The organism is Peribacillus sp. NPDC097284, assembly GCF_044761765.1.
In the GTDB taxonomy this organism is placed as follows: Bacteria; Bacillota; Bacilli; order Bacillales; family DSM-1321; genus Peribacillus.
Window position 1 is genome coordinate 1 of sequence record NZ_JBIWCZ010000012.1, and the last position, 91,503, is coordinate 91,503.

Consider the following 91,503-nt stretch of genomic DNA (forward strand, 5'->3'; position numbering starts at 1 on the left):
GTAAATTATTATAAAAATAGAAAAACAGGTGGAGAAAAACAACTCGTTTTTCTCCACCTGTTTTATTTTAGGGACTTATTAGACAGCCCCTTTTTCATTTTTCAATCTGTGATTCAGCGGCATCTGCTTGACTGTTAGTCTTTGTCGGTCCCAGGTTCATGTGGGATTTTAAAAGCAGCTTAATGTTTTCAACGGAGGTTTCATTCAATTGATAGTAGTAGGTTCCGTTAATGGTCGAATCGGTACCCTCAAGCTTGACCGTTTCGAGGTTAAGGCCATTATCCGTCGTCACATATTTGATGAAGCCTCTAATTTGTGAAAATTGAAGGTTCGTTGTCATGTTGTCGCCTACAGCTTCCATTACATCGGTATACTTTGATATTGCTCCAACCGTAGTTGCTTTGGAGATGATGGCTTTCAAGACTTCCTGTTGACGTTCACCACGTTGGATATCACTATCCTTCTTACGTGTCCGGGCAAAGGCCAATGCTTCTTCACCATCGACTGTCTGTAATCCTTCTTTTAAATGAATGGCATTCTTTTTGTCATGAGAATCCATTTCATGCATTTCATAAGGCACATCGACTTCGATGCCATCTAAAGAATCGACAACATCAATGAAGGCGTTAAAGTTCATTCTGACATAATAATCAACGGGGATATCAAACAATTCTTCCACTGTGTCCATCGTAGCTTTTGGCCCACCTGCTGCATGTGCCGCATTGATTTTCGTGGTCACGCCTTTTTCTGGGACGTACACATATGAATCACGTGGGATGCTCAAAAGCTTAATAGATTTTTGATCTTTATTGAATGTAGCCAAAATCAGGGCATCCGATCGTGAATTCCCTTGGTAGTCCCGTTCATCGCTGTCATCGATTCCAATGAACAGGATCGAGAAATTATCTTCGAGCGGGTCTATCGCTTCATCCCGCTTTGCTGAAGCCTCAACGGGGTCGTAGGAACCATTGAATACGTTCTGTGCTTTCACATATAAAGTTGCGGCATACGTAGTGGCACCTAAAGCGAGAACCAACAGGGGGACTAGAACTAGCCAAAGTCTTTTACGTCTTTTTCTCTTCGTTTTTTTAATTTTATAAACACGTCTAGTAGTAGACATCTTTTCTTCTCCTTTTAAATAGCAGATATAACCCGCTATTCTTCGAATCCTTCAATATATATCGTCAAGTATTACAGTTAATTTTACATGGATTTCATGAATTCGTAAAATAAATATTTCTTTTTCAAGTGAAAAATAGTAAAAAAAGGAAACGACATGTCCTACAGGAGTTCCTCTTCCAGATACAGAATTTCGCCTTCGGCTATAAGTCCCTGGCCATTCGTCAGCTCAGTCATCCAATTTATATACGCCTGCTTCTGTCCTTCCTCCACATAAACAAGGAGAATGACTTGATCAAGATATTGGATATCTTTCATTTGATAAATAGAGGAGCGTAGTGCATTTTCCACTTTTCCGAGCCATGTATATTCGACGCTCGTGGACATCACACGCATTAGTTTCCGTATGACTACACCTGTTGTATTGATTCCTTCTGAAGTGGCTTTGCTATAAGCGCGGATGAGACCGCCTGCGCCGAGCTTGATGCCTCCGAAATAGCGCGTAACCACGACGGCTGTATCTTTCAGGTCTTTCTTCTTAAGGACTTCGAGGATGGGTACGCCTGCCGTTCCGCTTGGTTCGCCGTCATCGAGGGCTTTTTGGATTTGATTTTGTTCGCCAATCATATAAGCTGAACAATTATGAGTTGCATCTTTGTGTCTTTTCTTTACTTCCTGAATAAAGGCCTGTGCTGCTTCTTCTGTTTCGACTCGGGCGACATGGGAAATGAACCGGGATTTTTCAATGACGATTTCGTGTTCCCCTCGTCCTTTTACCGTTAAATAATGAGGGAGCATGACTTTTCCACCTTCGTTCTTTCTATATAATCGATTAATTATAAATCTTAGCTTGAATTGTGGCAACGAAGTTTGACGTAAATTAAACATGTGTAAAGAAACTTTAATATAAGAAAAATTTGTACGTGTTATAATTAATTTTATTGACTGTAAATCTTTCGTAGTTGTATTTTTATGCTTAAAAGAATATCTTTATGGCTAAATCAATGCGTTTTGGACTATATTCCTGACTCTTCCTGATAGATTTCATGCATATAAGGAATTATGCCATTTTAGTAATTTTCTGTTTCGTATAATAATTAAGGTTGTAGAATATTCAATTTTGTTTGATTAGGATAAGTTGTATGGGATAATGAGATTTCTTATCTATACAAGTGGGCCGTTCATCCTCAATTCTGTATCAGCCCAGTGAGCTCGAAGTATGCTAAATATGTATATTTTGTGTAAATCCATTATTGAAAGTAACGTATTTTTCTTCTTTTTTTGGTACAATATGTTCATGAAGGTTTCTTCTTAAATGTTACCTGCTGTAATATAAACATTCATGAATTAGGAAAAAGAATATTTTTCCGTATACATAGTCTAAATGACAACAACATGGTTAAAGTGTGTTGATTTAAGTGGAGGGATCTTGATGTCCATACACAAGGTTGATGCTAAAGCATTGGACAAGATCTTAGAAACAATGGTAAGCACGGTTAGTGAAAGCAGGAATGAAGTCTTTGATATTGAAGAGCAATGCCGCAAAGATTTCGAATCACTGACAAAAGAGCTTGAAGATGTGAAAGTAAGAGTTGCGATAATGATAAATGACAGCGATTCACTGGATTCTAAAGCAAGATTTGCTCGAAAGAGGCTTTCTGAAGTCAGTATGCACTTCAACCATTTTTCTGAGGAACAGGTGCGCGATGCGTATGAAAGGGCTCATAAGTTGCAAGTCGATTTACAAATGAACAGGCAGCTTGAAAAAGAGCTTCGTAATAGACGGGATGAACTTGAACTCAGAATAAAAGGATTGCAACACACGATTGATAAAGCCGCACATCTTGTCTCGCAAATCTCTGTTGTACAGAATTATTTAACCCAGGACTTGAAATTTGTAGGGGAAGCCCTTCAAGAAGCTAAGCGTAAGCAAGACTTCGGCTTGAAGATCATCGAAGCCCAGGAGCAGGAGCGGAAAAAGCTTTCACGGGAAATTCATGACGGTCCGGCACAAATGCTCGCCAACGTCATGATGCGTTCGGATTTAATTGAACGTGTCCAACGGGAGAGAGGTCCTGATGAAGCACTTGTGGAAATCCGCAGCTTAAAAGTCATGGTGCGTAATGCATTATATGAGGTGCGCAGAATCATTTATGATCTTCGTCCTATGGCGCTTGATGATTTAGGACTAGTTCCTACCCTCAGAAAATATCTACAAACAACCGAAGACTATAATATCAATAGCGGCGTGCGTCTGAATTTTGTCAATATGGGCCAAGTCATAAGGCTTCCCTCCGATATGGAAGTCGCTTTGTTCCGTCTGGTTCAAGAGGCCGTGCAGAATTCATTAAAACATGCTCAGCCAAAACATATTAGTGTCAAACTATCCATTTCCAAAGAGCTAGTGACCGTCGTCATTAAAGATGATGGAAAAGGGTTCGATGCGGCCATCCAAAAAGAGGGTTCTTTCGGCTTAGTCGGAATGAGGGAAAGAGTCGAGCTTCTCGAAGGAAGCATGACGATAGACTCGCAGCCGGGGGCAGGAACGTTGGTATTGATCCAAGTCCCTTATCAATTAAAATAAACATCCAAATGCAGAGGCATTTAAATAGAAATTAGGAGGAAGAAGCCGTTGAAGACAAGTATCATCATTATCGATGACCATCAGCTTTTCCGCGAAGGCGTTAAGCGTATTTTAGATTTTGAATCATCCTTTGACGTTGTCGCCGAGGGCGATGACGGAAGCGAGGCTATGGACCTCGTAGAAGAGTACAAGCCAGATGTTGTTATCATGGATATCAACATGCCGAATATGAACGGGGTAGAAGCAACGAAGATGCTTGTACAACGTTATCCTGATACAAAGGTCATCATTTTATCGATTCATGATGATGAAAACTATGTACAGCATGCATTGAAAACAGGAGCACAAGGCTATCTGTTAAAAGAAATGGACGCAGATGCATTGATCGATGCGGTTCGTGTTGTTGCTGAAGGCGGTTCATACCTTCACCCGAAAGTGACGCACAATCTGGTCAAGGAATATCGCCGTTTGGCCGCTGAAGAAGGCGCTGATCGCGATTCCCTATATGCTGTGGAAATCAGAAGACCTCTTCACCTGTTGACTCGACGCGAGTGTGAAGTCCTTCAACTTCTAGCTGACGGAAAAAGTAACCGTGCCATCGGTGAAACGCTTTATATCAGTGAGAAAACCGTCAAGAACCACGTAAGTAACATTCTTCAGAAAATGAATGTAAATGACCGTACGCAGGCTGTTGTCATGGCTATCAAAAACGGCTGGGTCGAAGTGAAATAAATAAATTCATGATTTTGTCCGGTTCTTCCGTTACGCAACGCGTAGGGAGGGCCGGCTTTTTTGTTTGACTTATCAGGATAATCATAGGAGAAAGGAAAGCTATTTAATGCAAATAAAGGCTTTTTCCTATAGAATGTTGAATAAGTACAGAGAGTAAATATGGTTAAGGATGGTACTATACTATGAAAACGGCAGTCGTAACAGACAGCACAGCATATATACCTAAGGAAGTACGTGAACGATTACATATACATATGATGCCGCTTAATGTAATTTTCTCGAATGAGGCATACCGGGAAGAAGTGGATATTACCGCAGATGAATTTTATGAAGAAGTTAAAAAGCAAGAAAAATTGCCGACCACTTCACAGCCCCCAATTGGTTTGTTTGTCGAGAAGTTTGAAGAACTGAAGGAGAATTACGATGATGTCATTTCAATTCATCTATCGAGTGGGATAAGCGGGACGTACCAAGGGGCCATTGCAGCCGGTGACATGGTTGAAGGGATTCGCGTCCATGCCTTTGACTCCGAAATCAGTTGCATGGTCCAAGGGCTTTATGTTCTTGAAGCAGCTCAGATGGCCCTTGATGGCAAATCTGCAGACGAAATCTTGGCGAGGCTCCGGGAAATGAAGCAGTCCGTCCGGGCCTATTTCATGGCAGATGATTTATCCCATCTGCAACGTGGCGGACGACTTAGTAGTGCTCAAGCGTTGATCGGAAGTTTACTTCAAGTGAAGCCTCTTCTTCACTTTGTTGACAAGGTCATCGTACCGTTTGAAAAAATCCGCACGAGAAAGAAAGCGATGAAACGGATTGCGGATTTACTTGGTGAAGACGCGGCAAGCGGGCTCCCGTATAGAGCGGTCATCATCCATGCCAAGCGGGAAGAGGAAGCGACGGAATGGAAAACGGAACTTGAAGCGCGATTCCCGAATGTGGAGTTCAGCCTTGGCTATTTCGGCCCTGTCATCGGGACGCATCTGGGTGAAGGCGCAATGGGAATGGGCTGGTATAAAATCTAAAGGATGAACGTCTTTCCAGAGGAGAGGCGTTTTTTTTGTGATTAAAAAAGGATTCACTTATAGAATGCGAGAATTCTAATCAAGAGCCATCAGTTTACAAGAAAGAAGGTAGGAATGTGAATACTCTCTCCTTTTCAAAAGAACTTCAAAAGCACCTCGCTGGACGGTTGCTGTTGGCAGCGGAAATCCCTTTCCCAAAAGAAATCCTGACTGAACATATTACAAAAGGCCATGTTTCAGAACTAAATGGCGTACGGCGCGAGAATGGGCGCTTCACATGCATCCGCTGTGGGAACAAGGATCCTTCCTTGTTTTATACGTTTCCATGTAAAGTGTGCCATCAAGATTGTACGTACTGCCGGTCCTGCATCATGATGGGGCGGGTCAGCGAATGTAGCAAATTATACAGCTGGAGTGATCCTCCACTCGCGTTCCCTATTCCGGATCAGGTTATGGGCTGGGAGGGAACACTTTCGGCAGGCCAGCAAACGGCCTCGGACTGTGTCGTTCAAGCCATCCAAAAGAACGGGGAATTCCTCGTATGGGCCGTGTGCGGTGCCGGGAAGACGGAAGTTCTGTTTGCAGGAATCGAGGCAGGCTTGCTAGCTGGGAAGCGGATTTGTATCGCGACACCCCGTACCGATGTCGTACTAGAACTAGCTCCCCGTTTAAAACGGGCTTTCCCGACAATCGAAGTATCCGCCCTCTATGGGGGGAGCGAAGATCGACATAAACCATCCCCCCTTACCGTTTCCACTACCCATCAGCTTTTTCGCTTTTCCGAAGCCTTCGATGTCATCATCATTGATGAAGTCGATGCGTTTCCGTACTCCATGGATAAATCGCTATATTATGCAGTCCAGAAATCCAAAAAACCTACTTCTACCACCATCTACTTAACGGCGACACCCTCCAAACCAATGCAACAAGCTTACCAAAACGGAAAACTGCAAGCGGTGACCATTCCGGCACGCTATCACCGGCAACCCATTCCTGTACCTGAAATGAAGTGGGGTGGCAATTGGCAAAAGCAGTTCCTCCAAAAAAGGATTCCTCCTGTGATCAAGAAGTGGGTAAGCGACCGCCTACAGAAAAAGACGCCTCTATTATTATTTTTCCCGAGCATACAAGTGATGGAGCAGGTGCTTCCTCTGTTTCAAGATCTGGACCCGAAAGTGGAAGCCGTTCATTCAAAGCATCCGGAGCGAAAAGAAAGGGTGCAGGCTCTGAGAGATGGCGAAGTGCCAGGGTTGATGACGACGACCATCTTGGAGCGCGGCGTCACGATCGAACGTCTGGAGGTGGCGGTGATTGGAGCCGAACATGAGGTGTTTTCCGAGAGTGCCCTCGTCCAGATTGCCGGACGTGTGGGCAGAAGCTCTGCTTATCCGAGGGGCACGATCACGTTTTTTCATTATGGTAAAAGCCGGGCGATGCTAGAGAGCATTCACCATATTGAAAGGATGAACCTGGAGGCTAGGAAAAGGGGGTTACTGGATGCGTAGATGTTTGTTTTGTGATGAAGAGATGAAGGACGTCCTGACATGGAGGAGTTTATTGCTGAAAGTTGAAGTGAAAGTGATCTGCGAGGAATGTGAATCAAGGCTTGAGGTGATAAGTGGCGAGACCTGTTCGATGTGCTCTAGGGAGCTGGATGAGAAGTTTCGGGTGGGGGACCGATGTTTAGATTGTGTGAGATGGGAAAAAGATGAAAAGTGGAAAGGGCATTTAACGCAGAATATCTCGCTATTTCATTATAATGAACACCTGAAAGATATCATTGCGAAGTATAAGTACCGAGGAGATTACGCATTGGCTGAAGCCTTCGTACCCTTTTTAAAAGAAAGAATGAAGGACCTGAGATTTGATATCGTGACGGTAATTCCGCTTAGCGAGGAGCGGTTGAGGGAGCGCGGGTTCAATCAGGCACAAGCCTTAACAGATCTATTGGGTCTTGAAACAATGGAGATCCTTACACGCCTTCATACCGAAAAGCAATCGAAAAAGTCACGTGAGGAGCGGATATCATTGCCACAGGTCTTTCAAGTTATCGAGCTGGACGCGATACAGAACAAATCGATTGTAATTGTGGATGACATTTACACGACCGGATCAACACTAAGGCATGCAGCCAAAGCCTTGAAACTTGCTGGCGCGGGAGATATTTTCTCCATCACGCTAGCTAGGTAAAAGTGAGTATTTTTACAAACTTCCTAAAGTATCGCTTTTTCTATTCGATATATACAGTATAAGAATATAGTCGAGGGGGACACCCGAAATGGATTTATTCAACTGTCCGAACTGTAACTCAATATTTGTTAAAACGAAATTCCGCGATGTTTGCGATGCTTGCTATAAAGAAGAAGAAGCACAATTTGATAAGGTATATGATTACATTCGGAAGAAAAGTAATCGTACAGCGTCCATGGTACAGGTGGTGGATGCCACAGGTGTCGAGGAAGAACTGATTATTAAATTTGTGAAAACGGGAAAGCTGAGAATTGCTCAATTTCCGAACCTAGGCATTCCCTGTGAAAAGTGCGGGGCAGTCATCCGGAGCGGCAGATTATGTGATGCGTGCAGCCAGTCCATTCGTGCAGGTCTAGAAACGTATGAAAATGAAGAAAAGCGTCGCCTTGAGATGGAAGAGCGAGATAAAAAAATTACATATTTTATGAAAGATCTATAAAGTGTAAATCTTAGCTTCTTGGCTGAAATTTTGTTAGAATATTCTGTATTGAGAACGGAATTCGACAAAGGATGTCGAAGGAAAGATTCCTGGAAATCATCAAATAAATCTATTCCTTGTCGATAATACTAGTATGGATAATAAACACAGCCGTGAGTCTTGCTCATCGTCTGTTAAAGGAATCATAAATATGTGGATGTTGATAAGAATAGATAAAAAAAATCGACCGAAGGAGAGGATCTGGAATATGAAAATCAATAACGTCGGTGTAACGGGTGTGAATCCCTATAATACTCAAATCAATAAAGTGGGGAATGTCAAAGATTCCAAGGTCAACTCCTCAGACAAAGTGGAAATATCTTCAGCCGCAAAAGAGATGCAGCAATTATCACCCATTCCAGCTGCTAGACAGGCGAAGGTGGATGAACTGAAAGTCCAAGTGGAAAACGGAACATATAAAATCAATGCAGAGGCAACAGCCAAGGGTTTAATCGATTTCTACCGAAAATAACCCTTAATCAAACGTTTGATTAAAATGGACGGAACCGCATTCCGTCCATCATCTATGAGCAGAGGAGGCAGCGACATGTCTGCACGACAGATCATCGACTCGCTTGAAAAATTGGTTGCCCTTCATAAGAGCTTCAACCAATTAGCGCAAAGAAAAACAAACATCTTGAAAGCCGGCAACACGGAGGCTATCTCCGCCCTGCTGATTGATGAACAAAAGCATATTAAAGCAATCAGCCAAACGGATCAAGAAAGAGAAGCCGCTGTGGAAAGATTTCTTACGGCAAATGGCGCAGCGAATCAGGAGGCTTCCATTTCCACTGTAACGAAATTCACAGATCCGCTTGAAACGGTTGAGCTTGAACACTTAAAAACGAAACTGATTGAAGAGGTAGCTCAGTTGAAAGAGCAAAATAGCTTAAATCAGCAGCTAATCTATCAATCTCTTCAATTCATAAATGTCTCCCTGAATATGCTACGGCCGCAAAACCAGAATATGAACTATGGCAAGACGGCCAAGAAGGCTACAAAAAGTGGCTTAGGCATGTTTGATTCGAAAGCGTAAGCAACAAAACAGGAAACAGTAAATAGATGGAGGTTTGAATATATGATTTCAAGCTTTATGGGGCTCGAAACAGCAAAGCGTGGAATGTCTACCTCGCAAGGCGCCTTGTATACGACGGGAAATAACGTGTCCAATGCCAACACGGTAGGCTATTCAAGGCAGCGGGTCAACCTGCAACAAACATCAGGTTTTCCTACCGTCGGGATGAATAGCCCACTTGTAGCGGGTCAAATCGGAACGGGTGTAGCGGCAGAAACGGTGCAACGAATCCGCGACAGCTTTTTGGATGCGCAATACAGAACACAAAGTAATAAAATCGGTTATTATGGCGCCATGAGCGAATCGCTATCGAAAATGGAAGGCATCATGAACGAACCAACGGACAGCGGCTTGGCCGCCACGATGGAGAAGTTCTGGAATTCAATCCAAGGATTAACGGCCAACGCCGAAAATTCTGGTGCCCGTGAAGTCGTGGCATCCACAGGCGTGATGGTCGCTGATACATTGAATTACTACTACAACTCGTTAACAAGCGTGAAAACGGACATTGGTAATCAAATCAATGTCAAAGCGAACGAAATCAACACGATTATCGACAGCATTGATCAACTGAACCAACAAATCAGTAAAGTCGAGCCGCATGGCTATATTCCGAATGACCTTTACGATAAACGGGACGTGCTCGTCGACAACCTATCGCAGCTTGTCAGCATCAACGTAAAAAACGTCATACCAAGTGATTATGGCAAAGCAAGCGATGTTGCGACAGGTTTATACAACATCGAGTTAATGAATGAAGATGGCTCAGCGTATGTACCGCCTATCAATCTAGTCAGCGTGAACAAGACGGGCATGCTCGGAACGGCCAAAGTAGCAGTGAGCTATGATGATACGTCAGGTGCGGTAAACGGAGTCAAGTTTGGTTCGAAAACGATCACGGACTTCAATTTTTCTGGAGAACTAGCTGGGTTGATTGAAAGCTTTGGATATGAAAAGAGCGATGGCACCACGGGGGGCTCTTATCCTGATATGTTGCAAAAGCTCGATAACATGACGAAGGCCTTTGTAAATGAATTTAATGCGATTCATCAAGAAGGGTTTGCTTTAGGTTCGAATGCAAAATCAGGGCTCAACTTTTTTGAAATCAGCGTTAATGGGAGTGCTGCTCAAAGTATCAAGATGAGTAGTGATATTTTAAAAGATTCTTCATTAATTGCCGCTGGGAAAACAAGTGGGGCATCTGGCGATAATGAAAATGCGAAGCTATTGGCTGATTTGAAAAAGAAAGCTTTTAGTGACTATTCGACAAAAGACCAAAATTCTAAGGATTTAACAGGGAGCTTTGACACCTATTATTCCGGAATTATTGGAAATTTGGGTGTTGATTCTCAAAGTGCCCAAAAGAACCTTTCTAACTCATCAGTGCTGGCAGCATCAGTTGATCAAAATAGAGCATCTGTTAGTTCTGTATCCTTGGATGAAGAAATGACTGACATGATCAAATTCCAGCAGGCCTATAATGCATCAGCAAGAATGGTGACGATGGTCGACGAGATGCTCGATAAAATCATTAACGGAATGGGAACTGTAGGCCGATAATAGGAGTGAATATAGATGCGCGTAACGCAATCGATGCTTACCAATAATATGTTAACCAACCTAAGTAGCAGCTATGAGAAATTGGGCAAGCTGCAGGAACAAGTCTCATCGCAAAAGAAATTCTCGAAGCCTTCTGATGATCCGGTCGCAGCGATGATGGGGATGGGATACCGGACCAACCTCAATCAAATCCAGCAGTATAAGAGTAATATCTCCGAAGCGGAAAATTGGATTGATAGTACGGATGATGCGATTACTGAAGCTGTTTCAGCTTTACAAAGGATTCGGGAGCTAACGGTACAAGGTAGTAATGGAACGTATGAAGAAAATCAGAAGAGTAATATTGCAGAAGAAGTCAAGCAATTGAAAGAACATCTTGTGAGTATCGGTGATACACAAATTGGTGGTAAGTATATTTTTAATGGACAGAATACGAATGTGAAGCCTTCTGATAGTTTAGATGCTACAACAGGGAAAATCACATACGGTTCGGAACCTATTAACCTTGAAGTGTTTTCTGGAATTTCTATTCAAATCAATACAGATGGATCCAAGGTTTTTGGAGATGCTCTTGCCAAGGATGGTAGTATTCAAAAAACAATTGATGCGCTCGAAGGCAATGGTGATGTTGGTGCGATGTTGGCAGAACTTGATAAAACGATTGATAGCTTCTTAGCTACGCAGGCCCAAGTGGGTGCTAGACAGAATCGGATTGACTTAATGACCGACCGCTTAGGCCAGCAGGAAGTCTTTGCAACGGAAATCCTTTCGAAGAATGAAGATGTTGATATCGAAAAAGCCATCATGAATTTAACGACACAAGAAAGTGTTCATAGTGCTTCATTAAGTATCGGCGCAAAAATCATGCAACCAAGTTTACTAGATTTTCTTCGCTAAGCTATTCGTAACCGGATAGCTTTTTTCTATAAAGAGAGGAGTGATGAAGATGCAAATGCCACAAATTCGCATGCAGTCTACATCGATGCAAACCGGATTGAATATAGAACAACCGGTACAGCAATTAGAACAAAAAGCAGCGGATCTATCCATTGAACAACCAAAAGCGATTTTAGAGATTCAAACAACTCCTGGTAAGCTAACTATTGATCAGTCAAAGGCTAGAGAAGATATGGATTTAAAAAGCCTATCCAAGCGAGTGGAGGAATTTGCTCAGCAAGGGTACCAAGATTGGCTGGCCGGTATGGCAAGAAGATCACAACAGGGAACGGAATTGAGGCATATTGAAAACGGAGGTAACGCAATTGCTTCTCAGGCGAAACAGAACGGCAAAGGCCCAGAGAAGCAATTCAATCTTGGATGGATTCCTTCACATTTCAGTGTGAAGCTTGATTATCAACCGGCCCGAGTAGATATTGAGGTAACTCCGCAAAAACCAAACATTGATGTTCAAATTAATAGACCAACCCATGAATATAGGGCAGGTAAAACGGAAGTGGACGTTCTACAAAAAAATTCACTGGATATAGATTTCATAAATTTATTTCCAGATGAGATAGTGGAGTGAAGATATATATGATTAGATCAACAAAATTTCATGGTGAAATAGAAATAGCAGAGGAAGATATTTATAGATTTGAAAGCGGGATACCTGGGTTTCTAGAGGAAACGGAGTTTAGTTTATTGCCATTAGTAGAAACGCCATTTTTCGTTCTTCAATCTATTAAAACAAAAGAAGTGGCATTCATTGTTACAAACCCTTTTAATACTTTTCGTGATTATGAAGTGAAACTGCCGGATGAAGTACTTTCTACTTTAGAGATAGAAACAGAAAAAGAAGTCATAACGCTTGTTATTTTAACCATTCATGATCCCTTCAATCAAACAACGGCCAACCTTCAAGCTCCTATCATTTTAAATACTCATAAAAAGACTGGAAAGCAGTTTATCATGAATGGTAGCGGCTATATGAATAAGCATTTGCTAATTGAACCTCTAGAAGTAGAACAGGGGGAATACTAATGCTTGTATTAACGAGGAAACCAAATGAATCGATCGTAATAGGAAATGATATTGAAATTACAGTGCTAGCAATAGAAGGAGAACAGATCAAACTTGGTATCAATGCACCAAAAAATGTGGATATTCACCGAAAAGAAGTCTACCTGTCCATTCAGCAAGAAAATAATGAAGCCACAAAAACAGAAACCAATATTCTGGAAAAAATAAATGAATATTTTAAGAAAAAACCTTAAAAACTGCTTAATATGTTTCTTAGACTGTCGATATTATATATACAACGATAGATAGTGAAATAGGCGGCCGACTTATTCACTGCTTATCGTAAAAAACCACATGGACGTGGGAACCGAAAACTCAAGGAGGAAACAAAAATGATTATCAATCACAATATCGCAGCACTTAACACACATCGTCAGTTATCAAGTGCCTCAGGTGCACAATCTAAATCAATGGAGAAACTAGCTTCAGGACTTCGCATTAACCGTGCAGGTGATGATGCAGCTGGACTAGCAATCTCTGAAAAAATGCGTGGTCAGATTCGTGGATTAGACCAAGCTTCACGTAACTCTCAAGATGGTATTTCTATGATTCAAACAGCTGAAGGTGCTTTGAATGAAACTCACGATATTCTTCAACGGATGCGTGAACTTGCAGTTCAAGCTTCCAATGATACAAACACTTCAGATGATAGAGCAGAGATTCAGAAGGAAGTTAATCAACTAACCTCAGAAGTAACAAGAATAGGTAATAATACAGAGTTTAATACTAAAAAGGTAATTAATGGAGATATGACTGGTGGTGGTGCTGGTGCTACTCAAGAATCCCAAACATTAACTTTTGATAGTAGTGAGTTTACAGCCGGTGCTGCTCATAGTAATGTAGAATTAAAAATTGGAGGAGAAAATTATACTCTGGCATTTAGTGAAAGTACCGCTGCAGGATTAGCTCCAACAATTGATAGCGGTGCTAAAACAATTACTGTAGGTATTCAAGATGCTGTAGGTCAAATTGGAACTGATGTTGCTGGTGCCCTTAACTTGCTTAAAGGCTCTGACCCAAATAATTCATTAAATCAATTTGATATTACTTCAACAGGTACTACAATAACAATTGCTGCTAAGTCTACTGGAACTTTTGCTGGAGAAGCAGGAAAAGATTCAATAAAGTTAACATCAGGCGTACTGGCAGAAAAACTAGCTAGTAATGGTACTGGTGCAAATGGTAATGGAGGTACAGCTAACCTTCAAATTGGTGCTAATGCTGACCAACAAATTTCTATTTCAATTTCTGATATGAGAGCACTTGAAAATCTAAAAATTTCTAGTACAAGTGCTAACGGTAGCCATGGAGTAGTATCTGGGGCTAGCTTTACTTCAACGGGCTTAACCGATGACTCTGGGTCTACGGAATACGCTTTAGATGTGTCTACTGCTGCCAAAGCTACTAAAGCCATCACTGTAATGGATAACGCAATAAAAACTGTTTCACAGGAACGTTCTAAGTTAGGCGCATACCAAAACCGCTTAGAACACACAATCAACAACTTGAATACATCTTCTGAAAACCTAACTGCTGCAGAATCACGGGTTCGTGACGTAGACATGGCGAAAGAAATGATGAACCAAACTAAGAACTCTATTCTTTCTCAAGCAGCACAAGCTATGTTGGCTCAAGCTAACCAACAACCACAAGGCGTACTTCAATTACTTCGTTAATCTTCGCCCCACGGCTTAGATTAGCTAAAAAAATAGAGACTCTAGGGAATTTTCCTAGGGTCTCTTTTTATGCACTCTCATTCTCTAATACAGGCTGTCTGTAAGGGGTTTTATTCTTCATAATACTAAATACTATGTTTACTAATCTTCTTTCTACATAAACCATGGCTTGTTTCTTCTTGCGCCCCTCTTTGATTTTACTTTGATAGTATTCATACATGATTGGGTTCATATTTTTTCTTATTTGTGTTAAGGCAAGGGAGTAAAAGGCTTTGTTAAGTTCTCTGTTACCTAATTTGTTTGAATGATTTCTTTGGCTCTCCCCCGAACTGTGTTCAAGTGGAGCAATTCCAGCCAATTTAGCTAGTTTATTTGCCTTAGGAAACCTATTGACATCTCCAATATTGGCTATGAAGGTAGCTGCCAGTACTGTATCAATTCCATTTATAGTCTTGAGCGGATATCCTGTTACTTCGATTAAGGTATCAAGGGTTATATCAAGACTACCAATCTGACTTTCTAGATGTTCGAGGGAATTTATGAAAGATATCACACTTTCATTTTGTTCCTTCTGATAATCTGTCTTATTCCAGCCGTTACTATCAACCGCTTCTAATATCTCTTTTGCCTTCTTTTTAGGTACTGATTTATTAAATTTTTTTAGTTCTTCCATCAGTTCCCGCTCTGTGACCGCTTCAAGTAAGTTTGGTGAAGGATATTTCTTGAAGAAACCTTTTGCCGTTTTACTTTCTAGATCCTTAAAAAATTCTTTATGCATGGGGTAATGATGAACAAGGATATTCTGAAGTGACATTTTGATATTGGCTGTCATTTGAACATAATTGTTTCTAGTATTGAGTGTTTGTTTGATGGCAAGATATACATCTTGAGGATTGGCAAAAGGGAGGTGTTTATATTCGAAAATAAGAGTTTTAGCAACCGCAAGAGCATCAAGCTCATCAGATTTATTATGATTAGTTCCAATGCTTCTTTGTTTCTTTGTATAAGAAGAATTAACTTCTTTTACTATGAAATCTGAGTCAAGTAGGTATCTGGCAAGGCTTCTACCATAAAAATTAACATCTTCTAAACCAAATACAATTTCTTTCCCGTCTGACTTCTTCTGCACTTGTTCAACGAATGCAGGGAAAGCAGAGAATGCATTCTTTAGGTTAAATGTCTTAATTTTATCTCCAAAACAGTCAGTTAATACTGCAACATGATTGTTTTTATGTAGGTCTATTCCTACAAATACGCATTTAGTTCTGTCTAGCTGGTTCATTCAAATGATTCCTCCTAAGTAATTTCTATTCATTGGGTTAATAAGAGAATGTGACAGCGTCAGTTATAGCGTTAGCCCGCCAATAAAGGAGACTCGCAATGATACGTTAGTCTAACACTCTCTTATCTACCAAACTAAAATTTGGATTACAAAATGGCTTTATGTTGACCTTGTGGTTACATCTCCATATTGATATGTACCTTTATAAAAATTTTCACGATCTAAAATTCGTTTTACTTGAACTTTGGTAAACTGTTTTCCCTTATTAGTTTTATGACCTTCTATATTGAGTTGACAGCTACTTTTTGGAGTGACCAGTCACTATTAGATGATAAGAAGCGGACCATAGTTTTTTAGTTAGGGTCTTTTCGTGCTTACTACTTAAATAAAAGCGTTGACTTCAAATAATTTTAAAACGAAACCTTTCTGATATTCGCTAAATTTACATAACCGAATCCAATCACTAAATATAAACTGGCAAATACCGATATAAAAAGTAAAGATATCTTATTGGGGGCAAAAGAGATGTTGGAGAGTCTATCGACGAATATTCTTTCCTCGCAGCTTAGAACAGCAATATCAGAAGGAATCAGTACGTATTATCAGAGGGAAATCAATACAGTAGCATATTCAGAACAAAGTGTAGAATCGAATGACAAGCCAACAAAAGAAAAGGTTCAGGAGGTAACTGAAAGTTTAAATACCTTTCTAAATCCAACACATACAGCAGTACGCTTTGAGTATCATGAAAAACTGGACGAGTATTATGTTAAGGTCGTTGATGACATAACGAATGAAACAATCAGAGAAATTCCTCCAAAAAAGCTTCTAGACTTTTATGCGGCAATGACGGAATTTGTTGGGATAATGGTCGACGAAAAAATATAAGCAGGTGATGAATGATGGTACGTGTCAGTGGATTAGCGAGTGGGATGGATATTGATGAGATAGTGAAAAGTATGATGCAGGCGGAACGAGTGCCTTTGGATAAACTAACGCAGAAGAAGCAATATTCTGAGTGGCAACGGGATGATTATCGTTCGGTAAATACAGCATTATCTGAATTGGATAAACTAATCTCAGATGGAGTTGGAAAACAATCTTCGTTTATTAAAAAGACGGTGTCTGTATCAAATCCAGATGCAATATCAGTGCGGAATATTAATTCAACAAGTGATTTTACTGGGAAGATAAGTGTAACGAACCTTGCCACGGCGGCGACTATGACGAGCAAACCAACAAAAGTGAAAAATACAGAAACAGGGTTACTGACGCAGATTGATTCAAAAGAGCCGTTATCTAAATATGGGTTGGTAAAGCATGAAATTTCGATATTAGCGATTAATAAAGATGGCGTTTTTGATTTGGATGAGAGTAAGGTGAAGAAACCTTATACACTTACCATCGAACCAACTGATACATTAGATAGTGTTATTAATAAAATTAATGCTAACTCAGGGGTAACAGTCTTCTTTGATCAGAACTCTCAGCAGTTTTCTATTACTGCTAAGAATACTGGTGATGTAGAGGGTGCAGCAGAGATTGAATTGGGTGGGGAATTTTTTACTGGTTTATTAGAAATGAGTAATAATAATTCAGAGGCAGGAGGCACAGCTGGAACCAACGCAACGGTAGAATACAATGGCTTAAAAATTACCCGACCATCGAACACCTTCCAAATCAATGGAGCGGAAATTACCGTAAAGAAACCAACAACGGAAGCTGTAACGTTCTCCTCCAAAGCTGACGTAGACACCATCTTAGACACGGTCACTCAGTTCGTGAACAAATACAACGAAATCATCAAAAACATTCAAGACAAAACTAGTGAATCGAAATATCGTTCCTACACTCCTCTTACTACAGAGCAAAAGAAAGCCATGACCGAAGATGAGGTGAAGCTTTGGGAAGAAAAAGCGAAGAGTGGGACGTTGAAAAATGACTCTACTCTAAAGAACCTTCTCACAACGATGAGGTCCTCTCTTTATACTTCAGTCAGTGGTATGACAGGGAATAACACGCTCAGTGGTTTGGGAATTACCACAACTAAGAATTACTTAGAAGGTGGTAAACTAACCATTGATGAGGATAAACTGCGTGCAGCCATTTCAGAAGATCCAAATGCGATTTATAAACTTTTCATGACTGAGGGTAGCAATACTGATAAAAGTTCACAAGGCCTGGCACGCCGTTTACGTGATGATATACAATCATCCATGAAGGTGATTACAGAAAAGGCTGGTAAGGCTGGCTATGTTAATAATAATTTTACCATCGGAAAAGCGGTCAATGGTCTGGACACAAGAATTTCAGCATTCGAGGCAAAATTAGTAAAACTTGAAACCCGTTACTATAATCAATTCACAGCCATGGAGAAAGCGATATCAAAAGCGAATAGTCAGAGCTCTAGTTTATCGCAATATTTTAGCTAAGTAAGAAAGGAAGAGTAAAAAGAAATGGCCATAAATAATCCATACCAATCTTATCAACAAAATTCAGTGAATACAGCGTCGCCGGGAGAGCTTACACTCATGCTTTATAACGGTTGCCTGAAGTTCATTCTACTTGGTAAAAAAGCCATTGAAGCGGGTAAAATCGAAGAAAAGAATACGAATATCTTAAAGGCCCAAAATATCGTTCATGAACTGATGGTGACCTTGAATATGGATGTTGCCGTATCGAAAGACTTGATGAGCCTCTATGATTATATGAATCGTCGTCTGATTGAAGCTAATTTGAAGAATGATATTGCGGCTCTAGAAGAAGTGGAGGGGCTTGTTACCGAGTTCCGTAACACATGGAAGGAAGCCATTCAATTGAACCGCCAAAAACAATTCGTCCAAAGTGGTCAAGTTTGATGGTGCTTCAAAACTTCCATGATGTCACCACTGAATTACTAACCGTCTTGCAGGACCAGACGATTGCTGAACGCGATGATCGAATTGAGCGAATCACAAAGTTGCTTGACCGTCGTGAAGCGTTTCTTTCCCATATCAAACCGCCTTTTTCGGATGAAGAGCTACAATTGGGTCGTCAATCGATGCTTCTAAATCAGCAGGTCGATCAATTGTTGTTGCTCCAAAAGCAAGAGATTCAGCGGGATATAAAGGAATTGAACCAGAAAAAGAAAACTTCAAATAAGTACACGAATCCTTATGAGAATCTTTCCACGGATGGTATGTTTTACGACAAAAAGAAATAAACCCTTACCCAAACCGTTTGAATTTCAAACGGTTTTTGTGTAAATTTTTTCTAAAATTTCTGTGAATTACGATGGCTAATTTTTTCTTTATTGGGCAGTGTTTGGTATAATAGAGCTAAGGTAGACATCAACCTTTTTCAAACCTTCCGACAATTGTTTCATAATTTCGACATATTTCATGATGTGTTTCTAAAGGAAACCGGAGGGGTATTGTAGAATCTAACTGTATAGTCTTAATTTAAGGAGGACTCACTTTATGAATTACAACGTACGCGGTGAAAACATTGAGGTAACTCCAGCAATTCGAGAATACGTCGAAAAGAAAATTGGCAAGTTAGAAAGATATTTTAACAATACGCCAGATGCAAATGTGCAAGTGAATTTGAAAGTGAACAATAATACGTCTAAGGTCGAAGTGACGATTCCGATGCAGAATTTGGTTCTTCGTGCTGAAGAAGAAAATGCGGACATGTATGCCGCAATTGATTTGATCAATGACAAGCTAGAACGCCAAATTCGTAAACATAAAACGAAGGTCAACCGAAAATTCCGCAACAACTTATCCAATACACCCGAAGCATTCGCTTTTGCTACGGAAGTCGATGAAGTGGCGGATGAATTCGAAGATGACAGCGATATTGAAGTGGTCCGTAACAAACGCTTCGATTTGAAGCCGATGGACAGTGAAGAAGCGATTCTGCAAATGAATATGCTTGGTCACAGTTTCTTCGTTTACACAAATGCGGATACGAATACAACCAACGTCGTGTATCGCCGGAAAGATGGACGATACGGATTAATAGAACCAAGTTAATTTAATCATGAAATGCATGGAAGCACCGTCCAGACTCTGGGCGGTGCTTTTTAGGCATGCTCCTTTTCTATTTATTTAACATCGGATTAGGTATAAAGTATTAGTTTTGTTTTCTGAAATTCGAAATACGTTAAAGATTTAATAGGTACATTCCTTTCATAATAAGTCCTCTCAAATGAAGTAGAGTGAATTTGAAGTTTCTTTAAAACGAACAAAATGTGTTCTTTTGAGAGAAAGATAGGTTTTTATACCCATTTCTATATTACCTTAATTTGGCATATAATCGACTTAATCGTTCTTTAAAACGAACAAGTGGTTAATAAGGTGCAGAGGGGATGGGATGTTGTTTCGGAAAAATTGCCATACATGCAATAGGTCTTCATTTAGTAGTTCGGAAATGGGGAATTGGTTTTGTCCTACCTGCGGCGAGGATTTGACCGTGCAAAAGGCCTTTGATGCACTGTCGGTGGAGCGAATTAATATGTCTCATCGCCTGAATGAAAAGAACAAGGTTTTTTATTATCTGAAAAAGCGAACGTGATTTTCGTTTCATGTAAATCCCTCCTTGATTTTTCCCCTATTGTTGTAATTTGTCGATAAATATTTCCTCATATTGGTTAATTGGCGACATAAACTAGCAACATATGTAGGGTGTATTCCCTATAATAAGATTGTAAACTATGTATTTAGTAATATTTATCGTGAAAAAGGCAAACTTATCGAAAGGTGAGGGCGCAAAGGCACAGGTCTAAGGCTGTAAGGAGCTACGATGGCTGGTCTGCCTGAAATACAAGGTAGTATTTTAGGAGGTTGATAAAATGATTACGACGGAAATGGATCAAGAGTGGATGACGTTGATTTTGGAGGCAAAAAGCTTAGGATTGACGAAAGAAGAGATCCGTGATTATCTTGCACGGGAGTCATCGAAGGGGAATTGCGAAAAATGAGAAAGATGTGGAAAGCATCCCTATAAACAGTATGGAGCATGGCTGTTTATAGGGATGCTTTCATTTGCGTAAATAGATTGATAGAGTGCTATGCTTCCTATCTATTTTTCTATTCGTTGTTCTTTTTCCATTTGTTAAACTCAATAAATTCTCGGAATTGTTGTTTTGAAACACCTGAATGCATGGCATCTTCAACGATTTTTATCCAGTCGTTATCCAGGATTTCCTTATTGGGAGCATCGTAAAGAAGGGCATCAACAGGAACATGAAGCACTGCAGAGATTTTTTCCAAAAATTGAATGGAAGGATTCGTTTGTAAGTTCCGTTCGAGCGAACTTAAGTAGGACTTGGCTACCCCGGCTTTCTCGGCTAGTTCAGTCATCGACATTTTCTTTTCTTCCCGCAGCTTTTTAACACGCTCACCGATCATCATTACCACCTCGAACTAGTTCTATTTATCCCACAGAATAAGCTTTGCTAACCCACTTACAGTGTCTTCTACTATCCAGGTTTACAAGCGAATGGCGTCAACTATCTATTAAACCCATTTATAGTAGTTGAGATATATAGCCTTTTTTAAAGACCATCTGTGCAAACGTGGGCCTACCCATATGTATTTTAAATCTTCCCTCTATTTTAACAGTTTTTGTCCTGTTTTATCCATTGTTTTTCTCAAGAAGTGATATCTGGCCCATAGTCCTGAAAGTGACATGAAGTTGTACCTCATGAATAGAAGTGGTAAAATTAAGACTAGATTATTATCGGCAGAAGGTGTGTTCCTTCTTACTTATATGAATGAACGATATTGAATGATCATTTTCCCAATAGAGGAGCGTTAATGAATGCTTAATATATTAAATAAAGTTTTTGATCCGAATAAGCGAGAACTTAAGCGGTTAGAAAAAGTGGCTGATCAGGTCGAAGCGCTGGCGGATGAGATGGCTTCGTTATCGGACGAGCAGCTGACTGCCAAAACGGAAGAATTCAAGAAACGTTATCAAAACGGGGAAACTGTGGATGATTTGCTCGTTGAGGCATTTGCTGTCGTACGTGAAGGAGCAAAGCGGGCGCTTGGCATGTATCCTTTCCGTGTTCAGATCATGGGTGGGGCGTCCCTTCATGATGGGAATATTTCCGAAATGAAAACAGGTGAAGGGAAAACGTTGACTTCAACCATGCCCGTTTATTTAAATGCGATTACTGGCAAAGGCGTCCATGTCGTGACCGTCAATGAATACCTCGCACAACGTGATGCGACTGATATGGGTGTGTTATATAATTTCCTCGGATTGTCTGTCGGGTTGAATCTGAACAGTCATTCTAAAGAAGAAAAACAAGAAGCATACAATGCGGATATCACGTATAGCACGAATAATGAGTTAGGTTTCGATTACTTGCGTGACAATATGGTGCTATATAAAGAACAAATGGTTCAACGGCCATTGCATTATGCGGTTATCGATGAAGTCGATTCCATCTTGATCGATGAAGCGAGGACGCCATTGATCATTTCCGGTGCGGCGCAAAAATCAGCCCAGCTTTATATCCAGGCGAATGCGTTTGTGCGTACCCTGAAAAAAGATACGGATTACACGTATGATGAGAAAACCAAAGGCGTGCAATTGACTGAAGAAGGTATGAACAGGGCTGAAAGAGCGTTCAATATTGATAATTTATTCGATATCACTCATGTGACATTGAACCATCATATCAATCAGGCATTGAAAGCACATGTTGCCATGCATTTGGATGTGGATTATGTGGTCCAAGACGGCGAGATTGTCATCGTTGACCAATTTACAGGCCGTTTAATGAAAGGTCGCCGTTATAGTGAAGGACTTCATCAGGCCATTGAAGCAAAAGAGGGACTAGAAATTCAAAATGAAAGCATGACCCTTGCGACGATTACTTTCCAGAACTATTTCAGGATGTATGAAAAACTTTCCGGTATGACGGGTACGGCCAAGACGGAAGAAGAAGAGTTCCGTAATATCTATAATATGAATGTTATTGCGATTCCAACGAACCGGGATATCGTCCGGGATGACCGTCCAGATCTCATTTATGCGTCAATGGACGGAAAATTCAAAGCGGTCGTGGAAGATATTGCAGAGCGTCATGTAAAAGGACAGCCCGTGCTGGTTGGTACGGTCGCCATTGAGACTTCGGAGATCATTTCCAACTACTTGACGAAAAAAGGCATTCCTCATAACGTGTTGAATGCGAAGAACCATGAGCGTGAAGCGGAAATCATCTTGAATGCAGGGAATAAGGGAGCGGTTACGATCGCCACAAACATGGCTGGCCGTGGTACGGATATCAAGCTAGGCGAAGGTGTCAAAGACGTGGGCGGGCTTGCCGTCATCGGGACGGAACGTCATGAAAGTCGCCGGATTGATAACCAGCTGCGTGGTCGTTCTGGTCGTCAGGGAGATCCAGGGGTCACTCAGTTCTATCTATCCATGGAAGATGAATTGATGCGTCGCTTTGGTTCGGATAATATGAAGAGTATGATGGCGCGCCTTGGCATGGATGATTCCCAACCCATTCAAAGCAAAATGGTGTCAAGAGCCGTTGAATCCGCTCAGAAACGGGTTGAAGGCAATAACTTCGATTCTCGTAAACAATTGCTGCAGTATGATGATGTTCTTCGTCAGCAACGTGAAATCATATACAAACAGCGTTTCGATGTAATGGAAAGCGAAAACTTGCGTGAAATCGTTGAAACGATGATCACGGCGTCCATTCAACGTAATGTTGCAGCTTTTGCGCCGATGGGCGATGAAGAAGGCTGGAACTTGCAAGGACTTGTCGATTACTTGAACGGCAATCTATTCCAAGAGGGTGAGATTACAATCGCCGATTTGGATGGGAAAGATGAATCGGAACTGGTTGAGTTCATTCTAGGAAAAGTAAAAGAAAGTTATGATCAAAAAGAAGCCGAGCTTTCAGAAGAGCAAATGCGCGAGTTTGAAAAAGTTATCGTGCTTCGGGCAGTGGACAGCAAGTGGATGGATCATATCGATGCGATGGAACAATTGCGTCAAGGGATTCACCTACGTGCATATGGTCAAATCGATCCGCTTCGTGAATACCAATCAGAAGGCTTCGCGATGTTTGAAAGCATGATTGCTTCGATGGAAGATGAGGTCACTAAGTACATTATGAAAGCTGAAATCCGCAATAACTTGGAGCGGAAGGAAGTCATAAAAGGACAAGCGGTCAATCCGAAAGAAGACGAAGGCGGTAAAGTGAAGAAGGCACCGGCTCGTAAATCGGAAGATGTCGGGCGAAATGCTTTATGTCCATGTGGCAGCGGAAAAAAATATAAGAATTGTCATGGCAACTTAGCCTGAAAATAGGTGTATAATGGAGAAGAGACGGATAAGTTAAATGAACTTACCGCCTCTTTTCATGTTCCGTTTATGAAACCGGACTGAATGCATATCGTTTTAAAAAGGCATATTTGCATAAAGCAAATCCCGATACGGGATTTTTTTAACATACTAATGAGGTGAATAGAAATGGAAATGGCAGAAATCAGAAACGAATTAGAAAGAACAGCGCAACGATTAACGGACTTTAGGGGGTCTCTTTGACTTAGATGAAAAAGAGGCACGCATTGCACAACTAGAAAATGAGATGACGCATCCTGACTTTTGGAATGATCAACAAAAGGCTCAAGGTGTCATCAATGAAACGAACGCATTGAAAGAACAAGTCGACCAATTGGCCGAGTTGAATGATTCGTATGAAAATCTCGATTTGACGTATGAACTGGTCAAAGAAGAGAATGATGAAGATCTTATGACAGAGTTAGTGGAAGAAATCACGATTCTTTCCCAAAAGATGAATGACTTTGAACTACAGCTTCTACTAAGTGAAGAGTATGATTCGAAAAATGCCATTCTGGAACTGCATCCTGGTGCAGGCGGAACAGAGTCCCAAGATTGGGGTTCCATGTTGCTACGCATGTACACTAGATGGGGCGAAAAAAGAGGATTCAAGGTGGAAACCCTTGATTACCTTCCAGGTGATGAAGCGGGAATCAAGAGTGTAACGCTCCTATTCAAAGGCCATAACGCATATGGCTATTTGAAAGCGGAAAAAGGCGTGCACCGTCTTGTCCGGATTTCTCCTTTCGATTCATCAGGCCGCCGTCATACTTCGTTCGTATCATGCGAAGTCATGCCGGAATTCGATGAAACGATTCATATAGATATCCGTACGGAAGATTTGAAAATCGATACGTACCGGGCAAGTGGCGCCGGCGGTCAGCATATTAACACGACTGACTCAGCTGTCCGGATTACCCATTTACCAACGAATACGGTCGTAACGTGTCAAAATGAGAGATCGCAAATCAAAAACAAGGCCCAAGCGATGAATATGCTGAAAGCCAAATTATATCAACTTGAGATCGAACAGCAACAAGCCGATTTGGATGAAATCCGCGGTGAACAGAAGGAAATTGGCTGGGGAAGCCAAATCCGCTCTTACGTCTTCCATCCTTATTCCATGGTAAAGGATCACCGTACAAGTGCGGAGACCGGGAACCTTGGAGCAGTGATGGATGGGGATATCGATATGTTCATCGATGCTTATTTACGTTCTAAATTATAAGAGGTATGAATCGAACCGGATCTTATTCGGTTCGATTTTTTTGTACAACATTTCAATTCATTAGTCCTTTACCACGTCATCTGGCTGTTATTTACAGGAAATGAACAGGGATGCTATACTACTTTCGGTTAAGACTAATTAAATAAGAAGGATTATGAGGAGACAACCAGAATGAGAAAGAGATATCGGGAGCCAAAGCACCCTTTGATACAAATTTTGATGGAATATGGTCTAGTGTTGATAGGGTCAGGCATCATCGCGATTGGGTTCAATGTATTTCTTCTACCGAACCAGGTCGCTTCAGGCGGGGTCAGCGGAATCAGCACGATTCTATATACCACGCTAGGTTGGGAACCAGCGTATGTTCAGTGGGCATTTAATATTCCTTTATTCATTGCCGGACTTATTGTACTTGGAAGGAATTTTGGTGCAAAAACGTTCATCGGAACGTTATTTTTACCGTTTGTCGTCTTCCTGACAAAGGATTGGGAACCATGGACGAACGATGCATTACTCGGGTCACTTTGTGGTGGTATCCTTGTCGGATTGGGATTGGGCATAGTCTTTCGCGGGAAGGCTTCCACTGGCGGAACGGATTTAGCGGCGCAAATCATTCATACGTATACCAATTTGTCATTGGGGACCTGTGTGGCAATCATTGATGGCCTCATCGTATTGAGCGCGGCCATTGTTTTTGATATTGAAAAAGGGCTTTATGCCTTGATCAGCTTATATGTCACAAGTAAGACCATCGACCTTATCCAAGTTGGATTCAACCGTTCCAAGATGGCATTAATTATCACGAATAATGAACCCGAAGTTAGGGATGCTATTATACATGAACTAGACCGCGGTGTTACACGGATTTCCGGGCATGGCGGCTATACGGACGATTCCCGTCCGATTTTAATGTGTGTCATCGATCAATCTGAATTCACCAAATTGAAACAATTGGTCAAAGTCGTTGACCCTAAAGCATTCGTGATCGTCATGGATGCCTCAGAAGTACTTGGAGAGGGTTTTAAACTCGATTGAGATTGGTATAATGTTTCTGTACTGGTAGACTTAAGAAGAAGGGGGCTTGTCCAATGAAAAAGAAATGGTTAGCTTTACTATTAGGTACATCTCTTGCGCTTACTGCTTGCGGGGGGAATGACGATAATAACGCAGATAAAGAACCGGCAACGGATACTAATGAAACGACCACTGCTGGTGCCGGTGATGCAGCCAAGATTTATGAAAATAAATGTTCAAGTTGTCATGCCGTGAATCTTGAAGGCGGCGTAGGCCCGAATTTGACGGAAGTCGGTTCGCGTTTGTCAAAAGATGAAATTGAGCAAATCATCTTGAAAGGCCAAGGTGGAATGCCAAAAGGCGTCATCATTGGTGATGATGCATCAAAAGTAGCCGAGTGGCTTTCCGAACATAAGTAACAATTCTACCGAAACGTCCTCCTTTAGGCTGGACGTTTCATCCATCCTCTTCATAAAATCCCCTATTATTTCCATTCGTTTTTCCGTATACTAGATAGATAGTCTTAGCACAATCATTGAAATGAAACTGTAATATTTTTATGCTTAATTTGACAAACTTTGATGTTATAATGTTCCTGTGCTTAAAACGAAATGATTCCTGTCGTTATTTAAAAAATGCTGTCGAAAAAAACGCTTTTAATAGATAAGTTAACAAGCAAATTAGGTGGTTTTAGAATGATAGAGATGATAGATGTCAAAAAGACCTATTCCAATGGCGTCATAGCCATTAATGGGTTAAATGTTAAAATACAACCAGGCGAGTTTGTTTATGTAGTGGGTCCAAGTGGTGCCGGAAAATCGACCTTCATCAAAATGATGTATCGGGAAGAAAAGCCGACAAGTGGAAATATCTTGGTTAATGGTGTCAGCCTACCAAAAATCCGCAATTCGAAAGTTCCTCTATTTCGCCGTAATATCGGGATGGTCTTCCAGGATTTTAAACTCCTTCAAACTTTCACAGTCTATGAAAATGTTGCCTTTGCAATGGAAGTCATCGAAAAAGAACCTGAAGTCATTAAAAAGAGAGTCATGGAAGTTCTCGATTTAGTAGGGATCAAGCATAAAGCTAGAATGCGTCCTGCAGAGTTATCAGGTGGAGAACAACAAAGGGTTGCGATTGCCCGTTCAATCGTCAATGACCCCAAGGTGGTTATTGCGGATGAACCTACAGGGAATCTGGATCCTGAAACATCATGGGAAATCATGAGCATATTTGAAGAAATAAACAAGCGCGGAACGACACTTATCATGGCTACGCACAATAAAGATATTGTTAATAACTTTAAACGTCGTGTAATTGCCATTGAAGGTGGAAAAATCGTTCGCGATGAACATAGAGGTGAATACGGATATGAAATTTAGAACACTCGTCCGTCACTTCCGTGAAAGCTTTAAAAACATTGGTCGTAATGGTTGGATGACGTTTGCATCAGTAAGTGCTGTAACAGTCACTCTAACATTGGTTGGCGTTTTTTTAGTGATTATGATGAATTTGAATCATATCGCGGGTAATGTCGAAAACGATGTCGAAATTCGTGCGCATATTGATAATGCAGCGAGTAAAGAGGATATACAAGCAATCAGTAAGCAGATAACGAGTATAGGTGGAATTGATAGTGTTGTCTTCTCCCCTAAGGATGAAGAGCTCACCAATTTAATTGATGATTTAGGCGATAATGGAGATGCCTTTAAACCATTTGAACAAGACAACCCTTTACGGGATGTTTATATCATTAAAACGAAAACACCTCAAGATGTGATCAAGGTAGCGAAAGAAATCGAAAGCATCAATTATATTCAAAGCGTTAAATATGGACAAGGTTATGTTGAAAACCTATTTAGTTTTGTCGAAATTGCTAGAAATATCGGGATTGTACTTATCGTAGGGTTGCTTTTCACAGCCATGTTCCTCATCTCGAATACGATTAAAATTACAATTGTGGCTAGGAAAAAAGAAATCGAGATCATGAGATTGGTAGGGGCAACAAACAACTTCATTCGTTGGCCATTCTTCTTAGAGGGACTCTGGCTAGGAATCCTTGGTTCTGTCGTGCCTATCGCCCTGATTTCAGTACTCTACTACAATCTGTTCAATTATATATCACCACAGATTACGTTTAAATTCGTAGACTTTTTACCAGCAAGTCCATTCATTTACCAAGTGTCGGCGATTCTTATCATCATGGGTGCCGTGATTGGAATATGGGGAAGCTTAATGTCCGTTAGAAAATTCTTAAAAGCATAAGCGAACAAACTTTACAATTCTTTTACACTCGAAATACGAATAAGAAATTCATTCAAAATAGAGAGACGTTGCATGGCACGAGTTGTAACGAGATTGAAAGGGGAAATGGAACATTGAAAAAGAATATTATCGCGGTGAACGCGACAATCATGATTGGCTTGGGGAGCATTTTGGCTGCTCCTTCAGCTTTTGCTGAATCCATTTCAGACTTAGAGCAAAAGAAGGCATCTATACAGGAAAAACGTTCGGGTGTTGAAGCGGACATTTCCACTACCTCAGAAAAAATCAATAACCTCCAGAATAAACAACTGACAGCTGAGGAGCAAATCGCTGCCATTGATGCGAAAATTGCAGAATCAGCAAAGAAAATTGATGCGAAAAATGCTGAAATCACTCAAACAAAAGAAGAAATTGAAGTATTGAAAGCAGAAATTATAGTGTTGCAAGAACGTATCGCTAAGCGTAACGACGTTCTGAAGGAACGTGCACTTTCCTTCCAGGAGTCCGGTGGAGATTTGAATTATGTGGAAGTATTGTTCGGATCATCTAGTTTTAGCGATTTAATTGACCGTGTAGGAGCTGTTGCAGCCATAGCAGAAGCCGATCGCGAGATTTTGAAACAGCATGAGCTGGATAAAAAAGAGCTTGAAGAAAAACAAAAGGCCGTAGAAACGAAGCTTGCTAGTTTAGAAGTGGCTAAAGCTCAACTTTTACAAATCCAAAATCAACAAAAACAGCAGAAAGAACAAAAAGCTGCGTTAGTTAAGAAATTAAAGAAACAAACGAAAAAAGAAGAAGAAAATAAAATGGGCTTAGAGGAAGAAAAGGCGAACCTTGCTGCTCAAGAAACAGCAATCAAGTCAGCCATCGACTTAGAGAAGAATCGTCTAGCTGAATTAGAAGCAGCTCGTAAAAAAGCAGCAGCTGAAGCGAAAAAACGTGCAGAACAAGAAGCGGCAGCACAAGCAGCGCAAGCAGCTCAAGCGAAAAAACAAGCTCCTTCCCATTCTAACTCTAGTTCTAATAGCAGTTCATCCTCTTCATCATCACAAGCTCCGGCTAGTGTAAGTTCTGCACCGGCTGTATCGTCAGGAACATTTACAAGACCAAGTGCAGGTTATGTATCTTCACAAATGGGCGAACGTTGGAATAAACAGCATGCCGGCATTGATATTGCTGCAAGCGGAACTGTGCCTGTTGTAGCGGCAGCAGACGGAGTCGTTAGCCGATCATATTTCTCCTCTTCATATGGTAATGTTGTTTTTGTTTCTCATAGAATTAATGGACAAACGTGGACAACGGTTTATGCACATTTAAGTTCAAGACAAGCTAGTGATGGTGCAGTCGTTGCCAAAGGTCAACAAATTGGGATCATGGGGAATACCGGACATTCCTATGGACAGCATTTACACTTTGAGCTTCACAAAGGGGAATGGAATTACAGCAAGTCCAATGCAGTCAATCCATTAAGCTACATACCTAACTAATACCCAATATATGAATCATAAAACAGACCAGGATCACATCCTGGTCTGTTTTATTTGCTCTGTTCAAAAGCATATTTACCTGAAACTACTCATATAGTGAAAAACATATCGAGGTAGAAAAGGGGATAAATATGGTCAAAAAATGGGTAATTCCTCTGGCAATCATGATGTCATTAGTTATTGGGGCAGCGGGGGGCATGTATTGGACAAGCACCCAGGATAAACACGAGATGAAACAGGAAAGCCAAGAGGGCATAAAAGATCAGGAGTGGGCAAAAGTGGAACAAGCTTATGGGTTGATCGTGAGCCAGTATGTTGAACAGGTAGACGGCTCAAAGCTCATCGAAGGTGCCATTCAAGGCATGCTGACAACATTGAAGGATCCATATTCAGTATATATGGACAAGGAGACCGCAAAGCAGTTCAATGAGACCTTGGATTCCTCATTTGAAGGAATCGGAACGGAAATCGGGATGGAGGACGGTAAGGTCATCATTGTCTCTCCCTACAAGGACTCCCCGGCTGAAAAGGCAGGATTAAAGCCGAAGGACCAAATCCTAAAGGTGAATGGGGAAAGTGTCGAAGGATTGGACCTCTATGAAACTCGGTTGAAGATCCGTGGGAAAAAGGGTTCTCCAGTCAAAATGGAAATAAAACGTGCCGGTGTATCCAATCCGATCGAATTCAATATGGTTCGTGCTGAAATTCCATTGGACACGGTTTTTTCTTCGACCAAGGAAGTAGCGGGTGAGGAAATCGGGTATGTGGAGTTGACCACATTCTCGGAAAATACCGCATCGGATTTTAAAAAGCAGTTGAAGGAACTTGAGAAGAAGGGAATCGAAGGGCTGGTGATCGATGTCCGGGGGAATCCGGGCGGTCTCCTTTCAAGTGTGGAGACGATTTTAGGCGAGTTTATTACGAAAGATAAACCATATTTGAAAATAGCCGAAAGAACGGGTGAGACGCAATCCTTTTTCACAGAACTGAAGAAAAAGAAGGACTACCCCATTGCCGTCCTGACGGATAAAGGCAGTGCCTCGGCCTCGGAGATCCTTGCCGGTGCCATGGAGGAGGCCGGAGGATACCCGCTGATTGGCGAGAAGACGTTCGGTAAAGGGACGGTTCAACAGGCAGTCCCAATGGGAGATGGCAGCAATATCAAGCTTACGCTGTACAAGTGGCTGACACCATCTGGTAACTGGATTCACAAAAAGGGAATCGAACCGACGATTGAAGTCAAGCAACCGGTGTACTTCAACGCCCATCAGTTAACCATCGAAAAGGTATTGAAACGGGACATGACAGACGACCAAATTCAGTATGCGCAAACGATCCTAAAAGGGATTGGTTTTGAAACAGGGCGTGAGGATGGGTACTACGATTGGAATACAGAGATTGCGGTCAAGGCTTTTCAGAAGCAGTATGGGATGAAAGCGACTGGTAATTTGGATGCCAAGACCGCTGCAAAGCTAGAAACTGTCATCTTGGAAAAAATTCAGGATGAAGATAATGATATTCAGCTACGGACGGCTTTGAATTATTTGGCGAAATAGAAGATGGAGGCAACGCCCATCGGGGTGTTGCCTTTTTACTTGGCAGGAAAGGGGATAATTTCATTTCATCTATTAGAGCGGATACAGTTTTTTCTACATCTTAATAGGCAGAAAGCTGACATATTTGATAGAATAGGAAGTAACTGACTAGAACGATTGATACATACTTTTAATCACTTATAGGGATGGTGGAGAGAAATTGACAACGGATTGGCTTATTGATTGCTTAATAGGATTGGGAAAACTCTTCCTTCATCCATTGCTTTACGTTTCCATTGCTTATTGTTTATTCATCGGCTATCTTCGGGTTAAACGGGAGCGCCGTGATTTCAATACGAAGATTTATAGGAAGACCATGGAGCTTCGGGCTTTGCTTCTACAAGGAATCGTCACTGGGGTGATTCTGTCACTCATCGCGCTGGTGTCTGGCCTTGTCATACCGATGGCGGCGGTGGTCATCATGGCGGCAGTCTCGGTCCTAGCCGTCTTGACCATGAAAAGGAGACTGGTATCACCTGTTTATACGTTGGGTGTCACGTTCTTTATCCTTTTCTTTCTAAATGGTAAGGATTTGCAACTTCCTATTTTCACGGATGCATTTGACCAACTGAATCAATCGGTTTATCCGACACTTGTGATATTGATTGGGCTTTTGTTGATGGCGGAAGGTTTTCTTATCGTTAAGAAAGGCAGTAAAAAGGCATCACCACAGTTAGAGGTTTCAAAGCGTGGACAGCCGATTGGCGTTTATGTTTCGCAACGTATTTGGCTGATTCCGATGTTCGTACTGATTCCTGGGGGAGAACTGCCCGTTCCTTTTGACTGGTATCCCGTATTCTCCATTGGTGAAGTGTTCGTTTCTCCAATCGTTCTGCCATTTTTGATTGGATTTAGGCAGAAGGTTCATGGATCGCTTCCGGAACAGGCAATAAAGGCCCAAGGTAAGCAGGTAGGGACACTTGGCATATTGATTACAGTCTTGGCGGTCGTCAGCTACTGGTATCCACTATTGGCAATCATAACAGCTGTTTTAGCGATCCTTGGTCGGGAATTCATCCATTATGCGCAAAAGAATTTGGACGAAAAGCAACCGTTTTACTTTTCGAAAAGCAAGCTTGGCGTCCAGATTCTAGGCGTTATCCCTGAATCACCGGCTGACAAGATGGGATTGGTCAAGGGTGAAATCATCTCAAAGATCAATGGGGTTGTCGTCAGGGAAGAAGAAGAGTTGTACCGGGCGCTGCAAAAGAATCGGGCCTATTGTAAGCTCGAGGTCATCGGCATTAATCAACAAATGCGCTTTGTGCAACGAGCCTTATTTGAAGGGGAACATTATGAATTGGGCATCCTTTTTGTGGATGATCAATTGAAAGAGAGTGGCCAAGCAGGATAGAAACGGCCGGATCTTTCTGAATAGTAACTGAAACCACTTAGATGATAGATCTAGGTGGTTTCTTATATGGGTAGACGAAATGAAAAGTGAAGGTGCGAATAGGGATATGACGATGAAGATGAAGAGTATGAAGAGTATTTTGATAGTATTATCATGCTTGTTCTTATATGGATGTCAACCAGGTGGGAAAGACGGGAGAAAGGAAAGTTCTGCCCCCGTTGACCTTATAGGGGAGTGGCATGGGGAAGAAATGAGTTTAGATGGAAAGCGTTATACAGGATTTTACGCGTTTGACATCGAGAAAAATGGGAGATTTTCTTTGTATGATGCTGAAGCGGGGAACCCGGGCATCCAAGGAGAGATTACACAATATGATGGGGAATCTCTGAAAATGAAGACAGGGGATGAAGCGGATTTTGATGTACCTGCAGAATGGGCAGGATTAAAGCATTCCGATACTCTGTTGTATGAAATAAAAGGGGAAAAATTATATATGAGTTACAAAGATAAACAGGTTAAGCATACGCTTGTTTTCTCTAAATCCAGTTATTGAACGATTTTTCACAATAAACCCCCAAAAGGCAGGTTGCTCTGCTCATTGGGGGTTTATTAATGAAACATTTTACGCTTCTCTTGCGGCTTCGATATCAATGGAAATGGTGATTTGATCCCCAATCAGTACCCCGCCCGTTTCCAGGGCAGCGTTATAGGTTAATCCATAGTCGCTGCGTTTCACCTTGCCTTTGCCACTGAATCCTGCTTTTTCCGTACCCCATGGATCTTTTCCTTGCCCTTCAAATGTCATAACGAATGTTTCTTCTCTTGTCACTCCATGAAGCGTGACATCACCGGTTACGGCATACTCATCGTCATCCGTTTTTTTGATGTCTGTAGCTTTAAATATCAGTTCCGGGTTCTTTTCAACGTCAAAGAAGTCAGCAGAACGCAGGTGGTTATCACGGTCTGTATTACGAGTGTCAATGCTGGACAAATCGACGGTGAAATCAATTTCCGCTGTTGTTAGGTCGGTTGGGTCTGCAGAAATGTTGGCGTCAAATTTATTGAAACTTCCTTTTACTTTTGCAATCATCATGTGTTTTACAGAAAACTCTATGGCGCTGTGTGTAGGGTCGACTATCCATTTTGTTTTAGCCATTTTGTATATTCCTCCACTTCATATATCTTTAATTTGAGATAATTTAACATATTGTAATTATATGAGCTGGGGGTTCCAGAGTCAAACGTTTTTTCCTTTATTTAGAAAATGAAAAAAACCTGTGCCGCATGTGTGCGGACACAGGTCTAAGAAAGAAACTCTTAGTTAGAACGTTCTTTTTCTTCGTGAATCGGGGCTTTACTTGGCCAGAAAGCATAGCGACCAAGCAGAGCGGTAATCGCCGGCACTAGGAATGGGCGAACGATGAATGTGTCCATCAGTACACCGAGTGCGGTAATGAGTCCGAATTGGACAAGCACTTGAATCGGCAACGTAGCGAGCACAGAGAATGTAGCTGCCAAGATGATGCCGGCTGAAGTGATGACGCCACTTGTTTCGGTTACACCTTCTCTTATGGCTTGCTTGATTGGCATCGTCTTCTTCTTGCGCCATATGCTGGATACCATAAAGATGTTGTAGTCTTCTCCTAAGGCGACAAGGAATACGAATGAATACAACGGAATCGTGCCTTCAATTGCATCCACACCCATGAAGTGGTGAAGGATGATCCAGCCTAAGCCCATAGCGGCAAAGAAGGAAAGGATAACCGTTCCCATTAAATAAGCCATGGCTGTTACGGAACGAAGGTAGGCTAACAGTAGCAATGAAATCAAGACGATGATGATTGGGAAAACCAAGAATTCATCTGCCTTGACCGTTTCGCGTTTATCGTGCTGCTCGGCTGTCTGGCCGCCAATCCATACTTTTTCATCAACGGATGAGATCTTCGCATCTTTCAGTTCTTTTTCCACGGAACTGCGTATATCTGAAATGGCGTCGATTGCTTTTGTATCGTATGGGTTGATATTGAATTTGACTTCATAGGATTGTAAATCCTTATTGGTCTCACTCCTTACAGGTTCTGAGACACTTCCGATCAGGCTCATATCCTTCAGGGAATCCGTTAAATCGATATCCTTGCCATCCGTATCGATGACGACTGTAGCTGGTGCAAGTTCACCAGGTGAGTAGGCATCGGAAATGACGGTATACCCTTCACGCGAGTTGATGTCTTCTGGGAAAGAAGAGAGGATATCATAGGAATATTTTATTTGTGATGAATAGCCAGCTAATAGGCCGAAAAGAATCAGACAAGTAAGGATGACGGTCCACGGCTTGGTTGTAACGATATTCCCAATCCATTTTCCAATGCGTCCGCCTTCTTTATGTATCTTGACGGGTTTGCCCTTTTTCTTCGCGCGTGCTTCTTCCATTTCGGGTGTACGTGGAACGATCGGGAAGAAAGAGGCCCGGCCGAAAACAGAAAGTAGTGCAGGTACGAGAGTTAAGGCAGCGATCATCATGATTAATATGGATAAGCTGAATGGTACGGCGAAACGATGATAAGCACCATATTGAGCCACGAGCAATGTTAATAGGGAGACGACGATCGTCAGACCGCTCATCGCAATGGCGCCTGAAGAATCTTTAAAGGCAGCCATCATGGCTTTTCGTTTGCTTTCGTGTCTTCTCAATTCACTACGGTAGTGGGAAATCAAGAATAAACAATAATCGGTTCCTGCCCCGAAAAGCAATACGGTCATAATCGAAATGGCCTGAGCATCGACTGTAATCCAGCCGTGGTCTGCCATGAATCCAAGGATTGGACTTGTGACAAGGTAAGCGAAACCGACCCCGATTAATGGAATGATCGCTAAAAGTGGTGAGCGATAAATAAGTAATAAGACGACAAGAACGAGTATAACCGTCGCCAGTAGTAATTGAATATCGGCACCGGCAAATAATCCAGTCGCATCTACGGAAATCCCGACAGGACCCGTTACACGAAGCGATAGATCTTCAGAGTCGATTTTAACCTTTGAAGGGTCCGTACCGACGCGTTCGGTTACTAACTTATTGATGCGTTCAATATTTTTTTCCAAAACGGCTGTCCCGGCACTTTCCTCAAAGAAGAGGGGCTGTACGAAAGTCGTACCATCTTCAGAAACAGAGCCCTTTAGTGCGGGCAGTGGAGCGTTGTGAAGAGGAGGTAAGAAGGATTGCTGTTTTAAGGGACTTTCTGTAAGCTCTTTGGAAAGGTTTTGAATTTCAGCTAAATCAGCATCAGTCAGTCCACCCTCCCGATGCCATGTAAGCAAGGCAGGTATCCCTGAGGAATTAGGGAATTCTTTTTTTATCAGTTCATCCGCTACGACAGAATCTGAGTCTGCAGGTAAATCAGTAGGAACATTTTCCGTTTTATCGTTCACTGCCGGTAACGTGAAGGTTAACAGCACTGTCGCAATAATCCAGATGGCGATGACAACCCAACGGCTGATTGTTCCGGTCATCATTTTGCTTAATCTTCCTAATATGTTCAATGAAGGCACCTCACTTTTAAAATTTTTATCATAATCCACTCTTAATTATAAAGGGGAAACATTCCTATTTGCAAAACTGGGTATGCGGTTTCTTGAATTTCTAAAAAAAGCTTTGGAAGGAAAATCCCTCCAAAGCTTTTTTGATTCATTAAAATAAATTGAAGTATTTCTTCAACCCATTAAAGATACCAGTGACAGCCGTGTCTTGATAGGCGCTCGTGGCAATGAGCTTTTCTTCTTCCAAATTGGAGATGAACCCTAATTCTAGTAATATCGCAGCTTGCTTGTTATCCCGGATGACTTGGAAGTTACCCGTTTTGGCACCGCGGTCCCTCAATTTTGTTTCTTTGATGATTTCCGCTTGTACGGTTTGTGCGAGCTCTTTTTCATTGACATTCGATGCTAGATAAAATGTTTCAATGCCGTTGGCTGAGCTGGGACCAGCATTATAGTGAATGCTGATAAAGACATCGGGTTTGTTGGCCTGGCTGATTTCCACTCGCTTACTTAAAGAGGGATACGTATCGCCTGTTCGTGTCATGACGACTTTTGCACCGGCCTCCTCCAATTTGGCTTTCAGCTTTTTAGCCGTGGAAAGAGTTAAATCCTTTTCCCGATTATTTTTCCCGGATGCCCCAGGGTCAGAGCCGCCATGCCCCGGATCAAGGACGATCACCTTGCCTTTAAATCCATCACTCGGTTTGGTCTTCGATAGATACGTGAGGGAGGCCCATCCTACCAAACCGGATTGTGTTTCGACCTTGCCCCAATCTCCTTGTGTTTCCGTCACTATGACACTATCACTTCTATCGACGGCCCCTAGTATTTTATTCGTTGCCGAAGGTCCATTGCGAATGTTCAACGAGTCGGAAATGACATAGTATTTGGTTGGCTTGGTTTTGACCGGTTCTTCTTTTTTAGGTGCTTCTACTTTAGGTGGTGTGGTTGTTACTGGTTTTGTTTCTTTCGGCTTGGTTTTTGCTAGATAGGTAAGGGAAGCCCAACCTGTTTTCCCGGAAGCCGTTTTGATTCTTCCCCATTTGTCTTTCTCTTCATAAAGCGTGACAGCCTCCCCTTTTTTTAGAGTGGTGACTTTGTCAGCTTTTGAGTTACCCGATTTCCTTACATATAGCTCGGCAGCTGTTACATAGTAAGTCGTTTCCTTAACGGCTGAAGGAGATGCAGTAGGTTTTTTCTTAGATAGATAGGTTAAGGAAGCCCATCCGGTCACGCCGGATGCCGTCTTCACGTTTGCCCAGTTCCCCGATTTTTTAATATAGGTAACGGCAGCGCCCTTATTGATCGTCGCCAGCTTCTTTGACGTGGTATTGGCAGACTTACGGACATACAATGAACTGGCTGTAACATAGTACTTGGTTGTGCTGACAGCTGCCGGTTTAGCGGTGGCTGTAGGCTTGGAACTAGATATGTATGTTTTAGAAACCCAACCGGTTTTCTTTTTGGAAGATACATAGATTTGTAGCCAATTGCCTTTGGTCGATTTAATTTCTACGGCGGTTCCTTTAGGTAAGGTTGCGAGAGACTTGCTGCTTGTATTATTTGATTTTCTTAATACTAACGAGGAAGCTGTCACATAACCTAACTCGTCCAAATACGTGGTGGACACCCAGCCCGTTAGTTTTCCATACTTGATTTTCGACCATCCGGATTTTTGTGAAGAGATGGTCACTTCTTTTCCTTTTTTAATTAGGCCCAGAGATTTTGCCGTTGTCTTAGGCTGTTCTCTTATATGGAGGGAACTAGCTGTAACTTTGGCCGTTTTGGAAGCGGCCTGAACTTGATCGGTGGCGTATGGATACGAGAAAATCGTCAAAAAAACCAAGGTTGCTGCAAATAAGGTGATTATTCTTCTTTTCATTAAAGCTCGCTCCTTTAAATTATGCTGAAATAATCGAATGGTTATGGTTCATCCAGAGGTTGGGTCAGACTTGGTAAGTGAATATAAGTGCACATATACTGCGGAGATGCCTTCATTGGAGTAATCTCCATGATTTTTATCGGTAGCATTGGCGATAGTGTGAAGGAGATTCATTAATAATAGTACAATATACTCACATCAATTAGTAGGTGTTTTTTGGAACTTTTTGTAGGTAATTAGAACGTAATTTACATTAATTGAAGAATTTTGAATTAATGTGAGTGAAGTTTGAGGAATTGGGGATGTTAGTTGGAGTGATGGATGATATTTACAAAGGAGGAAATTTAGTGTCTGATCAACCAAAAGAGACGAATAATGAATCGGAAGAAACCTTGACCAACCGACAAGGGCACCCCATAACGAATAATCAAAGCATCCGGACTGTTGGAAACAGGGGACCAAGTACATTAGAGAACTACGACTTCCTGGAAAAAATGAGTCACTTCGATAGAGAGCGGATTCCGGAGCGGGTGGTACATGCACGAGGTGCAGGTGCACATGGATATTTTGTTCCGACAGGCAAGGCGGGAGACGAGCCGGTTTCTAAATATACGAGAGCAAAGGTCTTTCAAGAAGCGGGTAAAAAAACACAGGTCTTCGTCAGGTTTTCTTCGGTCATTCATGGGGGAACCTCCCCTGAAACATTACGTGACCCTCGTGGATTTGCCGTTAAGTTTTATACGGAAGATGGAAACTGGGATTTAGTAGGGAACAACCTCAAAATATTCTTTATCCGCGACGCCATGAAATTTCCCGATTTGATCCATGCCTTCAAACCCGACCCTGTTACAAACATTCAGGATGGCAGAAGGATTTTCGATTTCTGCTCAAGTTCTCCGGAAACCTTCCATATGATCACCTTCTTATTTTCGCCTTGGGGCATTCCGGCTAGCTACCGCATGATGCAAGGTTCCGGGGTCAATACGTATAAGTGGGTGAATCAAGAGGGGGAAGCAGTCCTGGTCAAGTACCATTGGGAACCAAAGCAAGGGATTAAAAACTTGACGCAGAAAGAAGCGAATGAGATTCAGTCGACGAATTTCAATCATGCTACACAGGATTTATATGAAGCAATCGAAAGTGGGGATTACCCAGAATGGGATCTAAATGTACAGATCATGAGTGATGATGCCCATCCTGAACTGGATTTCGATCCATTGGATGATACGAAGATTTGGCCAAAGGACCAATTCCCATGGCTACATGTCGGCACGATGGTTTTGAATAAGAACCCGGAAGATTATTTCACTGAAGTCGAGCAGGTTGCTTTTGGAACGGGAGTCCTTGTAGACGGGTTGGATTTCTCGGATGATAAGATGCTCCAAGGCCGCACATTCTCGTATTCGGATACACAACGTCATCGCGTAGGGGCAAATTATCTGCAACTGCCGATCAATGCACCAAAAAAACGGACGGCGACCAATCAAACGGGCGGCCAAATGCAGTATGAAGTGGGTAGAGGAAACCAAAGTCCTCATATCAACTACGAACCATCGACTGTAGGAGGATTGAAAGAGGCTGAGCAGACGGGTAAAGAGTATACCCCTTTTGTAGAGGGCAAACTGGTCCGTGAAACGATAGATCGCCAAAGCAACACGAAACAAGCAGGTGAAACGTATCGTGAATTCGAGGATTGGGAAAGGGACGAATTGATCTCCAACCTAGTGGATGCACTCGCACCTGCCGATCCACGCATTCAAGAGAAGATGATTGCCCTTGCAGAAGAGGCCGATAAAGATTATGGCCGTCGTTTGAAAGAAGGATTAGCGGCAGCTTCCCAACATACCGAGTCTTCCAAACCAATGGGTGGTACGGACAATCCAGAGGAAGCGGTCGAAAAAGGTCATGACGCCGATCCATATTAATAGGATGCAAAAAGTGAACTCCCTTCCTTGAAGGGGGTTTCCCTTTTGTATACCGCTTGTTCGTTTTGCAGGAAATAGATTGGCAAAAAACCAAGGAATCATTTAAACTGTAACTACTCTATTTTTCTCTTACAAAGGAGATGAAAAAATGATTAAATTTCTTTCAGCCCTTCTATTACCCGGTCTTCTAGTCATGCTATTTTCAAGGGTCACCTATAACTATATTGTAGGTCTTATACTAACGGTTGCATTGATCGCCGCTTCCGCATATAAAGGTTATACACATACGAACTTATTAATAATCATTGATGCACTATCACTGACGGTGGGTTTCTGGTTATCAAAAAGAATGATGAAACGAACAGCCAAGAGCGCCTAATTTATAGAGGTGCTTTTTTTGTCTCGATTTCTATGAAAAGGACTCTTTGACCTGCTAGGTTATAAAATGCGAAACAGAATGTTTGTTCGCTTTTCGGTGGTTTGTTTTGGGGATATTGTGGTAGAATGTGTATATATAGTTCTTTAAACGGAATAAATAGAAGGAATAAATCATATCCCTTTTTTCATATAAAACTAATTCAGTAGGAGGCCATGCTTGGTGAAGGAAACGTTTGAGTTAGTCTCAAAATATTCTCCACAGGGAGATCAGCCAGCGGCGATAGAAAAGCTTGTTGCTGGCATAAAAGAAGGAAAGAGTATGCAGACGCTGCTTGGAGCGACAGGGACAGGGAAAACATTCACTGTCTCCAATGTCATCCAACAAATCAATAAGCCTACCCTTGTCATTGCCCATAACAAAACGTTGGCAGGGCAGCTTTACAGTGAGTTCAAAGAGTTTTTCCCCAATAATGCGGTTGAGTACTTTGTCAGCTATTACGATTACTATCAGCCAGAAGCCTATGTGCCTTCCACTGATACTTTCATAGAGAAAGATGCCAGTATCAATGATGAAATCGATAAACTCCGCCACTCGGCTACATCTTCTTTGTTCGAACGGGAAGATGTCATCATCATTGCCAGTGTATCCTGTATTTATGGGTTAGGTTCCCCGGAAGAATACAGGGAGATGGTGGTATCGCTGCGTACTGGTATGGAGATAGACAGAAATGCACTGCTCCATAAACTTGTAGATATTCAATATGAGAGAAATGATATTGCCTTTCAACGTGGAACGTTCAGGGTCCGCGGAGACGTAGTAGAAATCTTCCCGGCCTCAAAAGATGAACACTGCGTTCGGGTCGAGTTTTTCGGGGACGAGATTGACCGGATTCGGGAAGTCGATGCCCTGACCGGCGAGATCACTGGTGAACGGGAACATATCGCCATCTTTCCGGCATCCCATTTCGTCACACGTGAAGAGAAACTGAATGTGGCCATTCAAAATATTGAAACGGAACTTGAAGAACGATTGGTAGAACTTCGTGAAGATGAAAAGCTTCTTGAAGCACAGCGATTGGAGCAACGGACCCGTTACGATTTGGAAATGATGAGGGAGATGGGTTTCTGTTCGGGTATCGAGAACTATTCCCGTCATTTAACCCTACGCCCCGCAGGAGCCACACCTTACACCTTGATTGACTATTTTCCGGAAGACTTCCTATTGATTGTCGACGAGTCACATGTAACCCTTTCACAGATCCGCGGCATGTTCAATGGCGATCAGGCTCGGAAGCAGGTATTGGTGGACCATGGATTCCGCCTACCCTCTGCGAAAGATAACCGGCCACTCAGATTCGAGGAGTTTGAAAAGAAAGTCCATCAATCCATATTCGTTTCGGCAACTCCAGGACCATATGAATTGGAACATACGCCGGAAATGGTCGAGCAAATTATCCGACCTACTGGATTGCTTGATCCTACCATTGAAGTGCGACCGATTGAAGGGCAGATTGATGACCTGATAGGTGAAATCCAGGAACGGGCTAAACGGGATGAACGGGTTTTAATTACGACATTGACGAAAAAGATGTCCGAGGATTTAACGGATTACCTGAAGGATATAGGAATCAAGGTTCAGTACCTTCATTCTGAGATAAAGACGTTGGAAAGAATTGAAATCATCCGGGAATTGAGGATGGGGAAATATGATGTCCTTGTCGGGATCAATCTTTTGCGGGAAGGTCTGGATATCCCCGAAGTGTCCTTGGTGACCATTCTCGATGCTGATAAAGAAGGATTCCTCCGCTCGGAACGTTCACTCATCCAAACGATGGGCCGTGCCGCCAGGAATGCAAACGGGCACGTCATCATGTATGCTGACCGGATAACGAATTCGATGGAACTGGCCATCAGTGAAACGACGCGCCGACGGGAAATCCAGGAAAAATTCAACAAAAAGCATGGAATCACACCACAGACCATCCAAAAGGATATCAGGGATTCCATCCGGGCTACGCAAGTTGCTGAAGATGGGGAAGCGTATCAGGAAGATCCGGCTATCAAACTGTCTAAGCTTCCGAAAAAAGAGCGCGAAAAAGTGGTGGCAAGCATGGAAAAAGAAATGAAAGAAGCGGCAAAGGCACTGGATTTCGAACGGGCTGCCGAACTGCGTGATTTAATATTAGAGTTAAAAGCGGAAGGGTGACGAAACATGGCAATGGATAAAATTGTGATTAAGGGTGCAAGGACCAACAACCTCAAGAATATCGACGTCACGATACCGAGGGATAAGCTTGTGGTGCTAACGGGATTATCCGGTTCCGGGAAGTCGTCCTTGGCTTTTGATACGATATATGCGGAAGGACAAAGACGTTATGTCGAATCACTCTCGGCTTATGCCCGCCAATTCTTAGGGCAGGTGGATAAACCAGACGTGGATATGATTGAAGGGTTATCTCCTGCGATATCGATCGATCAGAAAACGACGAGCAAGAACCCTCGTTCCACTGTGGGAACCGTAACGGAAATTTATGATTATTTAAGATTGCTATATGCGAGGGTCGGCCGGCCGACTTGTCCGATCCATCATATCGAAATCAGTTCCCAGACGATTGAACAAATGGTTGACCGTATACTTGACTATCCGGAACGGACAAAGCTTCAAGTATTGGCACCACTCGTTTCAGGAAGAAAAGGAACACATGTGAAAGTGCTGGAAGAAGTGAAGAAACAAGGGTATGTCCGTGTGCGGATTGATGGGGAGATGTATGACCTCAGTGATGATATCACCCTTGAAAAGAATAAAAAGCATTCAATAGAAGTCATCATTGACCGGATCGTCATCAAAGAAGGAATCAGGGCAAGACTTGCAGATTCCTTGGAAAGCGCTTTGAAGCTTGGGGATGGCAAGGTCATTATAGATGTGATGGGCGAAGAAGAATTACTCTTCAGTGAGGATCATGCTTGCCCAATCTGTGGTTTTTCTGTTGGGGAGTTAGAACCGAGGATGTTTTCTTTTAATAGTCCATTCGGGGCCTGTCCGGATTGTGATGGTTTGGGTGCAAGGCTTGAAGTGGACCGTGATCTGGTCATCCCGAATAAAGAGTTAAGTCTTCGCCAGCATGCCATAGCGCCATGGGAGCCGACGAGTTCTCAATATTACCCGCAGCTCCTTGAAGCTGTAGCGACTCATTATGACATCGATATGGATATCCCGGTCAAAGACCTTCCGGAAGAGAAACTGGAGAAAATTTTACTGGGATCTGGTAAGGATAAGATCTATTTCCGCTATAAAAATGATTTTGGAAGAGTGCAGGAAGGCCATATTCCGTTTGAAGGGGTTTTACGAAATATCGAACGGCGTTTTAAGGATACGAACTCCGATTATATACGGGAGCAAATGCAGAAATACATGTCGGAGAATCCGTGTCCCACATGTAAGGGGCATCGATTGAAAAAAGAAAGCCTCGCTGTCCTCATTCAAGGTGTCCATATAAGCGAAACAACGGCTTTATCGGTTTCAGACTCCTTGCAGTTTTTCGATAACCTGGAGTTGACCGAAAAAGAAGCCGCGATTGCGAAGTTGATCTTACGGGAAATCCGCGAACGCCTTGGTTTCCTTGATAACGTCGGGTTGGATTATTTGACGTTAAGCCGGGCAGCAGGAACATTATCGGGTGGGGAAGCTCAGCGTATCCGGTTGGCTACCCAGATAGGTTCACGTCTGACGGGGGTGCTGTATATTTTAGATGAACCTTCCATCGGTCTGCATCAGCGTGATAATGACCGATTGATTGACACGCTAAAAAACATGCGTGAAATCGGCAATACGCTCATCGTGGTCGAGCATGATGAAGATACGATGCTTGCGGCAGATTATCTGATTGATGTGGGCCCGGGAGCAGGTGAACATGGTGGAGAAATCGTAGCTGCCGGCACCCCGGAAGAAGTCATGAATCATCCCCAATCATTAACGGGCCAATACCTTTCCGGAAAGAAGTTCATCCCTCTTCCGTTAGAACGCCGAAAAAACGACGGACGGTTCATTGAAATCAAAGGGGCTAAGCAAAATAACCTGAAAAACGTCAATGTTAAATTCCCACTTGGGGTGTTTACATCGGTCACTGGGGTTTCCGGTTCTGGTAAAAGTACGTTAGTGAATGAAATCCTTCATAAGTCTCTAGCGCAAAAACTGAACCGTGCCAAGGCTAGACCTGGGGAATACCGTGAAATTAAAGGGATTGAACATTTAGATAAAGTGATTGATATTGATCAATCGCCAATTGGCAGGACACCTCGTTCTAACCCGGCCACCTATACAGGCGTGTTCGATGATATTCGTGACGTTTTTGCATCAACGAATGAAGCGAAAATCCGTGGGTATAAAAAAGGACGTTTCAGCTTTAATGTGAAGGGCGGCCGTTGTGAAGCCTGCCGAGGTGACGGAATCATTAGGATCGAAATGCATTTCCTTCCTGATGTCTATGTTCCATGTGAAGTCTGCCATGGAAAAAGGTATAACCGTGAAACACTGGAAGTGAAATATAAAGGGAAAAACATTTCTGATATCCTTGATATGACTGTCGAGGAAGGTGTCAGCTTCTTCGAAAATATCCCGAAAATCAAACGGAAAATACAAACGCTATTTGATGTGGGGCTAGGGTATATCAAGCTTGGGCAACCGGCAACCACACTGTCAGGCGGTGAAGCCCAGCGGGTGAAGCTCGCTTCCGAATTGCATCGCCGCTCAACTGGCCGTTCATTTTATATCTTGGATGAACCGACTACCGGTCTGCACGTCCATGATATCGCCAGGTTGCTTGAAGTCTTACAGCGACTTGTGGACAATGGGGATACCGTTCTCGTTATCGAGCATAATCTTGATGTCATCAAGGCATCGGACCATATCATTGATTTGGGTCCTGAAGGCGGAGATAAAGGCGGGACCATCGTAACCTACGGAACACCAGAGGATATTTGTGAAGTGCCTGAATCTTATACAGGGAAATATTTAAAGCCTGTGTTGACCCGTGATAAAATCCGGATGGAAAAATGGATCGAAGAAAAGGAACAAGAGCATGAACATGTTTAAGAGCAAGCCAATTTCGGCTTGCTTTTTGTAGAAATATGGCAGGTTTCTTTTAATTAATCAGTTGATTAAAATCGATTGAACTCCATTATTTCCGGGGAAATGTGTTCTTTCCCTTTTCAGAAATTGTCGCCACTCTTTGTCGATAAATGGAATTGGGATAATTATGAAACTTTTTACCTGTCTGGGCGTATGTATGTGTAAGGTACTCTAAGAAAGTGGGGATGTCTATGCAAGCGGAAAAACAGAGAATATTAGAGATGGTACAAGAAGGAAAGCTGACAGCAGTAGAAGCATTGAATCTGTTGGAGGAATTAGAAAAGGCTAGTTTGGAAAGTGATGCAAAAGAGCAGAAGTTGCAAAATGAGCTATCCACGGTTGTTGTCAATCAGAAAAGTGACGACAGTGCCCAGGATACCTTCAAGAAGAATGTACAATCCTCTAAGGAAAAAATCTTAGGCTTCGTTGAAAGTGCATATAAAAAGATTAAAGAAACGGATTTGGATTTTAACTTTGGGAAATCCGTCGAGGTCAGTCATATTTTTCAACATGATTATGAGTACCTGGATGAAATCGATATCGATATCGCAAATGGGAAAGTGAAAATCGCAACATGGGACCAGCAGGATGTACGAGTGGAATGTCTTGCTAAAGTGTATCGGGTGGAAGATATAGAAAAGGCGAGGGAGACCTTCCTAGAGGAAGTTCACTTCGCAATCGACGCTGGGAAAATGAAGTTCAAGGTCCGTGAAAAGACGATGAAGGTCGATACGGTGTTGTATATCCCGAGCAAGGCCTATGAAGACATTCAGGTTAGGCTGTTTAACGGTGCAATCACTACAGAATCCCTGACGGCAGAGAAACTTAAGGCCAAAACAGCAAATGGTGTCATCCATATCCAACAAGGGAAAGGTGAAACGTGCGAACTTGAAACGGGTAACGGAACCATCACCATTTCAGATACGAATTATGATGAGCTCGAGGCAGAAACATTAAATGGGGCAATTAATGCCGATGGGCACTTCAAGAAAATGGATGTTCAGTCCTTTAACGGGGAAATCGTCTGCAAGAATCAAGCGCAGGATTGTGAAGCAATCCATGCCAAATCGATTACTGGGAAGGTCCAGCTGATTTTGCCTCCAGGAAAGGCGATTGAAGGAGAGTTGAAGTCTAACTTAGGAAGTTTTAACGTAAGCTTAGAGGGAATGACCATCGTCGAAGAAAAAAGTGATGTGGTTCAAAAAGTGCTTAAGTTTAAAACGACTAGTTTTGATGATTCGGTCCTCCATGTGTTCGCCGACACGAAAACGGCAGCCATCACGGTTTCTTAAAAGTAAAAAAAGTGTAAGCCCGCCAGTTAGACTGACGGGCTTTGTTTATGTTTGCTTGGTAATGAAGGCATCATAACCATCTTTGGCCAACTTTTTGACAAGGGTTTCAGCTTTTTTCTTATCCGTGAAGGCTCCGATTTGGACTTTATACAGAATGGTGGAGGAGCTCACGTTTTTAAGCTTATAATGGGCAAGGACGCTTTTGGCGATGGACTCCCCGCATGTTTTCCGAAAGGCTTCCGTTCTTAAAAGGGCGGCCTCCTGTTGATTGGTCATGAACCCACATTCGATTAAAAGGGCAGGGCATTTTGTTTCACGAAGAACCTGGAAGTTTGCCGTCTTCACTCCTCTGTTCTTCAATTGTGTGGCTTTTACCAAATCATGTTGGACCTTTTCGGCGAGGGAGAGCGATTCCTTCGGTTTAGAGGTATGAACATAAGTTTCAATCCCGTTTGCCTCATGCCGTTTCCCTGATCCAGCGGCATTCGCATGGATGGAGAGGTATAGGTCAGCTCCGAGGGCATGGGACTTCCGGATTCGTTCGCCAAGAGGGACGTCCCTTTCATCTTCGTGGGCGTAATGGACCGTGATGCCTTTTGTTTTTTCTAGATAGTGTTTGATGAAGGCAGCCGTCTCGCGATTGAACTCATATTCCTTCATGCCATCGGGAGATCGCTTGCCGGGGGTCGTATAACCATGGCCGGCATCAAGTACGATTTTCATGTGTTATCCCTTCCTTTCGAAATCCTGTATTCTTCATTATAATCAAATGGGAAAGGGGTAAAGTAGCTTCCGGATAGGAAAAAAGAATAAATTGATCATGCGTGGTTTGGTTATTTACAGAATAATGCTAAAATGAAAAAGTATCGCTAAAAATAAACATCGCTCCAAAAAAGGAGGAAAGATATATGGCAAAAGTCCGTACAAAGGATGTAGTTGAAGCATTCGATCTTGAACTTATCAGTGGTGAAGAAGGCATCAACCGTCCAATCGTTACAAGTGACCTTTCTCGACCAGGATTGGAAATAGCCGGTTTCTTCGACTACTATCCTGCAGATCGCGTACAACTCCTGGGAATGACGGAGATGTCGTTCTTCAACCGTCTGAATGAGGCCGATCGAATTCAAAGGATGGAAGAACTATGTAGAGACTATACACCGGGAATCATCATCACTCGTGGGCAGGAAGTGCCTATCGAGTTGATTGAAGCATCGGAACGCGAGTCCGTTCCTGTCATGCGGTCCTCCATGAAGACAACGAGGTTATTCAGCCGTCTGACGAACTTTCTCGAAAGTAAATTAGCTCCCACTACAGCGATTCATGGCGTGTTAGTGGATATCTATGGATTGGGTGTACTGATTACTGGAAAAAGCGGGGTCGGTAAGAGTGAGACGGCGCTCGAACTGGTTAAACGTGGACATCGTCTTGTAGCCGATGATTGCGTCGAAATCCGCCAGGAAGATCAGGATATGCTTGTCGGGAATGCTCCGGATTTAATTGAGCACCTTCTTGAAATCCGGGGACTGGGCATCATCAATGTCATGACGTTATTTGGGGCCGGAGCTGTTCGGAGCCACAAGAAAATTTCCATCGTCATCAATCTGGAACTTTGGGAAAAGAATAAGCAATATGACCGGGTCGGTCTGGATGAAGAGACAATGAAAATCATTGATACAGAGATTACGAAAATCACCGTTCCGGTTCGTCCAGGACGAAATTTAGCTGTCATCATTGAAGTGGCCGCCATGAATTACCGGTTAAAACGCATGGGTGTTAATGCGGCGGAACAATTTTCGGATCGTTTAAATAATGCTATTGCCGATTCGGACAACGATGAATTTTAAGTAAAGTTATCAGAAAAGAGGGGACAAAATGGAGCAAGGAATTCAACCACTAAATCCGATTGCGATTGAACTTGGTTCCATCCAGATACATTGGTATGGGCTGATTATCGGGTTTGGGGTACTACTGGGCCTTATCATTGCCTTAAGGGAATCAGAACGCCGAGGTCTGGACAAGGAACTATTTACGGATATGATCCTGTTTGCAGTGCCCATTGCGATTATATGTGCACGCATTTATTATGTTATCTTCCAATGGGATTATTATTCACAAAACCCCGGGGACATCATTAAAATATGGAATGGCGGAATTGCCATCCATGGGGCATTAATCGGTTCGGTCCTAACCGCCATCATCTTCGCAAAGGTAAAGAACGTATCATTTTGGAAGTTGGCGGATATCGCTGCTCCAAGTTTGTTGCTAGGTCAGGCCATTGGCCGTTGGGGCAATTTCATGAACCAAGAAGCGCACGGTGGGGAAGTAACCAGGGCCTTCTTGGAAAACTTACATCTTCCAGAGTTCATTATTAATCAAATGTACATAAATGGAACGTATTATCACCCGACCTTTTTATACGAATCGGTCTGGAACATAGTCGGAGTGGTCATCCTCCTATTATTGCGTAAAGTGAACTTGCGTAGGGGAGAGTTATTTTTAACATACGTTCTATGGTATTCAGTTGGTCGCTTTTTCATTGAAGGGCTGCGGACCGATAGTTTGATGCTGACGGATTCACTTCGGATTGCCCAAGTGATTTCCATTGTCTTGATCATTATTGCTGTTGCTTTCATTCTTTATAGAAGGTTCCGTGGTCATGCGGATAAACGATATTTAGATGCATAGAGAATATGTGTAAAGGGAGAGGGCATAGTGATAGTAGATTCCGTTAAGAGGGGAATTCTTTCTGGTTTAAATACTACTTGGACATTGGGGAAAATCATTTTTCCGATTACATTGATTGTGACGGTGCTTCAGTATACACCTGTATTACCATGGATGATTGACTTAATTGCGCCACTGATGAATTTAATCGGTCTCCCTGGTGATGCGGCCATCCCGCTTGTACTAGGGAACTTCTTGAATTTATATGCGGCAATTGCAGGAATCTTGACGCTCGATCTCACGGTAAAGGAAGTCTTCATCATTGCCGTGATGTTATCCTTTTCACACAATTTATTTATCGAATCGGGGGTAGCCATGAAAACGGGCGTCAAGCTGTGGGTCATTTTGCTGGTCCGGTTTGGTCTCGCCCTAGTGTCTGCCGTCATCATCAATCTCGTTTGGCAGGGTGGAACGGAAATGGCCCAAGGTTTTGCGGTTCCGGAGACAGTCGAGATTACCGGGACGGGTGCGATTCTATTACATGGGGTCATTCAGGCTCTATACGGAATTGGACAGCTGGCGCTCATCGTGATGCCCCTAATGGTCGTTGTTCAGATTATGAAAGACTTAAAATGGCTGGAGGCCTTCTCCAAGGCACTTGCTCCTTTTATGAAAGTCCTGGGGATGAAGCCAAATACATCAATGCCATTTGTGGCAGGGCTGACGCTTGGCCTTGCTTATGGAGCGGGTGTGATGATTCAGGCTGCCAAGGAAGACAATGTCTCGAAGAAGGATATGACCCTCGCGTTCATCTTTTTAGTAGCCTGCCATGCCGTTATAGAAGATACATTGATTTTTATACCACTGGGGATTCCCGTTTTGCCTTTATTACTAATCAGGCTGGTCACCGCCATTGTCCTGACGATGGTAGTCGCTTATATATGGAATCGATACAGCAGTGTACAGAGGAAGGATGCCGCATATGAACAGTAAAATAACTACACTATTATTTGACCTGGATGGAACGTTGATCAATACGAATGAATTAATCATCGCCTCCTTTACGGAAACGTTGAACCATTATTATCCCGGACAATTCAAGCGGGAGGACATTATCCCATTCATAGGTCCGACATTGGTCGATACGTTTACTTCGATAGACCCGGAACGCGCGGATGAAATGATCGCCCGCTATCGCGAACATAATTGGAAAAACCATGATATGCTGGTAACCCAATTTGATGGGGTTTTCGAGACGGTCCAAACGTTGAAGCAAAGTGGCTATAAGCTAGCTGTCGTGACGACGAAAAAAAGGGATATTGTCGAAAGAGGCTTACGCTTAAGCAAACTTGATCAATTCTTTGATGTCGTAGTCACTTTGGATGAAGTGAAACACGCAAAACCAGATCCGGAGCCGCTGTTAAAAGCATTAAAGCAGCTTGACTCAATTCCAGAAGAAGCGGTGATGATTGGCGACAGCCATCATGATATTCTTGGTGGAAAAAACACCGGAACGAGAACGGCCGGTGTTGCGTGGTCCATAAAGGGCCGGGAGTTCCTGGAAAGCTTTCATCCAGATTTTATGCTGGAGAACATGTCTGATTTATTGGATATAGTAGAGGCTGAGAAGTTTGAAGAGGTTAAGGGATGAGACGGACGACCCGCTTTCCAGTGAAAGGGGCCAATTCACTTTGGCATGTGTATAAAACGGTCCCGTTCTGGAAAGTCGTGAAGAATTTTATTGTGATTCAACTAGCAAGATATACACCGTTTTTAGGCATGAAAAATTGGTTGTACCGGACCTTTCTGCGAATGGAAGTGGGAAAGCATACCTCGTTCGCCTTGATGGTCATGCCGGATGTCATGTTTCCTGAAAAGATTTCAGTGGGGCGGAATACAGTCATCGGCTATAATACGACGATTCTTGCTCATGAATATTTGATCGACGAGTACCGGTTGGGAGAGGTGGTCATTGGGGACGAAGTACTGATTGGAGCCAATTCCACCATTCTTCCGGGACTGACAATCGGAAATGGGGCAATTGTTTCAGCTGGGACGCTTGTTCATAAGGATGTTCCAGAGGGAGCTTTCGTTGGTGGGAATCCGATGCAGCTGATTTATACCAAAGAAGAAATGCTGAAGCGTGAACAGCAAACTTCTTTATAAGAAAAAGGACTTGCTCAATGAGTAAGTCCTTTTAGCTGGGACAAATCCTTTTTTAGCTGGTCCATAACCTCTGCCAATGATATATTCTCTTCACTAGACGTGATTTCATATGTGTTTCTTACGATTTGAAAGAACTTTTCCTGCGCCCTTTTATCGGTCACGCGCCCGTCCTCCTACTCTCTTATAATGGAGAGAGGGCTGCAAAAAGGATGCAGCCCTCTCTTTTAATTGTCCACTTCCGATTTCAGTAAATCAGCAATCAATACATATCGCTCTGGTGCACTACCAATATATGAAAAAGGATAGCAGGTTGTTACCGTTAGCGTGGCTTTGGGCTTGGGTACGATCACGGTCCGGTCATCGGCATCAACAATACGGACCTTTCTTACCTTATACGTGAACGTGCCTGCTTCTGTCTTCGTGATCAGCAAGTCCCCCTTACCAACCTCACCTAGCTTCCGGAATACAGTGTCCCGATGGCCAGATAAAACGGAATTATCCTTTTCCCCAGGCAGGACAGAACCTGCATAATGGCCGACTCCCTTTTCAAGCTCATCCTCATCTGTTCCATGAAAAATCGGTAAGGTTGCTTCGAGCTTGGGGATATACAGTTCACCCACCAGGTCGCCCATTTCTGGCCTTTTTTCATATAGTTGATCAGGAACAGGGTCCTTTTTTTCTTGGTGTAGGGTCGCCGTCGACTCCACACTATCCGGCTTGTTCCATTTATAGAGGGCATAGCCTTTTAACAGCGTATAGGCATTCGTCGTCGTAAAATAAAACCCTACAATTATGAGGCAGGAAGCTACAAGGAGCAGCCACTTTTTCTTTTGCTTGGGATTCATCTTATTTTACGAGTGTCGCTTTTCTGATCAGCCTGTAGGCAAGGGCAATCATCACTAAGCCGATTAACGCACCAAAAAGATAGTTACCGGAAGTTTTGGGCATCAAAGCACCTTTTTCCGTTTTATGTGTAGGCTTTTCTTGTTTTACATCAGCCACTTTGGTTATGACCTTCGTTGTTTGCTTAAGGTCATTTCCTGTTTCTTTCACTAAATTGGAACCAATCATTTCCCCAGTCAATTTAAAATCAAGCAAGAGGTTGCCACTTAAGTCATAGATGGAGACTAGCAAGCTAGCATTCGTTAAATCCTCTAGCTGGAATAATGATTCAAGAGAAAGAGTGGAGGTAACGCCTTCATGAGTTAAGGAAAACTTGAATTGAATCTGCAACAAGTTTTGCAATTCATCATAAATTGAAAGCATTTCAGCCACTTGTTCAGCGGAAAGTTCATCGATTGTATCGAAGTATTCCAATTGTTCCATCTTATCGGCAATCGCCATTAAGCGTGATTCGAAGGAAGGGTCCTCGACGATGGGCAACAAATGGTTCATCAGGCGGTCGAGTTCTTCTTCTGTGAGATCGACTTCGGTAAATAGACCATCCATCAAATCAAGAAGATCCTCGTCGGCATAATCCATGTCTGATTCTAAATCCATATCAATGATATCTTGAATATCGTAAATGAAGTGAAACGAATCGAGAATGGTTTCCCCTTTTTCCATTTCGCCATATTCCACTAATAAGCTCGTAACCTCTTCTTCGGTCATTTCATATTCATCCAGGAGCTCCTGTAAAGATTCTGGAGTAACGATGGGACCACAAGTATCGCGTAGCTCTTCCAATGAATCGAAATCTTTCAAAGTTAAATCATAGTAGTCCAAGTACTCTTTTAACTCGTCTTCCGTCATTCTTATTTCAGCAAGATAGGCATTCAGCTCATCTTGATTGATTTTCATTGCGGCAAACCCCTTATCCCCGCCAAACCCGAACGTAAAAATGATGACACTTGCAACAATAAACGACAAAAATCTCTTCAAAATCATTTCCCCCTAAGAAGTTAAAATACACCTAAACCACTAAAAATTATAAATCCTCCATACCAAAAGATATATAACAATAATGAAAACCGAACAAAGATAGTAGAAAAGAACCGGGAAATAGGGTCTGACCCCTCCTGTTTTTTCCCAAAACCACGCCGCTGTAGGTGTCGGGTGCTTATAAGGAGTTTGGGAAATAGGGTCTGACCCTCTTTTTTCATTGACGGGAGGTGGGGTCAGGAGTACACTAGTAATAACTTCATCTTGTTACCATATTAGCGAACTAAAGCAATTTGATAGATAATTGCGATTATTTATAGGATTATGTTAGTTTTTTTGATAGTATTTTACATGTGACCCATAGTGGGTTTTAAGATTGGCATATAGGAAAGATATAAGTATACACATATTTAATTTATCAAGGCCCTGCATTTTAAAAGAGGGGGGTCGAATGGAAATACATACAGTACCCATTATTCCAAAAGGATGTGCAGTCGTGACTAAGCCATTTATGTTTGAGAAACCGTTAGGGATGAGAGATACATTACCGATGCTATACGAAACCAAAGTATCGGTTCGAAATAAGATGAGTGATGAGATCAAGAAGTGGGGGTATCAATTTATTGAAACACCTGCTTTGGAATATTACGAAACAATCGGGGAAGCTTCTGCCATTTTGGATCAGCAATTATTTAAACTGCTTGATGCCCAGGGACATACGCTTGTGCTTCGACCGGATATGACGGCTCCGATCGCCCGGGTGGCGGCATCGAAACTGCTTAAACAACAAATCCCACTTCGTCTAGCTTATTCAGCGAATGTGTATCGCGCCCAGCAACGTGAAGGCGGGAGACCGGCTGAGTTCGAGCAAATCGGGATTGAATGTATTGGGAACAAATCAATCAGTGCAGATGCGGAAATGATCGCGTTACTTACCGATGTCCTGAAGGCTGCCGGCCTCGAGGATTTCAAAATATCCATCGGGCATATCGGATTTTTACAGGAATTCTTCTTGAGCATATTAGGGACGGAAGAAAGAGCTTCGGTTTTACGAAAGTTGTTATATGAGAAGAACTATGTTGGTTTTCGTGAACATGTAAAATCGCTTCCGCTTTCTTCTATTGATAAACAAAGGCTTATCGAATTCATTTCCTTAAGAGGAAGTGAGGGCACTTTGTCAAAAGCAATGACGCTGCTTGAGAATGGAAAAGGACAGGATTCACTCGATGAACTGAGGGAACTGGCTGTACAGCTGAAGGAATTCGGTGTCGATCAGTATGTGAACCTTGATTTAACGCTAGTCAGTCATATGAGTTATTACACCGGAACGCTGTTCGAAGTGTATGCAGGTCAAGTTGGGTCGCCGATCGGGAATGGTGGACGTTATGACAACTTACTTGAAAAATTCGGATGGGATGCCTCTGCCACTGGTTTTGCAATTCGTGTCGATCGCCTTGCCGAAGCACTAGGCGAACCTAGTCAGCTAATTGCACCGGAATGCATTTTGTTCAGTCCGGAGCGCCGAGCGGAAGCCCTTGATTTTGCGAAATCGAAACGATTGGAAGGAAAGAGAATCACAATTCAAGATATTACGGTCGTACAAAATGTCGATGCGTTTACAAGAACTTTTTCTGATGTGCATATGTTTGTAGGGAATGGGGGGAATGGACAAGATGAGTAATAGCTTTTTAACAATCGCGATGCCTAAAGGCAGAATTTTTGAAGAAGCGGCGGAGCTATTAAGGAAGGCCGGCTTCCGTCTACCTCCTGAGTTTGATGATTCCCGTAAGTTAATCATCGAAGTGGAAGAGGAAAATCTTCGGTTCATTTTAGCAAAGCCGATGGATGTCGTAACCTATGTGGAGCATGGAGTTGCGGACATGGGGATTGCGGGCAAGGATGTAATGTTAGAGGAAGAACGCGATGTTTATGAGTTACTGGATTTGAAAATCAGTGCTTGCTACTTAGCAGTGGCCGGGCTACCTGGAACGAAAATCAGCTCGTTTGCCCCTAAAATTGCCAGTAAATACCCGAATGTGGCCTCGAGTTATTTTCGCCAGCAAGGTGAGCAGGTCGAAATCATCAAATTGAATGGTTCGATTGAATTAGCCCCATTAATTGGCTTGGCAGAGAGAATCGTGGATATCGTCTCAACAGGTCAAACATTGAAGGAAAATGGTTTGGTCGAATATGCGAAAATTGCCGATGTGACTTCAAGGTTGGTGGCGAATCCTGTCAGTTACCGTATTAAAGAGGCGCGAATAACGGAAATTGTCGATCGTTTAGCGGAAATCATAGAACAATAATACGTACGTTTATGAGGTGGAAACATGAAAATTACACGGTTTGCAGAAGGGATTTCCTTGAAGCGTTCAGTTGATGCTGGTACTGCCAATCAACGAAAAGCGGTACAGGATATCATTTATGCTGTGAGAAAAAATGGGGATGAAGCATTACATAATTTTACGGAACGTTTCGACGGCGTTCGTCTTGATGAGTTTCTAGTTACCGAACAGGAAATCGAACAGGCAACAGCGGATTTAACTGAGGAGCAGGTAGCGATCATTCAGGAAGCGGCCGATAATATCAGAATGTTTCACGAGAAACAAATTAGGAACTCCTGGATCACAACCGATGAGAATGGAACGATGCTGGGCCAGAAAATGACGCCCCTTGATGCGGTTGGGGTTTATGTTCCCGGTGGAACGGCTGCCTATCCATCATCCGTTCTGATGAATGTGATGCCTGCCAAAGCTGCGGGTGTGAAGCGAATCGTCATGGTATCTCCACCTGGGAAAGACGGGAAATTGACACCGGCCGTTTTAGCCGCTGCGAAAATTGCCGGTGTGACGGAGATTTACAAGGTCGGTGGGGCCCAAGCGATTGCGGCACTTGCTTATGGAACAGAAACGATTGTGCATGTCGATAAAATCGTCGGTCCCGGCAATATATATGTAGCATTGGCGAAACGGGAAGTATTCGGGGACGTGGCAATCGACATGATTGCAGGCCCTAGTGAAATTGCCGTCCTTGCAGATGATACGGCTGTTGCTTCGGAAGTGGCCGCGGATCTGTTATCACAGGCAGAACATGATGCTCGTGCCTGTAGTGTCCTTGTGACGACTTCAATGGTTCTTGCAACGGAAGTGGCTAAAGAAGTGGAGAAGCAGGTTGCATTACTTCCACGGCGGGAAATTGCAGAAGCTGCGATTAAGGATTACGGGCGGATTGTTGTCTGTGAGAATATGGACGAGGCCATTGGTGCCGTAAATGAGCTGGCACCAGAGCATTTGGAAATTGTGACTCGTGATGCTCTTGAAGTGATGGCGAAAATCCGCCACGCCGGGGCCATCTTTATCGGCCGTTTCAGTTCGGAACCGGTGGGGGATTATTTCGCAGGACCGAATCATGTCTTACCTACGAACGGGACGGCCCGTTTCTCTAGTCCATTAAATGTTGACGATTTCCAAAAGAAATCGAGCATCATCATGTACAGTGAAACGGCATTCCGACAAAACGCGGCGAAAATTGCAGCATTTGCCCGAATGGAAGGACTCGAAGCCCACGCACGCGCCATCGAATCCCGTGGTGTGCAGGAACTTGGGAAATAGGGTCTGACCCCTAAATAAATCATTGAAAGTATTGATATATAAGTGTTTTCAAAGAGTTTACGAACTTGGGAAATGGGGTCTGACCCCGATTTGAGGAGGATTAGTTATGGAGCGTTTTGCTAGTGTGGAGCGGAAGACGAATGAGACGGATATTAGTTTGAGGTTTGGTGTCGATGGGGAAGGGAATTCGTCGATTGAGACGGGTGTTCCGTTTATGACGCATATGCTTGATTTGTTCACGAAGCATGGGAAGTTCGATCTTACTGTGGATGCGAAGGGGGATACGGAGGTTGATGATCATCATACAACTGAAGATATCGGCATTTGCTTAGGGCAGACGTTATTGGAAGCCCTTGGGGACAAGCGTGGCATCAAACGTTATGGAAATGCTTTTGTACCGATGGACGAGGCTCTAGCCCAGGTTGTCATTGATTTAAGTAATCGGCCGCATCTTGAGTTCCGTGCAGAGTTCCCTTCGCAGAAGGTCGGGACATTCGATACGGAATTGGTGCATGAATTTCTTTGGAAGTTTGCGCTTGAAGCACGAATGAACCTACATGTCGTCGTTCATTATGGCCATAACACGCATCATATGATCGAGGCAATCTTTAAAGCGCTTGGGCGTGCATTGGATGAAGCTACGTCCATCGATCCGCGAGAAAAAGGGATTCCATCGACGAAAGGAATGTTGTAAATGATCGGGATCGTCGATTACGGAATGGGGAATTTATTTTCCGTCAGTAAGGGGCTCGAACGTTTGGAAGCTGATTCATTCATTTCCGACGACCCAGCCGAGCTGGCCAAAGCGACAGGTATCATCCTACCAGGCGTCGGTTCATTCAGAGATGCGATGAGTCTTTTGGAAAAACAGAAGCTTGATGAGTTCCTGAAACAATACGTCGCCGATGGTGGATTTTTACTTGGGATTTGCCTTGGCATGCAACTTCTATTTGATGAAAGTGAAGAGAATGGACCAGCAAAAGGCCTTTCTCTTATTCCAGGGAAAGTCGTTCGTTTTACCGGTGTTGATGCTAATGAACAAACATATAAAGTACCACATATGGGCTGGAATCACCTTGAATTCAAACAATCTTCGCCATTAATCGACGGTCTTGCAGAAGAGCATGTGTACTTCGTCCATTCTTATTATGCGGATACCGATGAATCGTATATGATCGCTTCAGCAACCTATGATGTGGAGGTACCGGCGATCGTGGGGAAAGGCAATGTGTTCGGCATGCAGTTTCATCCGGAGAAAAGCGGGCAGATGGGCATGTCTCTCTTGAAAAATTATTTGTCGTTAGTGGAAGGGAAGGAAAAAGCATGAGCAACTTTACGATTTACCCGGCGATTGATATGCGGGGAGGCAAATGCGTCCGCTTAATCCAGGGAGACTATAATCAGGAAACGGTCTATGGAGATTCTCCCTTTGGTATGGCCAAAAGCTTTGCGGACCAAGGAGCAGAGTGGATACATATGGTTGATTTGGATGGGGCCAAAGAAGGCGTGCGCATCAATGACTCATACGTGATTAAAGCGGCAAAAGAGTTGGGGGCGCGTGTCCAAATCGGCGGCGGGATTCGGACGGAGGAGGATATTGCCCATTATCTCGATAACGGTGTAGAGCGTGTCATTCTTGGCAGCACAGCCGTTTCCAATCCTGAATTCACAAAAGAAATGATTAGAAAATACGGGAAACACATCGCGATTGGAATAGATGCGAAGGATGGTAAAGTGGCCACGCATGGTTGGCTGCAAACCTCTGAAACACTGGCCATCGATCTTGGGAAAATTCTTGCTGATGCCGGTGCGGAAACGTTTATCGTGACAGATATCGCGACGGACGGGATGCTTTCGGGTCCTAATGTGAAGGGGATTGTCGCGATGGCTGAAGCAACCGGTAAGAATGTGATCGCATCAGGAGGCATCAGTTCGCTTGCTGACCTTATCAAACTCCAAGAACATGAAGCCCAAGGTGTTGCAGGGGCAATTATCGGCAAGGCCATTTATACGAACCGCTTCACGGTAAAAGAAGCGCTGGAAAAGGTGCGTGGTTAAATGCTGACAAAACGGATTATCCCCTGTTTGGATGTAAAGGATGGACGCGTCGTTAAGGGGATTCAGTTTGTTTCCTTAAGAGATGCGGGGGACCCTGTCGAACTTGCGGCCTTTTACGATCAAGAAGGAGCCGATGAACTGGTCTTCCTTGATATTTCTGCTTCGCATGAAGGACGGGAAACCATTGTCGACGTCGTTCAAAGTGTGGCAGGTAGCCTTGCCATCCCCTTTACGGTTGGCGGTGGCATTAACTCGCTAGCGGACATGAAGAAGATTCTACGAGCAGGCGCTGATAAAGTGTCTCTAAATACAGCCGCCGTCCTACGACCTGACTTAATCAATGAAGGTTCCGATTACTTTGGAGCGCAATGCATCGTCATTGCCATTGATGCACGATATGATGAAGCACTTGGTTCTTGGCGTGTGTATACCCATGGGGGCAGAAAACCGACAGAATGGGAAGTCATAGAGTGGGCAAAGGAAGCGGTCAGCCGTGGTGCCGGTGAAATCTTATTAACCAGCATGGATTGTGATGGCGAGAAGCAAGGGTTTAACATTGCATTAACGAAAGCGGTATCTGAAGCTGTTTCCGTTCCGGTCATTGCCTCGGGTGGTGCCGGGAATGCGGAGCATTTCCAGACTGCATTTGAAGAAGGAAAAGCGGACGCGGCATTGGCGGCTTCAATTTTCCATTATAAAGAAACATCAGTTAAAGAAGTCAAAACGTTTCTCAAACAACAAGGAGTGGTTGTACGATGAATTTCGATACTATTAAATATGATGAAAAAGGCCTTATTCCAGCGATTATCCAGGATGCTGGTACAGGAGAAGTGCTTACACTTGCTTACATGAACAAAGAATCCTTGAATCTTTCCATCGCAAAAGGGGAGACGGTATTCTATAGCCGTTCTCGCAATGAGTTATGGCATAAAGGGGAAACGAGCGGAAATACACAAAAAATAGTCGAAATGAAATATGACTGCGACCAGGATGCATTAGTCGTGAAGGTTGTACCTGCAGGGCCCGCATGCCACACTGGTGCAACTAGTTGCTTTGGCACAACGATTTATAAAGATGAAGAAGTGCAACAATCTGGACCAACGAACGTGAATTTCCTAACGGAATTGGAAGGGTTGATTGCAGAGCGAAAAGCAGAAATGCCTGAAGGATCTTATACGACCTACTTATTCGAAAAAGGCGTTGATAAAATCCTGAAAAAAGTGGGGGAAGAATCGGCTGAAGTCATCATAGCTGCCAAAAACCGCGATGCCGAAGAGCTTTCGATGGAAAGTGCCGATCTCCTTTATCACTTATTCGTCCTGCTACAAGAACAGGAATTACCTTTCCAGGCCGTTCTTGATGTATTAAAAGCTAGGCATTCCGTAAAAGACGAGCCAAAATCAAAGGCCTAAGCAGGTCTATTGCCCTCCTTCTTCGGAGGGTGTTTTTTTTTACAAAGGCCACCCGTCAAATCGAGAAAAAGGAAGTCGAATATCAATTTCCAGTTTCTTGAATCGTTCGGCAAAAATCCTTCCATATGGTATAATACTATAGTTAATCAACTTGTAGATGGAGGATTACATGAGTAAAGACTCTAATTATGGCCAACAGGCAAAAATTCTAACCTTTCACCCAACTGGTGAGTATTACTTCACCAAGGGTTTAAAAGCATATCATAGACATGAATTACCAAAGTCAAAAAAATACCTGGAACGTGCCTTGGAACTTGAACCCGCTGAACCGATGATTGCATGCCAATTGGCAATTACTTGTTCGGAAATCGGAGAATACAATTATTCCAATAACCTTCTAGAAAATATCTTGGATGTAATGGATCCCTTTATGTCGGAATGCCATTACTTCCTAGCCAATAATTATGCCCATTTAGGCATGTTCAAGGAAGCATACCGCCATGCGAGTGCTTACCTGGATAAAGAGGAAGACGGGGAATTCAGTGACGACGCTGAGGATCTTCTTGAACTTATCACCTTTGAGTCAGATGGTTCGGAGGAAAATCCCTTCAAGCATGATGGCCTGATTGCCAAACAGGAGAAAGCGCGTGAATATTTGGAAGCGGGCGACTTCCCTAGAGCGATTGAAGTGTTAAAAGAAACGATTGCCGAATATAAGGATTACTGGTCCGCTTACAATAACCTTGCGTTAGCCTACTTTTACCTTGGGCAGGAAGATGAGGCGTTCTCCACATTGGATGAGGTCCTGGAAAAAAGCCCAGGAAACCTGCATGCGCTATGCAATTTAGTCGTCTTTTATCATTATCAGCAGGAAGATGAGAAGGTGGATGAACTTGTTTCGATGCTCGAAAAGATCCGGCCGATGCTATCGGAACATCGCTTCAAGCTTGGTGCCACTTTTGCATTAATCGGAAACTATGCATCTGCATATAAATGGTTAAATGTGCTACAAAAGCAAGGTTTTGAAGGCGACGGAACGTTCTACTATTGGCTGACGATATCAGCTCATCATTTAGGACATGAACAGGCCGCCAGAAAAGCATGGAAAAAGGTCATTGAAATGAATCCAGAAAAAGAAGGCATGGAGCCATGGGGGGATATGAACGCTACCTCTGATGGGTTTGAAAATCACCTTCCTTCTATTATAAAACGGCTTGATAGTGAATTTATCGAAGAAAGATTGTTTGCTATTTTCCTATTAAAGCACTCCGTTCATAAACCGAAGCTTTTGAAAAACCAGGTTTTCGGCATGAAGCAGAATTTCACCGAATGGGAAAAGGATTATGCCGACATGGTGCAGGAACCTAATAAAGACCGCCAACTGACAGCGATTGGTTTTGCCGATCGGACGGCAGAATTGTTATATCAGCATTTTCACCCTATCCAATTAAATGAAGCAGGTCTTTATTTAATGTGGTTTTCTGTCTTCGTCGAGGCTACCCATGCGAATCAGAAGCTGAACAATCCAGCAGGTTGGGCGTCAGCTGTCGAATATGTATGGAATAAGCTGAAAAACGAAAAGATGAGTAAACAGGTCATCGCGGATAAATATTTCATATCGGTGTCCACTTTGTCGAAGTATGTAAAGCTTGTTCAAAACCTGTTAGGTTGAGCAAATATTTGGACGAAAAATTATTTGTTATATAGGATAATAGGTAGGGAACACTAACCGTAGTGAAAGTTCCATTTGTAATGGAATATGAAGGAGTGAGAATTATGTCTGAAAAAATTTATGACGTTGTGATTATCGGAGCGGGTCCTGCTGGGATGACTGCTGCTGTATATACATCACGTGCGAACCTTTCAACATTGATGCTAGAACGCGGAGTGCCAGGAGGCCAGATGGCCAATACGGAAGAAGTCGAAAACTACCCAGGATTCGACACCATTCTTGGGCCTGAGCTATCTACAAAAATGTTTGACCATGCTAAAAAATTCGGTGCGGAATACGCTTATGGAGATGTTAAGGAAATCATTGATGGGGAAGAGTACAAAACCATCAAAGCAGGCTCCAAGGAATTCAAAGCACGTTCGATCATCGTTTCTTCAGGTGCGGAATATAAGAAAATCGGCGTCCCGGGTGAAAAAGAGTTGGGTGGCCGCGGTGTTTCTTATTGTGCTGTCTGTGATGGGGCTTTCTTTAAAGAGAAAGAACTGTTCGTCATCGGTGGAGGAGACTCTGCTGTTGAAGAGGGCGTCTACTTGACTCGCTTCGCTTCTAAGGTGACGATCGTTCATAGACGTGACGAACTTCGTGCACAGAAAATCCTTCAAGATCGTGCGTTCGCTAATGAAAAAATCGACTTCATCTGGAATCATACATTGAAACAAATCAATGAAGAGGGCGGAAAAGTCGGTAGTGTCACACTTGTTTCAACGGCTAACGGAGAAGAAAAAGAGCTAAAGGCAGACGGAGTATTCATCTATATCGGCATGCTTCCTTTAACCAAGCCTTTTGAAAATCTGGGCATCTTGAATGCTACGGGCTACATCGAGACGAATGATGTAATGGAAACACGGGTTCCAGGCATCTTTGCAGCTGGAGACGTTCGTGAAAAAACATTGCGCCAAATCGTAACGGCTACTGGGGACGGTAGTATCGCTGCACAATCGGTTCAGCACTATGTGGAAGAATTAAAAGAAAAGTTGCAAATTAAATCGTAACGGCTTATACAAAAATTTACACTTCGTCATTGCGTTTTAACGAGGTTGTAACATCCATGCAATAAAGATTGGGTATAGTTAGGGTAGTATTGACCCCCTTTATTATATAACGTGTTGGGCACAGAGGAATCTGTGTCTTTTTTTTTGTATGGGGGACATGGGTTATGGGTACAAAGTGATTGTGTGGTCATGAATAATCAACCAAACCAGGAAGTTTCCTTTATTGTTAGCTTATTTCAAAAATAGTATAATGATAAGATATACTACACATAGTTTAATCATAGAGGTAAGATGTAAAATACAGCTTGTTTGTACTATAAGCATTTGTAAATCGCCAGATGGATGTCTAGCGGTGATTTAAGAATTGAACGGATACTCTAAGGAAGTCAGAGGAGAAGTTTCTATAGTCGAGCATAGGCCAATTTGAGGTGAAGAACGTGCAACGTGTCACAAACTGTGTATTAGTTAAGGACAATAAGATCCTTTTATTAAAGAAACCAAGACGTGGATGGTGGGTAGCCCCAGGCGGCAAGATGGAGCCTGGTGAATCAATCCGGGATGCCTGTATTAGGGAATACCGTGAAGAGACGGGCGTTTACTTGAAAAACCCCACCATTAAAGGAATCTTCACCTTCATTATGAAGGATGGAGACAAAGTATTATCCGAATGGATGATGTTTACTTTCTTTGCTACTGATTCCGATGGCATCAATGTGGATGTGTGTGAAGAAGGCGAGCTATTTTGGCACCCTATTGAAGATGTTAAAAAACTGGACATGGCTGAAGGGGATTATCATATTCTAGATTATATGGTTCAGGGAAGCGGAGTAATCTACGGTACCTTTACCTATACACCCGAGTTTAAGTTACTTTCCTATCGACTTGATCCAGGTTAATGATTATTTATAAAAGCAATTACTACTCCAGGGGGCGAAAAGAATGAGTGATGGGCAGATGAATGATACGCAGTTGGTCGTCATAACAGGAATGTCAGGAGCAGGAAAGACGGTGGCTATTCAAAGTTTTGAAGACCTCGGTTTTTTTTGCGTCGATAATTTGCCGCCCGCTTTATTGCCAAAGTTTTTGGAGTTGATGAAAGACTCTGGAAATAAGATGAATAAAGTAGCCCTTGTCATGGATTTACGGGGGAGGGAATTTTTCGATTCCTTGTTCCTTGCCTTGGATCAATTGACGGAAACATCATGGGTCTCCCCTAGGATCCTCTTTCTTGAGGCGGATGATGAAGCTTTGGTCCGTCGATATAAAGAAACGAGAAGGACTCATCCATTAGCTCCGATGGACCGGCCGTTAGAGGGCATTAAATTGGAACGGGACCTTTTGGATGAATTAAAAGGTCGGGCGCAGTTAATTTTCAATACGTCCCAGCTGAAGCCACGCGAATTAAGGGAAAAGATTGCATCTGAGTTTTCAAAGGATAAACAGGTTGGATTTTCTGTTAATGTCATGTCTTTCGGTTTCAAACATGGCTTGCCAATTGATGCGGACCTTGTGTTTGACGTGCGTTTTCTGCCTAACCCATACTATATCGATCAAATGAGACCAAAGACTGGCCTTGATAAGGAAGTGTCCAGTTACGTTTTAAAATGGGGCGAGACTCAAAAGTTTCTAGAAAAGCTGACGGATTTGCTTGCGTTCATGCTTCCGTATTATAAACGTGAAGGAAAAGCCCAGCTTGTTATTGCGATTGGATGTACAGGTGGTCAGCACCGTTCTGTAGCTTTGACCGAATACATTTCTAATTTTTTTAAAAAGAGCTATACGGTTCATGTGTCCCATCGTGATATCGAAAAGAGTAAGGGGAAAGTAGATGCCAGATAAAGAGAAACAGCCTAGAGTAGTGATCATTGGAGGGGGAACGGGCCTTCCAGTCCTACTTAGGGGGTTGAAGAAATACCCAGTAGATATAACGGCAATCGTGACGGTTGCTGACGATGGTGGAAGCTCCGGTCGTATCCGCGAAGATATGCACATCCCCGCTCCAGGTGATATCCGTAATGTCTTGGCGGCACTCTCGGATGTAGAGCCACTTGTCGAGCAGATGTTTCAACACCGTTTTCAAAGTAAAAATGAATTGTCCGGTCATTCATTAGGGAATCTAATCCTTGCTGCCATGACTTCATTGACGGGGGACTTTGTCCATGCAATCCAGGAAATGAGTAAGTTCCTGAATGTCCGTGGCAAAGTCCTTCCTGCTGCTAACCAAAGTGTGGTCCTTCATGCTGAAATGGAAGATGGAACGATTGTAACGGGAGAGTCGAAAATCCCCTTATCAGGCAAGAAGATAAAAAGAGTATTTCTATCTCCTCAACACATAAAGCCACTCAGTGAAACGATTCAGGCAATCAAGCAGGCCGACCTGATTGTGATTGGTCCAGGTAGTTTATACACGAGCATCCTTCCTAATTTACTTGTTCCAGGTATCGGAGAAGAAATAGCCCGCTCCAAAGCTAAGAAAGTGTACATCTGCAATCTAATGACCCAAGCAGGGGAGACACTGGATTATAGCGCGAGCGACCATATAAAAGCGATATATGATCACATGGGAAATGCCTACATAGATCGCATTCTTGTCAATGCTGAAGAAATACCATCTGAAATTCAGCAACGGTATCATGCGGAGTATGCAAAACCGGTTGTGTATGATGTCGAGAGTTTAAAAAGAATGGGCCTTGAAATCATACAGGGGCACATTTTCAGCTTTGAGGGGGACGTCATTCGCCATGACACCAAAAAGGTGGCGGATTTACTATATAATATGCTGATACATGAAAGTCATATAGCTCCTTAAATATAGGTGGAGACTGTCTTTTGACTAAAAAATAGATGACCTATGTTCAATTGGGGGTGAAATGAATGTCTTTTGCTTCGGAAACAAAAAAAGAACTGACTACATTGGAAAGTAAGGATTGTTGCGTGAAAGCCGAGTTGTGTGCGCTCATCCGGATGAACGGATCCCTTTCCTTTTCGAATCGTAAGCTTGTCGTGGATATACAAACGGAAAATGCGGCGATTGCCAGAAGGATCTATACACTTTTGAAAAAGAGTTATGAGGTCCAGGTCGAACTGCTCGTTCGTAAGAAGATGAAACTCAAAAAGAATAATGTGTATATTGTCAGGATGTCAGCGGGAGGACAGCGGATCTTGACCGATTTAGAAATATTAGGAGAAGGATTTGAAATTCTCCATGACATATCCGATAATATAGTTGGGAAGAAATGCTGTAAGCGTTCGTATATAAGAGGTGCTTTCCTTGCTGGAGGTTCGGTCAATAATCCAGAAACGTCATCTTATCACCTGGAAATTTTCTCTCTTTATAAAGAACATAATGATGCCTTATGTGAATTAATGAATAAGTTTGATTTAAAGGCAAAGACGCTTGAACGAAAAAAGGGATATATCATTTATTTAAAAGAAGCCGAGAAAATTGCCGAGTTCTTGAGCATTGTTGGGGCGCACTCAGCGTTATTAAGATTTGAGGATGTACGAATTGTCCGGGATATGCGTAATTCCGTCAATAGGCTCGTAAATTGTGAAACTGCTAATTTGAATAAGACGATTGGGGCTTCACTGCGGCAAGTTGAAAATATCCATTATATCGAAGACACGGTGGGACTAAGCATTTTGCCGGATAAGTTACGGGAAATCGCGGAGCTACGGATCGCTTTTCAGGATATTACCCTAAAGGAACTGGGTGAAATGGTTTCTGGTGGGTCGATCAGCAAATCCGGCATTAATCACAGACTGCGAAAAATTGATGAAATAGCTGATAGACTCCGTGGGGGAGAAGCTTTTTCTGCGAAAAAATAATAAGGTGTAAATGGAGAGATCAAGATGGTGGAAAAACAAATAGAAGTAAAACTGAAGACAGGTTTACAAGCCCGCCCGGCGGCTCTTTTCGTTCAAGAGGCTAACCGCTTTCATTCAGATGTTTTCCTTGAAAAAGAAGGAAAAAAGGTGAATGCCAAAAGCATCATGGGTTTAATGAGCCTTGCCATTAGTTCTGGTGTATCCATCAAGCTTATTGTAGACGGTCGCGACGAACAGGATGCGATGGAAGCGTTGGTAGAATTCGTGCAGCAAGAAGGATAAGAAAAATGGGATGCTTACACGGCATCCCTTTTTTTATAGAAAAAACGGACTCGAATGGAGTCCGTTCAGTTTTCGTATTAAGATTCTTTCTTTTCATCAAGGTGGCTACGAGTGATGACTTTGTCAATCAAGCCATATTCAAGAGCTCTCTCAGAAGTCATGAAGTTATCACGTTCTGTATCTCTTTGAAGAACTTCAAGAGGTTGACCAGTGCGGTCGGCTAAGATTTGGTTCAATTTATCTTTCAAGTGAAGGATTCGGCGGGCAGCAATCTCGATTTCCGTTGCTTGTCCTTGTGCGCCTCCAAGTGGTTGGTGAATCATGACTTCACTGTTAGGAAGGGCAAAACGTTTTCCTTTTTCCCCAGCAGCCAATAGGAATGCACCCATTGAAGCCGCCATACCGATACATACAGTAGAGACATTAGGTTTGATATATTGCATCGTATCATAGATAGCCATACCGGAAGTGATGCTTCCACCTGGGCTGTTGATGTATAATGTGATATCTTTTTCAGGATTTTCAGCTTCTAAGAATAGTAATTGAGCGACAATTGAATTGGATACATTGTCGTCGATAGCACTTCCAAGCATGATGATCCGGTCTTTTAATAAACGGGAATAAATATCGTAGGCACGCTCCCCACGACTTGTTTGTTCGATTACTGTAGGAATTAAATTCATGTTCATTTCCTCCTTCGATTAAGAGAATCATTTAAATTCTTTATGTATGTATGATACACTTTTTGGTCAATTAAGGTCAAACAAAACAAACCCGATATTTGATTATTCGTTCGACAATTTCCTATGAATGCTCCTTTCAAATTATATTTAATTTGAATTATGCCGTTCAGGGATGAATTTCCACTTTATCCATACTACCCATATATTAAGGTTTTAAACCTGAATGCCTCTTGCAAACAAACGGTTTATATCATATAATTAAGTCTGTTGTTAACCAACTTCCCATTCTGCCCTCGTAGTGCAACGGATAGAACGCAAGCCTCCGAAGCTTGAAATGCAGGTTCGATTCCTGCCGAGGGCATTACTAAATCTTCTGCTTATGTATTAAGCAGGGGATTTTTTTATGGAAAAAAGACTCGATTCTTGTTTGAAATCCTCGATTTTTTATCTGTTCCAAGGAAACTTTGTCATTTCCAGGAAAGTAGTCGTGATGGGCTTTGCCTCAGCATAAACTATATAAAATACGACTATACCATTCCAGAAAAAAAGTAAGCGTTTCCAAATTTTTGTGTAGAATTATCTCCTAATCATGTAAAATGGAATGGGGGAGGGATGAATCGATGAGTATGAACATGAAGGCAGGTCTTTTTCAACAGCAAACATTAAAAATGGCTATGACCCAGGAATTAATGCAATCTATTACATTATTGCAGTATTCCACACAAGAGCTTACATCCTTTTTAGAAAACAAAGTGGAGGAAAATCCTCTAATATCCCTGGAACAACCAGTTTCCGCTTTATTTCAACCTACCTATGATCGTAAAAAAGGAAAACAACATATAAAAAACACGTATGACTCGAACTATTGGATTGAACAATTGAGTGAAGACACATTTTCACTTGAACAGCATGTCATGTCACAATTAAATCACCAAAAGCTAACCGGTGAACACCAAAAGGCTATATTGTTCTTGATCCGTAACCTTGATGAAAATGGTTATTTGCGGATTCATTTGGATGATATATGTGAACCCGGTATGTCTTCTGCCGTTTTGGAAGAAAGCTTAAGAATGTTACAAGAGCTTGAGCCACATGGTCTAGGGGCAAGGAATCTGCAGGAGTGCCTCCTTCTTCAGGCAAAAGCAGAAGGGGTGAATCCACTGGCGGAGTCCATCCTTGAAAACTATTTCCTCGAGTTCGTGGAAAAGCGCTGGAAAGACTTAAGTAAGAAGATTTGTGTCTCTTTGAAGGAAATACAACAAGTGCTTGATTATGTCCAGACATTGAACCCAAGGCCGGGGTCACTCTTTTTTCAGGAAAAGCCCTCCTATATTGTACCGGATGTAGTCGTGGAAGCGATCGATGGTATCCTGCTAGTCGGAAATTCAGATGGGAATTCGCCGAATCTACATGTAGATAAAGGGTATCTGAACCAAATGAAGAGTTACAAAGATCAAGGTGTACAGCGTTTCATTCAGGACAAGTGGCAGGAGTTTCAATGGATTTCAAAAGGAATCCAACAGCGTAAGGAAACCATTCTAAAGGTCATGCAAACGATCGTCGAAAAGCAGCCTGCCTGCTTTCTTCATGGGCTGAATTATTTAAAGCCAATGACGATGAAGGAGATCGCGGACGAAATCGGTATTCATGAGTCCACCGTAAGTCGGGCTGTCAAAGGGAAATATGTTCAAACACCTTTTGGTACATTAGAAATGAGGATATTTTTCACTACGTCCTTGCAGTCGGTCGGCCATGTGGAAGATATGTCAGGCATGCAGGCGAAAAAGTATCTGCAGGCAGCCATCCAAAACGAAAATAAGCAAAAGCCGCTTTCCGATCAAGATTTGGTGACTTGGTTAAAAGAAGAGAAGGGAATCATCCTGGCACGGCGAACCGTAGCGAAGTACCGGGAGCAACTGGGCATTCCCTCTTCGTCTAAACGAAAAAGATATGATTGAAAAGGATGAGTAACGGTGGAAAAGAAGACATTCATTTTGTATAGCAGGGAACAATGCCCGCTATGTGTGAAGGCAAAACGGGTTCTGGATGAATTAAAACGGGAATTCGACCTGCATTATTCAGAAATCGATATTCATTCTGATGATGCGCTACTAGAAAAGTACGGGTTAATGATTCCAGTCATTGTGAAGGATGGAAGAATCATTCAGTGCGGAAATGTTGATATATCAACGATTCGCAGCTTTTTGGAAAAATAAACTATCAAATGATTTGAAGAAACATTCCGTTCCTGCTAGAATAAAGTATGTAGCAGGAATATTTTTTTATTTTAAGTGGGACAAAAAATGACTATGTGGGACATAATATGTCCATAAAGATTTATTAGGAGTTTTAACATGCATACATTACTCGAAGTACAAAGAAAATTATTGCCCGATTTCCTTTCGGTTATGCAAAAAAGGTATGATATCCTGCGTTATATCAAAATGTTGCAACCAGTGGGAAGGCGAAGTCTGGCTGTTAGCCTTAATTTGACGGAGCGGACCCTTCGAAGTGAAATTGATTTTCTAAAAGGTCAGAACCTTATAAATATATTTAGTTCTGGCATGTTGCTTTCTGAAGAAGGGATTGAAATCCTGGAAAAATTGGAAGGAATAATGCGAGAAGTAATGGGTATAGACATTATGGAGAGGCAATTGCAGGAAATGCTACAGGTTGACGAGGTCATTATCGTCTCAGGAAACTGTGATGAATCGCCTTGGGTAAAAAAAGATTTGGGTAAAGCCTGTGCAAACCGTATGAAGCGGGAATGGAGCATGAAAAACACCATAGCGGTTACTGGCGGGTCGACAATGGCCGAAGTAGCCAATTCTTTATCACCAGATGAAGCATCGATGCAACTGACATTTGTTCCAGCCCGAGGGGGTCTTGGTGAAGCAACGCAGAACCAAGCAAACACGATTGTAGAAAAAATGGCACATAAAGCTCGCGCATCATACCGGGTATTGTATGTACCCGATCAACTGAGCGATGAGTCGTATGCTTCCTTCATGAAGGAGCCTGCCATGAAAGAGGTCATCACCAAAATTAAATCTGCAGATATGATTATCCATGGTATCGGTGATGCTTTAGCGATGGCTAAGCGAAGAAATACTACACCTGATATGTTAAAAAAGCTACATGATGGAAATGCTGTAGGTGAAGCGTTTGGTTATTATTACGATGAAGATGGAACTGTTGTCCACAAAGTCTTGACCGTCGGCATTCAATTAGAGGATCTTAGCCCAGAAAAGCGAGTGATAACTGTCGCTGGTGGAAAGACTAAAGCGAAGGCAATCCGTTCCTATATGAAAGGCGCTCCTTCATCCACGGTTTTGATTACGGATGAGGCGGCAGCAATGGAGTTAATTCAGGGATATCATACCCTTTAATAAAATATTTTCGAACTTAAGAGGAGGAATTTTTCATGACAGTAAAAGTTGGTATTAATGGTTTTGGACGTATTGGACGTAACGTATTCCGCGCAGCATTAAAAAATCCAGAGGTGGACATCGTCGCTATTAACGACTTAACGGATGCTAATATGTTGGCACACCTTCTACAATATGACTCCATTCATGGTTCTCTACAAGAGAAAGTAACAGTGGACGGGGATTACCTGGTAGTTGATGGACATAAAGTCAAAGTATTGGCTGAACGTGATCCAGCACAATTAGGTTGGGGCGAACTTGGCGTAGAAGTTGTTGTTGAATCAACAGGACGTTTTACAAAACGTGCCGATGCAGCTAAACATTTAGAAGCTGGTGCGAAGAAAGTCATCATCTCTGCTCCTGCCTCTGATGAAGATATTACAATTGTCATGGGTGTAAATGAAGAAAAATATGACGCAGCAAACCATCACGTTATTTCAAATGCATCTTGTACGACAAACTGCTTAGCTCCTTTTGCTAAAGTCCTTCAAGAACAATTTGGTATTAAACGTGGAATGATGACAACTGTTCACTCATATACAAATGACCAACAAATTCTAGATTTACCTCATAAAGATTATCGCCGTGCACGTGCAGCTGCTGAAAATATCATTCCGACAACAACAGGTGCAGCTAAAGCTGTAGCGCTTGTCCTTCCTGAGTTAAAAGGAAAATTAAATGGTATGGCAATGCGTGTACCTACACCAAACGTGTCTGTAGTGGACTTAGTGGCTGAGCTTGAAAAAGACGTGACAGCTGAAGAAGTAAATGCAGCGTTCAAAAAAGCGTCTGAAGGCGAACTTAAAGGCATTCTTGAATACAGTGAACTTCCACTAGTATCTGGTGACTATAACGGAAACCCATCTTCTTCTACAATTGATGCGCTTTCTACAATGGTCATGGAAGGTAACATGGTAAAAGTATTATCTTGGTATGATAATGAAACAGGATACTCTAACCGTGTTGTAGACTTAATTGGATATCTTGCTAAAAAAGGTCTGTAATTCGCTTAAATTATGAATAGTAAAAAACCTCACGAAGGTGAGGTTTTTTTTATAACAGCATAAAAAACGCTTGTTTTTGGATAATTATCCGTTTACAGATTATAATGGAAAAGAGAAAAAGGGAGTTGGAAAGTCGTTGACTCCCTTTTTACTAATAGAGTGGAAAATATAGTAACCATATCTAAGGAGGTTCTTGGATTATGAATAAAAAGTCGATTAAAGATATTGAATTAAAAGGAAAACGCGTATTTTGCCGAGTGGACTTCAACGTTCCGATGCAGGATGGTAAGATTTCGGATGATACGAGAATCAAGGCTGCATTACCGACCATCACGTACTTAATCGAACAAGGGGCAAAAGTTATATTAGCCAGTCACCTTGGTCGTCCTAAGGGACAAGTTGTAGAAGAATTACGCTTAGCTCCCGTTGCAGAAAGATTGAGCCAGCTGATCGGCAAAGACGTACAGAGAGCTGATGAAGCATATGGAGAGGCCGTACAATCAATCATCGAAGGGTTAAAGGATGGCGAGCTTCTATTGCTGGAAAACGTACGCTTTTATCCTGGGGAAGAGAAGAATGATCCTGAATTGGCGAAGGAATTCGCTAAACTTGCGGATGTCTATGTCAATGATGCTTTCGGGGCAGCTCACCGTGCCCATGCGTCAACAGAAGGAATTGCCCACCATCTTCCAGCCGTTGCCGGATTGTTGATGGAAAAGGAACTTTCCGTTTTAGGAAAAGCATTATCCGAACCTGATCGTCCATTTACCGCAATCATCGGTGGAGCTAAAGTGAAAGATAAAATCGGCGTCATCGAAAATCTTTTAGAAAAAGTGGATCACTTGATAATTGGCGGTGGATTGGGTTATACCTTTATTAAAGCCCAAGGCCATGAAGTTGGCACGTCGTTATTGGAAGAAGATAAAATCGAACTGGCCAAGTCATTCATTGAAAGTGCGAAGGAAAAAGGCGTCAAAATGCACTTGCCGATCGATGCGGTCGTTACAGCGGAATTTTCTCCTGATGCGGAAACGGAAATTGTCGATATCGATTCAATCCCAAGTGATAAAATGAGTCTTGATATTGGACCTAAAACAAGCGAACTTTTTGCAGATGTCATTAAAGGATCTAAGTTGGTCATTTGGAACGGACCGATGGGAGTCTTTGAATTTGATAAATTTGCGAATGGTACGAGAGCGGTTGCTGAAGCCTTAGCGGATGCAAAAGATACATACAGCATCGTGGGCGGCGGCGATTCAGCGGCAGCAGCGGAGAAGTTCGGTCTTGCCGAGAAGATGTCCCATATTTCAACGGGTGGCGGTGCCTCTCTTGAGTTCATGGAAGGTAAGGAATTACCAGGCGTCGTGGCTTTGAACGATAAGTAAGAATGACAATCCGAGAAAATAACAACTCTAGAAGGGATGGAGAACGAATGAGAAAACCGATTATTGCAGGTAACTGGAAAATGAATAAAACATTATCAGAAGCGACCGGGTTTTTAGAAGAAGTCAATACACTAATTCCAAAAGCGGATAAGATTGATTCGGTAGTCTGTGCTCCGGCATTATTTTTGAATCAACTTGTTCAATCAGCACAAGGAACAGATGTGAAGATTGGTGCACAAAATATGCACTATGAAGAAAATGGCGCATTCACTGGAGAAATCAGCCCGATTTCCCTTGCTGATATCGGCGTTTCCTATGTCATCCTTGGTCATTCTGAACGCCGTGAAATGTTTAATGAAACGGATGAAGCCGTGAATAAGAAAGTGCATGCCGCTTTTAAACATAACCTGACACCTATCGTTTGCTGTGGGGAAACACTTGAGCAAAGGGAAGCTGGCGAAACCAATGATTTCGTTGGGGGGCAGATTGAAAAAGGCCTTGCCGGTCTAACTGAAAATCAATTGAAACAAACGGTCATTGCCTATGAACCAATTTGGGCCATCGGAACTGGCAAGTCATCATCTGCTGAGGATGCCAATGAAGTGTGTGCCCATATCCGTTCAGTTGTGGCTGACAAGTTTTCTAAAGAAGCGGCAGAAGCGGTCCGCATTCAATATGGTGGTAGTGTGAAACCTGAAAACATCAAGGAATATATGGCTCAACCAGATATCGATGGTGCTTTGGTTGGTGGCGCAAGCTTGAAACCCGATTCATTTTTACAATTGTTGGAGGCTGGTCAATATGAGTAAATCGCCTGTCGCTCTTATCATCTTAGACGGCTTTGGATGCCGGAAAGAAGAAGAGGGAAATGCAGTTTATCATGCAAAAAAGCCTAATTTCGATCGATTTTGGGAACAATATCCTCACTCGCATTTAACTGCAAGTGGGGAAGCGGTTGGTCTACCTGCGGGCCAAATGGGGAATTCTGAAGTAGGACACTTGAATATCGGGGCAGGGCGGATCGTCTATCAAAGCTTGACGCGTGTCAATCTTGCCATTCGTGAAGGCGAATTCGCGGAAAACCCAACATTACTTGATGCCATGACCCATGCCAAGGAAAAGGGTACGGCCCTTCACTTGTTCGGTTTACTTTCAGATGGTGGCGTACACAGTCACATTGAGCATTTATATGCCCTTCTGAAGCTGGCAGCGAAAGAAGGCGTCAAAGATGTATTTGTTCATGCATTTTTGGATGGCCGAGATGTCGGACCGAAAACGGCAAAAGGGTATATTAAAGATGCCGAAGCCAAAATGAAGGAAATTGGTGTAGGACAATTCGCTACCATTTCCGGACGTTATTACTCGATGGACCGAGATAAACGATGGGAGCGCGTGGAGAAATCATACCGTTCCATGGTATACGGAGATGGACCAGCATACGGTTCGGCAATGGAGTGTGTGGACGATTCGTATGAACATGGTATTTTCGATGAGTTCGTGATTCCTTCTGTCATTACCGCTGAAGATGGTAAGCCTGTAGCGACCATACAGGACGAAGACGCCGTTATTTTCTATAACTTCCGTCCAGACCGTGCCATTCAAATATCCAATACGTTCACGAACAAGGACTTCCGTTCATTCGATCGTGGTCCGGGACATCCTGAGCACCTTCATTTTGTCTGTTTGACACATTTCTCGGAAACTGTTGACGGATATGTTGCTTTTAAGCCGACAAATCTTGATAATACAATAGGAGAAGTACTTTCTCAAAACAATCTTACACAGCTTCGTATCGCTGAAACGGAAAAATATCCACATGTGACATTTTTCATGAGCGGTGGCCGTGAAGAGAAGTTTCCTGGCGAAGAGAGAATCCTAATTAATTCTCCAAAGGTTGCTACATACGATCTACAACCTGAAATGAGTGCCTATGAAGTGACGGATGCTTTGCTGGAGCAAATTGAGGCGGACCGCTTTGATGCGATTCTCTTGAATTTTGCCAATCCGGATATGGTTGGTCACTCAGGGATGCTAGAGCCTACTATTAAAGCGATTGAAACCGTCGATGAATGCCTTGGTAAGATTGTCGACCTAATCGTTGCAAAGGGCGGTACAGCCATCATCACGGCCGATCACGGAAATGCCGATGAAGTCGTGACGCTTGAAGGGAACCCAATGACAGCACATACAACAAACCCTGTACCTGTCATTGTCACAAAAAATCAGGTAACATTAAGAACAGGTGGAATTCTAGGTGATTTGGCTCCAACGATGCTTGATTTGCTTGGAGTTGAAAAACCTGTCGAAATGACGGGTAAATCCCTATTATCTAAATAAAACAGCAATAAAAAAGGAGAGATTTAAATGCCGTATATCGAACATGTATATGCACGCGAAGTACTAGATTCACGTGGTAATCCAACAGTAGAAGTAGAAATTCAAACAGAGTCAGGATACTTTGGCCGTGCGATCGTGCCATCTGGTGCATCAACAGGAGAACACGAAGCGGTTGAACTTCGTGACGGAGATAAATCTCGTTACCTTGGCAAAGGGGTACAAAAAGCAGTTGATAACGTAAATAATATCATTGCTGAAGCAGTCATCGGCTTGGATGTAACCAATCAAGCTGGTCTTGATTTAACGATGATTGAATTAGATGGAACAGAAAACAAAGGGAACCTGGGCGCTAATGCGATTCTTGGTGTTTCCATGGCCGCTGCCCATGCTGCAGCAGAATTCTCAGGACTACCATTGTATCGCTACCTTGGAGGATTCAATGCTAAACAACTTCCGACTCCAATGATGAACATCATTAACGGTGGATCACATGCGGACAACAATGTGGACTTCCAAGAATTCATGATTCTTCCTGTCGGTGCTCCTAGCTTTAAAGAAGCCGTCCGTATGGGTGCAGAAGTATTCCATGCATTGAAATCGGTTCTTTCATCTAAAGGCTTAAATACAGCTGTTGGTGATGAAGGTGGATTTGCTCCAAACCTTGGTTCAAACCGTGAAGCCCTTCAAGTCATCATCGAAGCAATCGATAAAGCTGGTTACAAAGCTGGCGAAGACATCTATCTTGGTATGGACGTTGCTTCTTCTGAGTTCTATAACAAAGAAACAGGCAAATACGACCTTGCTGGCGAAGGACGCAATGGCGTGACTTCTGAAGAAATGGTCGCTTTCTATGAAGAGCTAGTGAATGAGTTCCCAATCCTTTCTATCGAAGATGGCTTGGACGAAAATGACTGGGATGGTCACAAGCTTCTAACGGAACGCCTTGGAACAAAGGTTCAATTGGTTGGTGACGATTTATTCGTTACGAACACGAAAAAATTGGCTGAAGGTATCGAAAAAGGTATCGGCAACTCCATCTTAATCAAAGTAAACCAAATCGGTACATTGACTGAAACGTTCGATGCCATCGAAATGGCTAAACGCGCTGGTTATACAGCCGTCGTTTCTCACCGTTCAGGTGAAACAGAGGATGCAACGATCGCCGACATCGCTGTTGCGACAAATGCAGGGCAAATCAAAACAGGTTCCATGTCCCGTACGGATCGTATTGCTAAGTACAACCAACTTCTTCGCATCGAAGACCAACTTGGTGACTTGGCTGTCTATGGCGGCTTGAAATCTTTCTATAACTTGAAGAAATAATGAAAAAAAGGCACCGCTTCTGACGAGAAGCGGCGCCTTTTTTTTGCTGTCACAATCATCATTAAACCCACTCCTCATATTTTTGATAATGATTTTAGTATAAATTTCCAATATACTACAATTTAGAGAACGGTAAATATAACCGTGGGAATAGAAAGGACTGGGGCGATGAAAAACCTAACTAGGAAGCTCTTCTTTTATGGGGCTTCATTGTTGTTATCGGGAATGCTTGTAGGATGTATTGGCAAAGAATCCACAGCTGATTCTTCAGGGAACGATGTAGTGACTGATTCAGAAGAAGTATCCGGCATAGATGAGAGTAGAGCAACAGATGAGCTAGGGGGGGCAGATGACGAAGCGGCGAATGACATCGCTCCCTCACCGGAAAGCGATGGGGAAAAAACAGGTGATAAGAAAGGGAAAGAGACACTATCCATGTACTCTACTGAGCAGATTGAATATGCTAGAATTTGGTTGCAGCTTGGCGCGAATCAGGAGATAGATGAATTGAATGTGAGGCATTTTCCGGCAGGCACCCCGCTCAATCCTAATGATGACACAAGTGCTGCCTATCCTGAAGATGTTGTTCAGTTAGCAGGTTCTCGGTTGGTGGATGGATCCGTTACGTATTCTAGCAATGGGGACGGTACGATTCATATATATAATGTCCCTTTACGCTGGGACGGCAGGTATCCAGCTGGTGAGAAATTCTATACCGATATAATTACCCAAATAAGGCGTGTGTACGTTGACCCAGGAGAGGATGAAAAAATCATAGATTTAATCCAATTGTTACAGGTTCATTAATATCCCTGTGCTGGTCAAAGGAGAGCAGTCATCTACCATTGAAACTAGAGGCACTTTCTAGTTCCATAAACGTCTAAAGCTAGAGATACCAGGAAGTAATGGATTTAATCAAACGTTTGATTAAACTCAAAAAAGGGGCGTCCACCCTCGGACACCCCCATTTGTTATTTCTTAGTACTGGCTTCTACCGGTACAGCGTTATAATATTCTTCCAATGTGCTGTTGGCCTCAAATATCTCTGTAGCGACATCGACACCGACGTAGCGGATGTGCCATGGTTCATACTTGTAGCCCGTGATATCCTCTTTCCCCTCAGGATACCGGATGATGAATCCATACTCGTGGGCGTTCTTTGCAAGCCATGCAGATTCTTCTGAGTCACCAAAGCAGTCCTGGGCAGCACAGGCCCCGTCATGTGTCGTGACATCAATGGATAACCCTGTCTCATGCTCGCTTGTTCCAGGCAGGGCACTGTATGTTTTAGCCTTTTCTTCGCCGTCCTGTGCGACATAGTTGCTGAAGATGGCGATCTGAGTTTGGTGCGAGCGGTAAGCGGAAACGCCGGCTAGATGCATATTGTCTTTTTCAGCCGCTTGGAACATTTTCTCTAGCGCTTTACCGGCTTCTTTTCTCATCATCCGTTTCTCGATTTTATCCTCGAAGATGAAATCGACTTTTGGATAGATCAGGTCAGTCGGTTTGTAACTTTCGGGAAGGCTGTATTGTTTATTGACCAAGACTGGTATACTTTCAGGCTCGGCTAATGTCTGAAGGCCTTCCTGGGCAGGTTTTGCCGTTGTATCGACGGCAACTTGATGTTTGACTTGCCCTGCAGAATCATCCTTCTGCGTTTCTTCTGAGGCATTCTGGGATGATTGTTCTTCTTTTTGTTCTTTCTTCTCATCCGATGAAAAATCGAACGAACATCCAGCTAGTAAGATGAAGGAAGAAAGAGCGGTTGCGGTGAATATAGGTTTTAACATACGAAAAGCTCCTTGGTATAAATAAGATTTCCAAAAAAATAAGGTACTAAGAATATTATCGGGATAAATAGTCCCTTGTTAACTCCCGCTGGTATTTATCTAGAAACAAGCCAATCCATATGATCATCAATAAGAAAGGAAAATCATTACGGATGGCGGCTTCGACCACGGGGGTTGTCCAAAAGTGGGAAAGGAACCCGGAAGCACTGTTCATCGTAACTGTTTCAAAGCTGACAAGCGCATGTAAGGCGAGCCAGAGAATGGTAAGCGTATTCGTACCAAACCCTATGACGGCGGCTATGATACTCAATAAAAAGGCCGCTAATCCTAGTAATAAGACGCTGATGCCCGATTGGAAAAAGTCGATGCTGCTATCTGAAAGTCCATTATAAATAATAGCAGTAAAATAAATGGTTGTCGTGATATATGCAGCAAATAATAAATATCGGTTTCCATGATACTTGGCTAGCAGCAGTAGAAGTGGTGAGAGAATGATTAACAGGACACTTATTAAATTACTGCCGTTTGCCCAAAGGGAGTAACCGGCTACCGCGGAGAATAGGATGGTCAGTATATCAAGAATCCGGAGTATGGGCTTAAACATAGGAACACCTCTTTCTTCTCTTTTAGTGAATTATCTCAAATTTTGTTTCAAAAAGAAAACAATGACGATGAAGTCTAGGAATTCTTTCCATTATTCCATAACAATGATTGTGGATACCTTATGGGTGTGGTAAAGTTAAGGTAATTGTTTATTGGTTCTTCAGGAGGTGTAATTGCATGCATGCATTACTCATAACGCTTTTGGTGATTGTCAGTATCGCGCTTATCGTGACGGTATTGCTTCAATCAGGAAAAAGTGCAGGTTTATCAGGTGCGATTGCTGGCGGTGCTGAGCAGTTATTCGGAAAGCAAAAAGCACGCGGCTTAGACCTTGTTCTTCATCGGGCAACTATCGTATTAGCTGTTTTATTCTTTGCTTTAACTTTACTTGTTGCGTACTTTGATGTGTAATGGATCAAAAAATGAGTCTAGCTAAATAGCTAGGCTTTTTTCTTTGCACAATAGTTGCAGGAATAGCTATAGTTAATTTAGAAATTATAAAAACAAGTGATGATGACAGTTACAGTTAAAGGAGCCTATTACATATGAAAATGAAGCTGCAAAAGCCCTTTACCTTTGAAGGTGGAAAAAGGGCGGTCTTACTTTTACATGGATTTACGGGTAATTCCGCCGATGTACGAATGCTTGGACGATATCTCGAAAAGAGAGGATATACCTGCCATGCGCCGCACTATAAAGGACATGGTGTCCCACCTGAAGAATTGGTGGAAACGGGTCCTTCTGACTGGTGGAAAGATGTGATGATGGCCTATGATTTTCTAAAAGAAAAAGGCCATACGGAAATTGCTGTTGCCGGACTGTCATTAGGAGGCGTATTTTCTCTCAAATTAGGTTACACTGTACCTATAAAGGGTATCGTATCAATGTGTGCGCCTATGTATATCAAAAGTGAAGAAGCAATGTATAAAGGAGTATTGGACTACGCTAGAGAATTTAAAAAGTACGAGGGAAAAGAACAAGATCAAATCGAAGAGGAAATGGGCCGCTTTGCTGATAAACCCATGTGTACATTAAAAGCTCTTCAAGAATTGATAACGGATGTACGTGAGCACGTAGATCATATCTACGCACCGACTTTTGTCGTGCAGGGTCGACATGATGATGTTATCAATTCAAAAAGTGCCGATATTATTTATGAAGCTGTCGAGTCGCCCGTTAAGCAAATCAAATGGTATGAAGAGTCCGGCCATGTCATCACCCTTGATAAAGAGCGTGAACAGCTGCATGAAGATGTATTAGAATTTTTAGAAAGCCTGGATTGGTCCGAATAATAAATTAATCATACCCTGAATAGGAGGGTTTTTATGGAAGATAATATTCAAGAACATATAAATAAGCTTCTGACATACATGAAAGATGAAGCATATAAGCCACTTACGGTACAAGAATTGGAAGAGGCCCTTAAAATCGAAGACTCGGCGGACTTCAAGAATTTCGTGAAGGCGCTAGTTAAGATGGAAGAAAAGGGGTTGGTTGTCAGGACGAGAAGCAATCGTTATGGCCTGCCTCAAAAAATGAATCTATTCCGTGGTAAGTTAACCGGACATGCAAAGGGATTTGCCTTTGTGACGCCGGAGGATAATCCGGGAATGGATGATATTTTCATCCCGCCGAATGAAACAGGAACAGCGATGCATGGAGATATTGTCATGGTCCGGGTTTCTTCGGAAACATCTGGTTCAAGACAGGAAGGTACAGTTATCAGAATCCTTGAACGTGGGATCAAACAAGTGGTCGGTACATATTCTGAAAGCAAAAGTTTCGGGTTTGTCATCCCAGATGATAAGAAAATCGCCAATGATATTTTCATCCCCCAGCATGCTTCCCATGGAGCGGTGGAAGGGCATAAAGTTGTCGTCAAGCTTACCTCTTATCCGGAAGGACGCGTCAGCGCAGAGGGGGAAGTCATTGAAATCCTCGGTCATAAAAATGATCCAGGTGTAGACATTCTATCCGTCATCCATAAATATGGCCTTCCGATGGAATTCCCTGAAGATGTGATGGAGCAGGCTAATGCCGTTTCTGATACCATCAAAGAATCCGAAATTGGAAACCGCCGGGATCTACGCAATGAAGTATTGGTTACGATTGATGGAGCAGACGCGAAGGACTTGGATGATGCTGTTGGAGTGACTAAACTTGAAAACGGCAACTATAAGCTTGGCGTACATATTGCCGATGTCAGCCATTATGTGACAGAAGGTTCACCGATTGATAAGGAAGCACTTGAAAGAGGGACGAGCGTGTATTTGGTTGACCGGGTCATTCCTATGATTCCACATCGTCTATCGAATGGGATTTGTTCATTGAATCCGCAGGTCGATCGCTTCACGTTATCGTGTGAAATGGAAATCACACCGGATGGGGAAGTCGTTTCTCATGATATTTTCGATAGTGTCATTAAAACGACGGAACGGATGACATATGGCAATGTGAACAAGATTCTTGTCGATAAAGACGAAGAACAAATGGAACGCTATGAATCCCTTGTTCCAATGTTTCAGAATATGGAGCAATTGGCTGCCATCCTTCGTAAGAAACGGATGAATCGCGGGGCAATCGACTTTGATTTCAATGAGGCCAGAGTGATTGTTGATGAAGAAGGCCACCCAACGGATGTAGTTTTACGTGAAAGATCAGTCGCAGAGAAGCTGATTGAAGAATTCATGCTTGCTGCTAATGAAACTGTTGCAGAACACTTCAACCGTCTTGATGTGCCATTCATTTACCGTATTCATGAGGATCCGAAACCGGAGAAATTACAACGTTTCTTTGAATTCATCACAAACTTCGGATATATCGTCCGTGGATCTGCCAATGATGTACATCCAAAGGCCTTGCAGGACATCATCGAAGCCGTTGCTGGTAAGCCGGAAGAAACGGTCATCTCGACCGTCATGCTCCGTTCCATGCAACAAGCAAAATATGATCCGGAAAGCCTGGGTCACTTTGGTCTATCGGCCGAGTTTTACACTCATTTCACATCACCGATCCGCCGTTACCCAGATTTAATCGTCCACCGCTTAATTCGGACGTATTTGATCGAAGGGAAACTCGATGAAGCGACTAAAGAGAAGTGGAATGCCATTTTACCGGATATCGCGGACCATACATCGAAACGCGAACGTCGCTCCGTTGACGCGGAACGGGAAACGGATGATTTAAAGAAAGCAGAATATATGCTTGATAAAATCGGAGAAGAATATACAGGGATCATCGGCTCCGTTACGAATTTCGGAATGTTTGTCGAGTTGCCGAATACCATCGAAGGGCTTGTCCATGTCAGCTTCATGACAGACGATTACTACCGCTTTGATGAGCGTCAGCTTGCAATGATCGGGGAACGGACAGGAAAGGTGTTCCGGATTGGCGACGAAATCGACATTCGGGTTTCCAACGTTAATAAAGAAGAACGGGCGATTGATTTTGAAATCATCGGCATGAAAGTAAGCCGTCCGCGTCCTTCAGGCGAGAAGAAAATCTTCAAGGCCAATTCAGGTCCAGGCGGCCGAAAGCGCAAAGGCGGAGATTCAAGAGGATCGGAACGCAAAGGCGGCCGTAGTGGTGACACCCGAAACGGTGGAGCGTCTTCTGACAAAAAGCCGAAAAAGAAGAAAAAGTTCTTTGAAAATGCGCCGGCAGCGAAGCGTAAAAGAAAACCTAAAAAGAGATAAAACGGAAGAGAGGATGATCCAGTCATCCTCTCTCCGATTGGATAAAAGGGGAGAGTTAGATGCCAAAAGGCTCAGGAAAGCAATTAGCGCAAAATAAAAAAGCGTACCATGATTTTTTTATCGAACAAACATTTGAAGCGGGTATCGTATTAAAAGGGACCGAAATCAAGGCCATCCGTGCAGCACGGCTGAATTTGAAGGATGCCTTTGCCAAGATAGAAAACGGCGAAATCTACCTTTACAATATGCATATCAGCCCTTATGAGCAGGGGAACCAGTTTAACCATGATCCTTTGCGGACAAGGAAGCTTCTTTTACACAAGAAGGAAATCAATAAACTGATCGGTGAGACGAAGGAAACGGGTTACACCATCGTTCCATTGAAAATGTATTTGAAAAATGGCTTCGCCAAGGTTTTAATCGGGTTGGGTAAAGGGAAGAAACAATATGATAAGCGTGATGACCTGAAGAAGAAAGAAGCAAAACGTGATATCGAACGTGCTTTCCGCGATCGTCAAAAGATGTAGGGTTACCAAGACCTTACAATTGATTTTTTGATTCAATCTGTTATAATTAAACCTGTACCGATGACAACTGAATATCAGCCAACTTGCTGACTATTCTTTTCTCGTACGCTCCATTCTTATCATGGGGACGTTACGGATTCGACAGGGATAGTTCGAGCTTAAGTTGCGAGTCGAGGGGATCGGCCTCGTTAAAACGTCAACGCCTATAACTGGCAAACAAAACAACAACCTAGCTTTCGCTGCGTAACAACAGACGTTAAGCTGTTCCTCCCTCCATGGCCCACGTGGTAGGGTAAGGGACTCACTCTAAGTGGGATACGCCGGAATCCACCGTCTGAGGATGAAGGAAGAGACCAATCAGACTAGCTGCTCTGCCGCCTGTCGATAGGCTAATGAGTTCGCGAAACGCGAATATATCGACTACACTCGTAGAAGCTTAAGTGCCGTTATGTCTGGACGTGGGTTCGACTCCCACCGTCTCCACCAATACATATATTGGTGGTTTTTTATTTTGTATTGTAAGTTAAAGCATAAATTGTCCAATCGGACAGTTTATGCTTTATTTTTTATGTGGACAATTTATGGTTAAATCTATTTATAAACTCCTTTATATTGGTAAAAATAGTAAATTATCTGAATGCTTTGGGAGAAATAAATACTACTATTGGTATTTATTTGATAAGATAGGGTATACAATAAGTGACTTATAACGGAGGCAGTTTTTAATGGATTTAAATCGTTTTACGAATTACTATAATAATAAAATGAAAAGTAATCTTACTAAGAAAAAGCGTTTACAGACTATTAGTGAGTATTTTCAAAAGACATTAAAGGAAAAAGTTTCATTTGCAGATGAAACAGAGTGTTATAAATATATAGTTAAGTACGTAATATCTAAAGAGGATGAAGCTGAAGAAATTCTGAATGAGATTTATAACATGCTGGAATATTCTTATTCAACACAAAATCCTAATTATGTATATGACTTAAAAACAAATAAAGTACATTCAGATTTCTTTAAATTGATAGATAAAACATTCAAAAAACCAATAAGTTATGGAGATTTTGTATATAAATTAACAGAAAAAATCAAATATGACAGGTTTAATGAAGTTATAGAATGCATTCTAGAATACAAGGAAATGGGGGATGATATAGCTACTGGGGAACCATATAAAAAGGATTCAGGTTTAATAATTATTACCTTTGATTTGAAAAATAAAAAATTCATTTCATCAAAGTCTTCAAGTTACAAAAGTCATAACAATATTGTTGATTTTTTGGGTTCAAAGGGGTTTTCAATTTCACCTATTTATATTTTAAAAAGAGCATTGACTATCAAGAATAGAAATCATACTGAGTTCTCGCCAACAACGTTGTTAATTATAAATTTACTTTATGAGAAAATTCCAGAGATGGGTTATGATATTACATTAGATGCAATAAGTTTTACTAATTTAGATGCTAAAAATGTTCAAGGGATTAAAATGAAAGGTACAGATTTGTTACAGTCTATGGAAATTCTACAAAGAATACATGATGGTGATGAAGTACATAACCTTAAACTGTCCTTAGATAAGATAAATAGGAATAATGAAAAGCAAGAATACTTTAGTACAATTTTTACTATTGATCTTCAAGGGAAGATTGCTTTTATATTTGATGACGATGAAATTCGAGAAAGTAGAAGAAGAGAAATATGTATTAATTTACAAAGTAGCTTGTGGAATCTTATATATGATGAACAAACAATTGAAAGAGGAGAACAAATTATTCATAAGGAATTACCAAAGCCTGAATCACTCCATTACACGGTGTCAGATATTAGGAAAAAAATGTTAGAAATAATAACTGATAAGGATGAAAAGATTGAAGTTGAAAAATTCTTTATGGATAAATACCCAGCATCATTAATTTTTAATACAGATTAAAAAAAGGAGAATTTTTATGTTCTTTTCCAATAGTACGATAATAGTACAAATTAATAATATAGATGTGGAAAAAAATCTTAAAAATTTTTCCTTTTTTGAAAATAACGGTTCGAGTAACTATTCTCGGAAATTTTACTCTATAAATTTTTATAATGATAAAAATGATATGGGAGAAATACATTACACTAATTCTTTTGAATATGGAAAGATGAATGTTATAAATTTCATTAGAAAATCTAACCTATTTTTTCTATTTACGTCCAGTGTGCAACATACCAAATTTTTCAAAAAAATTATAACTACGATGGTAAAAGAAAAAAAAATTAGTTTTGATATCCTTAAAATCCCAATAACTGAAGAGATAGTGGATTTTTCAGAGGTTAAGAATTTTTCTTTTATTCAAACGGATAGTGTATCTGGTATTATTGGGACTTTAATCTTTAATAACGATCCATATTTAATAAAAATGTATAATAACGGTTTAATTACGTTTCCGTTCACAAATAATAAGGAGTTAATTGAAGTGATTATAAGTACTTCTTTACAAATTTTAAATGAATATGGACCAATTTGAAATATTTATTAAAATGAAAGAAAATATTTATTCTTTTTTTGAAAATATGTCAATATACTCTGTAAACTTTTTGACTTGGACTTCTGCTATTATAGCTGCTTTATTGGCTCTTACTACAATTATTTTTAGCCAATTTAATGAAAGATTAATTCAAAAAATAAGCGATTTAACTAAGGAAATAGAAGTATATATATCTGATGTAAATCATGATCGTCAAATAATAAATCAAAAGATAAATGAAATTATTTATTTACTTTCAAATCAAGCCGTTTATAAATTAAACTTATTCTTCTTTTTTTTGATATCGTACTTATCAGGTTTATTATGGGCAGCTTCAGGAATTGGATATAGTATTGACCAACCAGATGGAAGTTTGGGAGACATAATAATAATTAGTTTTTCGACTTTTGGTATTTCCGCTGCTTTTTTTGTTTTACCAATTATTTTAATTAAATTTAATAAAAATTCAATCTTAAAAGTGGATAATAAGAGTAGATTAAAGTTTTCTGACATAATTAAATACTTTAATTCTATAACTAGAGTGTCTATCGAAAACATAATCAAAGAATATATACAGCCAACTATAAATATAAAATTAAGCTACTCAGGTTCCTGTGGAATTTCATTGAAACAAGAAATTCCTATTTCTAAGATTTCTTATATTTTAGAATTTGTTAGTGTGAATAATATAAAACAAATAATAAAGATAACTAATAATTCAGCTGAAAAATATAATGAATATATGATTAAACCTTTAAATAAAAATGAAAATAATTTTGAAGGGTTATTTGATTTAATCCGAGAAAGTACTCATCAATACTTATATGTGTATAAAATGGATAAAAAAGAATTAGTAGCTTCCTTTACAATGGATTTTTCAATTAACACAGATACTGAGTTGGTTATAAAAATAAATGAAAAATTTAAAACTACGCCGGATATTCAAATAATTGACATTCTTTCTTCGAATAAATGGATGCATATCTTTTCAGAAGAGAGTCCAAATAAATATAATTTAGTCCAAAAAAAGTAACTAATAAATATCTCCTTTTAAACACCGTTCAAATTGAACGGTGTTTTCTCTTTTAGAGTCAACTAAGTTTTAAATATATATTTTTAAGTCAAAACTAAAAGGAAAATAATACTGAAGGGTTTTGGAATATGAAATTTTCAAACAGGACAATATTATATGGTGTTGATCCAAAAGGAAGAGGCTCAATATTTATTGAATCGTTAACCAGTTATTTAATAAGGTTGGCAGAAGTACATTTGATTAAGACTGTCGATTTAATAGCTTATGAGGTCGTGCCACTATTAGACAAAGACTATCTACTATATAGTTCAGATAGAGATGGAAATCGCTTTTATGATGGTGCTCATTCTTTAAATGGCTTTGGTAATAACACAATAAGCTTAAGCCACTAATAGAAAGAAAATTGACAAGAAGAACTTCCTCTTTTATTACTGAAGAAGAAAAGAAGCAAATGGAGATATCTTTAAAAAAGTATCTTGATAGTGAAGATGAAAGCTTAACCCTCTCTACATTTTCCAGTAAGCACAGATATAATCCGCAAGTTGTAAAAAGTCATTTCCCTCAATTAAGTAATAAAGTTATCGCTAGATATAAGAGTGAGAAAATAAAAGAATTAGCTTCATTCGTGGAAACAACCAAAACAAAAATTCAGCAATCCCTTATTATTGAAAAAAATCAACCATTAAGTTTAAAACAAACCTGTAAGAAATATGGAATTAGTACTCAGGTGGGGCATAAACTTTTTCCGGATTTGTGTAAAGATATTGTAATTTTGGAATTTGGTGCGTGAATACCTGAATTATAGAAATTCATTATTATCATTTTTATCTCTTCTTCATTTTTCTTTACTCCCTCAATTGCCTTTTGAGCTCTATCTAAACGATAGGTTTCGGATAGAACATTCTAATCCACTTATTTTTAAAAATAAATATTATAGGGACTATAGAGATAAGATTAAAAGAGAAATTGGATACTTGCATTGATATCTAACATTTTTTCTTTTAACGGAAGGTAAAAGTATGGTTAAAAAAGTCCTTTTTGAGTATAAATAATGAAAATTACAATGGTTCCGGAAGGTGAGTCACTACAGATAATTGGCACTCCCTTTCTTTTTGGCTTTGTTAATGAGTGTTGTTGATTTTCCTTATTGAACTAAAGACAGTTCAATAGTGCTGTTAGATCTTTGTTCAACATTTAATACCTTTAATAGAAGATTTTATTGCTTATAATTAGAGGATTTGAAATAATTGGTATGAAATATTATGGGTTATACTTATCTACATCTAAACGTAGTAAGTTTAAAATATATTTCTTATAACTATAGGGGAGAGGATTAAACTTGAAAGTGAATTTATTCACAACCGGTTTCTGGACACTTGAAAACTCTGATATACAATACCATGGAGATCTTTACTTAAATAAAGATGAAGGTGGAATTATTGTTTATATTCGTATTCCTAATAAAGGTGCTCCTATGAGTTATTTTGAATTACCTCTTGAAATCCCTTTTATTAATGGTACGACAATTAATGGAGCAAAAATTGCTTTAGTCGATTGTTCAAGAGTATCAACAGTGAGCAGGTATGGATTGGAAGAAGTATATGGGTACCAAGTAAAGTATATGTTAGAAGGCATTACATTTGAACAAGAGGAAGATATAGTATTTTCAAAGATGAAAATAAGCTTACCTGGAATAATACGATGGGGTAATGTATCCAATTTTGTTATGCCGGATGCTACGCAGAATGATGTACTTATAAAGTTAAATAGTTTAAGCCCAATAGAAATATACGAATGTGAGAAATATACCTTATCTTATTTTGTATCTTACAACTATACATTCTTTAATCTAATGAAGGAAGAGATAAATATAGAGCAAATTCCATATTTAATTGTTGAGTCTAAATCACTTCATTCATTTGGTTGGTTTATTGATATAGTCATTAAAATGAAAAGACTTATTGAAATTGCAATGGGAATTCCTTTGCAATTTAATAAAATGATTGCAGAATCCCCTAACATAAAATGGGATTTCGATGACAGAAATAACCATGAAAGACCTATAGAGATAATACATGCTTTAGCCCAAAGCTCTAATAAGAATAGTAAAACTGATAGTGTGAAATTTCTTTTTAATTTAAATGAATTAACTAATAATGCTAACTTCGCACAATGGCAAATAAATTCATCGATTTTAGAACCAATAATCGAGTTATATATTGATGATTTGTATAATCTAGAGTTATCGGCTAGCCGTCATTTTCTAAATATGATTCAAGCTTTAGAAACTTACCACTCTCGATTTGTGTGTAATGGTACATTAGCAGATTATAAAAAAAGAGTTGAAAAAGTAATTGCAAAAAGGCCTGATAACTGTAAACAAGATGATAGAAAATTCCTTTTAGGAGGAAGCCATAAAGGGATTTCATTAAGAAGTAGAATAGCTGATTTACTTCTGGCAGATTTCAGATTTCGGTTTTATACCTTGGATTTAAAATATAAAGATTATCCAAAGGTTATTGCAGATACTAGAAATTACTATACACATTATAATCAAAAGCAAGAAGAAAAAGCTCTTAAAGGTGATGAGTTAGTGGATGCATACTATACACTTCGTAATATCCTTGAATATTACATTCTAAAAGAGCTAGGTTTTGAGGAAAGTTTCATTCATGAGCGAACAAGGGAAAGGATAAGGCCATTAAGAACTAGTATTGAAATTAAAGAACATACAAGACGGAAAATGAATATGAAAAAAGAGGAAAGCCATTCTTCGTTGACGAAGTTGTAGACTGTTATTTGTGGTGTTAGATAAAGAGGTGAAAAACTAGGGGCAGGTTAGTTGAATAAGAAAAACGCTAAAAATAGTGTAAAATAAAGTAAATTATTATGGTGGAGGAAAAAAATTTAATGATCATATTAACGTGGAAGTTGATTCAATAGCATTTGTTTATGAATATGCACTTCATTTGAACTATCATTGTTTATCAGAGCCTTCTTTTTAGATTGTGGTACAAAAAAATATAAGAAGTAATATATAAAAATAGCTGAGATGATATTTAGGGACATTTTATTCTTAATTTAAGCAATTATAGACAATTAATGATTAATTTAGTGTGCTCAAACAGTTTGAATTTTGTGTAAAAATCTATATATTTGGACACTTTATGGTTAATTTTAGGGACAATTTATGCCTTAACTTACATGTATTTAAATAAATTTGTTAGTAAAAAAGGGGCTGTCTAATAAGTCCCTAAAATAAAACAGGTGGAGAAAAACGAGTTGTTTTTCTCCACCTGTTTTTCTATTTCTATAATAATTTAC

General features: G+C 41.7%; 88 protein-coding genes, 1 tRNA gene, 1 other RNA gene, 1 pseudogene and 1 riboswitch. Of the genes and pseudogenes, 76 read left to right on the forward strand and 15 right to left on the reverse strand.

From position 1 onward, the window contains the following. Positions 1–94: 94 nt before the first annotated feature. Positions 95–1,120, reverse strand: a complete 1,026-nt coding sequence (locus ACIQXU_RS17195; protein ID WP_402991194.1) for an LCP family protein — start codon at positions 1,118–1,120, stop codon at positions 95–97. A 161-nt stretch (positions 1,121–1,281) separates the two neighbouring features. Then, positions 1,282–1,917 carry a YigZ family protein gene (locus ACIQXU_RS17200; RefSeq protein WP_402991197.1) on the reverse strand — a complete coding sequence of 212 codons (636 nt, stop codon included), beginning with the start codon at positions 1,915–1,917 and terminating at the stop codon, positions 1,282–1,284. 634 nt (positions 1,918–2,551) lie between these two features. Here ACIQXU_RS17200 and ACIQXU_RS17205 point away from each other — a divergent pair. From ACIQXU_RS17205 to ACIQXU_RS17270, 14 genes are all read left to right on the forward strand, one after another. Further along, positions 2,552–3,703, forward strand: a complete 1,152-nt coding sequence (locus ACIQXU_RS17205; protein WP_402954656.1) for a sensor histidine kinase — start codon at positions 2,552–2,554, stop codon at positions 3,701–3,703. A gap of 48 nt (positions 3,704–3,751) precedes the next feature. Further along, on the forward strand, positions 3,752–4,435 hold the full coding sequence (locus tag ACIQXU_RS17210) for a response regulator (protein ID WP_402991199.1): 684 nt from the start codon (positions 3,752–3,754) through the stop codon (positions 4,433–4,435). Between the two features lie 182 nt (positions 4,436–4,617). After that, positions 4,618–5,460, forward strand: coding sequence for a DegV family protein (locus tag ACIQXU_RS17215; protein WP_402954653.1), 843 nt, complete (start codon positions 4,618–4,620; stop codon positions 5,458–5,460). Between the two features lie 116 nt (positions 5,461–5,576). Then, positions 5,577–6,965, forward strand: coding sequence for an ATP-dependent helicase ComFA (locus ACIQXU_RS17220; protein ID WP_402991202.1), 1,389 nt, complete (start codon positions 5,577–5,579; stop codon positions 6,963–6,965). Beyond that, a complete protein-coding gene (locus ACIQXU_RS17225; RefSeq protein WP_402991204.1) occupies positions 6,958–7,650 on the forward strand; it encodes a ComF family protein in 693 nt (230 codons plus the stop codon). Before ACIQXU_RS17220 ends, ACIQXU_RS17225 begins: the two co-directional genes overlap by 8 nt. Before the next feature lie 88 nt (positions 7,651–7,738). Next, entirely contained in the window at positions 7,739–8,149 is a 411-nt protein-coding gene (locus ACIQXU_RS17230) for a TIGR03826 family flagellar region protein (protein WP_402991207.1), read from the forward strand. Between the two features lie 247 nt (positions 8,150–8,396). Then, positions 8,397–8,660, forward strand: coding sequence for a flagellar biosynthesis anti-sigma factor FlgM (flgM, locus tag ACIQXU_RS17235; RefSeq protein ID WP_402991210.1), 264 nt, complete (start codon positions 8,397–8,399; stop codon positions 8,658–8,660). A gap of 75 nt (positions 8,661–8,735) precedes the next feature. Continuing rightward, on the forward strand, positions 8,736–9,224 hold the full coding sequence (locus tag ACIQXU_RS17240; RefSeq protein ID WP_402991213.1) for a flagellar protein FlgN: 489 nt from the start codon (positions 8,736–8,738) through the stop codon (positions 9,222–9,224). A gap of 42 nt (positions 9,225–9,266) precedes the next feature. Then, positions 9,267–10,823 carry a flagellar hook-associated protein FlgK gene (gene flgK / locus ACIQXU_RS17245; RefSeq protein WP_402991216.1) on the forward strand — a complete coding sequence of 519 codons (1,557 nt, stop codon included), beginning with the start codon at positions 9,267–9,269 and terminating at the stop codon, positions 10,821–10,823. A 15-nt stretch (positions 10,824–10,838) separates the two neighbouring features. After that, positions 10,839–11,720: a flagellar hook-associated protein FlgL gene (gene flgL, locus ACIQXU_RS17250; RefSeq protein ID WP_402991219.1), complete on the forward strand. Its 882-nt coding sequence runs from the start codon at positions 10,839–10,841 to the stop codon at positions 11,718–11,720. Between the two features lie 49 nt (positions 11,721–11,769). After that, the gene (locus tag ACIQXU_RS17255; protein WP_402991222.1) at positions 11,770–12,348 is read left to right on the forward strand and encodes a DUF6470 family protein; all 579 of its coding nucleotides are present in this window, start codon (positions 11,770–11,772) and stop codon (positions 12,346–12,348) included. A gap of 8 nt (positions 12,349–12,356) precedes the next feature. Next, the gene (fliW, locus tag ACIQXU_RS17260) at positions 12,357–12,803 is read left to right on the forward strand and encodes a flagellar assembly protein FliW (RefSeq protein ID WP_402991224.1); all 447 of its coding nucleotides are present in this window, start codon (positions 12,357–12,359) and stop codon (positions 12,801–12,803) included. Then, the gene (csrA, locus tag ACIQXU_RS17265; RefSeq protein WP_402991227.1) at positions 12,803–13,036 is read left to right on the forward strand and encodes a carbon storage regulator CsrA; all 234 of its coding nucleotides are present in this window, start codon (positions 12,803–12,805) and stop codon (positions 13,034–13,036) included. Before fliW ends, csrA begins: the two co-directional genes overlap by 1 nt. A 138-nt stretch (positions 13,037–13,174) precedes the next feature. After that, positions 13,175–14,518, forward strand: coding sequence for a flagellin N-terminal helical domain-containing protein (locus tag ACIQXU_RS17270; protein ID WP_402991230.1), 1,344 nt, complete (start codon positions 13,175–13,177; stop codon positions 14,516–14,518). Positions 14,519–14,585: 67 nt separating this feature from the next. On the opposite strand, the gene ACIQXU_RS17275 is transcribed toward ACIQXU_RS17270, so the two are convergent. Beyond that, positions 14,586–15,800 (reverse strand): IS110 family RNA-guided transposase, encoded by a 1,215-nt coding sequence (locus ACIQXU_RS17275; RefSeq protein WP_402991233.1) that lies wholly within the window; start codon positions 15,798–15,800, stop codon positions 14,586–14,588. A 146-nt stretch (positions 15,801–15,946) separates the two neighbouring features. Next, positions 15,947–16,117 (reverse strand): annotated as a pseudogene (locus ACIQXU_RS17280) (recombinase family protein); the annotation flags it as partial. A 208-nt stretch (positions 16,118–16,325) separates the two neighbouring features. Between ACIQXU_RS17280 and flaG the strand changes: the two are divergent. The 6 genes from flaG (at position 16,326) to ACIQXU_RS17310 (ending at position 20,763) form a co-directional block, all read left to right on the forward strand. Continuing rightward, positions 16,326–16,688, forward strand: coding sequence for a flagellar protein FlaG (gene flaG, locus ACIQXU_RS17285; protein WP_402991236.1), 363 nt, complete (start codon positions 16,326–16,328; stop codon positions 16,686–16,688). A gap of 11 nt (positions 16,689–16,699) precedes the next feature. After that, entirely contained in the window at positions 16,700–18,232 is a 1,533-nt protein-coding gene (locus ACIQXU_RS17290; protein WP_402991239.1) for a flagellar hook-associated protein 2, read from the forward strand. Positions 18,233–18,256: 24 nt separating this feature from the next. Next, positions 18,257–18,658 carry a flagellar export chaperone FliS gene (gene fliS / locus ACIQXU_RS17295; protein ID WP_402954611.1) on the forward strand — a complete coding sequence of 134 codons (402 nt, stop codon included), beginning with the start codon at positions 18,257–18,259 and terminating at the stop codon, positions 18,656–18,658. Continuing rightward, complete coding sequence (fliT, locus tag ACIQXU_RS17300; protein ID WP_402991242.1) at positions 18,658–19,002, forward strand: flagellar protein FliT; 345 nt, start codon at positions 18,658–18,660, stop codon at positions 19,000–19,002. Before fliS ends, fliT begins: the two co-directional genes overlap by 1 nt. Positions 19,003–19,258: 256 nt before the next feature. After that, positions 19,259–19,816, forward strand: a complete 558-nt coding sequence (hpf, locus tag ACIQXU_RS17305; RefSeq protein WP_402870618.1) for a ribosome hibernation-promoting factor, HPF/YfiA family — start codon at positions 19,259–19,261, stop codon at positions 19,814–19,816. Between the two features lie 699 nt (positions 19,817–20,515). After that, a riboswitch (cyclic di-GMP riboswitch) is annotated at positions 20,516–20,602 on the forward strand. Between the two features lie 32 nt (positions 20,603–20,634). Further along, positions 20,635–20,763, forward strand: coding sequence for an anti-repressor SinI family protein (locus tag ACIQXU_RS17310; RefSeq protein ID WP_402991245.1), 129 nt, complete (start codon positions 20,635–20,637; stop codon positions 20,761–20,763). A 109-nt stretch (positions 20,764–20,872) separates the two neighbouring features. Here the strand turns inward: ACIQXU_RS17310 and ACIQXU_RS17315 are convergent, their stop codons facing one another. After that, positions 20,873–21,193, reverse strand: coding sequence for a helix-turn-helix domain-containing protein (locus ACIQXU_RS17315; RefSeq protein ID WP_402954602.1), 321 nt, complete (start codon positions 21,191–21,193; stop codon positions 20,873–20,875). A gap of 412 nt (positions 21,194–21,605) precedes the next feature. Between ACIQXU_RS17315 and secA the strand changes: the two genes are divergently transcribed. The 10 genes from secA to ACIQXU_RS17365 all read left to right on the forward strand — a co-directional run bounded on the left by secA (position 21,606) and on the right by ACIQXU_RS17365 (position 33,654). After that, positions 21,606–24,119, forward strand: coding sequence for a preprotein translocase subunit SecA (gene secA / locus ACIQXU_RS17320; RefSeq protein WP_402954599.1), 2,514 nt, complete (start codon positions 21,606–21,608; stop codon positions 24,117–24,119). Positions 24,120–24,287: 168 nt separating this feature from the next. After that, positions 24,288–25,386 (forward strand): peptide chain release factor 2 gene (prfB, locus tag ACIQXU_RS17325; RefSeq protein WP_402870630.1). Its coding sequence is split into 2 segments (ribosomal slippage): positions 24,288–24,359 and positions 24,361–25,386, totalling 1,098 coding nucleotides; the frame shifts between segments, so codons are not numbered across the junction. Positions 25,387–25,557: 171 nt separating this feature from the next. Next, positions 25,558–26,421: a YitT family protein gene (locus tag ACIQXU_RS17330; RefSeq protein WP_402991248.1), complete on the forward strand. Its 864-nt coding sequence runs from the start codon at positions 25,558–25,560 to the stop codon at positions 26,419–26,421. A 53-nt stretch (positions 26,422–26,474) separates the two neighbouring features. Then, positions 26,475–26,819, forward strand: a complete 345-nt coding sequence (cccB, locus tag ACIQXU_RS17335; RefSeq protein ID WP_402991251.1) for a cytochrome c551 — start codon at positions 26,475–26,477, stop codon at positions 26,817–26,819. Positions 26,820–27,095: 276 nt separating this feature from the next. Next, positions 27,096–27,782, forward strand: coding sequence for a cell division ATP-binding protein FtsE (gene ftsE, locus ACIQXU_RS17340; RefSeq protein ID WP_402870638.1), 687 nt, complete (start codon positions 27,096–27,098; stop codon positions 27,780–27,782). Then, a complete protein-coding gene (ftsX, locus tag ACIQXU_RS17345; protein WP_402870641.1) occupies positions 27,772–28,665 on the forward strand; it encodes a permease-like cell division protein FtsX in 894 nt (297 codons plus the stop codon). Before ftsE ends, ftsX begins: the two co-directional genes overlap by 11 nt. Positions 28,666–28,778: 113 nt before the next feature. Then, positions 28,779–30,152, forward strand: a complete 1,374-nt coding sequence (locus ACIQXU_RS17350) for a murein hydrolase activator EnvC family protein (RefSeq protein WP_402991253.1) — start codon at positions 28,779–28,781, stop codon at positions 30,150–30,152. Between the two features lie 131 nt (positions 30,153–30,283). Next, a complete protein-coding gene (locus tag ACIQXU_RS17355; protein WP_402991256.1) occupies positions 30,284–31,708 on the forward strand; it encodes a S41 family peptidase in 1,425 nt (474 codons plus the stop codon). 199 nt (positions 31,709–31,907) lie between these two features. Further along, entirely contained in the window at positions 31,908–33,101 is a 1,194-nt protein-coding gene (locus tag ACIQXU_RS17360; RefSeq protein ID WP_402991259.1) for a PDZ domain-containing protein, read from the forward strand. 79 nt (positions 33,102–33,180) lie between these two features. Continuing rightward, positions 33,181–33,654 carry a hypothetical protein gene (locus ACIQXU_RS17365; RefSeq protein ID WP_402991262.1) on the forward strand — a complete coding sequence of 158 codons (474 nt, stop codon included), beginning with the start codon at positions 33,181–33,183 and terminating at the stop codon, positions 33,652–33,654. Positions 33,655–33,723: 69 nt separating this feature from the next. On the opposite strand, the gene ACIQXU_RS17370 is transcribed toward ACIQXU_RS17365, so the two are convergent. The 3 genes from ACIQXU_RS17370 to ACIQXU_RS17380 form a co-directional block, all read right to left on the reverse strand. Then, positions 33,724–34,257, reverse strand: coding sequence for a YceI family protein (locus tag ACIQXU_RS17370; RefSeq protein WP_402991265.1), 534 nt, complete (start codon positions 34,255–34,257; stop codon positions 33,724–33,726). Positions 34,258–34,418: 161 nt separating this feature from the next. Next, complete coding sequence (locus ACIQXU_RS17375; RefSeq protein ID WP_402991342.1) at positions 34,419–36,611, reverse strand: MMPL family transporter; 2,193 nt, start codon at positions 36,609–36,611, stop codon at positions 34,419–34,421. Between the two features lie 175 nt (positions 36,612–36,786). Next, positions 36,787–38,517 (reverse strand): N-acetylmuramoyl-L-alanine amidase family protein, encoded by a 1,731-nt coding sequence (locus ACIQXU_RS17380; RefSeq protein WP_402991268.1) that lies wholly within the window; start codon positions 38,515–38,517, stop codon positions 36,787–36,789. A gap of 347 nt (positions 38,518–38,864) precedes the next feature. Between ACIQXU_RS17380 and ACIQXU_RS17385 the strand changes: the two genes are divergently transcribed. From ACIQXU_RS17385 to ACIQXU_RS17405, 5 genes are all read left to right on the forward strand, one after another. Further along, positions 38,865–40,442 (forward strand): catalase, encoded by a 1,578-nt coding sequence (locus tag ACIQXU_RS17385; protein ID WP_402991271.1) that lies wholly within the window; start codon positions 38,865–38,867, stop codon positions 40,440–40,442. Between the two features lie 148 nt (positions 40,443–40,590). Next, the gene (locus tag ACIQXU_RS17390; RefSeq protein ID WP_402870665.1) at positions 40,591–40,821 is read left to right on the forward strand and encodes a DUF2198 family protein; all 231 of its coding nucleotides are present in this window, start codon (positions 40,591–40,593) and stop codon (positions 40,819–40,821) included. A gap of 219 nt (positions 40,822–41,040) precedes the next feature. Continuing rightward, positions 41,041–43,026: an excinuclease ABC subunit UvrB gene (gene uvrB, locus ACIQXU_RS17395; RefSeq protein WP_402954565.1), complete on the forward strand. Its 1,986-nt coding sequence runs from the start codon at positions 41,041–41,043 to the stop codon at positions 43,024–43,026. 6 nt (positions 43,027–43,032) lie between these two features. Further along, complete coding sequence (uvrA, locus tag ACIQXU_RS17400) at positions 43,033–45,912, forward strand: excinuclease ABC subunit UvrA (protein ID WP_402991274.1); 2,880 nt, start codon at positions 43,033–43,035, stop codon at positions 45,910–45,912. A 227-nt stretch (positions 45,913–46,139) separates the two neighbouring features. Then, positions 46,140–47,240 carry a DUF4097 family beta strand repeat-containing protein gene (locus tag ACIQXU_RS17405; protein ID WP_402991278.1) on the forward strand — a complete coding sequence of 367 codons (1,101 nt, stop codon included), beginning with the start codon at positions 46,140–46,142 and terminating at the stop codon, positions 47,238–47,240. A 45-nt stretch (positions 47,241–47,285) separates the two neighbouring features. Here ACIQXU_RS17405 and ACIQXU_RS17410 read toward each other — a convergent pair whose 3' ends face one another. Continuing rightward, a complete protein-coding gene (locus tag ACIQXU_RS17410; protein ID WP_402991283.1) occupies positions 47,286–47,963 on the reverse strand; it encodes an N-acetylmuramoyl-L-alanine amidase in 678 nt (225 codons plus the stop codon). A gap of 185 nt (positions 47,964–48,148) precedes the next feature. On the opposite strand from ACIQXU_RS17410, the gene hprK reads away from it, so the two are divergent. From hprK to ACIQXU_RS17435, 5 genes are read left to right on the forward strand one after another with little or no spacing between them, the layout of a single operon-like run. Beyond that, entirely contained in the window at positions 48,149–49,084 is a 936-nt protein-coding gene (gene hprK, locus ACIQXU_RS17415) for an HPr(Ser) kinase/phosphatase (RefSeq protein ID WP_402870680.1), read from the forward strand. Positions 49,085–49,112: 28 nt separating this feature from the next. Then, a complete protein-coding gene (gene lgt / locus ACIQXU_RS17420; RefSeq protein ID WP_402870683.1) occupies positions 49,113–49,925 on the forward strand; it encodes a prolipoprotein diacylglyceryl transferase in 813 nt (270 codons plus the stop codon). 27 nt (positions 49,926–49,952) lie between these two features. Next, on the forward strand, positions 49,953–50,897 hold the full coding sequence (locus ACIQXU_RS17425; protein WP_402991286.1) for a nucleoside recognition domain-containing protein: 945 nt from the start codon (positions 49,953–49,955) through the stop codon (positions 50,895–50,897). Beyond that, complete coding sequence (gene ppaX, locus ACIQXU_RS17430) at positions 50,887–51,555, forward strand: pyrophosphatase PpaX (RefSeq protein WP_402991289.1); 669 nt, start codon at positions 50,887–50,889, stop codon at positions 51,553–51,555. The genes ACIQXU_RS17425 and ppaX overlap by 11 nt, the downstream gene beginning before the upstream one ends. Continuing rightward, positions 51,552–52,070 carry an acyltransferase gene (locus tag ACIQXU_RS17435; RefSeq protein ID WP_402954544.1) on the forward strand — a complete coding sequence of 173 codons (519 nt, stop codon included), beginning with the start codon at positions 51,552–51,554 and terminating at the stop codon, positions 52,068–52,070. The genes ppaX and ACIQXU_RS17435 overlap by 4 nt, the downstream gene beginning before the upstream one ends. A gap of 14 nt (positions 52,071–52,084) precedes the next feature. Here the strand turns inward: ACIQXU_RS17435 and ACIQXU_RS17440 are convergent, their stop codons facing one another. The 3 genes from ACIQXU_RS17440 to ACIQXU_RS17450 all read right to left on the reverse strand — a co-directional run bounded on the left by ACIQXU_RS17440 (position 52,085) and on the right by ACIQXU_RS17450 (position 53,951). Continuing rightward, positions 52,085–52,231 carry a YwzD family small protein gene (locus tag ACIQXU_RS17440; RefSeq protein ID WP_402870694.1) on the reverse strand — a complete coding sequence of 49 codons (147 nt, stop codon included), beginning with the start codon at positions 52,229–52,231 and terminating at the stop codon, positions 52,085–52,087. A 63-nt stretch (positions 52,232–52,294) separates the two neighbouring features. After that, the gene (locus ACIQXU_RS17445) at positions 52,295–52,915 is read right to left on the reverse strand and encodes a class D sortase (RefSeq protein ID WP_402991292.1); all 621 of its coding nucleotides are present in this window, start codon (positions 52,913–52,915) and stop codon (positions 52,295–52,297) included. 1 nt (position 52,916) lies between these two features. Further along, positions 52,917–53,951: a processed acidic surface protein gene (locus ACIQXU_RS17450; protein ID WP_402991295.1), complete on the reverse strand. Its 1,035-nt coding sequence runs from the start codon at positions 53,949–53,951 to the stop codon at positions 52,917–52,919. 451 nt (positions 53,952–54,402) lie between these two features. On the opposite strand from ACIQXU_RS17450, the gene ACIQXU_RS17455 reads away from it, so the two are divergent. The 15 genes from ACIQXU_RS17455 to ACIQXU_RS17525 all read left to right on the forward strand — a co-directional run bounded on the left by ACIQXU_RS17455 (position 54,403) and on the right by ACIQXU_RS17525 (position 67,866). After that, positions 54,403–55,632, forward strand: coding sequence for an ATP phosphoribosyltransferase regulatory subunit (locus ACIQXU_RS17455; RefSeq protein WP_402991298.1), 1,230 nt, complete (start codon positions 54,403–54,405; stop codon positions 55,630–55,632). Next, a complete protein-coding gene (hisG, locus tag ACIQXU_RS17460) occupies positions 55,625–56,257 on the forward strand; it encodes an ATP phosphoribosyltransferase (RefSeq protein WP_402870706.1) in 633 nt (210 codons plus the stop codon). The genes ACIQXU_RS17455 and hisG overlap by 8 nt, the downstream gene beginning before the upstream one ends. Before the next feature lie 24 nt (positions 56,258–56,281). Beyond that, the gene (gene hisD / locus ACIQXU_RS17465) at positions 56,282–57,562 is read left to right on the forward strand and encodes a histidinol dehydrogenase (protein ID WP_402991300.1); all 1,281 of its coding nucleotides are present in this window, start codon (positions 56,282–56,284) and stop codon (positions 57,560–57,562) included. 106 nt (positions 57,563–57,668) lie between these two features. Continuing rightward, positions 57,669–58,256, forward strand: coding sequence for an imidazoleglycerol-phosphate dehydratase HisB (gene hisB, locus ACIQXU_RS17470; protein WP_402870712.1), 588 nt, complete (start codon positions 57,669–57,671; stop codon positions 58,254–58,256). Next, on the forward strand, positions 58,257–58,889 hold the full coding sequence (gene hisH, locus ACIQXU_RS17475) for an imidazole glycerol phosphate synthase subunit HisH (RefSeq protein ID WP_402954523.1): 633 nt from the start codon (positions 58,257–58,259) through the stop codon (positions 58,887–58,889). It abuts the gene before it with no gap. After that, the gene (hisA, locus tag ACIQXU_RS17480) at positions 58,886–59,620 is read left to right on the forward strand and encodes a 1-(5-phosphoribosyl)-5-[(5-phosphoribosylamino)methylideneamino]imidazole-4-carboxamide isomerase (protein ID WP_402991302.1); all 735 of its coding nucleotides are present in this window, start codon (positions 58,886–58,888) and stop codon (positions 59,618–59,620) included. The genes hisH and hisA overlap by 4 nt, the downstream gene beginning before the upstream one ends. Next, the gene (gene hisF, locus ACIQXU_RS17485; RefSeq protein WP_402870721.1) at positions 59,621–60,379 is read left to right on the forward strand and encodes an imidazole glycerol phosphate synthase subunit HisF; all 759 of its coding nucleotides are present in this window, start codon (positions 59,621–59,623) and stop codon (positions 60,377–60,379) included. Beyond that, entirely contained in the window at positions 60,376–61,032 is a 657-nt protein-coding gene (gene hisIE / locus ACIQXU_RS17490; RefSeq protein ID WP_402870724.1) for a bifunctional phosphoribosyl-AMP cyclohydrolase/phosphoribosyl-ATP diphosphatase HisIE, read from the forward strand. The genes hisF and hisIE overlap by 4 nt, the downstream gene beginning before the upstream one ends. 169 nt (positions 61,033–61,201) lie before the next feature. After that, complete coding sequence (locus ACIQXU_RS17495) at positions 61,202–62,704, forward strand: tetratricopeptide repeat protein (RefSeq protein ID WP_402870725.1); 1,503 nt, start codon at positions 61,202–61,204, stop codon at positions 62,702–62,704. Positions 62,705–62,805: 101 nt separating this feature from the next. Next, positions 62,806–63,756: a thioredoxin-disulfide reductase gene (gene trxB, locus ACIQXU_RS17500; protein ID WP_402991345.1), complete on the forward strand. Its 951-nt coding sequence runs from the start codon at positions 62,806–62,808 to the stop codon at positions 63,754–63,756. Between the two features lie 437 nt (positions 63,757–64,193). After that, the gene (locus ACIQXU_RS17505; RefSeq protein ID WP_402871330.1) at positions 64,194–64,652 is read left to right on the forward strand and encodes an 8-oxo-dGTP diphosphatase; all 459 of its coding nucleotides are present in this window, start codon (positions 64,194–64,196) and stop codon (positions 64,650–64,652) included. Positions 64,653–64,695: 43 nt separating this feature from the next. Continuing rightward, entirely contained in the window at positions 64,696–65,595 is a 900-nt protein-coding gene (rapZ, locus tag ACIQXU_RS17510; protein ID WP_402991305.1) for an RNase adapter RapZ, read from the forward strand. After that, the gene (locus tag ACIQXU_RS17515) at positions 65,585–66,565 is read left to right on the forward strand and encodes a gluconeogenesis factor YvcK family protein (protein ID WP_402954508.1); all 981 of its coding nucleotides are present in this window, start codon (positions 65,585–65,587) and stop codon (positions 66,563–66,565) included. The genes rapZ and ACIQXU_RS17515 overlap by 11 nt, the downstream gene beginning before the upstream one ends. Positions 66,566–66,630: 65 nt before the next feature. Further along, positions 66,631–67,584, forward strand: coding sequence for a DNA-binding protein WhiA (gene whiA, locus ACIQXU_RS17520; protein ID WP_402870734.1), 954 nt, complete (start codon positions 66,631–66,633; stop codon positions 67,582–67,584). A gap of 24 nt (positions 67,585–67,608) precedes the next feature. Continuing rightward, positions 67,609–67,866 carry an HPr family phosphocarrier protein gene (locus ACIQXU_RS17525; RefSeq protein ID WP_402870738.1) on the forward strand — a complete coding sequence of 86 codons (258 nt, stop codon included), beginning with the start codon at positions 67,609–67,611 and terminating at the stop codon, positions 67,864–67,866. Between the two features lie 77 nt (positions 67,867–67,943). Here ACIQXU_RS17525 and clpP read toward each other — a convergent pair whose 3' ends face one another. Then, positions 67,944–68,549, reverse strand: coding sequence for an ATP-dependent Clp endopeptidase proteolytic subunit ClpP (gene clpP / locus ACIQXU_RS17530; RefSeq protein WP_402870740.1), 606 nt, complete (start codon positions 68,547–68,549; stop codon positions 67,944–67,946). 289 nt (positions 68,550–68,838) lie between these two features. Here clpP and ACIQXU_RS17535 point away from each other — a divergent pair. The 10 genes from ACIQXU_RS17535 (at position 68,839) to ACIQXU_RS17580 (ending at position 78,833) form a co-directional block, all read left to right on the forward strand. Next, a tRNA-Arg gene (locus ACIQXU_RS17535) sits at positions 68,839–68,910 on the forward strand. Between the two features lie 259 nt (positions 68,911–69,169). After that, entirely contained in the window at positions 69,170–70,507 is a 1,338-nt protein-coding gene (gene rpoN / locus ACIQXU_RS17540; RefSeq protein WP_402991311.1) for an RNA polymerase factor sigma-54, read from the forward strand. 15 nt (positions 70,508–70,522) lie between these two features. Next, a complete protein-coding gene (locus tag ACIQXU_RS17545; protein ID WP_402991314.1) occupies positions 70,523–70,765 on the forward strand; it encodes a glutaredoxin family protein in 243 nt (80 codons plus the stop codon). Positions 70,766–70,903: 138 nt separating this feature from the next. Then, positions 70,904–71,938: a sugar-binding transcriptional regulator gene (locus tag ACIQXU_RS17550; protein WP_402870748.1), complete on the forward strand. Its 1,035-nt coding sequence runs from the start codon at positions 70,904–70,906 to the stop codon at positions 71,936–71,938. Positions 71,939–71,973: 35 nt separating this feature from the next. Further along, positions 71,974–72,981, forward strand: a complete 1,008-nt coding sequence (gap, locus tag ACIQXU_RS17555) for a type I glyceraldehyde-3-phosphate dehydrogenase (RefSeq protein WP_402870751.1) — start codon at positions 71,974–71,976, stop codon at positions 72,979–72,981. Between the two features lie 200 nt (positions 72,982–73,181). Beyond that, on the forward strand, positions 73,182–74,366 hold the full coding sequence (locus ACIQXU_RS17560; protein WP_402954496.1) for a phosphoglycerate kinase: 1,185 nt from the start codon (positions 73,182–73,184) through the stop codon (positions 74,364–74,366). A gap of 47 nt (positions 74,367–74,413) precedes the next feature. Then, positions 74,414–75,175, forward strand: coding sequence for a triose-phosphate isomerase (gene tpiA, locus ACIQXU_RS17565; protein ID WP_402991317.1), 762 nt, complete (start codon positions 74,414–74,416; stop codon positions 75,173–75,175). Next, on the forward strand, positions 75,168–76,703 hold the full coding sequence (gpmI, locus tag ACIQXU_RS17570; protein ID WP_402954490.1) for a 2,3-bisphosphoglycerate-independent phosphoglycerate mutase: 1,536 nt from the start codon (positions 75,168–75,170) through the stop codon (positions 76,701–76,703). The genes tpiA and gpmI overlap by 8 nt, the downstream gene beginning before the upstream one ends. Positions 76,704–76,730: 27 nt before the next feature. After that, complete coding sequence (eno, locus tag ACIQXU_RS17575) at positions 76,731–78,026, forward strand: phosphopyruvate hydratase (RefSeq protein WP_402870762.1); 1,296 nt, start codon at positions 76,731–76,733, stop codon at positions 78,024–78,026. Positions 78,027–78,194: 168 nt separating this feature from the next. Next, positions 78,195–78,833 carry a hypothetical protein gene (locus ACIQXU_RS17580; protein ID WP_402991319.1) on the forward strand — a complete coding sequence of 213 codons (639 nt, stop codon included), beginning with the start codon at positions 78,195–78,197 and terminating at the stop codon, positions 78,831–78,833. Between the two features lie 164 nt (positions 78,834–78,997). Here the strand turns inward: ACIQXU_RS17580 and ACIQXU_RS17585 are convergent, their stop codons facing one another. Beyond that, a complete protein-coding gene (locus ACIQXU_RS17585; protein ID WP_402954484.1) occupies positions 78,998–79,816 on the reverse strand; it encodes a M15 family metallopeptidase in 819 nt (272 codons plus the stop codon). Positions 79,817–79,871: 55 nt separating this feature from the next. Further along, positions 79,872–80,420, reverse strand: coding sequence for a hypothetical protein (locus ACIQXU_RS17590; protein WP_402870769.1), 549 nt, complete (start codon positions 80,418–80,420; stop codon positions 79,872–79,874). 176 nt (positions 80,421–80,596) lie between these two features. On the opposite strand from ACIQXU_RS17590, the gene secG reads away from it, so the two are divergent. From secG to ACIQXU_RS17645, 11 genes are all read left to right on the forward strand, one after another. Continuing rightward, the gene (gene secG, locus ACIQXU_RS17595; RefSeq protein WP_402870772.1) at positions 80,597–80,830 is read left to right on the forward strand and encodes a preprotein translocase subunit SecG; all 234 of its coding nucleotides are present in this window, start codon (positions 80,597–80,599) and stop codon (positions 80,828–80,830) included. Between the two features lie 134 nt (positions 80,831–80,964). After that, positions 80,965–81,711 (forward strand): alpha/beta hydrolase, encoded by a 747-nt coding sequence (locus ACIQXU_RS17600; RefSeq protein WP_402991322.1) that lies wholly within the window; start codon positions 80,965–80,967, stop codon positions 81,709–81,711. 33 nt (positions 81,712–81,744) lie between these two features. Further along, a complete protein-coding gene (rnr, locus tag ACIQXU_RS17605) occupies positions 81,745–84,114 on the forward strand; it encodes a ribonuclease R (protein ID WP_402991324.1) in 2,370 nt (789 codons plus the stop codon). Between the two features lie 59 nt (positions 84,115–84,173). Continuing rightward, positions 84,174–84,641, forward strand: a complete 468-nt coding sequence (gene smpB, locus ACIQXU_RS17610) for an SsrA-binding protein SmpB (RefSeq protein WP_402870780.1) — start codon at positions 84,174–84,176, stop codon at positions 84,639–84,641. 123 nt (positions 84,642–84,764) lie between these two features. Next, positions 84,765–85,127, forward strand: a transfer-messenger RNA (tmRNA) gene (ssrA, locus tag ACIQXU_RS17615). 239 nt (positions 85,128–85,366) lie between these two features. Beyond that, complete coding sequence (locus tag ACIQXU_RS17620; protein ID WP_402991327.1) at positions 85,367–86,572, forward strand: hypothetical protein; 1,206 nt, start codon at positions 85,367–85,369, stop codon at positions 86,570–86,572. 16 nt (positions 86,573–86,588) lie between these two features. Further along, positions 86,589–87,146: a hypothetical protein gene (locus tag ACIQXU_RS17625; protein WP_402991330.1), complete on the forward strand. Its 558-nt coding sequence runs from the start codon at positions 86,589–86,591 to the stop codon at positions 87,144–87,146. 13 nt (positions 87,147–87,159) lie between these two features. Further along, positions 87,160–88,179: a hypothetical protein gene (locus ACIQXU_RS17630; protein WP_402991333.1), complete on the forward strand. Its 1,020-nt coding sequence runs from the start codon at positions 87,160–87,162 to the stop codon at positions 88,177–88,179. A 128-nt stretch (positions 88,180–88,307) separates the two neighbouring features. Further along, positions 88,308–88,571, forward strand: a complete 264-nt coding sequence (locus ACIQXU_RS17635) for a hypothetical protein (RefSeq protein WP_402991336.1) — start codon at positions 88,308–88,310, stop codon at positions 88,569–88,571. 11 nt (positions 88,572–88,582) lie between these two features. Continuing rightward, the gene (locus ACIQXU_RS17640; protein WP_402991339.1) at positions 88,583–88,969 is read left to right on the forward strand and encodes a hypothetical protein; all 387 of its coding nucleotides are present in this window, start codon (positions 88,583–88,585) and stop codon (positions 88,967–88,969) included. A 555-nt stretch (positions 88,970–89,524) separates the two neighbouring features. After that, on the forward strand, positions 89,525–90,970 hold the full coding sequence (locus tag ACIQXU_RS17645; RefSeq protein ID WP_402991348.1) for an ApeA N-terminal domain 1-containing protein: 1,446 nt from the start codon (positions 89,525–89,527) through the stop codon (positions 90,968–90,970). Positions 90,971–91,503 lie beyond the last annotated feature (533 nt).

Coding starts and splice junctions, on each gene's coding strand:
- ACIQXU_RS17620 (WP_402991327.1), top strand. CDS start 85,367: ATGGATTTAAATCGTTTTACGAATTACTATAATAATAAAATGAAAAGT.
- flaG (WP_402991236.1), top strand. CDS start 16,326: ATGTTGGAGAGTCTATCGACGAATATTCTTTCCTCGCAGCTTAGAACA.
- flgL (WP_402991219.1), top strand. CDS start 10,839: ATGCGCGTAACGCAATCGATGCTTACCAATAATATGTTAACCAACCTA.
- ACIQXU_RS17205 (WP_402954656.1), top strand. CDS start 2,552: ATGTCCATACACAAGGTTGATGCTAAAGCATTGGACAAGATCTTAGAA.
- ACIQXU_RS17635 (WP_402991336.1), top strand. CDS start 88,308: ATGAAATTTTCAAACAGGACAATATTATATGGTGTTGATCCAAAAGGA.
- ACIQXU_RS17310 (WP_402991245.1), top strand. CDS start 20,635: ATGATTACGACGGAAATGGATCAAGAGTGGATGACGTTGATTTTGGAG.
- ACIQXU_RS17355 (WP_402991256.1), top strand. CDS start 30,284: ATGGTCAAAAAATGGGTAATTCCTCTGGCAATCATGATGTCATTAGTT.
- uvrA (WP_402991274.1), top strand. CDS start 43,033: ATGGCAATGGATAAAATTGTGATTAAGGGTGCAAGGACCAACAACCTC.
- clpP (WP_402870740.1), bottom strand. CDS start 68,549: ATGAATTTAATTCCTACAGTAATCGAACAAACAAGTCGTGGGGAGCGT.
- hprK (WP_402870680.1), top strand. CDS start 48,149: ATGGCAAAAGTCCGTACAAAGGATGTAGTTGAAGCATTCGATCTTGAA.
- ACIQXU_RS17585 (WP_402954484.1), bottom strand. CDS start 79,816: ATGTTAAAACCTATATTCACCGCAACCGCTCTTTCTTCCTTCATCTTA.
- ACIQXU_RS17405 (WP_402991278.1), top strand. CDS start 46,140: ATGCAAGCGGAAAAACAGAGAATATTAGAGATGGTACAAGAAGGAAAG.
- hisA (WP_402991302.1), top strand. CDS start 58,886: ATGAGCAACTTTACGATTTACCCGGCGATTGATATGCGGGGAGGCAAA.
- ACIQXU_RS17525 (WP_402870738.1), top strand. CDS start 67,609: ATGGTGGAAAAACAAATAGAAGTAAAACTGAAGACAGGTTTACAAGCC.
- fliT (WP_402991242.1), top strand. CDS start 18,658: ATGGTGCTTCAAAACTTCCATGATGTCACCACTGAATTACTAACCGTC.
- ACIQXU_RS17550 (WP_402870748.1), top strand. CDS start 70,904: ATGCATACATTACTCGAAGTACAAAGAAAATTATTGCCCGATTTCCTT.
- ACIQXU_RS17215 (WP_402954653.1), top strand. CDS start 4,618: ATGAAAACGGCAGTCGTAACAGACAGCACAGCATATATACCTAAGGAA.
- ACIQXU_RS17370 (WP_402991265.1), bottom strand. CDS start 34,257: ATGGCTAAAACAAAATGGATAGTCGACCCTACACACAGCGCCATAGAG.
- ACIQXU_RS17330 (WP_402991248.1), top strand. CDS start 25,558: ATGAGAAAGAGATATCGGGAGCCAAAGCACCCTTTGATACAAATTTTG.
- hisIE (WP_402870724.1), top strand. CDS start 60,376: ATGAATTTCGATACTATTAAATATGATGAAAAAGGCCTTATTCCAGCG.
- ACIQXU_RS17445 (WP_402991292.1), bottom strand. CDS start 52,915: ATGAATCCCAAGCAAAAGAAAAAGTGGCTGCTCCTTGTAGCTTCCTGC.
- ACIQXU_RS17195 (WP_402991194.1), bottom strand. CDS start 1,120: ATGTCTACTACTAGACGTGTTTATAAAATTAAAAAAACGAAGAGAAAA.
- ACIQXU_RS17255 (WP_402991222.1), top strand. CDS start 11,770: ATGCAAATGCCACAAATTCGCATGCAGTCTACATCGATGCAAACCGGA.
- csrA (WP_402991227.1), top strand. CDS start 12,803: ATGCTTGTATTAACGAGGAAACCAAATGAATCGATCGTAATAGGAAAT.
- fliS (WP_402954611.1), top strand. CDS start 18,257: ATGGCCATAAATAATCCATACCAATCTTATCAACAAAATTCAGTGAAT.
- ACIQXU_RS17230 (WP_402991207.1), top strand. CDS start 7,739: ATGGATTTATTCAACTGTCCGAACTGTAACTCAATATTTGTTAAAACG.
- ACIQXU_RS17365 (WP_402991262.1), top strand. CDS start 33,181: ATGAAAAGTGAAGGTGCGAATAGGGATATGACGATGAAGATGAAGAGT.
- ACIQXU_RS17275 (WP_402991233.1), bottom strand. CDS start 15,800: ATGAACCAGCTAGACAGAACTAAATGCGTATTTGTAGGAATAGACCTA.
- hisF (WP_402870721.1), top strand. CDS start 59,621: ATGCTGACAAAACGGATTATCCCCTGTTTGGATGTAAAGGATGGACGC.
- ACIQXU_RS17270 (WP_402991230.1), top strand. CDS start 13,175: ATGATTATCAATCACAATATCGCAGCACTTAACACACATCGTCAGTTA.
- flgK (WP_402991216.1), top strand. CDS start 9,267: ATGATTTCAAGCTTTATGGGGCTCGAAACAGCAAAGCGTGGAATGTCT.
- smpB (WP_402870780.1), top strand. CDS start 84,174: ATGCCAAAAGGCTCAGGAAAGCAATTAGCGCAAAATAAAAAAGCGTAC.
- ACIQXU_RS17580 (WP_402991319.1), top strand. CDS start 78,195: ATGAAAAACCTAACTAGGAAGCTCTTCTTTTATGGGGCTTCATTGTTG.
- fliW (WP_402991224.1), top strand. CDS start 12,357: ATGATTAGATCAACAAAATTTCATGGTGAAATAGAAATAGCAGAGGAA.
- ppaX (WP_402991289.1), top strand. CDS start 50,887: ATGAACAGTAAAATAACTACACTATTATTTGACCTGGATGGAACGTTG.
- rpoN (WP_402991311.1), top strand. CDS start 69,170: ATGAGTATGAACATGAAGGCAGGTCTTTTTCAACAGCAAACATTAAAA.
- ACIQXU_RS17375 (WP_402991342.1), bottom strand. CDS start 36,611: ATGATGACCGGAACAATCAGCCGTTGGGTTGTCATCGCCATCTGGATT.
- secG (WP_402870772.1), top strand. CDS start 80,597: ATGCATGCATTACTCATAACGCTTTTGGTGATTGTCAGTATCGCGCTT.
- hpf (WP_402870618.1), top strand. CDS start 19,259: ATGAATTACAACGTACGCGGTGAAAACATTGAGGTAACTCCAGCAATT.
- ACIQXU_RS17410 (WP_402991283.1), bottom strand. CDS start 47,963: ATGAAAATCGTACTTGATGCCGGCCATGGTTATACGACCCCCGGCAAG.
- eno (WP_402870762.1), top strand. CDS start 76,731: ATGCCGTATATCGAACATGTATATGCACGCGAAGTACTAGATTCACGT.
- ACIQXU_RS17495 (WP_402870725.1), top strand. CDS start 61,202: ATGAGTAAAGACTCTAATTATGGCCAACAGGCAAAAATTCTAACCTTT.
- ftsE (WP_402870638.1), top strand. CDS start 27,096: ATGATAGAGATGATAGATGTCAAAAAGACCTATTCCAATGGCGTCATA.
- ACIQXU_RS17590 (WP_402870769.1), bottom strand. CDS start 80,420: ATGTTTAAGCCCATACTCCGGATTCTTGATATACTGACCATCCTATTC.
- ACIQXU_RS17435 (WP_402954544.1), top strand. CDS start 51,552: ATGAGACGGACGACCCGCTTTCCAGTGAAAGGGGCCAATTCACTTTGG.
- ACIQXU_RS17240 (WP_402991213.1), top strand. CDS start 8,736: ATGTCTGCACGACAGATCATCGACTCGCTTGAAAAATTGGTTGCCCTT.
- ACIQXU_RS17200 (WP_402991197.1), bottom strand. CDS start 1,917: ATGCTCCCTCATTATTTAACGGTAAAAGGACGAGGGGAACACGAAATC.
- lgt (WP_402870683.1), top strand. CDS start 49,113: ATGGAGCAAGGAATTCAACCACTAAATCCGATTGCGATTGAACTTGGT.
- ACIQXU_RS17290 (WP_402991239.1), top strand. CDS start 16,700: ATGATGGTACGTGTCAGTGGATTAGCGAGTGGGATGGATATTGATGAG.
- ACIQXU_RS17315 (WP_402954602.1), bottom strand. CDS start 21,193: ATGATCGGTGAGCGTGTTAAAAAGCTGCGGGAAGAAAAGAAAATGTCG.
- cccB (WP_402991251.1), top strand. CDS start 26,475: ATGAAAAAGAAATGGTTAGCTTTACTATTAGGTACATCTCTTGCGCTT.
- secA (WP_402954599.1), top strand. CDS start 21,606: ATGCTTAATATATTAAATAAAGTTTTTGATCCGAATAAGCGAGAACTT.
- ACIQXU_RS17380 (WP_402991268.1), bottom strand. CDS start 38,517: ATGAAAAGAAGAATAATCACCTTATTTGCAGCAACCTTGGTTTTTTTG.
- flgM (WP_402991210.1), top strand. CDS start 8,397: ATGAAAATCAATAACGTCGGTGTAACGGGTGTGAATCCCTATAATACT.
- whiA (WP_402870734.1), top strand. CDS start 66,631: ATGTCTTTTGCTTCGGAAACAAAAAAAGAACTGACTACATTGGAAAGT.
- tpiA (WP_402991317.1), top strand. CDS start 74,414: ATGAGAAAACCGATTATTGCAGGTAACTGGAAAATGAATAAAACATTA.
- rapZ (WP_402991305.1), top strand. CDS start 64,696: ATGAGTGATGGGCAGATGAATGATACGCAGTTGGTCGTCATAACAGGA.
- ACIQXU_RS17225 (WP_402991204.1), top strand. CDS start 6,958: ATGCGTAGATGTTTGTTTTGTGATGAAGAGATGAAGGACGTCCTGACA.
- rnr (WP_402991324.1), top strand. CDS start 81,745: ATGGAAGATAATATTCAAGAACATATAAATAAGCTTCTGACATACATG.
- hisB (WP_402870712.1), top strand. CDS start 57,669: ATGGAGCGTTTTGCTAGTGTGGAGCGGAAGACGAATGAGACGGATATT.
- ACIQXU_RS17515 (WP_402954508.1), top strand. CDS start 65,585: ATGCCAGATAAAGAGAAACAGCCTAGAGTAGTGATCATTGGAGGGGGA.
- hisD (WP_402991300.1), top strand. CDS start 56,282: ATGAAAATTACACGGTTTGCAGAAGGGATTTCCTTGAAGCGTTCAGTT.
- hisH (WP_402954523.1), top strand. CDS start 58,257: ATGATCGGGATCGTCGATTACGGAATGGGGAATTTATTTTCCGTCAGT.
- ACIQXU_RS17600 (WP_402991322.1), top strand. CDS start 80,965: ATGAAAATGAAGCTGCAAAAGCCCTTTACCTTTGAAGGTGGAAAAAGG.
- ACIQXU_RS17630 (WP_402991333.1), top strand. CDS start 87,160: ATGAAAGAAAATATTTATTCTTTTTTTGAAAATATGTCAATATACTCT.
- ACIQXU_RS17625 (WP_402991330.1), top strand. CDS start 86,589: ATGTTCTTTTCCAATAGTACGATAATAGTACAAATTAATAATATAGAT.
- ACIQXU_RS17390 (WP_402870665.1), top strand. CDS start 40,591: ATGATTAAATTTCTTTCAGCCCTTCTATTACCCGGTCTTCTAGTCATG.
- ftsX (WP_402870641.1), top strand. CDS start 27,772: ATGAAATTTAGAACACTCGTCCGTCACTTCCGTGAAAGCTTTAAAAAC.
- gpmI (WP_402954490.1), top strand. CDS start 75,168: ATGAGTAAATCGCCTGTCGCTCTTATCATCTTAGACGGCTTTGGATGC.
- hisG (WP_402870706.1), top strand. CDS start 55,625: ATGAGTAATAGCTTTTTAACAATCGCGATGCCTAAAGGCAGAATTTTT.
- ACIQXU_RS17455 (WP_402991298.1), top strand. CDS start 54,403: ATGGAAATACATACAGTACCCATTATTCCAAAAGGATGTGCAGTCGTG.
- ACIQXU_RS17560 (WP_402954496.1), top strand. CDS start 73,182: ATGAATAAAAAGTCGATTAAAGATATTGAATTAAAAGGAAAACGCGTA.
- gap (WP_402870751.1), top strand. CDS start 71,974: ATGACAGTAAAAGTTGGTATTAATGGTTTTGGACGTATTGGACGTAAC.